The sequence below is a fragment of the Nocardioides sp. S5 genome (assembly GCF_017310035.1).
GTDB lineage: Bacteria > Actinomycetota > Actinomycetes > Propionibacteriales > Nocardioidaceae > Nocardioides.
The window spans coordinates 2546039-2661381 of sequence record NZ_CP022296.1 but is presented as its reverse complement, the minus strand read 5'-3'; the positions used below and the strand labels follow the sequence as shown (position 1 = coordinate 2661381).

At 69.2% G+C, this 115343-nt stretch carries 108 protein-coding genes, 1 tRNA gene, 3 rRNA genes and 1 pseudogene (2 of these 113 running past the window's edge); 72 read left to right on the top strand and 41 right to left on the bottom strand.

Annotated features, from left to right (window positions below):
• The 4 genes in view from CFI00_RS13125 to ribH are tightly spaced (each overlapping or abutting the next) and all read left to right on the top strand, a layout consistent with a single transcriptional unit that may run on beyond the window.
• A protein-coding gene (locus CFI00_RS13125) for a riboflavin synthase (RefSeq protein ID WP_207081581.1) crosses the window boundary here: on the top strand, positions 1 to 423 show its 3' portion. It extends 207 nt beyond the left edge of the window; the window shows 423 of its 630 coding nt (coding positions 208-630); the start codon falls outside the window, past its left edge; its stop codon occupies positions 421 to 423.
• The gene (gene pnuC, locus CFI00_RS13120) at positions 423 to 1118 is read left to right on the top strand and encodes a nicotinamide riboside transporter PnuC (RefSeq protein ID WP_207081580.1); all 696 of its coding nucleotides are present in this window, start codon (positions 423 to 425) and stop codon (positions 1116 to 1118) included. The genes CFI00_RS13125 and pnuC overlap by 1 nt, the downstream gene beginning before the upstream one ends.
• Complete coding sequence (locus CFI00_RS13115; protein WP_207081579.1) at positions 1115 to 2392, top strand: bifunctional 3,4-dihydroxy-2-butanone-4-phosphate synthase/GTP cyclohydrolase II; 1278 nt, start codon at positions 1115 to 1117, stop codon at positions 2390 to 2392. The genes pnuC and CFI00_RS13115 overlap by 4 nt, the downstream gene beginning before the upstream one ends.
• Positions 2389 to 2868: a 6,7-dimethyl-8-ribityllumazine synthase gene (gene ribH, locus CFI00_RS13110; RefSeq protein ID WP_207081578.1), complete on the top strand. Its 480-nt coding sequence runs from the start codon at positions 2389 to 2391 to the stop codon at positions 2866 to 2868. Before CFI00_RS13115 ends, ribH begins: the two co-directional genes overlap by 4 nt.
• 10 nt (positions 2869 to 2878) lie before the next feature.
• On the opposite strand, the gene CFI00_RS13105 is transcribed toward ribH, so the two are convergent.
• Positions 2879 to 3154 (bottom strand): DUF3072 domain-containing protein, encoded by a 276-nt coding sequence (locus tag CFI00_RS13105; protein ID WP_242532383.1) that lies wholly within the window; start codon positions 3152 to 3154, stop codon positions 2879 to 2881.
• A 106-nt stretch (positions 3155 to 3260) separates the two neighbouring features.
• Here CFI00_RS13105 and CFI00_RS13100 point away from each other — a divergent pair, with 106 nt between their 5' ends.
• The 3 genes from CFI00_RS13100 to CFI00_RS13090 are packed head-to-tail and all read left to right on the top strand — an operon-like array spanning position 3261 to position 4816.
• Positions 3261 to 3524 (top strand): phosphoribosyl-ATP diphosphatase, encoded by a 264-nt coding sequence (locus tag CFI00_RS13100; protein ID WP_207081577.1) that lies wholly within the window; start codon positions 3261 to 3263, stop codon positions 3522 to 3524.
• A 7-nt stretch (positions 3525 to 3531) separates the two neighbouring features.
• Positions 3532 to 4377, top strand: a complete 846-nt coding sequence (gene hisG, locus CFI00_RS13095; RefSeq protein ID WP_207081576.1) for an ATP phosphoribosyltransferase — start codon at positions 3532 to 3534, stop codon at positions 4375 to 4377.
• Positions 4361 to 4816 (top strand): PH domain-containing protein, encoded by a 456-nt coding sequence (locus CFI00_RS13090; RefSeq protein ID WP_207081575.1) that lies wholly within the window; start codon positions 4361 to 4363, stop codon positions 4814 to 4816. The genes hisG and CFI00_RS13090 overlap by 17 nt, the downstream gene beginning before the upstream one ends.
• Here the strand turns inward: CFI00_RS13090 and CFI00_RS13085 are convergent.
• From CFI00_RS13085 to CFI00_RS23630, 4 genes are read right to left on the bottom strand one after another with little or no spacing between them, the layout of a single operon-like run.
• Positions 4813 to 5727, bottom strand: coding sequence for an aldose 1-epimerase family protein (locus CFI00_RS13085; RefSeq protein ID WP_207081574.1), 915 nt, complete (start codon positions 5725 to 5727; stop codon positions 4813 to 4815). The genes CFI00_RS13090 and CFI00_RS13085 overlap by 4 nt on opposite strands.
• Positions 5728 to 5750: 23 nt before the next feature.
• Positions 5751 to 6317 (bottom strand): AAA family ATPase, encoded by a 567-nt coding sequence (locus tag CFI00_RS13080; protein ID WP_207081573.1) that lies wholly within the window; start codon positions 6315 to 6317, stop codon positions 5751 to 5753.
• Between the two features lie 7 nt (positions 6318 to 6324).
• A complete protein-coding gene (locus tag CFI00_RS13075; protein ID WP_207081572.1) occupies positions 6325 to 7542 on the bottom strand; it encodes an amino acid deaminase/aldolase in 1218 nt (405 codons plus the stop codon).
• The gene (locus tag CFI00_RS23630) at positions 7539 to 7997 is read right to left on the bottom strand and encodes a hypothetical protein (RefSeq protein ID WP_242532382.1); all 459 of its coding nucleotides are present in this window, start codon (positions 7995 to 7997) and stop codon (positions 7539 to 7541) included. The genes CFI00_RS13075 and CFI00_RS23630 overlap by 4 nt, the downstream gene beginning before the upstream one ends.
• A gap of 46 nt (positions 7998 to 8043) precedes the next feature.
• Between CFI00_RS23630 and CFI00_RS23625 the strand changes: the two genes are divergently transcribed.
• From CFI00_RS23625 to pheT, 11 genes are all read left to right on the top strand, one after another.
• The gene (locus CFI00_RS23625) at positions 8044 to 8589 is read left to right on the top strand and encodes an SseB family protein (RefSeq protein ID WP_242532381.1); all 546 of its coding nucleotides are present in this window, start codon (positions 8044 to 8046) and stop codon (positions 8587 to 8589) included.
• A gap of 237 nt (positions 8590 to 8826) precedes the next feature.
• Positions 8827 to 9576 carry a translation initiation factor IF-3 gene (gene infC / locus CFI00_RS13065; protein WP_347401902.1) on the top strand — a complete coding sequence of 250 codons (750 nt, stop codon included), beginning with the start codon at positions 8827 to 8829 and terminating at the stop codon, positions 9574 to 9576.
• Positions 9577 to 9618: 42 nt separating this feature from the next.
• Positions 9619 to 9831 (top strand): 50S ribosomal protein L35, encoded by a 213-nt coding sequence (locus CFI00_RS13060; protein WP_056606600.1) that lies wholly within the window; start codon positions 9619 to 9621, stop codon positions 9829 to 9831.
• Positions 9832 to 9897: 66 nt separating this feature from the next.
• The gene (gene rplT / locus CFI00_RS13055; RefSeq protein WP_090971165.1) at positions 9898 to 10284 is read left to right on the top strand and encodes a 50S ribosomal protein L20; all 387 of its coding nucleotides are present in this window, start codon (positions 9898 to 9900) and stop codon (positions 10282 to 10284) included.
• A gap of 56 nt (positions 10285 to 10340) precedes the next feature.
• Positions 10341 to 11075 carry an RNA methyltransferase gene (locus CFI00_RS13050; RefSeq protein ID WP_347401861.1) on the top strand — a complete coding sequence of 245 codons (735 nt, stop codon included), beginning with the start codon at positions 10341 to 10343 and terminating at the stop codon, positions 11073 to 11075.
• Positions 11072 to 11338, top strand: coding sequence for a DUF4031 domain-containing protein (locus CFI00_RS13045; protein ID WP_207081570.1), 267 nt, complete (start codon positions 11072 to 11074; stop codon positions 11336 to 11338). The genes CFI00_RS13050 and CFI00_RS13045 overlap by 4 nt, the downstream gene beginning before the upstream one ends.
• A gap of 10 nt (positions 11339 to 11348) precedes the next feature.
• Positions 11349 to 12425, top strand: a complete 1077-nt coding sequence (locus tag CFI00_RS13040; protein WP_242532380.1) for an ATP-binding protein — start codon at positions 11349 to 11351, stop codon at positions 12423 to 12425.
• Positions 12426 to 12489: 64 nt separating this feature from the next.
• A complete protein-coding gene (locus CFI00_RS13035; protein WP_207081569.1) occupies positions 12490 to 13188 on the top strand; it encodes a response regulator transcription factor in 699 nt (232 codons plus the stop codon).
• Positions 13185 to 15779: a DUF4153 domain-containing protein gene (locus CFI00_RS13030; RefSeq protein ID WP_207081568.1), complete on the top strand. Its 2595-nt coding sequence runs from the start codon at positions 13185 to 13187 to the stop codon at positions 15777 to 15779. The genes CFI00_RS13035 and CFI00_RS13030 overlap by 4 nt, the downstream gene beginning before the upstream one ends.
• Positions 15780 to 15933: 154 nt before the next feature.
• Complete coding sequence (gene pheS, locus CFI00_RS13025; protein ID WP_207081567.1) at positions 15934 to 17031, top strand: phenylalanine--tRNA ligase subunit alpha; 1098 nt, start codon at positions 15934 to 15936, stop codon at positions 17029 to 17031.
• 15 nt (positions 17032 to 17046) lie between these two features.
• Positions 17047 to 19533, top strand: coding sequence for a phenylalanine--tRNA ligase subunit beta (pheT, locus tag CFI00_RS13020; RefSeq protein ID WP_207081566.1), 2487 nt, complete (start codon positions 17047 to 17049; stop codon positions 19531 to 19533).
• 52 nt (positions 19534 to 19585) lie between these two features.
• Here the strand turns inward: pheT and CFI00_RS13015 are convergent, their stop codons facing one another.
• Both CFI00_RS13015 and CFI00_RS13010 read right to left on the bottom strand, forming a co-directional pair.
• Complete coding sequence (locus tag CFI00_RS13015; RefSeq protein WP_207081565.1) at positions 19586 to 20983, bottom strand: calcium-binding protein; 1398 nt, start codon at positions 20981 to 20983, stop codon at positions 19586 to 19588.
• A gap of 77 nt (positions 20984 to 21060) precedes the next feature.
• The gene (locus CFI00_RS13010; protein ID WP_242532379.1) at positions 21061 to 21873 is read right to left on the bottom strand and encodes a maleylpyruvate isomerase family mycothiol-dependent enzyme; all 813 of its coding nucleotides are present in this window, start codon (positions 21871 to 21873) and stop codon (positions 21061 to 21063) included.
• A 93-nt stretch (positions 21874 to 21966) separates the two neighbouring features.
• On the opposite strand from CFI00_RS13010, the gene argC reads away from it, so the two are divergent.
• The 14 genes from argC to CFI00_RS12940 all read left to right on the top strand — a co-directional run bounded on the left by argC (position 21967) and on the right by CFI00_RS12940 (position 38035).
• Complete coding sequence (gene argC / locus CFI00_RS13005; RefSeq protein WP_207081563.1) at positions 21967 to 22995, top strand: N-acetyl-gamma-glutamyl-phosphate reductase; 1029 nt, start codon at positions 21967 to 21969, stop codon at positions 22993 to 22995.
• Positions 22992 to 23408, top strand: coding sequence for an ACT domain-containing protein (locus CFI00_RS13000; protein WP_207081562.1), 417 nt, complete (start codon positions 22992 to 22994; stop codon positions 23406 to 23408). The genes argC and CFI00_RS13000 overlap by 4 nt, the downstream gene beginning before the upstream one ends.
• Positions 23405 to 24556 (top strand): bifunctional glutamate N-acetyltransferase/amino-acid acetyltransferase ArgJ, encoded by a 1152-nt coding sequence (gene argJ / locus CFI00_RS12995; RefSeq protein ID WP_207081561.1) that lies wholly within the window; start codon positions 23405 to 23407, stop codon positions 24554 to 24556. The genes CFI00_RS13000 and argJ overlap by 4 nt, the downstream gene beginning before the upstream one ends.
• An 8-nt stretch (positions 24557 to 24564) precedes the next feature.
• Complete coding sequence (argB, locus tag CFI00_RS12990; RefSeq protein WP_242532378.1) at positions 24565 to 25497, top strand: acetylglutamate kinase; 933 nt, start codon at positions 24565 to 24567, stop codon at positions 25495 to 25497.
• Positions 25494 to 26681 carry an acetylornithine transaminase gene (locus tag CFI00_RS12985; protein ID WP_207081559.1) on the top strand — a complete coding sequence of 396 codons (1188 nt, stop codon included), beginning with the start codon at positions 25494 to 25496 and terminating at the stop codon, positions 26679 to 26681. Before argB ends, CFI00_RS12985 begins: the two co-directional genes overlap by 4 nt.
• Positions 26678 to 27601 carry an ornithine carbamoyltransferase gene (argF, locus tag CFI00_RS12980; protein ID WP_207081558.1) on the top strand — a complete coding sequence of 308 codons (924 nt, stop codon included), beginning with the start codon at positions 26678 to 26680 and terminating at the stop codon, positions 27599 to 27601. The genes CFI00_RS12985 and argF overlap by 4 nt, the downstream gene beginning before the upstream one ends.
• 5 nt (positions 27602 to 27606) lie before the next feature.
• On the top strand, positions 27607 to 28170 hold the full coding sequence (locus CFI00_RS12975; RefSeq protein WP_207085512.1) for an arginine repressor: 564 nt from the start codon (positions 27607 to 27609) through the stop codon (positions 28168 to 28170).
• Entirely contained in the window at positions 28167 to 29597 is a 1431-nt protein-coding gene (argG, locus tag CFI00_RS12970) for an argininosuccinate synthase (protein WP_207081557.1), read from the top strand. The genes CFI00_RS12975 and argG overlap by 4 nt, the downstream gene beginning before the upstream one ends.
• On the top strand, positions 29597 to 31021 hold the full coding sequence (gene argH, locus CFI00_RS12965; RefSeq protein WP_207081556.1) for an argininosuccinate lyase: 1425 nt from the start codon (positions 29597 to 29599) through the stop codon (positions 31019 to 31021). Before argG ends, argH begins: the two co-directional genes overlap by 1 nt.
• Positions 30993 to 31568, top strand: a complete 576-nt coding sequence (locus CFI00_RS12960; RefSeq protein ID WP_242532377.1) for a DNA-3-methyladenine glycosylase — start codon at positions 30993 to 30995, stop codon at positions 31566 to 31568. The genes argH and CFI00_RS12960 overlap by 29 nt, the downstream gene beginning before the upstream one ends.
• 449 nt (positions 31569 to 32017) lie before the next feature.
• Positions 32018 to 33532: ribosomal RNA gene (locus CFI00_RS12955) — 16S ribosomal RNA — on the top strand.
• Between the two features lie 528 nt (positions 33533 to 34060).
• Positions 34061 to 37194 (top strand): 23S ribosomal RNA (locus tag CFI00_RS12950).
• 162 nt (positions 37195 to 37356) lie between these two features.
• A 5S ribosomal RNA gene (gene rrf / locus CFI00_RS12945) occupies positions 37357 to 37474 on the top strand.
• The 16S, 23S and 5S rRNA genes sit together here, the layout of an rRNA operon.
• A gap of 198 nt (positions 37475 to 37672) precedes the next feature.
• Positions 37673 to 38035: a single-stranded DNA-binding protein gene (locus CFI00_RS12940; RefSeq protein ID WP_242532376.1), complete on the top strand. Its 363-nt coding sequence runs from the start codon at positions 37673 to 37675 to the stop codon at positions 38033 to 38035.
• Here CFI00_RS12940 and CFI00_RS12935 read toward each other — a convergent pair.
• Complete coding sequence (locus tag CFI00_RS12935) at positions 38010 to 39128, bottom strand: DUF1015 family protein (RefSeq protein ID WP_207081555.1); 1119 nt, start codon at positions 39126 to 39128, stop codon at positions 38010 to 38012. The two genes, CFI00_RS12940 and CFI00_RS12935, sit on opposite strands and share 26 nt — an antisense overlap.
• A 75-nt stretch (positions 39129 to 39203) precedes the next feature.
• On the opposite strand from CFI00_RS12935, the gene CFI00_RS12930 reads away from it, so the two are divergent.
• Genes CFI00_RS12930 through CFI00_RS12890 form a run of 9 tightly spaced genes read left to right on the top strand, consistent with a single transcriptional unit; the run spans position 39204 to position 48303 of the window.
• Positions 39204 to 40196, top strand: coding sequence for an HAD-IIA family hydrolase (locus CFI00_RS12930; protein WP_242532375.1), 993 nt, complete (start codon positions 39204 to 39206; stop codon positions 40194 to 40196).
• A 10-nt stretch (positions 40197 to 40206) separates the two neighbouring features.
• Positions 40207 to 40479: a hypothetical protein gene (locus CFI00_RS12925; protein ID WP_207081553.1), complete on the top strand. Its 273-nt coding sequence runs from the start codon at positions 40207 to 40209 to the stop codon at positions 40477 to 40479.
• Positions 40480 to 40484: 5 nt separating this feature from the next.
• Positions 40485 to 41324, top strand: a complete 840-nt coding sequence (locus tag CFI00_RS12920) for a TlyA family RNA methyltransferase (protein WP_207081552.1) — start codon at positions 40485 to 40487, stop codon at positions 41322 to 41324.
• A complete protein-coding gene (locus CFI00_RS12915; RefSeq protein WP_207081551.1) occupies positions 41321 to 42271 on the top strand; it encodes an NAD kinase in 951 nt (316 codons plus the stop codon). The genes CFI00_RS12920 and CFI00_RS12915 overlap by 4 nt, the downstream gene beginning before the upstream one ends.
• Positions 42222 to 44036, top strand: coding sequence for a DNA repair protein RecN (gene recN, locus CFI00_RS12910; protein ID WP_347401860.1), 1815 nt, complete (start codon positions 42222 to 42224; stop codon positions 44034 to 44036). The genes CFI00_RS12915 and recN overlap by 50 nt, the downstream gene beginning before the upstream one ends.
• A 15-nt stretch (positions 44037 to 44051) precedes the next feature.
• Positions 44052 to 45248, top strand: coding sequence for a putative cytokinetic ring protein SteA (gene steA, locus CFI00_RS12905; protein WP_207081550.1), 1197 nt, complete (start codon positions 44052 to 44054; stop codon positions 45246 to 45248).
• Positions 45245 to 46135 (top strand): copper transporter, encoded by an 891-nt coding sequence (locus tag CFI00_RS12900; RefSeq protein WP_207081549.1) that lies wholly within the window; start codon positions 45245 to 45247, stop codon positions 46133 to 46135. Before steA ends, CFI00_RS12900 begins: the two co-directional genes overlap by 4 nt.
• An 11-nt stretch (positions 46136 to 46146) precedes the next feature.
• Entirely contained in the window at positions 46147 to 47838 is a 1692-nt protein-coding gene (locus CFI00_RS12895; protein WP_207081548.1) for a CTP synthase, read from the top strand.
• A gap of 3 nt (positions 47839 to 47841) precedes the next feature.
• On the top strand, positions 47842 to 48303 hold the full coding sequence (locus tag CFI00_RS12890; protein ID WP_207081547.1) for a hypothetical protein: 462 nt from the start codon (positions 47842 to 47844) through the stop codon (positions 48301 to 48303).
• Between the two features lie 54 nt (positions 48304 to 48357).
• Here CFI00_RS12890 and pepN read toward each other — a convergent pair whose 3' ends face one another.
• Positions 48358 to 50832, bottom strand: coding sequence for an aminopeptidase N (gene pepN, locus CFI00_RS12885; protein ID WP_207081546.1), 2475 nt, complete (start codon positions 50830 to 50832; stop codon positions 48358 to 48360).
• A 19-nt stretch (positions 50833 to 50851) separates the two neighbouring features.
• On the opposite strand from pepN, the gene CFI00_RS12880 reads away from it, so the two are divergent.
• The 14 genes from CFI00_RS12880 to der all read left to right on the top strand — a co-directional run bounded on the left by CFI00_RS12880 (position 50852) and on the right by der (position 64621).
• Positions 50852 to 51484 (top strand): NUDIX hydrolase, encoded by a 633-nt coding sequence (locus CFI00_RS12880; RefSeq protein WP_207081545.1) that lies wholly within the window; start codon positions 50852 to 50854, stop codon positions 51482 to 51484.
• A gap of 78 nt (positions 51485 to 51562) precedes the next feature.
• Positions 51563 to 52678, top strand: coding sequence for an alanine dehydrogenase (ald, locus tag CFI00_RS12875; RefSeq protein WP_207081544.1), 1116 nt, complete (start codon positions 51563 to 51565; stop codon positions 52676 to 52678).
• Complete coding sequence (xerD, locus tag CFI00_RS12870; protein ID WP_242532374.1) at positions 52675 to 53607, top strand: site-specific tyrosine recombinase XerD; 933 nt, start codon at positions 52675 to 52677, stop codon at positions 53605 to 53607. Before ald ends, xerD begins: the two co-directional genes overlap by 4 nt.
• 47 nt (positions 53608 to 53654) lie before the next feature.
• Positions 53655 to 56279 (top strand): DEAD/DEAH box helicase, encoded by a 2625-nt coding sequence (locus tag CFI00_RS12865; RefSeq protein WP_207081543.1) that lies wholly within the window; start codon positions 53655 to 53657, stop codon positions 56277 to 56279.
• Positions 56280 to 56646: 367 nt separating this feature from the next.
• A complete protein-coding gene (locus CFI00_RS12860; protein WP_347401859.1) occupies positions 56647 to 57552 on the top strand; it encodes a ParA family protein in 906 nt (301 codons plus the stop codon).
• Positions 57537 to 57890, top strand: a complete 354-nt coding sequence (locus CFI00_RS12855; RefSeq protein ID WP_242532373.1) for a hypothetical protein — start codon at positions 57537 to 57539, stop codon at positions 57888 to 57890. Before CFI00_RS12860 ends, CFI00_RS12855 begins: the two co-directional genes overlap by 16 nt.
• Positions 57887 to 58783, top strand: a complete 897-nt coding sequence (locus CFI00_RS12850; protein WP_207081542.1) for a segregation/condensation protein A — start codon at positions 57887 to 57889, stop codon at positions 58781 to 58783. The genes CFI00_RS12855 and CFI00_RS12850 overlap by 4 nt, the downstream gene beginning before the upstream one ends.
• Positions 58780 to 59544, top strand: coding sequence for an SMC-Scp complex subunit ScpB (gene scpB, locus CFI00_RS12845; RefSeq protein WP_242532372.1), 765 nt, complete (start codon positions 58780 to 58782; stop codon positions 59542 to 59544). The genes CFI00_RS12850 and scpB overlap by 4 nt, the downstream gene beginning before the upstream one ends.
• A complete protein-coding gene (locus CFI00_RS12840; RefSeq protein WP_207081541.1) occupies positions 59541 to 60344 on the top strand; it encodes a pseudouridine synthase in 804 nt (267 codons plus the stop codon). Before scpB ends, CFI00_RS12840 begins: the two co-directional genes overlap by 4 nt.
• A gap of 25 nt (positions 60345 to 60369) precedes the next feature.
• Positions 60370 to 60747 (top strand): chorismate mutase, encoded by a 378-nt coding sequence (gene aroH / locus CFI00_RS12835; RefSeq protein WP_207081540.1) that lies wholly within the window; start codon positions 60370 to 60372, stop codon positions 60745 to 60747.
• Positions 60740 to 61825: a prephenate dehydrogenase gene (locus CFI00_RS12830; protein WP_207081539.1), complete on the top strand. Its 1086-nt coding sequence runs from the start codon at positions 60740 to 60742 to the stop codon at positions 61823 to 61825. Before aroH ends, CFI00_RS12830 begins: the two co-directional genes overlap by 8 nt.
• A gap of 11 nt (positions 61826 to 61836) precedes the next feature.
• Positions 61837 to 62520: a (d)CMP kinase gene (gene cmk, locus CFI00_RS12825; RefSeq protein WP_242532371.1), complete on the top strand. Its 684-nt coding sequence runs from the start codon at positions 61837 to 61839 to the stop codon at positions 62518 to 62520.
• Positions 62517 to 63248 carry a lysophospholipid acyltransferase family protein gene (locus tag CFI00_RS12820; RefSeq protein WP_242532370.1) on the top strand — a complete coding sequence of 244 codons (732 nt, stop codon included), beginning with the start codon at positions 62517 to 62519 and terminating at the stop codon, positions 63246 to 63248. Before cmk ends, CFI00_RS12820 begins: the two co-directional genes overlap by 4 nt.
• Positions 63249 to 63265: 17 nt before the next feature.
• Positions 63266 to 64621: a ribosome biogenesis GTPase Der gene (gene der, locus CFI00_RS12815; protein WP_207081538.1), complete on the top strand. Its 1356-nt coding sequence runs from the start codon at positions 63266 to 63268 to the stop codon at positions 64619 to 64621.
• Between the two features lie 12 nt (positions 64622 to 64633).
• Here der and CFI00_RS12810 read toward each other — a convergent pair whose 3' ends face one another.
• Entirely contained in the window at positions 64634 to 65308 is a 675-nt protein-coding gene (locus CFI00_RS12810; RefSeq protein WP_207081537.1) for a peptidoglycan DD-metalloendopeptidase family protein, read from the bottom strand.
• Between the two features lie 187 nt (positions 65309 to 65495).
• Here CFI00_RS12810 and CFI00_RS12805 point away from each other — a divergent pair.
• The 3 genes from CFI00_RS12805 to CFI00_RS12795 all read left to right on the top strand — a co-directional run bounded on the left by CFI00_RS12805 (position 65496) and on the right by CFI00_RS12795 (position 67229).
• Positions 65496 to 65569, top strand: a tRNA-Pro gene (locus tag CFI00_RS12805).
• Between the two features lie 226 nt (positions 65570 to 65795).
• Positions 65796 to 66026 carry a helix-turn-helix domain-containing protein gene (locus tag CFI00_RS12800; protein ID WP_242532369.1) on the top strand — a complete coding sequence of 77 codons (231 nt, stop codon included), beginning with the start codon at positions 65796 to 65798 and terminating at the stop codon, positions 66024 to 66026.
• A gap of 6 nt (positions 66027 to 66032) precedes the next feature.
• Positions 66033 to 67229 (top strand): site-specific integrase, encoded by a 1197-nt coding sequence (locus CFI00_RS12795; protein WP_207081536.1) that lies wholly within the window; start codon positions 66033 to 66035, stop codon positions 67227 to 67229.
• Positions 67230 to 67323: 94 nt separating this feature from the next.
• Here CFI00_RS12795 and istB read toward each other — a convergent pair whose 3' ends face one another.
• The 3 genes from istB to CFI00_RS12780 form a co-directional block, all read right to left on the bottom strand.
• Positions 67324 to 68130, bottom strand: coding sequence for an IS21-like element helper ATPase IstB (gene istB / locus CFI00_RS12790; RefSeq protein ID WP_207081535.1), 807 nt, complete (start codon positions 68128 to 68130; stop codon positions 67324 to 67326).
• On the bottom strand, positions 68130 to 69407 hold the full coding sequence (istA, locus tag CFI00_RS12785) for an IS21 family transposase (protein ID WP_207081534.1): 1278 nt from the start codon (positions 69405 to 69407) through the stop codon (positions 68130 to 68132). The genes istB and istA overlap by 1 nt, the downstream gene beginning before the upstream one ends.
• Positions 69408 to 69608: 201 nt before the next feature.
• Positions 69609 to 69839 (bottom strand): helix-turn-helix domain-containing protein, encoded by a 231-nt coding sequence (locus CFI00_RS12780; protein WP_207081533.1) that lies wholly within the window; start codon positions 69837 to 69839, stop codon positions 69609 to 69611.
• 133 nt (positions 69840 to 69972) lie between these two features.
• Between CFI00_RS12780 and CFI00_RS12775 the strand changes: the two genes are divergently transcribed.
• Complete coding sequence (locus CFI00_RS12775; RefSeq protein WP_207081532.1) at positions 69973 to 74745, top strand: type ISP restriction/modification enzyme; 4773 nt, start codon at positions 69973 to 69975, stop codon at positions 74743 to 74745.
• A gap of 373 nt (positions 74746 to 75118) precedes the next feature.
• On the opposite strand, the gene CFI00_RS12770 is transcribed toward CFI00_RS12775, so the two are convergent.
• Positions 75119 to 76552, bottom strand: coding sequence for an IS1380 family transposase (locus CFI00_RS12770; protein ID WP_207081531.1), 1434 nt, complete (start codon positions 76550 to 76552; stop codon positions 75119 to 75121).
• A gap of 198 nt (positions 76553 to 76750) precedes the next feature.
• Here CFI00_RS12770 and CFI00_RS12765 point away from each other — a divergent pair, with 198 nt between their 5' ends.
• Both CFI00_RS12765 and CFI00_RS12760 read left to right on the top strand, forming a co-directional pair.
• Positions 76751 to 77248, top strand: coding sequence for a hypothetical protein (locus tag CFI00_RS12765; protein ID WP_207081530.1), 498 nt, complete (start codon positions 76751 to 76753; stop codon positions 77246 to 77248).
• Between the two features lie 248 nt (positions 77249 to 77496).
• Complete coding sequence (locus tag CFI00_RS12760) at positions 77497 to 78594, top strand: hypothetical protein (RefSeq protein ID WP_207081529.1); 1098 nt, start codon at positions 77497 to 77499, stop codon at positions 78592 to 78594.
• Between the two features lie 232 nt (positions 78595 to 78826).
• Here CFI00_RS12760 and CFI00_RS12755 read toward each other — a convergent pair whose 3' ends face one another.
• The 9 genes from CFI00_RS12755 to CFI00_RS12715 all read right to left on the bottom strand — a co-directional run bounded on the left by CFI00_RS12755 (position 78827) and on the right by CFI00_RS12715 (position 86727).
• Positions 78827 to 80164 (bottom strand): hypothetical protein, encoded by a 1338-nt coding sequence (locus tag CFI00_RS12755; protein WP_207081528.1) that lies wholly within the window; start codon positions 80162 to 80164, stop codon positions 78827 to 78829.
• Positions 80164 to 80463 (bottom strand): hypothetical protein, encoded by a 300-nt coding sequence (locus CFI00_RS12750; RefSeq protein ID WP_207081527.1) that lies wholly within the window; start codon positions 80461 to 80463, stop codon positions 80164 to 80166. Before CFI00_RS12750 ends, CFI00_RS12755 begins: the two co-directional genes overlap by 1 nt.
• Positions 80464 to 80508: 45 nt before the next feature.
• Positions 80509 to 81168 (bottom strand): hypothetical protein, encoded by a 660-nt coding sequence (locus tag CFI00_RS12745; protein ID WP_207081526.1) that lies wholly within the window; start codon positions 81166 to 81168, stop codon positions 80509 to 80511.
• Between the two features lie 14 nt (positions 81169 to 81182).
• Complete coding sequence (locus CFI00_RS12740) at positions 81183 to 81614, bottom strand: single-stranded DNA-binding protein (RefSeq protein WP_207081525.1); 432 nt, start codon at positions 81612 to 81614, stop codon at positions 81183 to 81185.
• A 43-nt stretch (positions 81615 to 81657) separates the two neighbouring features.
• On the bottom strand, positions 81658 to 83226 hold the full coding sequence (locus CFI00_RS12735; protein ID WP_242532368.1) for a TraM recognition domain-containing protein: 1569 nt from the start codon (positions 83224 to 83226) through the stop codon (positions 81658 to 81660).
• A gap of 563 nt (positions 83227 to 83789) precedes the next feature.
• Entirely contained in the window at positions 83790 to 84872 is a 1083-nt protein-coding gene (locus CFI00_RS12730; RefSeq protein WP_207081523.1) for an IS110 family transposase, read from the bottom strand.
• 195 nt (positions 84873 to 85067) lie between these two features.
• A complete protein-coding gene (locus CFI00_RS12725) occupies positions 85068 to 85319 on the bottom strand; it encodes a hypothetical protein (RefSeq protein WP_207081522.1) in 252 nt (83 codons plus the stop codon).
• Positions 85316 to 85597, bottom strand: coding sequence for a hypothetical protein (locus CFI00_RS12720; RefSeq protein WP_207081521.1), 282 nt, complete (start codon positions 85595 to 85597; stop codon positions 85316 to 85318). The genes CFI00_RS12725 and CFI00_RS12720 overlap by 4 nt, the downstream gene beginning before the upstream one ends.
• A gap of 50 nt (positions 85598 to 85647) precedes the next feature.
• On the bottom strand, positions 85648 to 86727 hold the full coding sequence (locus CFI00_RS12715; protein WP_207081520.1) for an ArdC-like ssDNA-binding domain-containing protein: 1080 nt from the start codon (positions 86725 to 86727) through the stop codon (positions 85648 to 85650).
• A 388-nt stretch (positions 86728 to 87115) separates the two neighbouring features.
• Between CFI00_RS12715 and CFI00_RS12710 the strand changes: the two genes are divergently transcribed.
• From CFI00_RS12710 to CFI00_RS12695, 4 genes are all read left to right on the top strand, one after another.
• Complete coding sequence (locus tag CFI00_RS12710; protein ID WP_207081519.1) at positions 87116 to 87787, top strand: hypothetical protein; 672 nt, start codon at positions 87116 to 87118, stop codon at positions 87785 to 87787.
• A gap of 70 nt (positions 87788 to 87857) precedes the next feature.
• Positions 87858 to 88430: an RNA polymerase sigma factor gene (locus CFI00_RS12705; RefSeq protein WP_207081518.1), complete on the top strand. Its 573-nt coding sequence runs from the start codon at positions 87858 to 87860 to the stop codon at positions 88428 to 88430.
• A gap of 5 nt (positions 88431 to 88435) precedes the next feature.
• Entirely contained in the window at positions 88436 to 89179 is a 744-nt protein-coding gene (locus CFI00_RS12700; protein WP_207081517.1) for a hypothetical protein, read from the top strand.
• Between the two features lie 9 nt (positions 89180 to 89188).
• The gene (locus tag CFI00_RS12695; RefSeq protein ID WP_207081516.1) at positions 89189 to 89380 is read left to right on the top strand and encodes a DUF6458 family protein; all 192 of its coding nucleotides are present in this window, start codon (positions 89189 to 89191) and stop codon (positions 89378 to 89380) included.
• A 131-nt stretch (positions 89381 to 89511) separates the two neighbouring features.
• Here CFI00_RS12695 and CFI00_RS12690 read toward each other — a convergent pair whose 3' ends face one another.
• The 6 genes and pseudogenes from CFI00_RS12690 to CFI00_RS12670 form a co-directional block, all read right to left on the bottom strand.
• Positions 89512 to 91518 (bottom strand): tyrosine-type recombinase/integrase, encoded by a 2007-nt coding sequence (locus tag CFI00_RS12690; RefSeq protein WP_207081515.1) that lies wholly within the window; start codon positions 91516 to 91518, stop codon positions 89512 to 89514.
• Positions 91519 to 91601: 83 nt separating this feature from the next.
• Positions 91602 to 92684, bottom strand: a complete 1083-nt coding sequence (locus CFI00_RS12685; protein ID WP_207081514.1) for a tyrosine-type recombinase/integrase — start codon at positions 92682 to 92684, stop codon at positions 91602 to 91604.
• Positions 92685 to 93285: 601 nt separating this feature from the next.
• Positions 93286 to 93498 (bottom strand): annotated as a pseudogene (locus CFI00_RS23975) (ArdC family protein); the annotation flags it as partial.
• Positions 93499 to 93943: 445 nt separating this feature from the next.
• On the bottom strand, positions 93944 to 95296 hold the full coding sequence (locus CFI00_RS12680; protein ID WP_207081513.1) for an NAD(P)/FAD-dependent oxidoreductase: 1353 nt from the start codon (positions 95294 to 95296) through the stop codon (positions 93944 to 93946).
• Entirely contained in the window at positions 95293 to 95520 is a 228-nt protein-coding gene (locus CFI00_RS12675) for a hypothetical protein (protein WP_207081512.1), read from the bottom strand. Before CFI00_RS12675 ends, CFI00_RS12680 begins: the two co-directional genes overlap by 4 nt.
• Positions 95521 to 95542: 22 nt before the next feature.
• The gene (locus CFI00_RS12670; RefSeq protein WP_207081511.1) at positions 95543 to 95842 is read right to left on the bottom strand and encodes a thioredoxin family protein; all 300 of its coding nucleotides are present in this window, start codon (positions 95840 to 95842) and stop codon (positions 95543 to 95545) included.
• A 54-nt stretch (positions 95843 to 95896) separates the two neighbouring features.
• Between CFI00_RS12670 and CFI00_RS12665 the strand changes: the two genes are divergently transcribed.
• On the top strand, positions 95897 to 96349 hold the full coding sequence (locus CFI00_RS12665; RefSeq protein ID WP_207081510.1) for a heavy metal-responsive transcriptional regulator: 453 nt from the start codon (positions 95897 to 95899) through the stop codon (positions 96347 to 96349).
• A 299-nt stretch (positions 96350 to 96648) separates the two neighbouring features.
• Here the strand turns inward: CFI00_RS12665 and CFI00_RS12660 are convergent, their stop codons facing one another.
• From CFI00_RS12660 to CFI00_RS12615, 10 genes are all read right to left on the bottom strand, one after another.
• On the bottom strand, positions 96649 to 98097 hold the full coding sequence (locus tag CFI00_RS12660; protein ID WP_207085501.1) for an ATP-binding protein: 1449 nt from the start codon (positions 98095 to 98097) through the stop codon (positions 96649 to 96651).
• 223 nt (positions 98098 to 98320) lie between these two features.
• Positions 98321 to 99784 carry an SCO6880 family protein gene (locus CFI00_RS12655; protein ID WP_207081509.1) on the bottom strand — a complete coding sequence of 488 codons (1464 nt, stop codon included), beginning with the start codon at positions 99782 to 99784 and terminating at the stop codon, positions 98321 to 98323.
• A complete protein-coding gene (locus CFI00_RS12650; RefSeq protein ID WP_207081508.1) occupies positions 99781 to 101139 on the bottom strand; it encodes a conjugal transfer protein TrbL in 1359 nt (452 codons plus the stop codon). Before CFI00_RS12650 ends, CFI00_RS12655 begins: the two co-directional genes overlap by 4 nt.
• Before the next feature lie 27 nt (positions 101140 to 101166).
• Complete coding sequence (locus CFI00_RS12645; protein WP_242532367.1) at positions 101167 to 101466, bottom strand: DUF6112 family protein; 300 nt, start codon at positions 101464 to 101466, stop codon at positions 101167 to 101169.
• A 95-nt stretch (positions 101467 to 101561) separates the two neighbouring features.
• Complete coding sequence (locus tag CFI00_RS12640; RefSeq protein WP_242532366.1) at positions 101562 to 101852, bottom strand: DUF6112 family protein; 291 nt, start codon at positions 101850 to 101852, stop codon at positions 101562 to 101564.
• Positions 101853 to 101907: 55 nt separating this feature from the next.
• Complete coding sequence (locus tag CFI00_RS12635) at positions 101908 to 102984, bottom strand: M23 family metallopeptidase (protein ID WP_207081507.1); 1077 nt, start codon at positions 102982 to 102984, stop codon at positions 101908 to 101910.
• 2 nt (positions 102985 to 102986) lie between these two features.
• A complete protein-coding gene (locus CFI00_RS12630; RefSeq protein WP_207081506.1) occupies positions 102987 to 103667 on the bottom strand; it encodes a cell wall protein in 681 nt (226 codons plus the stop codon).
• On the bottom strand, positions 103622 to 104656 hold the full coding sequence (locus CFI00_RS12625) for a ParB/RepB/Spo0J family partition protein (protein WP_207081505.1): 1035 nt from the start codon (positions 104654 to 104656) through the stop codon (positions 103622 to 103624). Before CFI00_RS12625 ends, CFI00_RS12630 begins: the two co-directional genes overlap by 46 nt.
• Complete coding sequence (locus CFI00_RS12620) at positions 104649 to 105494, bottom strand: serine/arginine repetitive matrix protein 2 (RefSeq protein ID WP_207081504.1); 846 nt, start codon at positions 105492 to 105494, stop codon at positions 104649 to 104651. Before CFI00_RS12620 ends, CFI00_RS12625 begins: the two co-directional genes overlap by 8 nt.
• 364 nt (positions 105495 to 105858) lie before the next feature.
• A complete protein-coding gene (locus tag CFI00_RS12615; RefSeq protein ID WP_242532365.1) occupies positions 105859 to 106695 on the bottom strand; it encodes a bifunctional DNA primase/polymerase in 837 nt (278 codons plus the stop codon).
• A gap of 758 nt (positions 106696 to 107453) precedes the next feature.
• Between CFI00_RS12615 and CFI00_RS12610 the strand changes: the two genes are divergently transcribed.
• Positions 107454 to 107660, top strand: coding sequence for a hypothetical protein (locus tag CFI00_RS12610; RefSeq protein ID WP_207081502.1), 207 nt, complete (start codon positions 107454 to 107456; stop codon positions 107658 to 107660).
• A gap of 5 nt (positions 107661 to 107665) precedes the next feature.
• The gene (locus CFI00_RS12605) at positions 107666 to 107929 is read left to right on the top strand and encodes a hypothetical protein (RefSeq protein WP_207081501.1); all 264 of its coding nucleotides are present in this window, start codon (positions 107666 to 107668) and stop codon (positions 107927 to 107929) included.
• Between the two features lie 163 nt (positions 107930 to 108092).
• Here the strand turns inward: CFI00_RS12605 and CFI00_RS12600 are convergent.
• Positions 108093 to 109372, bottom strand: a protein-coding gene (locus tag CFI00_RS12600; RefSeq protein ID WP_207081500.1) for an IS3 family transposase whose coding sequence is annotated in 2 segments (ribosomal slippage) — positions 108093 to 109084 and positions 109084 to 109372 — 1281 coding nt in all. Because the reading frame shifts where the segments join, the coding sequence is not laid out codon by codon here.
• Between the two features lie 115 nt (positions 109373 to 109487).
• On the opposite strand from CFI00_RS12600, the gene CFI00_RS12595 reads away from it, so the two are divergent.
• The 4 genes from CFI00_RS12595 to CFI00_RS12580 all read left to right on the top strand — a co-directional run bounded on the left by CFI00_RS12595 (position 109488) and on the right by CFI00_RS12580 (position 112522).
• Positions 109488 to 109865 carry a hypothetical protein gene (locus CFI00_RS12595; protein WP_207081499.1) on the top strand — a complete coding sequence of 126 codons (378 nt, stop codon included), beginning with the start codon at positions 109488 to 109490 and terminating at the stop codon, positions 109863 to 109865.
• Between the two features lie 235 nt (positions 109866 to 110100).
• Positions 110101 to 111543, top strand: coding sequence for an ATP-binding protein (locus CFI00_RS12590; RefSeq protein ID WP_207081498.1), 1443 nt, complete (start codon positions 110101 to 110103; stop codon positions 111541 to 111543).
• A 147-nt stretch (positions 111544 to 111690) separates the two neighbouring features.
• The gene (locus tag CFI00_RS12585; protein WP_207081497.1) at positions 111691 to 112128 is read left to right on the top strand and encodes a hypothetical protein; all 438 of its coding nucleotides are present in this window, start codon (positions 111691 to 111693) and stop codon (positions 112126 to 112128) included.
• 112 nt (positions 112129 to 112240) lie between these two features.
• Positions 112241 to 112522, top strand: a complete 282-nt coding sequence (locus CFI00_RS12580) for a hypothetical protein (protein WP_207081496.1) — start codon at positions 112241 to 112243, stop codon at positions 112520 to 112522.
• A gap of 103 nt (positions 112523 to 112625) precedes the next feature.
• On the opposite strand, the gene CFI00_RS12575 is transcribed toward CFI00_RS12580, so the two are convergent.
• On the bottom strand, positions 112626 to 115343 hold the 3' portion of the coding sequence (locus tag CFI00_RS12575) for a LysM peptidoglycan-binding domain-containing protein (protein ID WP_207081495.1). The gene runs 384 nt beyond the window's last position; the window shows 2718 of its 3102 coding nt (coding positions 385-3102); the start codon falls outside the window, past its right edge; its stop codon occupies positions 112626 to 112628.

Genomic DNA, 115343 nt, shown 5'->3' with positions numbered 1-115343 from the left:
ACCTCGCTGCGCGGGGTGGCCCCCGGTGACCGGGTCAACCTCGAGCGCGCCGTCACCGTCGACAAGCGCCTCGGCGGTCACATCGTGCAGGGCCACGTCGACGGCGTCGGCGAGATCGTCTCCCGCTCGCCCAGCGAGCACTGGGACGTCGTCGAGGTCTCGCTGCCCGCCCACCTCGCGCGCTACCTCGTGGACAAGGGCTCGATCACCGTCGACGGGGTGAGCCTCACCGTCGTCGAGGCGGGGAAGTCCTCCTTCACCGTCAGCCTGATCCCCGAGACGCTCGCCCGCACCACGCTCGGCACCCGCCGCCCCGGCGACCTGGTCAACCTCGAGGCCGACGTCATCGCCAAGCACGTCGAGAAGCTGCTGGGCGCCTACGCCTCCACCCACCTCCCGGCCGACATCCAGAAGGACTCCTGATGCCCCTGATCGAATGGCTCCTCGACGGCACCATCCCGGTGCCGGGCGGGGAGCTCAGCGCACGGGAGGTCGTCGGCAACCTCTTCGGCCTCGCCAGTGCGATCCTCGGGATGCGGCGCGTGGTGTGGGCGTGGCCGGTCGGCCTGGTCGGCAACGTCCTGCTCTTCACCGTCTTCGCGACCGGTGAGCTCTCCGGCGCGGTCGCCGAGCCGCTGTGGGGACAGGCCGGCCGCCAGGTGTTCTTCGCGGCCGTCTCGCTCTACGGCTGGTGGCGCTGGTCCCGGCTGCGTGACGCCGGCGGCGCCTCCGACGGTGGTGCGATCGCCCCGCGGTGGGCGACCGGTGCCGAGCGGGCCCAGCTGCTCGTGCTCGGCGTCGTCGGCTACGCCGTGGCGTACGTCGTGCTCATGCAGGTCGGGTCGTGGGGCCCGAGCACCGAGGCGTGGATCCTGGCCGGCTCCATGCTCGCGACCTACGGCATGGCCCGCGGCTGGGTGGAGTTCTGGCTCGTCTGGGTCCTCGTCGACGTCGTCGGCGTGACCACCCTCGTCCAGGCCGGCTACTACCCCACGGCGGGGATGTACCTCGTCTACGCCGTCTTCGTCGTCATCGGCTTCGTGGTCTGGCTGCGCGCCAGCCGCACCGTCGTCGAGACCAGCGGCACCGAGAAGACCGAGGAGGTCGTCGCAGCATGAGCACCACTCCCGCCAGCACTCCCGACAGCAGCGTCCGGCTCGACCCCGTCGAGCGCGCCGTCGCCGACATCGCGGCCGGCAGGGCCGTGGTCGTCGTCGACGACGAGGACCGCGAGAACGAGGGCGACATCATCTTCGCCGCCGCGAAGGCGACGCCGGAGCTGATGGCCTTCACGATCCGCCACTCCAGCGGCGTGATCTGCGTGCCGATGCCCGGCGACATGCTGGAGCGGCTCGAGATCCCGTTGATGACCCCGCACAACAAGGACAAGCTGCGCACGGCCTACACGATCTCCGTGGACGCCCGCGACGGCGTCAGCACCGGTATCAGCGCCGCAGACCGCGCGCACACCGCCCGCACGCTCGCCGACTCGGCCACCGAGCCTTGGGAGCTGACCCGGCCCGGGCACGTCTTCCCCCTGCGCTACCGCGAGGGCGGCGTGCTCGTGCGCCGCGGGCACACCGAGGCGGCCGTCGACCTCGCCGTGCTGGCCGGCCTGACCCCGGCCGGCGTGCTCGTCGAGGTGGTCAACGACGACGGCACCATGAAGCGCGGACCCGAGCTGCGCGATTTCGCCGACGAGCACGGGCTCGCGATGATCTCGATCGAGGACCTCGTGCGCTACCGCCGCCGGCACGAGCGCCACGTCGAGCGGGTCGCCGAGACCCGTCTGCCCACGCGACACGGCGACTTCACCGCCTACGGCTACCGCATCACCATCGACGGCAGCGAGCACGTCGCGCTCGTGCACGGCGACATCAGTGGCGACGAGCCGGTGCTGACCCGGGTGCACAGCGAGTGCCTCACCGGTGACGTCTTCGGCAGCGAGCGGTGCGACTGCGGTCCCCAGCTCGACGAGGCCCTCGCCAGGGTCGTCGCCGAGGGCAGGGGAGTGGTGGTCTACCTCCGGGGCCACGAGGGCCGCGGCATCGGCCTGGTTGCCAAGCTGCAGGCCTACCAGCTCCAGGACGGCGGGCGCGACACGGTCGACGCGAACCTCGACCTGGGCCTGCCCGCCGACGCCCGCCACTACGGCACGGCGACGCAGGTCCTGCGCGACCTCGGGGTCTCCTCGGTGCGCCTGATGACCAACAACCCCGCCAAGACCGCCAGCCTGGAGGACTTCGGGATCGCGGTCGCCGAGCGGGTGCCGCTCACGCCGCACCCCAACGACCACAACCTCACCTACCTGCTGACCAAGCGCGACCGGATGGGGCACGACCTGCCCGACCTGGCCGGCGACCAGCCCCTGCACGAAGGAGGACGTCCATGAGCGGCGCCGGAGCACCCACGTCCCAGCCCTTCGACGCGAGCGGCCTGAAGGTCGCCGTCGTCGCGGCGAGCTGGCACACCCAGGTCATGGACGGACTGGTGGCCGGCGCCGAGCGTGCACTGGCGGCGTACGGCGTCACCGAGCCGGAGGTGGTCCGGGTCCCCGGCACCTTCGAGCTGCCGGTCGTCGCCGCTGCGCTCGCGCAGGACGGGTACGACGCCGTGGTGGCGCTGGGTGTGGTGATCCGCGGCGGCACCCCGCACTTCGACTACGTCTGCTCGGCCGCGACCGACGGCCTGACGCAGGTGAGCGTGGCGCACGCGGTCCCGGTGGGCTTCGGCCTGCTGACCTGCGACACCGAGGAGCAGGCGCTCGACCGGGCCGGGCTCGACGGCTCGTCGGAGGACAAGGGCTGGGAGGCCACCGCGGCCGCCCTCGACACCGCACGCGTCCTGCAAGGACTGCGCGGGCGCTGAGGGCCGTCGGTCAGGACGTGCGGTCGGTCGCGCCCTGGAGCCGGTCGATGTGCTCGGAGGCCTGCGCCTTGGTGAGGTCCCCGGGGAGCTCCTCGCCGGCCTCGCGGGCGAGGGTGTCGAGGTAGCTGCGCTGCGCGCCGGTCATCGGCTCGTCGCCGGTGACCCACTCCTCGGGGTCCTTGCGGGTGGTGTCGCCCTGGGGGCCGCCCAGGGTGTCGGGGGCCGGCTCCTCAGTGACCTGGGTGTCGGCCGCCTCGGGGTCCGAATGCATGTTCGATTCAGTCATGCTGCGACTGTAGCCCGCGCATCGACGAGGGCAACCCTCCCGTGGGGTGGTCCGCCGTCGGGACCGGCCACGACCTGCGGGGGGCCGCGCCGTAGGCTTGTCCCTCGTGAAGACGTTCGAGGAGCTGTGGGCAGAGCTGTCCACCAAGGCCGAGGAGCGCCCCGAGGGCTCCGGCACCGTCGCCCAGCTCGACGCCGGCGTCCATGCCATCGGCAAGAAGCTGCTGGAGGAGGCCGCCGAGTCCTGGATGGCCGCCGAGCACGAGGGCAGGGACGCGACGGCGCTGGAGATCAGCCAGCTGCTCTACCACGCGCAGGTGCTCATGCTCGCCTCCGGACTGACCCTCGACGACGTCTACGCACACCTGTGAGCCACTGATGACCCTTCGCATCGCCGTCCCCAACAAGGGATCGCTGTCCCAGGCAGCCACCGACATCCTGCGCGAGTCCGGCTACCGCCAGCGCAGCGACTCCAAGGAGCTCGCGCTCGTCGACTCCGAGAACGACGTCGAGTTCTTCTACCTCCGCCCGCGCGACATCGCGCTCTACGTCGGCGAGGGCACCCTCGACGTCGGCATCACCGGCCGTGACCTGCTGCTCGACTCGGGTGCCAAGGCCGACGAGGTGATGGACCTCGGCTTCGGGCGCTCGCGCTTCCACTTCGCCGGCCCCGCCGGCCGCTACTCCTCCCTGGAGGACCTGCGCGGGCTGCGCATCGCGACGTCGTACGTCGGCGTGGTCGAGGACTACCTCTTCCGCCACGGCATCGACGCCTCCGTCACGCGCCTCGACGGGGCCGTGGAGACCAGCATCCAGCTCGGTGTCGCCGACGTGATCGCCGACGTGGTGGAGACCGGCACCACCCTGCGCGCTGCCGGCCTGGCGACCTTCGGCGAGGTCATCCTCGACTCCGCGGCCGTGCTGATCACCCGCGGTGGCGTGGTGCACGACGACTTCGAGATCTTCCGGCGTCGCATCGAGGGCGTCCTGGTGGCCCGCAGCTACGTGATGATGGACTACGACATCGAGGAGGCCCACCTCTCGCGTGCGACGGAGCTGGCACCCGGGCGCGAGGGACCGACCATCTCGCCGCTGGGCAAGGCCGCCTGGGTCGCGGTGCGGGTGATGGTGCCCCGCGCCGGGTCGCAGCGGCTGATGGACGACCTCTACTCGATCGGCGCGCGCGCCATCCTCCTCACGGACATCCATGCCTGCCGGCTCTGACCCGCCGCGCGGTCCCGTCGACCTGCCACGCACCTGGCGGCCGATGGGCGTGCGCTACGCGGTGGTCGGCTTCGGGCTGATGCTGTTCGTCGTGTGCGCCGCAGCGTGGTTCGGGTTCGACGAGTCCGTGAGGGATCGCTTCACCTGGCTCCAGCGGTTCACGCTGCTGGTGCTGGGCGGGTGCCTGGCCGCGTGCGGGTGGGCGCTGGGGCGTGCCCGTGTCACCGCGGAGCCGGACGCGCTCGTGGTCGTCAACGGGTTCCGCACGCGTCACCTCGCCTGGGAGCAGGTCGTGGCGATCCACCTCCCCGCCGGTGCGCCGTGGGCCGTGCTCGACCTGGCCGACGGCACGACGATCCCCGCGATGGCCTTCCAGGGCTCCGACGGGAAGGTCGCTCGCGACGGCGTGCGCCAGGTGCGGGCGCTGCTCGACCGCTAGGCCGGCTGGAGGGCGTGGATGCCCCACGACACCGACAGCTCGTCGCCGGCGCTTCCTGCGGGGGCGAGCGTCGTCAGGTCGGTGCCGGAGTTGAAGGCGTCCGCGGGAGCCGTCATCGGCTCGACCGCGATCGCCGGCCGTCCGCCCTCGGCGGGCGGGGTGAAGACCTGCAGCCACCGGTGGCCCTCGTCGACCCACAGCGCCACGCCGCGCCCGGTGCGCGGATCGACGAGCGTGACGGTGGCCCGGCCGTCCTCGTGCTCGAGGTCCCCGAAGCCGTCGTCCAGCACGGTGTCGCCGATGCGGCGCGGGGTCCTGAAGTCGTACGCCCCGGCGACCGTCTCGGTGCCGGTCGGCAGCCGCCGCTCGTCGGCCACCACCCGGGTGCGCGCCGGGACGCGCAGCTCGAGGTCCTCGATGGTGGCGCCGACCGCGAGGTAGGGGTGCGCCCCGCTGGCGTACGGCGCCGGCTCGGGCGCGAGGTTCGTGGCGGTCTGGGTGACGACGAGCCCGTCGGCGGAGAGGTCGTAGAGGACGTGCAGGTCCAGGGCCCAGGGGTAGCCGCTCTGCGCCATCACCCGGTGCACGAGCGACACCGACGTGCCGGTGTGCTCCTCGAGGGTCCACGGCGCCCACCGGGCCAGCCCGTGCGAGGCGTTGCCACGGGTGGGGTCGCTGAGGCCCAGCTGGTGCTCGCGGCCGCCGAAGGAGTAGCGGCCGTCGCGGATCCGGTTCGGCCACGGCATCAGCAGCTGCCCGCGGCCACCGCCGGACATCTCGGTCTCCGCGAAGCCGTCCACCAGGTCGCGACCGTGGTGGGACAGGGTCCGCAGCGCGGCGCCGCTCTCGGTGACGACGGCGACGTAGCCGGCCGCACGGATCTCGTACTGCTCGCCGCTGGGGAGGACCATGGCGGCCACCCTAGTGACGGACGTCAGCCGGTGGTGACGACGAGGTCCGCGTGTTCCCGGGTCCGCAAGCGGGCGAAGAGCTGCTCCTCGTCGCTGCGCCACTGCTCCCACCGCGGGCGCATGTGCTCGCCGTCGCGGGCCAGCCCCCGCTCGAGCCGGAGGTCGGAGGCGGCCTCGACCCAGACCAGTACGCCGACCCGGTGGGCGACGGACGGTGACCAGCACCCAACCCCCTCGAGCACGAGGAGCCCGCCCGGGGCGACGGCGTGCCACTCGGCCCAGCCGTCGGCGATCCAGTCCCAGCGGCGCCACCGGCCCACCTCGCCGACCGCGAGCGGCTCCAGCAGTCGCTCGACCGCACCGGCCAGGCCGTCGAGACCGCCCCAGCCCTCGAGCAGCTCGTCGCAGTGCACGACGTGCGCGTGCGGGGCCAGGTCGGCGATCGCAGTCGCCAGGGTGGTCTTGCCGGACCCCGCCGGCCCGTCGATGCAGACCAGCCGTCCGCTGCCGAGCGTGGGTGGCGCGTCGAGGACCCGCCCGGCGACGAGGGCGGCGGTCGCGCGGGGATCGGAGCCGGGCTCAGAAGGCACGGTCGGCTCAGAAGGCACGGTCGCAGCCGCGGTAGGACGGCACCACCTCGGTGACCGCCCCACCCCGGACCAGGTGCACGTCGCGCACGTGCTCGAAGAGCTCGCCGGACTTGGCGTGGCGGAACCACACCAGGTCGCCGATGCGGAGCAGCGCGGCGGGGTGTCCGGTGAGCGGCGTCTGCACCTCGCCGGCGCCCTCGAGGCCGGTCAGGTGCAGCCCCGGTGGTGCCCACGGGACCGGTGAGCGGTCCGCGCCCGTCGCGCCGCTGGCGATGAGGCCGCCGCCGTGCACGGTCGCGGTGGTCGGCGTCGGCTTGCGGGTGACCCGCAGCCCGAAGTACGCCGCCGGGCGAGGCACGAACGAGGCGTAGTGGTCGAAGATCCCCGGCACCAGCAGCCCCGAGCCGGCGGCGATCTCGGTGACGGCTGGGTCGGCGCCGGTGGCCTCGACGGACCCGGACCCGCCGCCGTTCCAGAACTCCAGGTCGGCGACGTGGGACAGCGCCTCGGAGATCTCGCGGCGACGCACCTCGAGCTGCGCCATCGACGCCTGCTTGAGGCGGCGTACGAGCAGCGACCTGGTCCGCTGGTCCGGGACGTCGTCCTGGACACCGGCGACCTGCCCCTCGTAGGTCATCACGCCCACGAGCCGGAACCCGTCGCGCTCGACGACCCGGCGTGCCAGGGTCACGACGTCAGCGGTGTCGAACAGCGGGGAGCGCTTGGGACCGATGTGCTGCCCGCCGAGGCGCAGTCCTGCGTCGAGGTCGAGGGCGACGCGGACCTGCACGTCGTGGGAGTCCCGTGCCGCGTCGACCACGTCGAGGTGCGCAGGGTCGTCGACCATCAGGGTGATGGCGCCCGCGGCAGCGGGGGAGACGAGGAGGCGGCGCAGCGCGGCGAGGTCGACCGACGGGTAGGCCACGACGATGTCGTCGCTGACACCCGTCTCGTGCAGCCACAGCGCCTCTGCGACGGTGAAGGCCAGGACGCCGGAGAAGCCGTCGTGGGCCAATGCCCGCCGGATGAGCGCCGGCACCCTCAGTGACTTCGACGCGACCCGCAGCGGCTTGCCCCCGGCACGTCGCACGAGGTCGGCGGCGTTGGTGTCGAACGCGTCGAGGTCCACCACCGCGATCGGGGTGGACGGCGGCTCGGGCAGGGCAGCGACCGCCTGGTCGAGCCGCGACCACAACCGGTTGCGGTCGACGAAGTGGTCGCTCACTCGATGCCTCGTTTGCGCAGCAGCGCCTCGATGTCGGCCAGGTCGTCGTCGACCGGGGAGCGACCCGCGGCGCCGGACGACGACGTGCGGGGGAGGGCGTCCGGGGCCTTGCGGTCGGCGCGGCCCGGGGCACTGCCGCCGGCCTGGGCGCGGCCGAGCTGGCGGTCGCGCAGGAAGCCGCTGACCACGAACAGGACCACGGCGAGGCCGGCCAGGCCCACGCCCGCCCACGTGAAGACGTCGAAGACCAGCCCGGTGGCCCAGTCGGTGACCGACCCGGCGATCTCGACCACGACCTCCAGGGTCCCGGTGAGCCACGCGGCAGCCGGCAGGAGCGTGAAGCCGAGCGCACGCAGCCCGTTGACCGCGCCCCTGCGTCGGAACGCGATCCACGTCCAGATCCCTCCCGCGACGGTGAGTGCGGCGGTCAGAGCGGCCCAGGTAGTCCCATCCACGGGCCCAGAGTCCCACAGCGCGCCACACCTCCGGGACAATGACGGCGTGCCCCACGACGACCCGCGACCCGAGACCGCCGCCCCGGACGAGCCGGCCCGGACCATCCCGGACCCGGGCTTCGCCGACGACCGCGGCGACGCCGACCCGCGGGTTCGGCGGGCCCTGGCCGAGCACGTCGCCGGCCGGGCGAGCTCGGGGGCCGTGCTCGCCACGCTCCAGGACGCCCGGCTCCTGGTGCCGGTGGTTGCGGTCCTCGGGGAGGTCGAGCACGACGCCCAGGGGCTCGCCCACGACAAGTCGTCCGACATGGCGGCCGTGCTGGTGCAGGCTGCGGACGGGAGCACGGGACTGCTGGCCTTCACCTCCACCGAGACCATGGCGCGGTGGGACCCGGGCGCGCGTCCGGTGCCCGTCACTGCCGCCACCGCTGCCACCGCCGCCGTCCAGGACGGTGCCGAGGCGCTGCTCGTCGACCTCGCCGGTCCCGCGGCGTACGTCGTCGACGGGGAAGACCTCACGCGGCTGGCCGCGGGCTGGCGCCTGGTGGGCGTGGGGCAGGGCTACGGCTGGATTGGCCCCTTGGCGGAATGATCCGCTAGCCTTCCGTGTTGACCGATCAGTGCCACCACAGATCCACGGTGGCGCCGATCCCGCCAAGCGGAGGCAGCACCACCGTCTCCCACCCGCACCGATCGCCCTGCACCACAGATCGTCGGGTCAAGGTCCCAGTGAGCACAGGAGTCGCGCGACCTCTGTGACCACGAGCTCCTCCGAGAGGGGGACGCGACGTGACTGGCTCCCGCTTGGCACCAGCGGGAGCCGTTGTGCATTTCCGGGCGAAGTGATTCGACAGGGCACAGTGGAGCTCCCACCCACCGAACCACTGGAGGACCCATCAGCACCGAGCTGCGCATCAACGAGCGGATCCGCGTACCCGAGGTCCGGCTCGTCGGACCCAACGGCGAGACCGTTGGCATCGTGCCGACCGACCAGGCACTCAAGCTGGCCGTGGAGGCCGACCTCGACCTCGTCGAGATCGCTCCCCAGGGACGCCCCCCGGTCTGCAAGCTCATGGACTACGGCAAGTTCAAGTACGAGAACGCCCAGAAGGCCCGCGAGTCGCGCCGCAACCAGACGAACGTGATCATCAAGGAGATGAAGCTTCGTCCCAAGATCGACAAGCACGACTACGAGACCAAGAAGGGTCACGTCGTGCGCTTCCTGGGAGCCGGCGACAAGGTCAAGATCACGATCATGTTCCGCGGCCGTGAGCAGCACCGTCCCGAGCTGGGCTTCCGCCTGCTGCAGAAGCTGGCCGAGGACGTGCAGGAGCTCGGCTTCGTCGAGTCCTCGCCGAAGCAGGACGGTCGCAACATGACGATGGTCATCGGCCCGCACAAGAAGAAGGCCGACGCCAAGATCGACGCCGACGTTGCCCGCGCCACCAAGGAGCAGGAGCGCGCGGAGCGCAAGGCCGAGGAGGACGCCGAGCGCGAGGCAGCCCACGCCGCCGGCCCCGTGGCGCAGAAGAAGGAGCGCGGCCGCTCCGAGAACCTGGATCCGGAGATCGAGGCGTAAGCCTCACTCCCACAGACACACGCAATCGAAGGAAGAGACAACATGCCGAAGAACAAGACCCACTCGGGCGCGAAGAAGCGCTTCAAGGTGACGGGCTCGGGCAAGATCATGCGCCTGCAGGCCGGCCGCAAGTCCGGCGCTGCGTTCGCGTCCGCGCCGACCACGGGAAGCCGCAAGAAGCACCGCCGCAACGCCGGCATGGTCGAGCTCGAGAAGGGCGACGTGTCGCGCGCCAAGAAGATGCTCGGCATCTGAGCCTCATCCCCTGGTGGCCCAGCCGCCGTCCCATCCTGTTTTTCCTCTGCACCAAGGAGTAGCACCATGGCACGCGTCAAGCGCGCAGTGAACGCCCAGAAGAAGCGTCGTACCACCCTCGAGCGCGCCAGCGGTTACCGCGGCCAGCGCTCGCGCCTCTACCGCAAGGCGAAGGAGCAGGTCACCCACTCCCTCGTCTACAGCTACAACGACCGCCGCAAGAACAAGGGCAACTTCCGCAAGCTGTGGATCCAGCGCATCAACGCCGCTGCCCGCGCGAACGGCATGACCTACAACCGCTTCATCCAGGGCCTCGGCCTCGCCGGCATCGAGGTCGACCGCAAGATCCTCGCCGAGCTCGCCGTCAACGACGCGCCGGCCTTCGCCGCGCTCGTCGAGGCCGCCAAGGCCGCCCTGCCCGAGGACGTCAACGCGCCCAAGGTCTCCGCCTGAGCCACATGAGCACTCCACTGACCGCTGGGAACAGTCGCGTCAAGGAGGCTCGCAAGTTGAGCCGCCGCTCGGTACGCACCGAGCGGCGGCTCTTCCTCGCTGACGGCCCGAAGGCCGTCGAGGGTGCCCTCTCCGTCGAGGGTTGCGTCGTCGAGGTCTTCGCGACGCCTGCCGCGCTCGAGCACCACGCGGCCCTGCTCGCCGGCGCCGACGTCACCCTGGTCGACGACCGCGCGCTCGCCTCGCTGTCGGACTCGGTGAGCCCGGCCGGCGTGGTGGCGGTCTGCCGCCACTTCGACGCCCCGCTGCAGCACGTCGTCACCGCGTCCCCGCGGTTGCTCGCCATCTGCGCCGACGTCCGCGATCCCGGCAACGCCGGCACCGTGATCCGCACCGCCGACGCGGCGGGAGCCGACGCGGTGGTGCTGGCCGGCCAGTCCGTGGACCCGTACAACCCGAAGACCGTGCGCGCCACGGTCGGCAGCCTGTTCCACCTGCCGTTCGCGATCGAGCCCGACCCGGCCGCGGCCATCCGTGCCGCACAGGCCCGTGGGCTCACGGTCCTCGCCGCCGACGGCGGGGGCGAGGTCGACCTCTTCGACGCCGACCTGGCCGGACCGACGGCGTGGCTGTTCGGCAACGAGGCCTGGGGGCTCCCTGACGAGCTCGCGTCCCTGGCCGACCACCGGGTGGCCATCCCCATCCACGGCCGCGCCGAGAGCCTCAACCTCTCCACCGCGGCCGCGGTGTGCCTCTACGCGAGCGCCCGCGCCCAGCGGTCCCCGCGATGATCCTCATCGACCCGCCGGCGGTGCCCCGCTGGGACCGGTTGTGGTCGCACCTGGCCAGCGACACGTCGTACGACGAGGTGCACGCCTTCGCCGCGGCCCAGGGGATCCCGTCGCGGGGCTGGGACCGTGACCACTACGACGTGCCTGCCGACCACTACGACGCGATGGTGGCCGCCGGAGCCGTGCCGGTCACCTCGCGCGAGCTGGTCCTCGCCCTGCGCGCCGCGGGCCTGCGGCGGCCGAAGGCGCAGTCGCGCGACTAGGGTTGCCGTCGTGACGGACGAGGGTGGCAGACGGGTCGAGAGCACCCCCAGCAGGTTGCGCTCACTGGCGGACTTCTACCCCGACGGCATCCTCGGCGCCACCCGCGACGGCGTCGTGACGATCCTCAACGCACAGGGGGCCGCGCTGCTCGGGGTCGACGCCCACGACGCGCTCGGGATGCCGCTGGCCGACGTGCTCAGGCTGCTCGACCAGGACGGTCGCACCTGGCTCGACGTGAACCGGCCCTTCGACAGCATCTCGATCGTGCGCGCGATGCCGGAGCAGTCGTGGCTGAGCGCCGCCGGCGAGGAGGTCCTCACCACCGCGACGCTCATCCGCAACGAGCCGCTCGCCCCAGTGGCGGGCATCGCGGTCGGTCTTCGCAGCGGTCGGGGACGAGCACGCCTGGACCGGGAGCGCTCCGACCTCGTCGCCACGGTGGCGCACGAGCTGAGGTCACCGCTGACCGGCGTCAAGGGCTTCGTGCAGGCGCTGCTGAACCGCTGGGACAAGCTCAGCGACGACCAGCGCAAGCTCATGCTGATGACGGTCAACGCCGACGCCGACCGGCTGGCCCGGCTGATCGCAGAGCTCCTCGACGTCGCGCGCATCGACACCGGCCGGCTCCAGCTCTACCCCCGCGAGTCGTCCGCCGAGGTGCTGGTGCGCCGGGTCGTCGACTCCATCGAGGCCGGCACCGCCCGCGACGTCGGGCTCGACGTCGAGGACGACCTCCCGGAGGTCTTCGCCGACCCCGACAAGTTCACCCAGGTCGTGACCAACCTCGTGGAGAACGCCGTACGCCACGGGCAGGGCCGGGTCCGCGTGCGGCTCGCCGCCCTCCCCGAGCTGCCGGGCGTGCGCATCACGGTCGACGACGAGGGCGACGGCATCCCGGTGGAGCTGCGCCGGCGGGTCTTCACCAAGTTCTGGACGACGGGGGAGTCCGGCGGCACGGGGCTCGGGATGTACATCGTCGGCGGCCTGTCCCGTGCGCACGGCGGGTGGGTCACGATCGACGACGCGCCCGGCGGCGGCGCCCGGGTGATGGTCGACTGGCCCAGCGTGGACCTGCGCGAGGACTGAGCCTCCACACAACCTTCACGAGTCGTCCCCGCCTCCACCCCGCCCCCGCTCCTAGGGTCGGTGCATGACGTCACGCAGGGCCCTGGTGGTCGAGGACGAGCGCACCATCAACGACGCGCTCGCCGACCGGTTGCGGGCCGAGGGATACACGGTCGACCAGGCCTTCGACGGTCCGTCGGCGGTCGACATCGCCACGGCGACGCACCCCGACGTGGTCCTCCTCGACGTGATGCTTCCGGGCTTCGACGGCCTGGAGGTGTGCCGCCGCATCCAGGCGGACCGACCGGTGCCGGTGCTGATGCTGACCGCGCGCGACGACGAGGCCGACCTGCTGGTCGGGCTGGGCGTCGGCGCGGACGACTACCTCACCAAGCCGTTCTCGATGCGCGAGGTCGTCGCCCGCGTCTCCGCCCTGCTGAGGCGGGTGGAGCGGGCGGCCGCCCTGGCCAACGAGCGTCCCGCGGCGCTCGAGGTCGGCGGGGTGCGCATCGACCCCGGCACCCGGCGTACGACCGTGGCTGGCGAGTCGGTCCACCTCACGCCCACCGAGTTCGACCTGCTGCTCTGCCTGGCCCGCGAGCCCGGGCAGGTGCTCAGCCGCGAGCGGCTCCTGCGTGAGGTGTGGGACTGGGGTGACTCGTGGGGGAGCCCGAGCGCGTCGCGCACCGTCGACAGCCACGTCAAGGCCCTGCGCAGCAAGGTCGGACCTTCGCGGATCCGCACCGTGCACGGCGTCGGCTACGCCCTCGAGGAGCAGCCGTGAGCACCCCCTCCACGAGCGCCCCGCTCCACGCGATCTCCAGCCTCAAGGTCAAGCTCGGCCTCCTGGTCGCGACCTCGGTCGTCGTGGCCGTGCTGCTGACCCTCCTGGGCTCCGCCGCGGACGTCCCACCTCTGCTGGTGCTCCCGGTCAGCGTCGCACTGGCGCTCGGCGTCACCCAGCTGCTCGCCGCCGGGATGGTCGCCCCGCTGCGCCGGATGACCGAGGTGTCGCGTGCGATGGCGCGCGGTGACTACACGGGCCGGGTGCGCACGACCGCCACGGACGAGGTCGGCATGCTCGCCGACGCCTTCAACCGGATGGCCGAGGACCTGGCGACGGTCGACCGCGAGCGCCGTGACCTCATCGCCACCGTGTCCCACGAGCTGCGCACACCGCTCACCGCCATGACCGCACTCCTGGAGAACCTCGCCGACGGCGTGGTGGAGCCCGACGCCGACCGGCTCGGCGCTGCGCTCGAGCAGGCGCAGCGCCTTGCCGACCTCGTCGACGACCTGCTCCAGCTGTCACGGCTCGAGGCAGGGGTGGTCGAGCTCGACCGCCAGGAGGTCCACCTCCGCGGTCTCGTGGTCGACTCGGTGGCCGAGGTGGCGTCTGCCGGCCGGCCCGGCGCGTTCGACGTCGAGGTGGCCGACGACCTGGTCGTCCGCGCCGACCCGGCCCGGCTGCGCCAGCTGCTGGTCAACGCCCTGGACAACGCCGGTCGCCACGCACCGTCCGACACGCAGGTGCGGGTCAGTGCCGGCGGCATGGTGGGCGACGGGTGGTGGCTCGAGGTCACCGACCGCGGCAGGGGAGTGGCGCCCGAGGACCGCGACCGGGTCTTCGCGCGCTTCGGGACCGACGGCGCGGGTGGCACCGGGCTCGGCCTGGCCGTGGCGCGGTGGGTCGCGGAGCTGCACGGCGGCACCCTGCGCTTCGTCGACCCCGAGGGCGACCGCGGTGCCCGCCTGCGGCTCGAGGTCCCGGCGCGTGCGGCCAGGACCCACCACCCGGTCACCGCGGCGACCACCGCGCCGGCCGCTCCTCCAGTGGCGCGCCAGCCGGACGGCGTACGCCCCCAGCCGGGGCTCGACCTCCTGTTCGGCCGGTTCTGGCCGGAGCACGGAGTGCCCGGCGGGCTGCGCACCGTCCTGGCCGCTGCCGCAGCAGGCCTGGTCGCGGGCATCGCGCTGTCGTTCACCGCGGTCGGGATCACGTGGACGTTGGTCGCCGTGGTCAGCGGCGCGGCCGCGCTGCTCACCGCCCGTCGCCGACGCGAGCCGTGGACCCTGGGTTGCACCGTCCTGGCGCTCCTGCTCGTCCTGCCGATGACCCTCCTGGACGCGTGGTGGGTCCAGATGCTCGGCCTCGTGGCCGCGGCCGCGGTGTTCCTGTGCGGCGTGACGGGTGCCCGGACGATGCCCGGCATCCTCCTCTCCGGGCTCGCCTGGCCCCTCGCGTCGCTGCGCGGGCTGCCGTGGTTCGGGCGGTCGCTGCGCCTGGCTGGCACCGGGACGCGGACCCCGGCGGTGGTGCGTACGGCTGCGTGGTCGGTGCTGGCACTCGGGGTCTTCGGCACGATCTTCGCCAGCGCCGACCCGGTGTTCGGCTCGTGGGTCGACCAGCTGGTGCCCACCCTGACCTTCAACGACCTCGTCGGCCGGGCGTTCCTGGCGTGCTTCGTCTTCGCCGCGACGCTCGGTGCGGGTTACCTCGCCCTCAACCCCGCAGACGTCGAGGTCCTGGGGGGCCGGCGCGGCACCCCGCTGGGCAACCGCTTCGAGTGGCTGGTGCCGGTGCTCGTGGTCGACGCCGTCTTCGTGGCCTTCATCGCTGCGCAGGCCCGCGCACTCATCGGCGGCCGCGACTACATCGAGGCGACCACCGGCCTGACCTACGCCGAGTTCGTCCACCAGGGGTTCGGCCAGCTGACCCTCGCCACCGCCCTCACCGTGCTCGTCGTGTGGGTCGCCGCGCGCCGGGCCGGTCGGTCCCGCGAGGACCGGCGCTGGCTGCTCGCCTCGCTCGGCCTGCTCTGCGGCCTGACCCTCCTCGTCGTCGCCTCGGCGCTGCGGGGCATGGCGGTCTACCAGGACGCCTACGGCTTCACCACGCTGCGGCTCTTCGTCGACGTCTTCGAGGGCTGGCTCGGCTTCGTGGTGCTCGCGATCATGGTGGCCGGTGCCCTCGGGCTCGGTCGCTGGCTGCCGCGGGTGGCGCTCGTGTCGGGAGCGGTCGCGCTGGTCGGGCTGGCCGCGATCAACCCCGACGCCTGGGTCGCCGAGCGCAACCTCGACCGCTGGGAGGCGACCGGCAAGCTCGACCTGTCCTACCTCCAGACACTGTCGGCCGACGCGGCACCCGTGATCGTCGACCGCCTCCCCGAGGACGTCGCCCGGTGTGTGCTCGAGCCGTCGTCCTCCGACGTGCTGCGTGAGGAGTCGGTCGAGGACCCCCGCGCCTGGAACCTGGCGCGCGCCCGCGCGGTGGACGCGCTGGACGCGATCGGGCTGGAGCCGGTGTCGAGCACCGCCGCGTCGTACGGCTCCCCGGAGGAATGCAGTGGCGTGTGGATCGCCTTCGGCGAGTAGAGTCAGCGCCGTGGACACGTGCTTGCGATTTCTGCGCCCCGGACCTGGTCCGTCGGGCAGCTGACGTCGTGGGTCCGGGGAGTGCCCCGTCCGACCCGAAGCCCCTCCACTTCTAGACTCTGCGGCGACAGATGCCGCCGCGCGAAAGGGAGCCATGTCCGGCCCCAACACCGACTACGACCCCGTCGAAGTGACCCCGCTGAAGTCCGAGGAGGTCGAGGCGATGCGCGAGGCGGCCCTGGCCGCGGTCGCAGCCGCCGCCGATCTCGACGCGCTCAAGCAGGTGCGCCTCGACCACGCAGGCGACCGCTCGCCGCTGGCTCTGGCCAACCGCGAGATCGGCGCCCTGCCCCCGCAAGCCCGCAAGGAGGCCGGCCAGCGCGTCGGCCAGGCGCGCGGCGCGATCAACCAGGCCATCGCCGCCCGCCAGGTCGTGCTCGAGGCCGAGCACGAGGAGCGCATGCTCGCGGATGAGACGGTCGACGTCTCGCTGCCCACGACGCGGCGCCGCCGCGGCGGACGCCACCCGCTCACCCTGCAGTCCGAGCTCATCGCCGACCTCTTCGTGGCCATGGGCTACGAGGTCGCGGAGGGGCCCGTCGTCGAGGCCGAGTGGCTGAACTTCGACGCCCTCAACCTCGGACCCGACCACCCGGCCCGCACGATGCAGGACACCTTCTGGACCGAGCCGGCCGACCACCACGTCGTGCTCCGGACGCAGACCTCGCCCGTGCAGGCGCGCACCATGCTGACCCGCAAGCCGCCGATCTACGTCGTGTGCCCGGGCCGGGTCTTCCGCACCGATGAGTACGACGCCACGCACTCGCCGATGTTCCACCAGGTCGAGGGCCTGGTCGTCGACGAGGGCATCACGATGGCCCACCTCAAAGGCACGCTCGACCACTTCGCCTCCCAGCTCTTCGGCCGCGGCATCACGACCCGCTTCCGCCCGTCCTACTTCCCCTTCACCGAGCCGTCGGCCGAGGTCGACGTGAAGTGCTTCGTGTGCCGCGGTGTCGATTCCGACGCTTGCCGCACCTGCCGCGGCGAGGGGTGGATCGAGTGGGGTGGCTGCGGCGTGGTCAACCCACGGGTGCTCGTGGCCTGCGGCGTCGACCCCGAGGTCTACAGCGGCTTCGCGTTCGGGATGGGCATCGACCGCTCGTTCATGTTCCGCCACAACCTGGAGGACCTGCGTCCGCTCTTCGAGGGCGACGTCCGGTTCAGCAGCGCATTCGGCACCGAGATCTGAGAGGGGAGAACTGAGATGAAGGCACCCCTGTCCTGGATCCTGGACCACGTCGTCGTACCCGCGGGGACGACGACCGACGACATCACCGACCGGCTCACGCTGACCGGCCTCAAGCTCGAGGCCGTCGAGAGCCCCGGCCGCGACATCACGGGCCCGCTGGTCATCGGCCGCGTGCTCACGATGGAGCCCGAGCCGCAGAAGAACGGCAAGACCATCAACTGGTGCACCGTCGACGTCGGTGACGCCAACGGAACGGGCGAGCCCCAGGGCATCGTCTGCGGAGCGCACAACTTCGCGCCGGGAGACCTCGTCGTGACGGTGCTGCCCGGTGGGGTGCTGCCCGGTGGCTTTGAGATCGGCGCCCGCAAGACCTACGGCCACCTGTCCGCCGGCATGATCTGCTCGGCCCGCGAGCTGGGCCTCGGCGACGACCACGACGGCATCATCGTGCTGCCCGCCGACGCCGGCACCCCCGGCGAGGACGTACGCCCCCTGCTCGGTCTCGACGAGGAGACCATCGAGTTCGAGATCAACCCCGACCGCGCCTACGCGCTGTCGATCCGCGGCATCGCCCGTGAGGTGCTCGTGTCCGTGGAGGGTGCGGACAACTTCCGCGACCCGGCGCTCCGTGACACCCCGCCCGCCAACGACGACGGCCACCCGGTGGTGGTCGAGGACGCCGAGGGGTGCCCGGTCTTCGTGGCCCGCACGGTCACCGGCTTCGACCCTGCCGCGCCCACCCCGGACTTCATGGTCCGACGCATCACCGCGGCCGGCATGCGCCCGATCTCGCTGGCCGTCGACGTCACCAACTACGTCATGCTCGAGACCGGCCGTCCCATCCACGGCTACGACGCCGACAGGGTGCAGGGCGCCCTCGTCGTACGCCGGGCGCGCGACGGCGAGCGGCTCACCACCCTCGACGGCACCGATCGAGCGCTGGACCCGGGCGACCTGGTCGTCACCGATGACTCGGGGATCATCGGGCTCGGTGGCGTGATGGGCGGTGAGACGACCGAGATCTCGGGGACGACGACGTCGATCCTGGTCGAGGCCGCCCACTGGGACGCGGTGTCGATGTTCCGCACCGGCCGCCGCCACAAGATCACCTCCGAGGCGGGCAAGCGCAACGAGCGCGGCGTCGACCCGACCATCTGCGAGGCTGCCGCCGACCGCGTCGTCGAGCTGCTGGTCGAGCACGGCGGCGCCGAGGCTCACGCCGGTGTCACCGTCGTCGGGTCTGCACCCGCCATCGCGCCCGTCGAGGTGCCTGGTGACCTCGCCGCGCGCGTCTCCGGCATGGGCATCACCGAGGAGCGCAGCGTCGAGTGCCTGCGCGCCATCGGGTGCGACGTGACGGGCTCGGGCACGCTGTCGGTCACCCCGCCGCCGTGGCGCCCCGACCTCACCGACGCCCAGGACTTCTCCGAGGAGGTCATCCGCCTCGTCGGCTACGACCTGGTCCCGTCCGTGCTCCCGACGCCGCCCTCGGGCCGTGGCCTCACCCGGTCGCAGCAGCTGCGCCGCCGGATCGGGCGCACGCTGGCGGGGGACGGCTTCGTCGAGGTCGTCACGTTCCCGTTCATCGGCACCGAGGACCTCGACGCCCTCGGCCTCGCCGCCGACGACCCGCGCCGCGACCTGCTGCGACTGTCCAACCCGCTCAGCGCCGAGGCCGGCTACATGACCACGACCCTGCTGCCGGGCGTGCTGCGCGCGGCCGGCAAGAACGTCGGGCACGGCAACACCGACCTCGCGATCTTCGAGACCGGCACCGTCACCCTGCCGCGCCACAGCGGACCTGCCGCGATCCTGCCGGTCGACCGACGCCCGAGCGAGGAGGAGTTCGCCGCCCTCGACGCAGCGCTCCCCGCCCAGCCGCTGCACCTCGCCGTGGTCGCCGCCGGCGACGCGGTCGCGGGCGGCTGGTGGGGCCAGGCGCGTCCGGTCTCGTGGTCCGACGCGGTCGACGCGGTCCGCGCGGTCGCCGACGCGCTCGGGCTCGAGGTCACCGCCTCGGCAGTGGAGCTGGCGCCCTGGCACCCCGGGCGCTGCGCCGAGCTGTCGGTCGACGGCGAGGTCTTCGGGCACGCCGGTGAGGTGCACCCGAAGGTGTGCGACGCCTTCGGCCTGCCCAAGCGCTCGGTCGCCGCGGAGGTCGACCTCGACGTGCTCATCGCCAAGGCGGTCCACCTCCGTACCGCGCCGACCTTCTCGTCGTTCCCGGTCGCCAAGGAGGACGTCGCCCTCGTCGTCGACGCCTCCGTCCCGGCCGCCGACGTGGAGGCGGCGCTCCGCGAGGGCGCCGGCGAGCTGCTCGAGTCGATCCGGCTCTTCGACGTCTACACCGGCGACCAGGTCGGCGAGGGCAAGAAGTCGCTGGCCTACGCGCTGCGGTTCCGGGCGCCCGACCGCACCCTCAAGGAGGGTGAGGCGGCCGCCGCGCGCGACGCTGCCGTCGCGCTCGCAACGGAGCGTACGGGCGCCGTCCAGCGCGCCTGACCGACCGGCACTGGGCCCTGAGTCTCCTCGAGACCCAGGGCCCAGTGCGTGTTCAGCGGCTCTCGCAGTTGCGCCGTACCTCAGCCGAGCAGCGGTCCCGACCCCCCTGGCCGTCGGCACGGTCGCGGCCCGCGCCCCCGACGAGCTGGTCGTCGCCCGGACCGCCCCTCATCACGTCGGCACCACCGCCGCCGATGAGTCGTTCGTCGCTGAAGCCGCCACGGATGCGGTCCGCGCCGGCGCCGCCCCGGATCACGACCAGGATGGAGGCCTTCTTCCCGGTGCGACTGCCCGACGAGGTGAGCACGTCGCGGCCGCCGCGTCCGTCCACGAGGGCCCTGCGGCCGTGGACGCGGATCGTGTCCCGGCCGTTCGTGCCGATGACCTGGATGCGACCGCCCCGTGCGGACACGTTCTCCCACGCGTCGATCGTCCCCGCGTAGGGCGTACGGGCCGGGGTCTCGTCGTTGCACGTGTAGGCGACACCGAGTCGTACGTCGGCGGCCTGGCAGCGCGGCATGCCGAGCCGGTCCTTCCCGGGGCCGCCGACCCACGAACCGCCGGCCGCGTCGAGCATCTCGAGCCGGTCGTCCCCGCCGCCCAGGTCGGCGTCGAGCCTCAGCCGGGGATCGGAGACCGTCGACGCCGGCCCCTGCCGATCAGCCTGCGCCGGCCAGAACGTCACGTACTCGTCGAGGTCGGTCCCGGTGAAGGCGGTCCGCAGGTGCGTGTACTGCAACGAGTAGGAGGTGACCTCGCCGCTCCAGCGCAGGACCGGTCGGGAGTCGGCCGTCACGCGCCCGGCCGGGGCGTCGATGTCGACGTCGGACCCGGCCCAGCCCGACAGCAGCCGGAGCTGGTTCTCCCCCGTGCCCAGGTCGAGGGGAGCACCGACCTGCTCGCCCGCCCATATGACGGCGTCGTCGCCCGTGCCGGTCCTGATCACGTCGGGGTTGGGTGTCCCGGGCGCGACCGACCCCGTGGCGACCGAGTCGTTGCCGCCGCGGGTGTCGACGACGTCCTTCTCCACGTCGCGGATGCCACCCCACGTGTCGGCACCCGTGCTGACGGATTCGCGGCTGGCATCGCTCCCGACGAAGGTGTCCTCGCCCGTGTCGAGCGACACCGACACGGACCGCTCGCTGGCGGTCGTCTCGTTGTGCACCACGTCGTTGCCGGGCCCGGCCCCGAGGAAGAAGGACGAGCGGAGGTCGTCCCCGAGGCGGATGCACACCAGGTCGTCGCCCGCCCCGGTGCTGACCGAGCGCTGGCCGGGCCCGACGACCATGACGTCGTCGCCGTCCGTGCCCTGGTCGCCGCCGGTGGTCACCACCCGCCCCTGGCAGGTGGCCGGCTCGGCATGGGCCGGAGCGGCCGCCAGGGCCAGTCCGCCGGTCAGGAGCGTGGCAGCCAGCGTCGTGGCCAGAGGAGATGGGCGGGTGGGGAGCATGGTGCACCTTCCGAGATCACGGGCGTCCTGGTCAGGGCGTCGAGGGGGAGACGACGCGGGGCGCCATTCGGTTGTCGTCAGTCGATGGGAGAGTCCACGACCGCCCGGAAACGCTCGTAGTCCGCCCGGTCGCCGGCCACCGAGATCTCCTCGTCGCCACCTCGGCTCCACAGCCACAGGTCGAGCGCCGCCGCCGGCCCGTCGACCACGACGTCCGGCTCGACGTCCTCCTCGGGAGCCGGCACCACGTGGAAGTCCTCCTCGCCGCCGTACGTCGTCCCGCTCTCGGGGCTCGTGCCGGAGAACGTGCCGAACCTCAGCCAGAACTGGGAGCCCGTGTCGGTGGCGTCGACCCGCACCAGGCCCTCGCCCGGCTCCCACGACCCCCACAGAGGCATCCCGCCGTACATCACGTCGAGCACCTCGTGGGCGCCGTCGGCGGCCAGCACGGCGTCGACCTCGGAGGTGATGCCCGCGGTGAGCTCGGCGTCGACGCGGTGGATGAGCGCCTCGTGCGCCTGCCGGCGCAGGATGAAGCCGACCGTGTGGTCGTCGGACCAGCACCACGCCTTCTCGCTCGGGTCGGCGCCGTCGAGCACCTCCACGAGGCGGGCGGACCACTCGTCGTACGCCGCCAGCAGGTCGTCGTACGCCTCGGGGCGGGGCGGTTCGACCTCCTCGGGCCGCTCGGGCCGGGCAGCCAGCACCTCGGCCCACCAGCGCTGCACCGTCGCCAGGTGCCAGAGCAGGTCGGCGGCGCTCCAGTCGGGGCAGCTCGGCACGCGCGCGCCCGGGTCGCAGCCGGTGAGCACCGTGCGGAAGCGTGCGGACTCCTCGCGCAGGTGGTGGAGGTAGACGTCGGGGGCCAGGCGGGTGTGGGGTGGGGTCACCCGTGCACGGTAGGCGAACCGGTGCGGTCGTGGCTCGCGTTTTCCTACCAGCCCGGTTCGGCCCGGCATACGAAGGTATGTATAGTCATGCACATGTCCGCGAGAGTCGCCGTTGCCGGAGCCAGTGGGTACGCCGGGGGTGAGGTGCTGCGCCTCCTCCTCGGACACCCCAACGTCGAGATCGGCGCACTGACCGCCGGCTCCAACGCAGGTGAGCGCCTCGGGGCGCTCCAGCCGCACCTCCTGCCGCTGGCAGACCGCGTGCTGGCCGACACCACGCTCGAGTCCTTGGCCGGGCACGACGTGGTCTTCCTCGGCCTCCCGCACGGTCAGTCCGCAGCCATCGCCCAGGCGCTCGGGGACGACACCGTGGTCATCGACTGCGGTGCCGACTTCCGGCTGACCGACCCGGGGGAGTGGGAGGCGTTCTACGGCGGCGAGCACGCCGGCTCCTGGCCCTACGGCCTGCCCGAGCTCCCGGGGCAGCGCGAGCTGCTGCGTGGAGCGCGGCGCATCGCGGTGCCCGGCTGCTACCCCACCGTCTCCACGCTCGCCATCGTCCCGGCCCTGTCCGCCGGGCTGGTCGAGGCCGACGTCACGGTCGTGGCCGCGTCCGGCACGAGCGGCGCCGGCAAGGCCGCCAAGCCGCACCTGCTCGGCAGCGAGGTCATGGGCAACGCCAGCGCCTACGGTGTCGGCGGCTCGCACCGGCACACCCCCGAGATCGTGCAGAACCTCAGCGGCGTCGCCGGCTCGGCGGTGAAGGTCGGCTTCACGCCGCTCCTCGTCCCGATGTCGCGTGGCATCCTGGCCACTGTCCAGGCACCGCTGCTCGACGGGGTGGGGGAGGCCGACGTCCGCGGCGCCTACGAGACGGCGTACGCCGACGAGCCGTTCGTCCACCTGCTTCCCGAGGGCCAGTGGCCCCAGACGCAGTCGGTGCTCGGCTCCAACGCGGTGCAGGTCCAGGTCACCGTCGACGAGCGCGTACGCCGCCTCGTCGCGGTGGCCGTGGTCGACAACCTGGCCAAGGGCACCGCCGGTGCCGCCGTCCAGTGCATGAACCTCGCCCTCGGCCTCGACGAGACCACCGGGCTCTCCACGATCGGACTCGCACCATGACTGCAGGCACCCACGAGATCGAGCAGTTCCCCGAGACCCTCGCGGTGGTGCGGCTCGCGCCCGGCGCGGAGATCCCCGAGTGGGCCGAGTCGTCCTCGATCTTCTCCATCACCGCGACCGGCGACGAGACCTCGCTCGTGTGCGCTGCGCGCAGCGTGCCGAAGAAGTCGGTCCACCGCGGCCCGCTGACCGCGTTCGCGGTCAAGGGCCCCCTCGACCTCGACCTCGTCGGCGTGCTCCACGGCCTGCTCGGGCCGCTCGTGGAGGAGGAGGTCAGCGTCCTGACGCTCTCCACCTACGACACCGACTGGATCCTCGTGGCCAAGGACGACGCGGAGCGCGTGGCGGAGGCGTGGCGACGACAGGGCCACACCGTCGCCCCCGCCAACCCGTCCCGGAAGAAGAAATCATGACCGTCACCCACCCCGCCGGCTTCACCGCCGCCGGCGTCGCCGCAGGACTCAAGTCCAGCGGCGGCCGCGACCTCGCCCTCGTCGTCAACCAGGGTCCCACCCACGACTCCGCCACCGTCTTCACCGCCAACCGCTGCAAGGCCAACCCGATCCTCTGGAGCCAGGAGGTCGTCAAGGACGGCGTCGTGCGCGCGGTCGTGCTCAACTCCGGCGGCGCGAACTGCTACACCGGCCCGGAGGGCTTCCAGACCACGCACGCGGTGGCCGAGAAGGTCGCCGACGGACTGGGCATCGGCGCGATCGACGTCGTCGTCTGCTCGACGGGGCTGATCGGCCTCGCCAACGACCGCGACGACCTGCTGGCGGGAGTCGAGGCCGCCACCGACGCGCTGTCGCCGGACGGCGGTGCCCTGGCGGCGGAGGCGATCATGACCACCGACTCGGTCAGCAAGAACACCGTGGTCGAGGGCGCCGGGTGGTCGATCGGCGGCATGGCCAAGGGCGCCGGGATGCTCGCGCCCCAGCTCGCGACGATGCTGGTGGTCCTCACCACGGACGCCGTCGTGCCGGCCGCCGACCTCGACGCCGCGTTGCGTGCCGCCACCCGGGTCAGCTTCGACCGCCTCGACTCCGACGGCTGCATGTCGACCAACGACACCGTCACGGTGATGGCCAGCGGCGCCAGCGGCATCACGCCCACGCCGGAGGACTTCACGGCCGCCCTCACCCAGGCGTGCACCGACCTCGCGATGCAGCTGCTCAAGGACGCCGAGGGCGCCGACCACGAGATCGCCATCACCACGCTCCACGCCGCGACCGAGGACGAGGCCGTCGAGGTGAGCCGCAGCGTCGCGCGGAGCAACCTCTTCAAGGCCGCGATCTTCGGCAACGACCCCAACTGGGGCCGGGTGCTCGCCTCCATCGGCACCACCAGCGCGGCCTTCGACCCCGCCGACCTCGACGTCGCCATGAACGGAGTCTGGGTCTGTCGCCGGTCCACCCCCGCCGAGGACCCGGCCACGGTCGACCTCACGCCCCGAGAGGTGAGCGTGACCATCGACCTCAAGTCCGGCGACGCCCGCGCGACCGTCTGGACCAACGACCTCACCCACGCCTACGTCCACGAGAACAGCGCCTACAGCTCATGAGTGACGAGATGACGAACCAGAGCCCCCGCCGCCCCGACCCCGCCAAGGCCCGCACGCTCGCCGCGGCGCTGCCGTGGCTCAAGCGCTACCACGGCCAGACGATCGTGGTGAAGTACGGCGGCAACGCCATGACCGACGAGTCCCTGAAGGTCGCCTTCGCCGAGGACATCGCCTTCCTGCGCTTCGCCGGCTTCAAGCCCGTCGTGGTCCACGGCGGCGGTCCGCAGATCTCCCGGATGCTCGACAAGCTCGGGATCGAGTCGGAGTTCCGTGGCGGCCTGCGGGTCACCACCCCCGAGGCGATGGACGTGGTCCGGATGGTCCTGGTCGGGCAGGTCCAGCGTGAGCTGGTCGGCCTGATCAACCAGCACGGCGCGCTGGCCGTCGGGCTCTCCGGCGAGGACGCGGGACTCTTCACCGCCGAGGCGACCAACACCATCGTCGACGGCGAGGAGGTCGACCTCGGGCTGGTCGGCGAGGTCGCCCGCGTGCGCCCCGAAGCGGTCCTCGACCTCATCGAGGCGGGCCGGGTGCCCGTGGTCAGCTCGGTGGCACCCGACGTCGACGGCGTGGTCCACAACGTCAACGCCGACACCGCAGCCGCCGCGCTCGCCATCGCACTCGGCGCCGAGAAGCTGCTCGTCCTCACCGACGTCGAGGGCCTCTACCGTGACTACGGCAACTCCGACGACCTCATCCAGGAGATCAGCCCGGAGGCGCTGGGGGAGATGCTGCCCAGCCTCGACTCGGGCATGGTCCCGAAGATGCGGGCCTGCTACGAGGCGGTCACCGGCGGCGTGCCCCGCGCGACGGTGGTCGACGGCCGTGAGCCGCACTCGGTGCTGCTGGAGATCTTCACCGACGAGGGTGTCGGCACCCAGGTGCTGCCCGGTGTCGCGACCCGGATGCGCAAGCCCTACGCACCCCAGGACGAGTCATGAGCATCCAGGAGCGCTACACCGGCGCCGTCATGAACACCTTCGGACCGCCCGCGTTGGCGCTGGTCCGTGGTCGCGGTGCGCACGTGTGGGACGCCGACGGCAAGGAGTACGTCGACCTGCTGGGCGGCATCGCCGTCAACGCGCTCGGCCACGCGCACCCCGCGCTGGTCGAGGCCGTGACCACCCAGCTCTCGACCCTGGGCCACGTCTCCAACTTCTTCGCCACCGAGCCCCAGGTCGCCCTCGCCGAGCGACTCCAGGCGCTGCTCGGCTGGGACGAGTCACGCGTCTTCTTCAGCAACTCCGGCGCCGAGGCCAACGAGGCCGCGGTCAAGCTGACCCGGCGCACCGGCCGCACCCGGATCGTCGCCGCCGAGGGCTCCTTCCACGGTCGCACGATGGGCGCGCTGGCGCTCACGTCCAAGGCTGCCTACCGCGAGCCCTTCGAGCCGCTCCCCGGCCACGTCACGTTCGTCCCGTACGACGACGTCGCGGCGCTCGAGGCCGCGGTGGACGACACCGTCGCCGCCGTCGTCCTCGAGCCAATCCAGGGTGAGGCGGGCGTCGTCGTCCCGGCACCCGACTACCTCCTCGCCGCGCAGCGGACCGCGCACGAGCACGGCGCCCTGCTGTGGCTCGACGAGGTGCAGACCGGCATCGCCCGCACGGGCGCCTGGTTCGCCCACCAGCTGCTGGACGGGGTCGAGCCCGACGTCGTGACGCTCGCGAAGGGCCTCGGAGGAGGCATCCCCATCGGGGCCACCGTCGCCCGGGGACGGGCCGCGACCCTGCTCCAGCCCGGCAACCACGGCACCACGTTCGGCGGCAACCCCGTCGCGTGCGCCGCCGCGCTCGCGGTGCTGGACACCGTCGAGGCCGAGGGCCTGCTCGCCGCGGCGACCGAGCGGGGCGACCAGCTCGCCCAGCTGCTCGCGAGCCAGACCGGGGTCGTCGAGGTCACCGGGGCCGGCCTGATGCGCGGCGCCGAGCTCGACGGACCGTACGCCGCCCACGCGGTCGCTGCCGCCCGCGACGCCGGCTTCATCCTCAACGCCACCGGGCCCTCGCGGCTGCGCTTCGTGCCGCCGCTGGTCCTCACCTCCCACGACCTCGACGCGCTCGCGCGCGCCCTGCCCCAGATCCTCGACTCCGCCCGGACCGCAGCACAGGAGACCACTCCATGACCCGCCACCTCCTCCGCGACGACGACCTGTCGCCCGCAGAGCTCCTCGAGGTGCTCGACCTTGCCGACGCGATGAAGGCGGACCAGTTCGGCCACAAGCCGCTCGCCGGCCCGCACACCGTCGCGCTGGTCTTCGACCGTCCGACCCTGCGCACGCAGGTGTCGTTCGCGGCCGGCATCGCCGAGCTCGGTGGCAACCCGATGACCGTCGACGGCGGGCTGGCGGCCATGGGCTCGCGCGAGGGCGTCGAGGACGTGGCCCGCGTCCTGGGGCGCCAGGCCTCGGCGATCGTGTGGCGCACCGCGCACCAGAGCGACGTGGTGACCATGGCCGAGCACGCAGGCGTACCTGTCCTCAACGCGCTCACCGACGAGTTCCACCCCTGCCAGCTGCTCGCCGACCTCCAGACCGTGCGCGAGCACAAGGGCCAGCTCGCCGGCGTCCGGGCGGCCTTCGTCGGAGACGGTGCCTGCAACATGGGCAACTCGTGGGTGCTGGCCGGTGCCTCGGCCGGGATGCACGTCGTCGTCGGTGCTCCCGACGGCTTCGCCCCCGACGCCACGGTGGTGGCCCAGGCACGCGAGCTCGCACAACACACCGGCGGCTCCATCGAGATCACGACCGACCCCGTGGAGGCCGTCGGTGGCGCCGACGTCGTGATCACCGACTCGTGGGTCAGCATGGGCCGCGAGGAGGAGTCGCAGGACCGCCTCCGCGTCTTCCCGCCCTACGGCGTGACCGAGGAGCTCCTCGCCCATGCTGCCGCGGACGCCATCGTGATGCACTGCCTGCCCGCCTACCGCGGCAAGGAGATCGCCGAGTCCGTCATCGAGGGCCCGCAGTCGGTCGTGTGGGACGAGGCCGAGAACCGGCGCCACGCCCAGAAGGCCGTCCTCACCTGGCTCCTGGAGCACCCGTGAGCGCGATGACCCCGCTGACCAAGGGAGCGCGGCACCAGCGGATCATCGACCTCGTGACCTCCCGGCCTGTGCGCTCCCAGACCGAGCTCGCCGACCTGCTGGCCGGCCTCGGCGTACGCGTCACCCAGGCCACGCTGAGCCGCGACCTCGTCGAGCTCGACGCGGTCAAGGTCCGCGGTGTCGACGGCGCGCTGGTCTACGCCGTCCCCGGTGAGGGAGGTGACCGCACCCCCACGGCCCCGCGCGACTCCGCTGCCGGACGCGACCGGCTCGCGCGGCTGTGCGCCGAGCTGCTCGTCAGCGCGGAGGCCAGCGCCAACCTCGTCGTGCTGCGCACCCCGCCGGGCGCCGCCCAGTTCCTGGCCAGCGCCTTCGACAAGGCCGACCTCGGCGACATCCTCGGCACCATCGCCGGCGACGACACGCTGCTCGTCATCGGGCGCGACCCGTCCGGCGGGGACTCCCTCGCCCAGCGCTTCCTCGACCTCGCCAACGACCCCCACCACGCCTCGTCCGCCAGCAGCGCGGCCGCCCCCGCCACCACCACCCCAGCAAAGGACGTCCTGTGAGCAAGGTCCTCACCTCCCTCCCCGTCGGCGAGCGCGTCGGCATCGCCTTCTCCGGAGGCCTCGACACCTCCGTGGCGGTCGCCTGGATGCGCGCCAAGGGAGCGGTGCCGTGCACCTACACCGCCGACATCGGGCAGTACGACGAGCCCGACATCTCCGGGGTGCCCTCCCGAGCGATGCAGTACGGCGCCGAGATCGCGCGCGCCGTCGACTGCCGCGCCTCGCTCGTCGAGGAGGGTCTGGCTGCGATCGCGTGCGGTGCCTTCCACATCCGCTCCGGTGGTCGCACCTACTTCAACACCACGCCGCTCGGTCGTGCCGTGACGGGGACGATGCTGGTCCGCGCGATGCACGAGGACGGCGTCGACATCTGGGGCGACGGCTCGACGTTCAAGGGCAACGACATCGAGCGGTTCTACCGCTACGGGCTGCTCGCCAACCCCGAGCTGCGGATCTACAAGCCGTGGCTCGACGCCGACTTCGTCCACGAGCTCGGCGGCCGCGACGAGATGAGCCAGTGGCTCACCGAGCGAGACCTGCCCTACCGCGACAGCAAGGAGAAGGCCTACTCCACCGACGCCAACATCTGGGGCGCCACCCACGAGGCCAAGACCCTGGAGCACCTGGACGTCTCGCTGGAGACCGTCGAGCCGATCATGGGCGTGAAGTTCTGGGACCCCTCCGTCGAGATCGACACCGAGGACGTCACGATCCGCTTCGACCAGGGCCGGCCCGTGGCGATCGACGGGCAGTCCTTCCCCGACGCCGTCCAGCTGGTGCTGAAGGCCAACGAGATCGGTGGGCGCCACGGGCTCGGCATGTCCGACCAGATCGAGAACCGCATCATCGAGGCCAAGTCCCGCGGCATCTACGAGGCGCCCGGCATGGCGTTGCTGTGGATCGCCTACGAGCGACTGCTCAACGCGGTGCACAACGAGGACACCATCGAGAGCTACCACAGCCAGGGCCGTCGACTGGGCCGGTTGCTCTACGAGGGCCGCTGGCTCGACCCGCAGGCACTGATGATGCGTGAGGCGATCCAGCGCTGGGTGGCCTCCCTCGTCACCGGTGAGGTGACGATCCGTCTGCGGCGCGGTGAGGACTACACGGTCCTGGCCACCGACGGTCCGGCCTTCTCCTACCACCCCGACAAGCTCTCCATGGAGCGCACCGACAACGCCGTCTTCGGTCCGACCGACCGGATCGGCCAGCTCACGATGCGCAACCTCGACATCGCCGACTCGCGCAGCAAGCTCGAGCTCTACGCCTCCCAGCCGCAGGACCAGGGCCACGTCCTGGTCGAGAACGGCAACCTGTTCGGTGAGATCGAGCCCGGGGGTGCGGACCGGATCGCTCGGCGCAACGGCGCCGACCAGCTGGACGACGAGGCCCTCGACCACGCGGCGATGGACGTCGGGACCGACTGATGGCCGAGCACGGCACCACCAACGAGGGCGCGCTCTGGGGCGGTCGCTTCGCCAGCGGGCCCTCGCCCGAGCTCCAGGCGCTGTCGAGGTCGACGCACTTCGACTGGCAGCTCACGCCCTACGACCTCGCGGGCTCGCGCGCGCACGCCAACGCGCTGCACCGCGCTGGGCTGCTCACTGACGCCGACCACGCGGAGCTGCTGCGCGGTCTCGACGTGCTGGGGGAGCGGTACGCCGCCGGAGACCTGCGCCCCTCCGACACCGACGAGGACGTGCACGGTGCGCTCGAGCGCCTGCTGCTCGACGAGGTCGGCACCGAGGTCGGGGGCCGGCTGCGGGCCGGCCGCTCACGCAACGACCAGGTCGCGACCCTGTTCCGGGCCTACCTGCGCGACCACGCACGCACGATCTCGGCGCTGCTCCTCGACCTCGTCGACGTCCTCGCCGGCCAGGCCGAGGCGCACCTCGAGGTCGTCATGCCGGGCCGCACCCACCTCCAGCACGCGCAGCCGGTGCTGCTCGCGCACCACCTCATGGCCCACGCGTGGCCGCTGCTCCGCGACGTCGGCCGGCTGCGCGACTGGGATGCTCGCGTGGCCGACGACTCGCCGTACGGCGCCGGTGCCCTCGCGGGGCAGACGCTCGGCCTCGACCCGATGGCAGTCGCCGCCGAGCTCGGCTTCTCGGGTTCCTCGGCGAACTCGATCGACGGCACCTCGGCGCGGGACTTCGCCGCCGAGTTCGCGTTCGTGACCGCCCAGGTCGGTGTCGACCTCTCCCGGCTCGCGGAGGAGGTCATCCTGTGGACCACCCGCGAGTTCGACTTCGCCCGCCTGCACGACTCGTGGTCGACCGGGTCGAGCATCATGCCGCAGAAGAAGAACCCCGACATCGCCGAGCTCGCGCGCGGCAAGGCCGGTCGCCTCATCGGCAACCTGTCCGGCCTGATGGCCACCCTCAAGGGACTGCCGCTCGCCTACAACCGCGACCTGCAGGAGGACAAGGAGCCGGTCTTCGACTCCGTCGAGACCCTCGAGGTGCTGCTGCCCGCGGTGACCGGGATGGTCGCCACGCTGATTTTCAACGGCGAGCGCATGGCCGAGCTCGCGCCGCAGGGCTTCTCGCTCGCCACCGATGTTGCCGAGTGGCTGGTCCGCCAGGGCGTGCCGTTCCGCGACGCCCACGAGGTCGCGGGTGCCTGCGTACGCCGCTGCGAGGAGCTCGGCTGCGATCTTCCTGACCTGACCGACGACCAGCTGGCCTCCATCTCGCCGGCGCTCACCTCTGACGTTCGCGCGGTCCTCACCGTCGACGGCTCCGTCGCCTCGCGCTCGGGACGGGGCGGCACCGCCCCGGTGCGCGTGGGGGAGCAGCTCGACGAGCTGCGCTCGACCAGTGCCGACCACCGTGCCCGACTGGGCTGAGGGCGATCCGCTCGAGGTCGCTCCGCGACTCCTCGGTGCGGTGCTCACGCACGGGGGAGTCGCGCTGCGGATCACCGAGGTCGAGGCGTATGCCGGCCCTGCCGATCCGGGGTCGCACGCCTTCCGCGGACGTACGCCGCGCAACGACGTCATGTTCGGTCCGCCCGGATGCCTGTACGTCTACTTCGTCTACGGCATGCACCACTGCGCCAACCTGGTCACCGGCCCGGAGGGCGATCCCGGCGCGGTGCTGCTCCGCGCGGGTGAGGTCGTGGGCGGCATCGAGCAGGCCCGAGCCCGCCGACCGGGCACTCGCGACCACGAGCTGGCCCGGGGGCCGGCGCGGTTGTGCCGCGCCCTGGGCATCGACCTGACGCACAACGGCGCCGGCGTGGACCTGCAGGAGGGAGAGCAGGTGGTCCAGATCAGCACCGGACCACGCGTGGGACTGCGCCAGGCCGCCGAACGTCCGTGGCGGTTCTGGGTCACCGGGGACCGCACGGTCAGCACGTACCGCCCGGCCGCACCCCGTCGCACAGGCCGCTGACCTGCGGTTATGCGTGAAGGCCACCCCCGGTTTGTCATGTCGCCCGTTGGTCGTCTAATGTTTCACCTGTCGCCGCAAGCGGCGCCGGCTCCTGGCCAGAAGGCCAGATGAGACGGAAACCAGCTGCGACCACCGAAGCACGAAGTTCCGCCGAGTTTGACGCGGGATGGAGCGCCCGGTAAGTTTCTGCAGGTTGCCCCGCGACCAACCCGGCCAAGCCGGCGAGGAACGGGTGCGTCTGATTCTTGAGAACTCAACAGTGTGTTTGATTAGTCGACGAATTAGTTTGTTATGCCCCGTTGACTCTTCTTCCTTGGCCTTTTGGTTGGGGTGGTTGGGTCGCGGTTTCTTTGACAATGATTCTGACAGATGTCAGTTTTGTTCAGTCAGGGGATGTGGCTCTTATTGATTGTGGCTGGCCTGGCTTTGGTTGGGTTGGTTCATGTTTTTCGATGGAGAGTTTGATCCTGGCTCAGGACGAACGCTGGCGGCGTGCTTAACACATGCAAGTCGAGCGGAAAGGCCACTTCGGTGGTACTCGAGCGGCGAACGGGTGAGTAACACGTGAGTAATCTGCCCCTGGCTTCGGGATAGCCACCGGAAACGGTGATTAATACCGGATATGACAGACCCTCGCATGGGGGTGTGTGGAAAGTTTTTCGGCCAGGGATGTGCTCGCGGCCTATCAGCTTGATGGTGAGGTAATGGCTCACCATGGCTTCGACGGGTAGCCGGCCTGAGAGGGTGACCGGTCACACTGGGACTGAGACACGGCCCAGACTCCTACGGGAGGCAGCAGTGGGGAATATTGGACAATGGGCGGAAGCCTGATCCAGCAACGCCGCGTGAGGGATGACGGCCTTCGGGTTGTAAACCTCTTTCAGTACCGACGAAGCGCAAGTGACGGTAGGTACAGAAGAAGCACCGGCCAACTACGTGCCAGCAGCCGCGGTAATACGTAGGGTGCGAGCGTTGTCCGGAATTATTGGGCGTAAAGGGCTCGTAGGCGGTTTGTCGCGTCGGGAGTGAAAACGCCGTGCTTAACACGGCGCTTGCTTCCGATACGGGCAGACTAGAGGTATTCAGGGGAGAACGGAATTCCTGGTGTAGCGGTGAAATGCGCAGATATCAGGAGGAACACCGGTGGCGAAGGCGGTTCTCTGGGAATGACCTGACGCTGAGGAGCGAAAGTGTGGGGAGCGAACAGGATTAGATACCCTGGTAGTCCACACCGTAAACGTTGGGCGCTAGGTGTGGGGTCCATTCCACGGATTCCGTGCCGCAGCTAACGCATTAAGCGCCCCGCCTGGGGAGTACGGCCGCAAGGCTAAAACTCAAAGGAATTGACGGGGGCCCGCACAAGCGGCGGAGCATGCGGATTAATTCGATGCAACGCGAAGAACCTTACCTGGGTTTGACATACACCCTGCCGCCTCAGAGATGGGGCTTCTTTTGGGGGTGTACAGGTGGTGCATGGCTGTCGTCAGCTCGTGTCGTGAGATGTTGGGTTAAGTCCCGCAACGAGCGCAACCCTCGTTCTATGTTGCCAGCACGTTATGGTGGGGACTCATAGGAGACTGCCGGGGTCAACTCGGAGGAAGGTGGGGATGACGTCAAGTCATCATGCCCCTTATGTCCAGGGCTTCACGCATGCTACAATGGCCGGTACAAAGGGCTGCGATCCCGTAAGGGGGAGCGAATCCCAAAAAGCCGGTCTCAGTTCGGATTGGGGTCTGCAACTCGACCCCATGAAGTCGGAGTCGCTAGTAATCGCAGATCAGCAACGCTGCGGTGAATACGTTCCCGGGCCTTGTACACACCGCCCGTCACGTCACGAAAGTCGGCAACACCCGAAGCCGGTGGCCCAACCCTTGTGGAGGGAGCCGTCGAAGGTGGGGCTGGCGATTGGGACGAAGTCGTAACAAGGTAGCCGTACCGGAAGGTGCGGCTGGATCACCTCCTTTCTAAGGAGCACACGCCCCGATGCCAGGCGAATGTTCTGGCACGCATGGTGGTGTTCACTAGTGGAATCGTCGATGGTCAGGTCTCCTGCGTCCAGCTTGTCTGGTGTGGGTGGTCTGGTTACTCATGGCCCTGCGTTGGTGGGGGATGGGGTCAAGCACACTGTTGGGTCCTGAAGAATCAGCCGTCCCCCGCTGTTTGTGGGTGGGGGTGGTGTTGGTTGCTTCTGGTCCTCCCTTTGTTCCTCATGTCCGTGTGTCCTGGTCGTCCCTGTTGGGGGTGTCTGGGGTGGGTGTGGGGGGTGTTGGTGGGGTTGTTGTTTGAGATCTGCATAGTGGACGCGAGCATCTTGTAGCTGATCTGTCAGCACGCGCTTCGTGAGTTTTGCGTTGTGGTGTGTTGGTGGATGTAGTTGCGTAGGCATGTCCGGCTATTCCTTGGCTGGTCGTGTCGTTTTTGTGTGCTGGCCTGCTCCTTTGATTGGGGGGTGGGTTGGTGTTTGTCTTTTGTGTGTTGTCTTGACGTTGTTGAGACAAGCTATGAAGGGCACATGGTGGATGCCTTGGCATCAAGAGCCGATGAAGGACGTTGGAGCCTGCGATAAGCCCTGGGGAGTTGGCAACCAAGCTGTGATCCGGGGGTGTCCGAATGGGGAAACCCAGCACGAGTCATGTCGTGTTACCCGCATCTGAACACATAGGGTGTGTGGAGGGAACGTCGGGAAGTGAAACATCTCAGTACCGACAGGAAGAGAAAACAACAGTGATTCCGAGAGTAGTGGCGAGCGAAATCGGATGAGGCTAAACCTCAGGTGTGTGATACCCGGCAGGGGTTGCATCTGGGGGGTCGTGGGACCGCTCTATTGAGTCTGCCGGCTCAGTACAGAGTAAGAAACCAGTGTGGAAGTCGAAGTCGGTTGGAAAGCCGTACCGTAGAGGGTGATAGGCCCGTAGACGTAAAGCGCTGGCTCTGGAGCGTGTTCCCAAGTAACACGGAACCCCTGAAATTCCGTGTGAATCTGGCGGGACCACCCGTTAAGCCTAAATACTCCTTGATGACCGATAGCGGACAAGTACCGTGAGGGAAAGGTGAAAAGTACCCCTGGCGGGGAGTGAAATAGTACCTGAAACCGTGTGCCTACAATCCGTCGGAGCCTTGTGCCACTTGTGGTGGGGGTGACGGCGTGCCTTTTGAAGAATGAGCCTGCGAGTTTGCGGTGTGTTGCGAGGTTAACCCGTGTGGGGAAGCCGTAGCGAAAGCGAGTCCGAATAGGGCGATTCAGTAGCGCGCTCAAGACCCGAAGCGAAGTGATCTATCCATGGGCAGGTTGAAGCGTCGGTAAGACGACGTGGAGGACCGAACCCACTTAGGTTGAAAACTGAGGGGATGACCTGTGGATAGGGGTGAAAGGCCAATCAAACTTCGTGATAGCTGGTTCTCCCCGAAATGCATTTAGGTGCAGCGTTGCGTGTTTCTTGCCGGAGGTAGAGCACTGGATAGCCGATGGGCCCTACAAGGTTACTGACGTTAGCCAAACTCCGAATGCCGGTAAGTGAGAGCGCAGCAGTGAGACTGCGGGGGATAAGCTCCGTAGTCGAGAGGGAAACAGCCCAGACCATCAGCTAAGGCCCCTAAGCGGTGACTAAGTGGAAAAGGATGTGGAGTCGCATTGACAACCAGGAGGTTGGCTTGGAAGCAGCCACCCTTGAAAGAGTGCGTAATAGCTCACTGGTCAAGTGATTCCGCGCCGACAATGTAGCGGGGCTCAAGTCATCCGCCGAAGCTATGGCATTCAGCGAATACATCAGCATCGACTTGATCGGTGTTCAGTGCGCTGGATGGGTAGGGGAGCGTCGTGTGGGCAGTGAAGCGCCGGAGTGATCCAGGTGTGGAGCCCACACGAGTGAGAATGCAGGCATGAGTAGCGAATCACGGGTGAGAAACCCGTGCGCCGAATGATCAAGGGTTCCAGGGTCAAGCTAATCTGCCCTGGGTAAGTCGGGACCTAAGGCGAGGCCGACAGGCGTAGTCGATGGACAACGGGTTGATATTCCCGTACCGGCGAAGTTGCGCCCATGACGAACCTGGTGATGCTAACCACCCGAAGCTCATCGGACCGGACCCTTCGGGGCGAGGCTGGTGGGTGGAGCGTGGGACCCGAGCTGGTAGTAGTCAAGCGATGGGGTGACACAGGAAGGTAGCCCAACCACAGCGATGGTTGTCTGTGGGCAAGCGTGTAGGACGTGGTGTAGGCAAATCCGCACCATCCACTTCAGTGTGGAGTCTGAGACGTGACGCGGAGCCGTTTATGGCGAAGTGGGTGATCCTATGCTGTCGAGAAAAACCTCTAGCGAGCAACGAGCCGCCCGTACCCCAAACCGACTCAGGTGATCAAGTAGAGAATACTAAGGCGATCGAGACAACCATGGTTAAGGAACTCGGCAAAATGCCCCCGTAACTTCGGGAGAAGGGGGGCCCGGATCGTGAACCCACTTGCTGGGGGAAGCGTGAAGGGCCGCAGAGACCAGGGGAAAGCGACTGTTTACTAAAAACACAGGTCCGTGCGAAGTTGTAAGACGATGTATACGGACTGACTCCTGCCCGGTGCTGGAAGGTTAAGAGGACCGGTTAGGCAGCAATGCCGAAGCTGAGAATTTAAGCCCCAGTAAACGGCGGTGGTAACTATAACCATCCTAAGGTAGCGAAATTCCTTGTCGGGTAAGTTCCGACCTGCACGAATGGAGTAACGACTTTCCCACTGTCTCAACCATGGACTCGGCGAAATTGCACTACGAGTAAAGATGCTCGTTACGCGCGGCAGGACGGAAAGACCCCGGGACCTTTACTATAGTTTGGTATTGGTGTTTGGTACGGCTTGTGTAGGATAGGTGGGAGACTGTGAAGCCCTCACGCCAGTGTGGGTGGAGTCAACGTTGAAATACCACTCTGGTCGTACTAGATGTCTAACCTAGGTCCGTCATCCGGATCAGGGACAGTGCCTGATGGGTAGTTTAACTGGGGCGGTTGCCTCCTAAAATGTAACGGAGGCGCTCAAAGGTTCCCTCAGCCTGGTTGGCAATCAGGTGGCGAGTGTAAGTGCACAAGGGAGCTTGACTGTGAGACAGACATGTCGAGCAGGGACGAAAGTCGGAACTAGTGATCTGGCCACGGCATGTGGAAGCGTGGTCACTCAACGGATAAAAGGTACCCCGGGGATAACAGGCTGATCTTCCCCAAGAGTCCATATCGACGGGATGGTTTGGCACCTCGATGTCGGCTCGTCGCATCCTGGGGCTGGAGTAGGTCCCAAGGGTTGGGCTGTTCGCCCATTAAAGCGGCACGCGAGCTGGGTTTAGAACGTCGTGAGACAGTTCGGTCCCTATCCGCCGCGCGCGCAGGAAACTTGAGAAAGGCTGTCCCTAGTACGAGAGGACCGGGATGGACGAACCTCTGGTGTGCCAGTTGTTCTGCCAAGAGCACGGCTGGTTGGCTACGTTCGGAAGTGATAACCGCTGAATGCATCTAAGCGGGAAGCACGTTTCAAGATGAGGTTTCCCACCACGTAAGTGGGTAAGGCCCCCCACAGAACATGGGGTTGATAGGCCGGAGGTGTACAGCAGTAATGCCCAGCCGACCGGTACTAATAGGCCGAGGGCTTGTCCCAACCACGTACAAGAACACACACAATGATCTGTACGACACACCCGCGCACACGTAACGAACAGCCACGAGCTTGTTCGCGTCCACTAGGCAGTTCCCAACCAACACACCCAACCCAGGTCCAGCATCAGTTGCTGGCAGGTGGTGTGGACAAGGTTGAAAGAGTTACGGCGGCCATAGCGAAACGGGAAACACCCGGTCCCATACCGAACCCGGAAGTTAAGCCTTTCAGCGCCGATGGTACTGCAACCGAGAGGTTGTGGGAGAGTAGGACGCCGCCGGACATACATTGTGGAAGTGGGGTCACCTTCGGGTGGCCCCACTTTTGCGTTCCCGGGCAGCGCTGGAACCTCGAACGGAGGCATTGCCGGGCCACCTCGTGTCCACAGGTGGGCCGATCAGCAGGCTCTCCACAGGGGAGTGCCGGCTGGGCGAGTGCGTGTCGGTCGTGCGCGGAATCGTCTGGTCACAGGAGGTGCACTGTGACCAAGACACAGACGAAGGACCCGAGCGACATCGATGTCGCCATCAATGACGTACGACTGGTGGGCCGACTCACCGGCGCGCCCACCGCGGTGGAGCTGCCGAGTGGTGACGCGGTGATCACGTTCCGAGTATCGGTGCCCAGGGCCGGTGCGACCACCGGTCAACGAGTGGACTCGGTGCCCTGCGCCGCGTGGAGTGCCCGCGTGCGTCGCAGCGTGCTCACGTGGCGGGTCGGTGACCTGGTCGAGGTCGAGGGTGCCGTGAGGTGCCGGTTCTACCAGGCGGGGGGCGCAACGCGATCACGCGTGGAGGTCGAGACCTCGGCAGCGAGGATCATCCGCCGATCACCGGCCGCATGAGCACCCCGAGACTGGGCTTGGGCTGGAAAGACGTTGCCTTCTCCGGGAGAAGGCCGCCGGACTCGACCAGGGCTCGCACCTGGTCGAAGTCAGGGCTGGGCAGGAGGACCGCCGGAGCGGCGGGGCCCGCTGCAGCCAACGCCTCGTCGACGTTGTGGTGGTGCACCACGCGGACGTCCGATCTGGTCAGACGAGGGAGCACGGAGTCGTGCACCCATGAGACGGGTGCGTCCTGGGGGAGGGCCGGCGGTGTGACCACGTGCCACGACTCACCGTCGGTCAGCACGAAGTGCGTGCTGTCGAGCGCGAGCAGAGCCTGATGGCGCTCGCGACGGGTGACCTGCGCCCCCGCGGCGCGAGAGGCGCCGAGCAGATCGATGAGCGTGGTGCCCGGGAATGTGCGGTGGATGGCTCCGAGGAACAGGGGAGTGTCGTCCTGGTCGACGAGCATGGCCAAGCCGGTGTCCCACGGCGTGCCGGGGTGCTCCTCCTGCAGGCGGAGATAGGCGGCGTAGCGGTGATGACCGTCGGCGAGGAGGCAGCGCGTCGACGCGAGAAGCCCGGCGATCCCGGCGAGGGTCTCGGGGTCGCGGATGGCCCAGATGCGCTGGCGCTGGCCGGTGCGGTCGAGGTAGCGCCAGTCCGGTGCGTTCTGGCTGACGGACGTGACGATCTCCCGCAGCTGGGGTCGCCCGTGGTGCACCAGAAGGATCGGGGCAGGGTTCAGGTCCATCTGCAGCATCCGGTCGGCCAGCTCGCCGGCCTGCTCGGGGTGGATGGCCTCGTGGGGCCACACGGCGCGCTCGTCGAAGGACTGGGCCCGACGCGACATCGACAGCGCGCCGACGAGGCCGCGCACAGTGAGGCCACCGACGGTGTACTCGTGGAGATAGATCGCGGGCGCGCTGTCGGCGGTGGCGCGCCCCTGCGCGATCCACTGCTCCAGCCGGGCCGCGACGTCGCGATAGGGTCGCGCCAGCGCTCTGGCCGACGCGGGATCCCCGACCCGCTCGGGCGCCAGCATCACCGCACGGAACGGCGAGAGCTCGAGAGGCGTCGCGACGTACGGCGGCACGACGCTGGCGAGTTCCATCGGAGCATCGTAGGGGGACGCCCGTCACAGCCCGGAGAGGGGTGCAGCATGCTCGAGGAGTGCAGGACTCCGATCGTGGACGCGCACGACCTGGTCATGTTCGACCTCGACGGCGTGGTCTACGTCGGGACCGATGCCATCGAGGGCGTCGCCGAGAAGGTGGACCGGATCCGTGCCAGCGGTCGGCACGTCGCGTTCGTGACCAACAACGCCGCCCGCACGCCCGAGCAGGTCTCGGACAAGCTCGTCGGGATGGGGGTGCATGCCGAGCCGGGCGACGTGGTGACGTCTGCCCAGGCCGCAGCCCGCGTGCTCGCGGATGCCCACGGCGAGGGCGCCAGGATCCTGATGCTCGGAGGGGACGGTCTCCGTGCGGCGCTCGTCGAGGCCGGGCTGGAGCCGGTCGAGGACCCCGACGGTGCCGTCGCGGTGGCCAGCGGCTACGGACCGGACGTCCGGTGGCGCCACATCATGCGCGTCGCGAGCCTGGTCCGCGATGGACTGCCCTACGTGGCGAGCAACGCCGACATGACCATCCCCACGGCCTACGGCCTGGCCCCCGGCCACGGCGTACTGGTGCAGACGATCACGGGCTTCGCCGGCGTCGCGGCCACCGTGGCCGGCAAGCCCGAGAAGCCACTGATGGAGGAGACCGTCCTGCGGGTCGGCGGCGACCGACCGATCATGGTGGGGGACCGGCTCGACACCGACATCGAGGGCGCCCACGCGATCGGCGTACCGTCGCTGCTGGTGCTCACCGGGGTGACCTGGCTCCACGAGCTCGCCACGGCGGGCCCGCAGCTGCGCCCGACCTACATCTCACCGGACCTGGCAGGGCTCTTCGAGCCCCATCCTGCTCCCACGGTCGACGGCGGTCGCGTCGAGCTGGGCGGCTGGTCCGGCGCGGTGGTGGACGGTCGTCTCGAGGTCGACGGCGCAGGCAGCGACGCGGACTGGTGGCGCGTCGCCGCGACGGCGTGCTGGCTCCACCTGGACGAGGCCGGCCAGCCCGCGGACGTCACCGACACGGTGCCGCCCGGACCAGTTCGTCGCCTCGGCGCCGAGTAGGGTCGCACCCATGGACGAGCAGCGTGGCGCCCCGGCGTACGAGGCGGGCGCGAACGCCCGGGACGAGCGCGGGGATGCCGTCGCCAACCGTGAGGCGCCGAGCTATGAGCCGACCGGGGTCGACGTCGTGGACCGGGTCCTGGCCGATGTCGCCGCTGTCGTCGGATCGCCGCTGAGCGAGCACGTGCGGGTCTTCGAGCAGGCACACGAACGGCTGCGTCGCGCCCTCGACGCACAACAGCCCGCGCCTTCGGGGCAGCACGACGACGTGCAGGGTTCCTGACACCCGTGCCTCCACGACGACTTCGACTCGACCAGGAGCTCGTCCGCCGCGGTCTGGCCCGTTCGCGCGAGCACGCCAGCGAGCTCGTGGCGGCTGGCCGCGTGACGGTCTCGGGCGCCGTCGCGACCAAGCCTGCGACCGGCGTGACCACGGATGTGGCCATCGTGGTGCGCGAGGACCCGACGTCGATCGACTACGTCTCGCGCGGTGGGCACAAGCTCGCGGGAGCGCTCGAGGCCTTCGCGTCCCACGGCGTCAGCGTCGAGGGCAGGCGCTGCCTCGACGCCGGTGCGTCGACCGGCGGCTTCACCGACGTGCTGCTGCGGGCCGGTGCGCGCGAGGTGGTCGCGGTCGACGTCGGCTACGGGCAGCTGGCCTGGTCGTTGCAGAGCGACGAGCGGGTGCAGGTGCACGACCGCACCAACATCCGCGAGCTGACGCTGGACCTCATCGGCGACCCGGTCGACCTCGTCGTGGGGGACCTGTCCTTCATCTCCCTGGCCTTGGTCCTGGACCCCCTGCTGTCGGTGACCCGCAGCGACGGTGAGCTCGCGCTGATGGTCAAGCCGCAGTTCGAGGTCGGCAAGGAGCGCGTCGGCAAGGGCGGTGTCGTGCGCGACCTCGGTCTGCGGGCCGAGGCGGTGACCACGATCGCCGACCTCGCGGCCGAGCGCGGGTGGGGCGCCGTCGCCGTGACGGTCAGCCCGCTGCCCGGCCCGTCCGGCAACGTCGAGTTCTTCCTGCTGCTGCGCCGCGGCCCGGCGGCGATCGGCGCCGACGACATCGTGGCGGAGGTGCAGCGCGCCGCATCACTGGGGGTGGCGGGTGAGAGGGTGGTCCCGTGATCGCCGAGAGTCCCGTACGCCGCGTGCTGGTGCTGGCCCACACGGGACGGTCGGACGTGCGTGACGTCGCTCGTGCATGCGTGCAGCAGCTCACCGAGCACGGGATCGCCGTACGCCTCCTGGCGGACGAGGCGACCGACCTCGGGCTCGCCGACGCTGACGGGCTCGTGGAGACGACCCTGCCGGACCACCTGCCCGGGGAGGGCTGCGAGCTGGTGCTGGTCATCGGCGGGGACGGCTCGATCCTGCGCGCGGCCGAGCTGACCCACGAGACCAGCACGCCGCTGCTCGGCGTCAACCTCGGCCACGTCGGCTTCCTCGCCGAGGCCGAGCAGGAGGACGTCGAGTCGACGATCGCGGCGATCGTCGAGCGCAACTACACCGCCGAGGATCGGCTGACCCTGGACGTACGGGTCAGGGTCGGGCAGGACACCCTCTTCTCCACCTTCGCGCTCAACGAGGCCAGCGTGGAGAAGGCGGCCCGGGAGCGCATGCTCGAGGTGGTCGTCGAGGTCGACGACCGCCCCCTGTCGCGCTGGGGTTGCGACGGGGTGGTGTGCGCGACTCCCACGGGTTCGACCGCCTACAACTTCAGCGCCGGCGGTCCGGTGGTCTGGCCCGAGGTCGAGGCACTGCTGATGGTGCCCCTGAGCGCGCACGCCCTCTTCGCCCGGCCCATGGTGGTGGCGCCCACGTCGGTGCTCGCGGTGGAGGTGCTGGCCAACACCGAGGGCTCGGGCGTGCTGTGGTGCGACGGCCGTCGCACCGTCGACCTGCCGCCCGGCGCCCGCATCGAGGTGCGTCGCGGCGCCCGCCCGGTCCGTCTGGTCCGACTGCACCAGGCGCCGTTCACCGACCGGCTGGTGGCGAAGTTCGACCTGCCGGTGGAGGGCTGGCGTGGCGCGGCGGAGCGTCGACGCCGCGACGGTGGTGACCACGATGCTTGAGGAGCTGCGGATCAGCTCGCTGGGCGTCATCGACTCCTCGACCCTCGAGCTCGGGCCCGGCCTGACGGTGATCACCGGTGAGACGGGCGCAGGCAAGACCATGGTCGTGACCGCGCTCGGCCTGCTGCTCGGCGGGCGCGCGGACGCCGGCGCCGTACGCTCCGGAACCGGACACGCGCGCGTCGAGGGAGTGGTGTCGGCCGCCGACCTGACCGGTTTCCGAGAAGCCGTCGAGGAGTCCGGGGGAGTCGTCGAGGACGACCGGGTCGTGCTCGCCCGCAACGTCGCGGCGCAGGGACGTTCGCGTGCCTGGGTCGGCGGGGCATCGGTGCCTGTCACCACGCTCGCCGAGATCGCCGAACCGCTGGTCGCGGTGCACGGCCAGTCCGACCAGCACCGTCTGCTGAAGTCCGGCGCGCAGCGCGCCTCGCTCGACCGGTTCGCCGGCGCCGGGCTGGCGAGGACCGCGGCTGACTACGCCGGGCTCTATGCCGAGCTCGCTGCGACCGAACGCACCCTCGCCGATGTGGTCGGGTCCGCCCGGGAGCGCGCGCGCGAGGCAGACCAGCTCCGTTTCGGACTCGGTGAGGTGGAAGCGGTCGACCCGAGGCCGGGCGAGGACCTCGAGCTCGCCGCCGAGGAGACGCGGCTCGGTTTCGCCGACACGCTCCGCACCGCGGCAGAGACCGCCCGCGAGGCGCTCTCGAGCGAGGACGGCGCACCCGACGCGATGGGCACCACGAGCGCTGCCCGCCAGGCCCTCGACGGGGTCCGCGAGCACGACGCGACCGCGGGGGAGCTCGCCGACCGCATCGCCGAGCTCGGTCACCTGCTGGTCGACGTCGCGGGCGACGTGGCGTCGTACGCCTCGAGCCTGGAGACCGACCCGTCGCGGCTCGCGCACGTGTCCGAGCGCCGGTCCGCGCTGACCGCCCTGACCCGCAAGTACGGCGAGACCATCGACGAGGTGCTGGAGTGGGCCGAGGACGGCGCCAAACGGCTCCTGGACCTCGAGGACGCCGACGGCAGCATCGCCGAGCTGGAGGCGCGCCGCGACCGCCTGCGCGCAGAGCTGGGTGCGCTGGCCTCGAAGCTGAGCAAGCAGCGTACGAAGGCAGCGGTGCGCCTCGGCAGGGCAGTCAGCGACGAGCTCACGTCGCTCGCGATGCCGCACGCGGTGGTGAGCATCGCGGTGACGCAGTCGGAGGTGGCGGCGCCCGCCGTCCCGTCCGGTCCCGTGCTGCACGTGGACGGACGCTGGCTGCGCGCGACGTCCTCCGGCGTTGACGAGGTGGAGTTCCTGCTGGCCGCGAACACGGGCGCCGACCCGCGGCCGTTGCACAAGGGGGCGTCCGGCGGCGAGCTGTCCCGGGTCATGCTCGCCCTCGAGGTGTCGCTGGCCGAGACCGGCTCGGTGCCGACCTTCGTCTTCGACGAGGTCGACGCGGGAGTCGGCGGCAAGGCCGCCATCGAGGTGGGGCGCCGGCTCGCTGCGCTGGCCCACTCCTCGCAGGTCCTCGTGGTCACCCACCTGCCGCAGGTGGCGGCCTACGCCGACCGCCACGTGGTCGTGCACAAGTCCAGCGACGGCTCGATCACCACCTCGGGCCTGGTCACCCTCGACGAGGACGATCGCGAGCGTGAGCTGTCGCGGATGCTGGCCGGGGTGGAGGACTCCGACAGCGCCCGGGCGCATGCCCGCGAGCTGCTCGCCGCCGCCGCGCCCGACCGGGCGTGCCTCCCCGAAGGGCAGGGTCGCGGCTGAGAGCATGGCGCGGTCATGAAGTTCGCAGTGCGCTCCCGCCCAGCCCCCGCTCTCCCCGGTGTCCACGGCCCGGCCAGGATCCACCGTCGCACGACCAGCCTGCTCGGCCGGCTGCACGTCGGTGACGTCGCGGTGCTCGACCACCTCGACATGGATCGCGACACCGCGCAGGCGTTGATCGACGCCGGGGTCGTCGCCGTGGTGAACAGCGGCCCGATGGTGTCGGGACGCTTCCCGAACCTCGGCCCCGAGCGACTGGTCGACGCCGGTGTCCTGGTGGTCGACAACGCGGGTCCGGAGGTCTTCGACCGGCTCAGGGACGGCACGGACGTCCGCATCGACGCGGGTGTGCTGCATGCCGGCGACACGGTCGTCGCGACCGGGCGCGAAGTGACCGCGGAGCTGGTCCGCTCCGAGATGGGGCGCGCCCGCAGCGGGCTGAGCGCCCAGCTCGAGAGCTTCACCCACAACAGCACCGAGTTCCTGCGGCGCGAGCAGGACCTGCTCCTCCACGGCCACGGCGTGCCGCGGACCGCGACCGACATGGCCGGACGACCGGTCGTGGTCACGGTGCGCTCGCACGGCTGGCAGGACGAGCTGCGCGGCATCAAGCCCTTCGTGCGTGAGCAACGTCCCGTCCTCGTCGGCGTGGACCACGGAGCGGACGCGCTCGTCGCGGCCGGCCACCGACCCGACGTCGTGGTCGTCAGCGGCGCCGACGACCTGCCGAGCGCAGCCGTGCTCCGCAAGGCCCGCGACGTGGTCGTCCTGGTCGAGCGCGGTGCACCGCGCAGCGCCACCGAGCAGCTCGAACGGCTCGGCATCCGGCCGTTGCGCTTCGAGACCACCGCCACCGCGGAGGACGCGGCCCTGCTGCTCGCCTCGGCGCGCGAGGCCTCGCTCATCGTCGGGGTCGGCATGCACGCCACGCTCGACGAGTTCCTCGACCGCCGGCGCGCCGGTCTCGCAAGCACGTTCCTGACCCGGCTCAAGGTGGGACCCGACCTCGTCGACGCGAGCGCCGTGCCGCAGCTCTACGACGGCGCAGTACGTCCCCGGCACCTCGTCGGTGCGCTCGTCGCCGGAGTGCTCGCCGTGGCCGCCGCGGTGAGCGTCACCCCCGTCGGCCAGCAGTGGGTCGACGACCTCGCGCCTGCCGTCACGAGCAGCACCACCGACCTGATCGACAACGTCCGAGGAATCCTCCCGTGATCACCCTGCGTCACCACGTCCTGACCATCGTCGCCGTCTTCCTGGCCCTCGCCGCCGGCATCGTCCTCGGGGGAGGTCCGCTGTCCGACGTGGGCACCACGGTGACGGCCGCGAGCCGCGACGAGGCCGCGCCGGCAGACGACGGCGGTCGTGCCGACTACTCCGAGCGCTTCGTCTCCGCGCTCGCGCCCCCGGTCCTCGCCGGACGCCTCGACGACCGGTCGGTGGCGGTCGTCACCGTCCCCGGCGCGGACGAGCAGCTCGTCACGGTCCTGACCGAGCAGGTGGGCGCCTCGGGTGGCACCGTGAGCGCGCGCTACGACCTCGGAGAGGACCTCCTGGACCCCGACCAGAAGTCGCTGGTCGACACGCTCGGCAGCCAGCTGCTCACCCAGCAGGCCACCGACGACGTCGCCGCCGACGCGTCGACGTACGACCGGATCGGCCAGCTGCTCGGCCTCGCCATCGCCACCAAGGAGGCCGAGGGCCAGGACGTCAGCGGCAAGGCCCGAGCCGTGCTCGACGCCGTCAGCGGCGCCGGCCTGATGGACGAGCAGGCGGACGTCGAGCGTCGCGCACCCCTCGTGCTGCTGGTGCTCGGCACCGACGCCGGGGACGAGGGCTCCGACGCCGTGCTCGCCGGGCTGGTCGAGGGCCTGTCCGCCCAGGCGGCCGGTGTCGTCGTCGCAGGGGTGACCGCGGACGGCGGAGATGGCCAGCTCGGACGGCTGCGCGCCGACCCCGCCGCAGCCTCGGTCGCGAGCGTGGACGGCATCGACACCGCCGCCGGCCGGGTCGCCGCGATCATGACCCTCCAGCGTTCGCTGACCACGCCCGGCGGGGCCTTCGGTGCGTCGGGTGCCGACGGACCCGTCCCACTCGGGTAGGATCGAAGCCCGTGAAGAGCCGCACGCCGACCAAGCACGTTTTCGTCACTGGAGGCGTCGCCTCCTCCCTCGGCAAGGGGCTCACCGCCTCGAGCCTGGGCCAGCTGCTGAAGTCGCGCGGCCTGCGCGTGACGATGCAGAAGCTGGACCCCTACCTCAACGTGGATCCGGGCACGATGAACCCGTTCCAGCACGGGGAGGTGTTCGTCACCAACGACGGCGCCGAGACCGACCTGGACATCGGGCACTACGAGCGCTTCCTCGACACCGACCTCAACCAGATCGCCAACGTGACGACCGGTCAGGTCTACTCCACGGTGATCGCCAAGGAGCGCCGCGGGGACTACCTCGGCGACACCGTCCAGGTGATCCCGCACATCACCAACGAGATCAAGGACCGCATCCTCGCGATGGGCGGACCGGACATCGACGTGGTGATCACCGAGATCGGCGGCACCGTCGGCGACATCGAGTCGCTGCCGTTCCTCGAGGCCGCCCGGCAGACGCGGCACGAGATCGGTCGCGACAACTGCTTCTTCATCCACGTCTCCCTCGTGCCCTACATCGGGCCGTCGGGCGAGCTGAAGACCAAGCCCACCCAGCACTCGGTGGCTGCGCTGCGCTCCATCGGCATCCAGCCCGACGCGATCGTGTGCCGCGCCGACCGCGAGCTTCCCGACACCATCAAGCGCAAGATCGCCCTGATGTGCGACGTCGACGACGACGCCGTGGTGACGGCGGCCGACGCCCCCTCGATCTACGACATCCCGAAGGTGCTGCACCGCGAGGGCCTCGACGCCTACGTCGTACGCCGTCTCGACCTGCCGTTCCGCGACGTCGACTGGACGACGTGGGACGACCTGCTGCGCCGCGTGCACCACCCGTCGGAGGAGGTCACGGTCGCGCTGGTCGGCAAGTACATCGACCTGCCGGACGCCTACCTCTCGGTGAGCGAGGCGCTGCGCGCAGGCGGCTTCGCCCACGAGGCCAAGGTCAACATCCGCTGGGTCGCCTCCGACCTCTGCGAGACCGACGCGGGTGCTGCCAAGCAGCTCGGCGACGTCGACGCGGTGCTGGTGCCCGGCGGCTTCGGCGTGCGCGGCATCGAGGGCAAGCTCGGGGCACTGCGCTACACCCGCACCCACGGCATCCCCACCCTCGGTCTGTGCCTCGGACTGCAGTGCATGGTGATCGAGTACGCCCGCGACGTCGCCGGCCTGACGAAGGCCGGATCGACCGAGTTCGACCCCGAGACGGTCGAGCCGGTGATCTCGACGATCGAGGAGCAGAAGAAGTTCGTCGATGGCGCCGGTGACCTCGGCGGCACGATGCGCCTGGGCCTGCAGAAGGCCGAGCTCCTCGAGGGCAGTGTCGTGCGGGCGGCGTACGGCGCGGACGTGATCGAAGAGCGCCACCGCCACCGCTACGAGTTCAACGACGCCTACCGCGAGACCCTCGCGGAGGCCGGCCTCGTCTTCTCCGGGATCAACCCCGAGCTGGGCCTGGTCGAGTTCGTCGAGCTTCCCGCCGACGTGCACCCCTACTACGTCGCGACCCAGGCGCACCCCGAGCTGCGCTCGCGCCCGACCCGTCCGCACCCGCTCTTCGCGGGGTTGATCGGTGCCGCGATCGAGCGCCAGCGTTCCGAGCGGTTCCCGCTCGACGAGTCGGGCCTGCGCCGCAAGGACGACGTGGAGGACTGAGCAGTGCTGGAGGCGGCGGGGACCTACCGGCGCACCGACCTGGAGCGACGCGACCAGCAGGTCTCGTGGGAACGCCCGGACAAGGCGTTCTTCGCGTCGGGCGCGTGCCACGTGCTGGCCTGGGCGTGCGTGGAGGTGCACGCCGACAGGTCCCTGCGTCTCGGGGCGATCCGGACGCCGGGCGCCCACGAGGTCTGGCACACGTACGCAGTCTGGGGAGACCACGCGTTCGACGCCTCGGGCTGGCACCTCGAGCGGGAGCTGGTGAGGGCGAACGAGGCGTTCGAGGGCCGTGCCCTCGAGCGGGTGCCGATCGTGGGGAGCCTCGAGGACTTCTGCGTCGAGCAGCACCACCGGCTGCCCCGCGACTTCTGGGCCGACCCGTGGCCGCGGGCACAGGACTACGTCCGGCGCTTCGTGCCGCCCTGGGTTCCGGACGAGGAAGTGCCCGGTCGGCGCGCCTGAGCGCGAGGAAGTGCCCGGTCGGCGCGCCTGAGCGCGAGGAAGTGCCCGGTCGGTCTAGAGCTGGCGGGCCTGCAGGATCCGGCCGAGCACGAACGAGTTCGAGCGCAGCTGGTTGCGGGCGTACGCCATCAGGCTGGTGTCGTCCGCCGCGGCCTCGGCGGCGGCGAGGAAGTCCGCGTCGCCCGCACCGAGGGGGTACATCGCCCGGATCGTCAGGCCCTGGTTGAGCAGGCCGCCCTTGAGCGTGTGCAGCTCCTCGAGGTAGCGGTGCGTGAAGGGCGCGAGCAGCTCGGCCTGGCCCGGGCGCCAGAACGTCGAGCCGAGCACCAGCGTCTCGCGGCTCGCCGGGACGGCGTAGTCGACGAAGAAGGCCCGCCAGACCTCCTCCTTGGCCTCGACGTCGGGCCGGGCGGCGAGCACCGCGAGGCGGCGCATCCCGGCGTCGGGGTCGGGGTCGGCCTCGAGCAGACGCGCGACGCGGTCCTCGTCGTAGTCGCCGAGCTCGGAGCGGCGTACGGCCATGCGCCAGGCGAGGTCGAGGTCGCTGGCCTGCTCGGCGGCGGCCTCCAGGACCGACCAGTGGGCGTCGGTCGAGGCGGAGGCGGCCAACGTGCGCAGCGCGGCCTGACGGGCGTCCGGGACGTCGACGAGGCCGACGACGGCGTCGGCGAGGCCGCGGAGCAGGTCGGGGGACTCGGCCGCGGGGGCCCAGCGGTCGGCGACCACCAGTGCCTGGCTCAGGAAGGGCTCGATCAGCGCGGGGCTGGACTCCGAGCGCAGCGCGGCGGTGAGGGCGGCGGCGACGTCACGCGGCGCGACGTCGCCGAGCAGCAGGAGCTGGCCCGCGGTCGCGGCCACGAGGGCGCGATCGAGCGGGTCCTCGAGCTGGTCGACGTGGCGCAGCATCCGCTCCAGCGACGTGGCGTCGGGTTTGACCGCCGCGAACGTGTAGTCGCCGGCGTTGACCAGGCGCAGGTCACCCGCGGGCAGCTTCACCGGGGTGCGGAACCCGTCGACCTCGTGCGAGGACCGACCCACCGGGACGAGGGTGTCGCCGGACGTGTCGAAGACCGCGATGTCGAGACGGTGCGGGCGCGGCTCCTGCCCGTCGGTCGTCTCGACGACCAGCTCGTCACCGACCAGGGAGATGACGTCGGTGCCGGCCTCGTCGAGCCACGCCTTGGTCCAGGCGGACAGGTCGCGGCCCGAGGCGCGGGAGCAGCAGTCCATCAGGTCGTCGAGGCGGGTGTTGGAGAAGGCGTAGCGGCTGAAGTAGTCACGCAGGCCCTCGACGAAGGCGTCCTCGCCGATGAAGGCGACGAGCTGGTGCAGCACGCTCTGGCCCTTGACGTAGGTGATCGCGTCGAAGTTCGACATCGCCGCGGAGACGTCGGGGACGTCGCTGCGGATCGGGTGGCGCGCCGGGCTCATGTCCATCTCGTAGGCGGTGCGCTTGGACACCGCCAGGAAGGTCGCCCACTGGTCGGTGAACTCGCTCGCACCGGCCATGCCCCAGTTGGCCGCCCACGACGCGAACGCCTCGTTGAGCCAGAGGTCGTCCCACCACTGCATGGTCACCAGGTCGCCGAACCACATGTGCGCCATCTCGTGGAAGATGAACTCGGCGCGGACCGCGCGCTGCGCGTGCGTCGGGGGAGTGCGGAAGAGCTGGCCGTCACCGTAGGTGACGCAGCCCCAGTTCTCCATCGCCCCGCCCAGGTTGGGCACGAACACCTGGTCGTAGCGCTCCTGCGGGAACCGGTAGCCGAAGCGCTCGCCGAAGAACGCCAGGCCCTGACGAGTCAGCGTGACCATCTCGTCCAGGTCGCGCTCGAGGATCGCGACGAGCGACTGGCGGCAGTAGAAGCCGAGGTCGTAGCCGTCGTGCTGGCGGCGCACCTCGTGGAAGGGACCCGCGTTGACCACGACGACGTACGTCGACAGGCGCGGCGTGTCGGGGAAGGTCCAGGTCCGCGCGTCGGAGGAGTCGGCGTCCTCGATCGACTCCGGGGCGCCGTTGGAGGTGACCGACCACGAGGAGGGCGCGGTGACGACGAAGCGGTGGGGCGCCTTGAGGTCGGGCTGGTCGAAGCAGGCCCAGACGCGGCGCGCCTCGTCGGGCTCGAGGCTGGTCCAGACGTAGACGAGCTCGTCGGTCGGGTCGACCGTGCGGAGGATGCCCTCCCCGGTCGCGGTGTTGGTGGTGCTGGCCTCGACCACCAGGACGTTGTCGGCGGCCAGGGCGGGGAGGGGAAGCCGCCCGTCGGCGACCGTCGTGACGTCGAGCTCCTCACCGTTCAGGGTCGCGCGCGCGACGTCCATCGCGACGTCGACGAAGGTCGAGGCGCCGGGCTCGGAGCAGGTGAAGGTGATGGTGCTGACCGAGGCGAAGACCTCGCCCGCCAGCAGGCCCGTCATGTCCACCGCGATGTCGTAGCGCTGGACCTCGAGGAGGCCCGAACGGGTGGCGGCTTCGTGCTTGGTGAGCGTCGACAGCGTCATGAGGGTGACCGTACTCACTGTGTCCATCCGCGCTAGCGTGCGGGGCATGGACACCCCGACCGGCGCCGTGCCCGCAACTCCTCCTGCCGAGCTGCCCGCGGACCGGCCGATGTCCTGGCCGGTGGTCTCCAGCCGCTACCTCCACCGCGACGACTGGGTGGTGGCCCTGCGCGAGGACGTCATCACCCGTCCCGAGGACCCCGAGCAGTTCAGTCGGATCAGCCTCGAGCACCCGGGCGCGGTCATCGTGATGGCCGTCGACGAGCACGACCGGGTCATGTGCCTGCGGCAGTACCGGCACACCAGCGGCCACGAGTTCGTCGAGCTGCCTGCCGGCCTGCGCGACGCTGCGGACGAGCCTCCTGTCGAGACCGCGAAGCGCGAGCTGCGCGAGGAGGTCGAGCTCGAGGCGACGCAATGGCGGCTGTTGCTCAGCACCTATTCCAGCGCCGGGATCAGCGACGAGGTGCACGACATCTTCCTCGCGCGGGGTCTCTCGCACGCGCCACGCGGCGACTTCGAGATGCGGCACGAGGAGGCCGAGATGGAGGTCTTCTGGACCCCCGTGACCGACCTGCTGGAGGCGGTGCTCCGGGGGCGGGTCCGGCAGGGTCCGCTCGCTCAGGCCGTGCTCGCCCACGAGGTGCTCCGGCAGCGGGGGACCCTGGAGGCGCCATGAGCTCCCGCGGGAGTAGTCTCGCTCCCGCTGTGAGGGGCGACACACAGTCGTGCGCCCCCGGACCATGAGGAGCTAGGCATGAAGGTCGGCGTACCCAAGGAAGTCAAGAACCGCGAGTACCGCGTGGCCCTGACCCCGATCGGCGTGCACGAGCTGGTCCAGCACGGTCACGACGTCGTGGTCGAGAAGTCCGCCGGTGAGGGCTCGCAGATCCCCGACGAGGAGTACGTCGCCGCCGGCGCCACGATGCTGGACACGGCCGACGACGTGTGGGGCAGCGCCGACATGATCCTCAAGGTCAAGGAGCCCGTCGCCGAGGAGTACCCCCGGATGCGGGAGGGCCAGACCCTCTTCACCTACCTCCACCTCGCCGCCGACAAGCCCCTGACCGAGGAGCTGATGGCGCGCAAGGTCACCGCCATCGCCTACGAGACCGTGCAGCTGCCCTCCGGCGGCCTGCCGCTGCTCTACCCGATGTCGGAGGTCGCGGGCTGCCTCGCGCCCCAGGTCGGGGCGTACTCGCTGATGAAGGCCAACGGCGGGCGCGGCGTGCTCATGGGTGGCGTCGGTGGCGTGGCGAACGCCAAGGTCGTCATCATCGGCGCCGGCGTCTCGGGCCAGAACGCCGCCAACATCGCGCTCGGCATGGGCGCCGACGTCACGCTCCTCGACACCGACCTCGACAAGCTGCGCATGTCGTTCTGGCGCTACAACAACCGGGTGCACGGCCTCGCCTCCTCCAAGCTGGCGATCGAGCAGCAGGTGATGGAGGCCGACATGGTGATCGGCGCGGTGCTGATCCCCGGTGCCGCGGCGCCCAAGCTGGTCACCAACGAGCTGGTCTCGCGGATGAAGCCGGGCTCGGTGCTCGTCGACATCGCGATCGACCAGGGCGGCTGCTTCGAGGACTCCCAGGCCACCACGCACGACGACCCGACCTACGAGGTCCACGACTCGGTCTTCTACTGCGTGGCCAACATGCCCGGCGCGGTGCCCAACACCTCGACGTACGCCCTGACCAACGCGACGCTGCCCTATGCCGTCGCGCTGGCCGACAAGGGCTGGGCGCAGGCGCTGCGCGACGACCCGAGCCTGGCGCTGGGCCTCAACACCCACGACGGGCAGCTCACCAACGCTCCGGTCGGCACCGCCGTCGGCATCGACTCGGTGGGCGTCGACAGCGTCCTGGCGTGAGCCCCGGGGTCACGCTGCGGCGGGCGGTGCGCACCTACCTCGACCACCTCGCCGTCGAGCGTGGGCTGGCCGCCAACACGCTCAGCTCCTACCGGCGTGACCTGGGGCGCTACGACGAGTTCCTGACCCGCGAGGGCATCGACGACCTGGACGCGATCACCGAGGCCACGGTGGCCGCGTTCCTGGTCAGCCTGCGCGAGGGCAGCGACGCCCACCCGCCGCTGAGCGCGACCTCGGCCGCGCGCACGGTCGTGGCCGTGCGCGGCTTCCACAAGTTCGCGGTCTCCGACGGGCTCGCGCTCGCCGACCCGGCAGCAGCGGTGAAGCCACCCACCCCTGCGAAGCGGCTGCCCAAGGCGCTGCCGCTGTCGGACGTGGAGGCCATCCTGGAGGCGGCGGGCGCGCCCGACACGGTCCTCGCCCTGCGCGACCGCGCGCTGCTGGAGGTGCTCTACGGCACGGGCGCGCGGATCTCCGAGGCGGTGGGCCTCGACGTCGACGACCTCGACCAGGTCGACGGCACGGTCCTGCTGCGCGGCAAGGGCGGCAAGGAGCGGCTGGTGCCGGTCGGCGGCTACGCCCGCGACGCGGTGGAGGCGTACGTCACCCGGGCGCGCCCCGAGCTCGTCGGCACCGGCCGCGGCGGTCCCGCCCTCTTCCTCAACTCGCGGGGCGGGCGGCTCTCGCGCCAGAGTGCCTGGGCGGTGCTGGTGAAGGCCGCCGAGCGGGCCGGCGTGACCGCCTCGGTCTCCCCGCACACGATGCGTCACTCCTTCGCCACGCACCTGCTCGACGGCGGCGCGGACGTCCGCGTGGTGCAGGAGCTGCTCGGCCACGCCTCGGTGACGACGACGCAGGTCTACACGCTCGTCACGGTCGACAACCTGCGCGAGGTCTTCGCGACCGCGCACCCCCGCGCGCGCGGCTGACCGCCTCCGGCCCCCGCACGCCGGGGCGCAGGTGGTTGGATCGACGCATGCCGGACGCCGTACGACTCGACACCCGTGTGCCGACGGGCGCCGACCCGGACGCCGTCTACGACGCCTTCACCGGCTGGGTCCTCGACCAGGGGCTGGACCTCTACCCGCACCAGGACGAGGCGGTCATCGAGCTGCTCGGCGGCAACCACGTGATCCTCGCGACCCCCACCGGGTCGGGGAAGTCGCTGGTCGCCATCGGCGCCCACGTGGCAGCGCTCGCGCAGGACAAGGTCAGCTTCTACACCGCGCCCATCAAGGCGCTGGTGAGCGAGAAGTTCTTCGCCCTCATCGAGGTCTTCGGCGCCGACAACGTCGGCATGCTCACCGGCGACGCGGCGGTGAACCCCGACGCCCCGATCATCTGCTGCACCGCCGAGGTGCTGGCCAACATCGCACTGCGCGAGGGCCGGGGCGCCGACGTCGGCCTGGTGGTGATGGACGAGTTCCACTTCTACTCCGAGCACGACCGTGGCTGGGCCTGGCAGGTGCCGCTCCTGGAGCTGGTCGACGCCCAGTTCCTGCTGATGTCGGCCACCCTGGGCGACGTCTCCTTCTTCGTCGAGGACCTCCAGCGGCGCACCGGCCGCGACACCGCCGTCGTGGACGACGCCGAACGTCCCGTGCCGCTGAGCTTCCGCTGGTCGATGGAGCCGCTCGACGACACGCTCGAGGAGCTCGTGACGACGGGGCAGGACCCCGTCTACGTCGTCCACTTCACCCAGGCGGCCGCCGTCGAGCACGCGACCAACCTGCTCAAGTCGAAGCTCGCGGCCAGCGGCGGGGGACTGAAGGTCGACAAGGACGCGATCGCCGAGCGCATCGGCGGCTTCCGGTTCGGCACGGGCTTCGGCAAGACGCTGTCGCGGATGGTGCGCAGCGGCATCGGCGTCCACCACGCCGGCATGCTGCCGAAGTACCGCCGACTCGTCGAGACGCTCGCCCAGGCCGGGCTGCTCCGGGTCATCTGCGGCACCGACACGCTCGGCGTCGGCATCAACGTGCCGATCCGCACCGTGCTCTTCACCGGGCTGGCCAAGTTCGACGGCACCCGGCAGCGGGTGCTGCGGACGAGGGAGTTCCTGCAGATCGCCGGCCGCGCGGGCCGCGCGGGCTACGACACGGCCGGCTACGTCGTCGTGCAGGCGCCGGACTTCGTCATCGAGAACGAGCAGGCCAAGGCCAAGTCGGCCGCGCGGGTCGCGGCCGGGAAGAAGAAGTCCAAGGCCCAGCTCAAGAAGGCCCCCGAGGGCACGGTGGTGTGGACCGAGCAGACCTTCGACAAGCTCGTCGCGGGCGTGCCGGAGCGGCTGAGCAGCCGGATGAAGGTCGACAACTCGATGCTGGTCAACGTCGTGTCACGCGAGGAGGACGCCTTCGCGGTGATGCGGCGCCTGGTCACCGACAACCACGAGGAGCGCCGCGCCCAGCTCCGGCTGGCCCGGCGCGCCCTGCGCCTGTCGCGCTCGCTCGTGCGCACGGGCATCGTCACCCGGCTGCCCGAGGTCGACCGCTTCGGTCGCCGCTACGTCCTGGCCGTCGACCTGCCCGAGGACTTCGCGATCAACCAGCCGCTCGCGCACTTCGCGCTGGCTGCCTTCGACGTGCTCGACCCCGAGTCGGAGACCTACGGCCTCGACGTCGTCTCGATCGTCGAGTCCGTCCTCGAGGCGCCGCGCCAGATCCTGATGGCCCAGCAGCACGCCGCCCGCGGCGAGGCGATCGGCGAGATGAAGGCCGACGGGCTGGAGTACGACGAGCGGATGGCGCTGCTCGAGGAGATCACCTGGCCGCAACCGCTGCGCGAGCTGCTCGAGGCGCTCTACGCGACCTACCAGCAGACGCACCCCTGGCTCCCCGACGACGCCCTGGGGCCGAAGTCGGTGGTGCGGGAGATGTGGGAGAACGGGATGGGGTTCACCGACTTCGTCGGCCGCTACCAGCTCGCCCGCTCCGAGGGCCTGGTGCTGCGCTACCTCACCGACGCCTACCGGACGCTGCGCCACTCGGTGCCCGAGGCGCACCGCGCTCCCGAGGTGGAGGACGTCATCGAGTGGCTGGGGGAGACGGTGCGCCAGACGGACTCCTCGCTGCTCGACGAGTGGGAGGCGCTGTCCGACCCGGCGCACGTGCCGGGCGCGGTGTCGCACCACGAGCCGCCGCCCCCTCCGCGCCCCCTCACGCGCCAGGAGCGTCCGTTCCGGGTCATGCTCCGCAACGCGATGTGGGCGCGGGTCGACGCCGTGTCCCGCGACGACCTCGACGTCCTGGTCCGCCTCGAGCGGGCCGCGGCCGACCGCACCGACCCGCCGCGACAGGTGGTCGTCGGCCGGTCCGTGTGGGACGAGGCGCTCGAGGCCTACTACGCCGAGCACGACCGGGTGCTGACCGACGCCGACGCCCGCGGTCCGGACCTGCTGGTCGTGGGGGAGGAGCGCACCGGCGAGCCGGTGGGGGCCGAGGAGGGCACCGAGGCGCGGCTGCGCGACGTACGCCAGACGATCCACGACCCCGAGGGCGACCACGACTGGGTGATCGAGGCCGTCGTCGACTGCGACGCCACCGACAGCGCCGGTGAGCTCGTGCTGGCGACGGTCGCGATGCGGCGCCTCGGCGACCTCTGAGCCGGGCGCTGAGCGCTCCCGGGGAGATCGCACAGGTTTGTGCACAGGCAGCCTCCGCCTGTGCACGGGACCGTGGCTCCGTGCACAGATCTGGTCCGACGCCTGTGGGACCGGGTCCCGGTGTTGTGGGGTGTCCACGGCGGACCTAGAGTCGCGCCGAGCCGTTCTCGGAACTGTCGACGTGTCGACAAAGTCCGGGGCCTTCGGCGTGATCCAATCGAAGCCCAGGTCGACGTGTGGAGGAGCGGACATGAGCGGTGCGGGACGTCCCGGTCAGGACTTCGGCAGCAGTGCCTCCGAGATGCCTCCTCTCGTCCGACCACCCCAGCCGCAGCAACCCGCCCCCCCATCTCGAGACGAGTACCACGTGACCCAGCCGATCCCCTTCGAACGACCGATCGCCGAAGCGGACACCCAGCCGCCCGCCGTGGTCCCGCTCGGTCCCACGGGGCGCCCGATGCCGGTCTTCCCGGACCCGGCCCCGCTGACCGGTCGCGGCGGTGCGCGCGTGGTGTCGATGTGCAACCAGAAGGGCGGTGTCGGCAAGACCACCACGACGATCAACCTCGGGGCCTCGCTGGCCGAGTTCGGTCGCAAGGTGCTGCTGGTGGACTTCGACCCCCAGGGCTCGCTGTCGGTGGGCCTGGGGCTCAACCCCCACGAGATGGACGCCACCATCTACAACCTGCTGATGGACCGGGAGACCACCCTCGACGAGGTCGTGGTGCCGTCGGGCATCGAGGGCATGGACCTCCTGCCGTCCAACATCGACCTGTCGGCCGCCGAGGTGCAGCTGGTGCACGAGGTGGCGCGCGAGCAGACCCTCCAGCGCGTGCTGGCACCGGCGCTCGAGCACTACGACGTCATCCTCATCGACTGCCAGCCCTCGCTCGGCCTGCTGACGGTCAATGCCCTGACCGCCTCCGACGGCGTCATCGTCCCGCTGGAGTGCGAGTACTTCGCGCTCCGCGGCGTGGCGCTGCTCAAGACCACGATCGACAAGGTCCGTGAGCGGCTCAACCCCAAGCTCGAGATCGACGGCGTCCTCGGCACCATGTTCGACGGGCGCACGCTCCACAGCCGCGAGGTGATGGAGCGCCTGGTCTCGGCGTGGGGCGACACCGTCTTCCACACCGTCATCCGCCGCACGGTGAAGTTCTCCGACGCCACCGTCGCCGGGGAGCCGATCACGTCGTACGCCTCGTCGTCGACCGGCGCCGACGCCTACCGCCAGCTGGCGAGGGAGGTGCTCACCCGGTGGCCCGCCGAGTGAGCATGCCGGCCGCGGACGACCTGTTCCGGCCGACCTCCGACGCCGAGACGACCGCTGCCGAGCGCCCGCGCCGGGTGCGCGCGGTCGCCGACGAGGCCGAGACCGAGGCCGGTCCCAAGCGCCCGAGCGGGCGGATCCGCCACGACGAGAAGATGACCGTCTACGTCACCGCCGACGAGCTCCTCGACATCGAGCATGCCCGGCTCACCCTGCGCCGCGAGCACGGGCTCGCGGTCGACCGCGGTCGCCTGGTGCGCGAGGCGCTGGCCCTGGTGCTGGCCGACCTCGAGGCGCAGGGCGTCGACAGCCCGCTTGTCCAGCGACTGCTGGACGAGTGAGCGGCGCCGCCGACCTCGCCGAGCCGGGGAGCGAGACCCCGGCGTTCGCCGTACGCCTGGACAACTTCGAGGGTCCCTTCGACCTGCTGCTCGGCCTGATCGCCAAGCACAAGCTCGACATCACCGAGGTGGCGCTCTCGCAGGTCACCGACGAGTTCATCGCGCACGTCAAGAACCTCGGTGGCGCGTGGGACCTCGAGCAGACGACGTCCTTCCTCGTGGTCGCTGCGACCCTGCTCGACCTCAAGGCGGCGCGGCTGCTCCCGCAGGGCGACGTGGAGGACGAGGAGGACCTCGCCCTCCTCGAGGCGCGCGACCTGCTCTTCGCGCGGCTGATGCAGTACCGCGCCTTCAAGCTCGTGGCCTCGGTGCTCGAGGAGCGCATCGCCTCGGAGTCGCGCAGCCACCCGCGCGCGGTCGGGCTCGAAGAGCGCTTCGCCACGCTGCTGCCCGAGGTGCTCATCGGGATCGGTCTCGAGCAGTTCGCCCAGCTCGCGGCCAGGGCGATGGAGCCCAAGCCGGTGCTCGAGGTGTCGCTGCACCACATCCACGCCGCCAGGGTCAGCGTGCGCGAGCAGGCGCAGCTGGTCGTCGACCGGCTGCGGCGCACCGGCACGATGACCTTCCGGGCGCTGTGCGGTGACTCCCCGGACCGGCTCACGACCGTCGCGCGCTTCCTCTCGCTCCTCGAGCTCTTCCGCGAGGGCGCGGTGTCCTTCGACCAGGTCACGCCGCTGGGCGAGCTGACGGTGCGCTGGACCGGCGCCGAGGACGGCGACGTGGAGATCCACGACGAATTCGACGGCGCCCCGCCGCCCGACGAAGATGGCGGCACCGGGACCGACGGCCTCACGTCGGACGTCCCGGCCCCGGACCCCCAGGAGGACGAGTGAGCGAGCACCCCGCGACCGTGCCGGGCGACGTGGAGACCCTCGAGGTCGCGGTCGCCGAGCTGCGGCCCGCGCTCGAGGCGATCCTCATGGTCTCCGACGAGCCGCTGGACGAGGTGCGCCTCGCCTCGGTGGTGGGGCACCCCGTCGCGGACGTGCAGGCTGCCCTGGGCGCCCTCGCCGCCGAGTACGCCGAGCAGGGACGGGGCTTCGACCTGCGGTCCGTCGCCGGCGGCTGGCGCTTCTACTCCCGCCCGGAGTACGCCGCGGTCGTCGAGTCCTTCGTGCTCGAGGGTCAGCAGGCCCGGCTCACGCAGGCGGCGCTCGAGACGCTGTCGGTGGTGGCCTACAAGCAGCCCGTGTCGCGCGCCCGGGTCTCGGCGATCCGCGGCGTCAACGTCGACGGCGTCATGCGCACGCTGCTCACCCGCGGGCTGGTCGAGGAGGCCGGACAGGACGAGCAGAGCGGCGCCAACCTGTATCGCACGACCTCCTACTTCCTCGAACGCATCGGCATCACCTCGCTCGAGGAGCTGCCCGAGCTGGCGCCGTACCTCCCCGACATGGACGACCTCGAGGACGAGCTCGCGAGCGTCGCCGGCCTCGACGCCCCGGCGCCCGACCCGGCGCCGGAGACCCCGCCGGAGTCACGGCCCGAGTCACCGCCCGAGTCACGGCCGGACCCGTCCGGCGTACCCCCCACCCACGCCTCGCCGCACAGCGGCGCCGGCACCGAGCCCGACGGCGGGACCGAGATCACATGAAGCCCCACGACGCCCCTGACAACGACCAGCCCAGCTCGCAGCGCCCCGAGACCGACGAGGACGGGCTGATCCGCCTGCAGAAGCTGCTCGCCCAGTCGGGTGTCGCGAGCCGGCGCAAGTGCGAGGAGCTCATGCTCGACGGGCTCGTCGAGGTCGACGGCGAGGTCGTCACGCGTCTCGGCACCAAGGTCGACCCACGCACCGCGGTCGTGCGCGTGGAGGGCAAGCGGCTGCCGCCGATCAGCGACAAGGTCTACCTCGTCCTCAACAAGCCCCGCGGCGTGGTGTCGACGATGTCCGACCCGGAGGGCCGTCGCACCCTCGGCGACCTCGTGGCCGACCGTCCCGAGCGGCTCTTCCACGTCGGCCGCCTCGACACCGACACCGAGGGCCTGATCATCCTCACCAACGACGGCGACTTCGCCCAGCACCTCGCCCACCCCTCCCACGAGGTCGACAAGACCTACGTCGCCGAGGTCGAGGGCGAGGTCCACGTCCGCACGGTGCGTCAGCTCCTCGCCGGCGTCGAGCTCGACGACGGGCCGGTCACGGTGAGCGCGGCGCGCGTCCTCGGCGGCGACCCCCGCCGCGAGGGCAGCAACCGCTCGATCGTCGAGCTCACCATCCACGAGGGCCGCAACCGCATCGTGCGCCGGTTGCTCGACCACGTCGGCCACCCGGTCCGCCGACTCACCCGCACCCAGATCGGCCCGGTGACGCTGTCCCGGCTGCGGTCGGGGGAGATGCGCGAGCTCACCGTGGCCGAGCTGGGCGAGCTGATGGACAGCGCGCAGCTCTGAGCCGCAGCGCCGTTAGGGTGCTCCCGTGGCAGTGAGGGCAGTGAGGGGCGCGACGCAGCTCGAGGAGGACACCCGCGAGCACATGCTCGCGCGGGTGGCCGAGCTCGTGACGGACGTGATGGAGGCCAACCGCCTCGAGGTGGACGACTTCATCTCGATCATCTTCACCGCGACCAGCGACCTCACCAGCGAGTTCCCGGCGTACGCCGCCCGGCAGCTCGGCTTCTCCGACGTCCCGCTGGTGTGCGCGCGTGAGCTCGAGATCGAGGGCTCGATGCCGCGCGTGGTCCGGCTGATGGCCCACGTCGACACCGACCTCCCGCGCTCGGACGTCACGCACGTCTACCTCCACGGGGCCGCCAACCTGCGACGCGACCTCACCCGGACCACGAGCCATGACTGAGCGGCCTCTCCCGGCCCTCACGGGCCCGGTGGAGGTCGTCGGGGCCGGCCTCATCGGTGCCTCGATCGCGCTGGTGTGCCGGCGCCTCGGCCTCGATGTCGTGCTGCGCGACACGTCTGCGGAGAACCTCCGCACCGCCTCCGGTCTCGGTGCGGGACGGGCCGTGTCGTCGCACGAGCGTCCCCAGCTCGTCGTGGTCGCGGTGCCCCCGGCGGCGATCCCCGACGCCATCGTGGCCGCGCTCGGACGCTCCGACGCGGTGGTGACCGACGTCGGCAGCGTGAAGGCCGCACCGCTCGCCGCGGTCGCGGGCCGTGTCCGACCCACGGACCTCGCGCGCTACGTCGGGTCGCACCCGATGGCCGGCAGCGAGCGCTCCGGCCCCCTCGCCGCGAGCGCCGCGCTCTTCGACGGGCGCCCCTGGGCCATCACCCCCCATGACGTGGCCGACCCCGACGCGGTGGGTCTGGTGGAGTCGCTGGTGCTGGAGTGCGGGGCCTCACCCCGGCTGATGGCACCCGACGAGCACGACCGTGCGGTCGCGCGGATCTCCCACCTGCCGCACCTCGCAGCGGTCCTCGTCGCGGGGCGGCTCGCCGCCGCCCCCGAGGAGCACCTGGCCCTGTCCGGGCAGGGGGTGCGCGACGTGACCCGCGTGGCTGCGAGCGACCCGGCGTTGTGGCAGCAGATCCTGGAGGCCAACGCGGGGGCGGTGCTCGACCTGCTCGGTGAGGTGCGTGCCGACCTGGACGCCCTCATGACGGCCGTTGCTGACGACGCCGGGGCGGACCTCGTCGAGATCCTCGCGCGCGGCAACGCCGGCACGGCGGCGATCCCGGGCAAGCACGGCGGTCCGGCGCGCCCGACCCGGTCGGTCTTCGTCTCCGTGCCCGACCACCCCGGCGAGCTGGCCCGGCTCTTCGGCGATGCCGGCGAGATCGGGGTCAACATCGAGGACGTGCACATCGACCACGACCCGGGCCGTCCGGTGGGCCTCACCGAGCTGGTGGTCGACCGGGGCCGGGCCGAGCACCTGCTCGCCGCTCTCGAATCCCGCGGGTGGACGACTCACCGGTAATCTTCTCGCCCGTGAGCAGCGCCGAGACACCGTCCATCGTCATCGCCGTCGACGGCACGTCCGGATCGGGCAAGTCGAGCACCTCGCGCGGCGTGGCCGAGCGCCTCGGCCTGCGCTACCTCGACACCGGCGCGATGTTCCGCGCCATGACGTGGTGGTTGCTGCGCGAGGGCGTCGACGTACGCGACGTGGAGGCCGTGGCTGCTGCCGCCGGCCGTCCGCGCATCGACTCCGGCACCGACCCGCTGGCCCCGACCATCACGGTCGACGGCACCGACGTCTCGGTCGAGATCCGTGGCGAGGACGTGACCGCGGCCGTCAGCCCGGTGAGCGCCGTCCCCGAGGTGCGGGCCCTGCTGCTTCAGCTCCAGCGCCGGGTCATCGGCGACGGCGGCATCGTCGTGGAGGGCCGCGACATCGGCTCGGTCGTGTGGCCGGAGGCGGAGGTGAAGGTCTATCTCAGCGCCGACCCCGACGCCCGCGCCGTACGCCGTGCCGCCGAGCAGGGCGGCACCGACGTCGCCACCACGCAGCAGTCGCTCCTCGAGCGCGACCGCATCGACTCCGGTCGCGCGACCGCACCGCTGACCATGGCCGAGGGAGCCGTCCACGTCGACAGCACCCACCTCACGCTCCCCGAGGTCATCGACCGCATCGTCGCGCTCGCGGAGCAGGCCGCGGCGGAACGTAGGTGAGCAGGGTCGACCTCCCCGCGAGCAGTGCGGAGCACCCGGCCACCCGGATGCTCGGGGCGCTGCGCCCGGTCTCGGGCTGGCTGGTCCGGCGGCGCTACCGGGTCGCGGTGCACCACGCGGAGCGCGTGCCCGCCGTCGGTGGCGTGATCCTCGCCGCCAACCACGTCGGCATCGTCGACGGCCCGCTGCTCGCTGTGCTGTCCCCGCGTCCGGTCCATGCGCTGACCAAGCGCGAGATGTTCGACGGTCGTCTCGGCGGCTTCCTGCGGCGCACCGGACAGATCCCGCTGGACCGACTCCACGCCGATCCCGGCGCGGTCCGGTCGTCCCTGCGCGTGCTGCGCGACGGGGGAGTGGTCGGCATCTTCCCCGAGGGCACCCGCAGCAGCGGGAGGTTCGAGCGGTGCCATCCCGGTGCCGCCTACCTCGCGATGGTCACCGGGGCCCCGGTCGTCCCGGTCACCTTCACCGGCACCCGAGGCGCGCCCGGCAGCTCGCTGCCTGCCCGCGGTGAGGCCGTCGACGTGGTGTTCGGGCGTCCGTGGCGCACGCCACAGCAGCCCTGGCCCCGCACCCGGGAACAGGTGGGCGCCACGGCGGCGTTGTTGCGGGAGCACCTGCTGTCCGAGCTGGACAGTGCCCTCTCGCAGACGCGCCGATCGTTGTCCGAGCCCTCACCTGCGGGACAATCCGATGACGACCCCGAATCCGGGCTCGTCGAAGCATGAGAGAGCTGTGATCACGCATGAGTGACTACGACGTCGACAGCGTCGAGGCCGACAACGGTCCGACCCCGGTCCTGGCCGTGGTGGGCCGCCCCAACGTGGGCAAGTCCACCCTCGTCAACCGCATCATCGGCCGTCGTGAGGCCGTCGTCGAGGACCGCCCCGGCGTGACCCGCGACCGCGTCTACTACGACGCCCACTGGGCCGGGCGTGCCTTCACCGTGGTCGACACCGGTGGCTGGGACCCCGACGCCCGCGGCATGGCCGAGAGCATCCGCGCCCAGGCCGAGGTGGCTGTGACCCTGGCCGACGCCGTGCTCTTCGTGGTCGACGCGACCGTGGGCATCACCGACGCCGACGAGGCCGTCGTACGGATCCTTCGGGCCTCGGGCAAGCCGGTCGTGCTGGCTGCCAACAAGGTCGACGACGCCCGCACCGAGGCCGAGGCCTACGGGCTGTGGAACCTCGGACTGGGCGAGCCGTGGGCCGTCTCCGCGCTGCACGGACGCGGCTCCGGCGACATGCTCGACGCGATCCTGGCCGCGCTCCCGGAGACCCCGGCGCAGTCCTTCGACGAGGTCGGCGGACCGCGGCGCGTCGCGATCGTCGGCAAGCCCAACGTCGGCAAGTCCTCCCTGCTCAACATGCTGGCCAAGGAGGACCGCGTCGTCGTCGACAACGCCGCCGGCACCACCGTCGACCCGGTGGACGAGCTGATCACCCTCGGCGACCGCACCTGGCGCTTCATCGACACCGCAGGCATCCGCAAGCGCGTGAACCAGGCCTCGGGCCACGAGTACTACGCCTCGCTGCGCACCACGACCGCGATCGACCGCGCCGAGGTCGCCGTGCTGGTGCTCGACGCCAGCCAGACCGTGTCCGAGCAAGACATGCGCATCATCCAGACGATCCGCGACGCGGGCCGCGCGATGGTCATCGCCTTCAACAAGTGGGACCTCGTCGACGAGGAGCGCCGTCACTACCTCGAGCGCGAGATCGAGCGCGACCTCGTGCAGCTCACGTGGGCACCGCGCATCAACTTCACCGCCCGCACCGGCTGGCACGTCGACCGGCTCGTGCCGGCGATCGAGAAGGCGCTGGAGGGCTGGGAGACGCGCATCGGCACCGGGGCCCTCAACACGTTCCTCGGCCGCCTCGTCGCCGAGCACCCGCACCCTGTGCGCAGCGGCAAGCAGCCGAAGATCCTCTTCGCCACGCAGCCCTCGACCGCGCCGCCGACCTTTGTGCTCTTCACGAGCGGCAAGCTCGACGCGGCCTACGAGCGCTTCATCGAGCGACGCCTGCGCGAGGAGTTCGGCTTCGTCGGCACGCCCATCATCATCAACCAGAAACCGCGCGAGAAGCGCAAGCGCTGACGGCCGCAGCGCTCAGGGGGTGACCCCTTCGGCGCTCAGCCAGGCGAGCGGGTCCGTCGGTCCGGCGGCGCCGGGTCGCACCTCGAGGTGAAGGTGCGGGCCGGTGGAGTTGCCCGTCGAGCCCACGGTGCCGATCTGCTCGGCGACGTCGACCACCTGGCCGGCGTACACCGAGGCTTCGGCCTGGTGGCAGTACCAGACCTCCGTGCCGTCGGGGAGCGTCACGATGGTGCGCAGCCCGTAGGGACCGGCGTACGCCACCTCGGTGACGGTCCCCGCGGCGATGGCCACGATCGGTTCGCCCAGCGACGCGCTGAAGTCCTGGCCGCCGTGCTCAGCCTCCCACATCGGCCCGGTGAGACCGTAGCCCGCGGAGAGCCGGTACGTCGCCAACGGCAGCACGGCGCGGACCCGCTCGGGGTCGCCGCGGTAGCCGTACGTCGCGAGAACTGCCTTGCGGCCCAGCAGCGCGCGGTCCCGCGCGTCGGCGCGGCGGTTGAGTGACAGCAGCGTCTGCTGGCGCTCGCGGAGCTGATCCTGGACCTCGATGGCCTGTGCCAGCGCCTCCGCCTGGGCGCCCTCACGCACGGAGGTCTCGGGTGCGGCCTCCGCCGGCACGGCAGCCAAGCACACCGTCGTGGCGACGACGGCCAGGACGATGCCGGCTCGGCGCGGCAGTGATGACATGTGAACCCCCACGGTTGACAGTTCATCTTGTGGCGCGAGTCGGGGGTCGGGGCGGGAAAGCCCGGCAAATGGCTCCAACGGACTACGCGTCCACCCCCGTCCGGGCGGATGGGCGGGGCGATTCCGTTGCTGCGTGGGGGCTGCGGTAGTGTTCGGACCGCTCCGCAGGCCTCGTGCCGGGAGCGTTCGGGCTGTAGCGCAGCTTGGTAGCGCACCTGACTGGGGGTCAGGGGGTCGCAGGTTCAAATCCTGTCAGCCCGACCGATTGAATCCGGCTCTGGCCAGCAAACATGCTGGTCAGAGCGGGGTTTCGGTCTCGGAGAGTCGCGGGTTTCCGTTCAGGAAAGACTCGAAGATTTGAACCGCTCTCCAGAAACTCTCCACAAACTCCGTTCGCGTGGCCCTCGATGGCCCGATCGCGGTGACGACCACGGACCCCTCACGGACCGCCCCGGTCGTCTCGGAACGCTCTGCCCACCTCATCGGTATGAGCACCGACATCACTACCGAACGCGGCCTGGAGCCGCTGATGAACATCGAAGAGCTCGCCGAATACCTCGGGGTGCCCGTCACAACGATCTACGACTGGCGGGTGGCGGGCAAAGGCCCGTGCGCCATCCGGGTGGGACGTTCGCTGAAGTTCGCAGTCAGCGACGTACGCGACTGGCTCGCGCATCATCGCGAGACCTCACCGGGTCATGGCCCGGGGGATCGGTAGCGCAACGTGGCTAGGCCGCGCACCCCGATCGGCACGTTCGGTCAGATCGATTTCCGGACCAATCCGAACGGAAGCGTGCGGGCACGGACCCGGTTTCGCGACGACGATGGACAGCTGCGCCCCGTCGAAGCCACCGGGCCCACCCACAGGGCCGCCGAGAGAAACCTGAAAGAGAAGATCGCCCACCGCGGCCACTACGCCACGGGGATGGGCGAGCTCTCACCGGACACGACCTTCGCCAAGCTCGTCGAGGTCTGGCTCGAAGACCTCGAACTCGAAGGCCGCATCGCCGCCAGCACCCGCGAGTTGTACGAGCGCGACATGCGCACCCTGGTGATGCCGGCCTTCGAGCACCACACGCTGCGAGAGATGTCGATCAGCAAGATCGATCGCTTCCTGAAAGCACAGGCCAAGATCAGCTACAGCCGAGCGAAGCACTCCAAGGTCGTGCTCAATCTCGCGCTGGGCCTGGCCCTGCGCTACGAGGCCATCCCGCGCAACCCGGTCGTCGGCACAGCCCGGCTGCGGCCACCGCCCTCGACGGTCATGGCGCTGACCGTCACCCAGGTCGAAGCCATCCGGCAAGCCGTCAGGATCTGGCGCCGGGGACAGGGGCTCTCCGGCCCCAAGCCTGACGGGCAACTCGAAGCGATCATCGAAGTCATGCTGGGAACGTCGGCACGCATCGGCGAAGTGTTGGCAATCCGGAAACGCGACGTCGACGTCACATGCTCGCCCCCCACCGTGCGGATCTGCGGCACCGTGATCTCTCCGAAAGGCAAGCCCACCTACCGCCAGGATCATCCGAAGACCTCCAAGTCACGGCGCACCATCTCGATCCCCACCTTCACCGCCGAGGTGTTGCGGCAACGTCTAGTCGTGATCGCCAATGAGGATCCAGAGCACCTGGTCTTCTTCAGCCGCAACCACACCCCGCTGACCACGAACAACGTACGACGGCGTCTGCGTGCAATCCTCGAGGAAGCTGGCATCGATGGCGTCACCCCGCATTCGTTCCGGCGGACCGTCGCAACGGTCGTCGACCGGGCCGGGGGAGCTGACCTCGCCGCCGAAATGCTCGGCCACACCTCGTCCGAGATAACGCGAGCTCACTACATCGAACCTGACGAACGCGTGAATCCAATTACAGCTGAGATCTTGGAGACGCTTGCCCCCCGACGAATAGATGACGGGCCTGACTGACCAGCGAACCCAAATCACTCTTCGAACCCAGTATTGTCAACGACGGTCGAAAACTGACCCCTTTCCGACGGTTGAAAGTTGACCCCCTCGGTCTCTAGTTCTCTTCGTTGGCGGCCGCGGGGACGCGGCCGAGTTCTCGGTTCTTCAGCCGGTAGGAGTCGCCCTTCAAGGCGATGACTTCGGCGTGGTGGACGAGCCGGTCGATCATCGCGGCGGCGACGGTGTCGTCGCCGAAGACCTCGCCCCAGCGGGCGAAGTTCTTGTTGCTGGTGACGATGAGGCTGGCGCGTTCGTAGCGCGATGAGACGAGCTGGAAGAACAGGTTGGCGGCCTCGGGCTCGAACGGGATGTAGCCGACCTCGTCGATGACCAGCACCGGATAGCGGACCAGCCGTCGCAGCTCGTCTTGCAGTCGGCCGGCGTGGTGGGCGTCAGCGAGCCGATCGACCCATTGGGACGCGGTGGCGAACTGGACCCGGTGCCCGGCCTGGCAGGCCCGGATCGCCAGCCCGGTGGCCAGGTGGGTCTTCCCGGTGCCGGGTGGGCCGAGGAGCACGACGTTCTCCTTACCGGCGACGAAGTCCAGGGTGCCCAGGTGCGCGATGGTCTCTCGCTTCAGGCCACGGGCGTGGTCGTAGTCGAAGTCCTCGAGGCTCTTGCGGGCCGGGAACCGGGCTGCGCGGATCCGGCCCTCGCCACCGTGGGACTCCCGCGCTGACACCTCGCGTTGCAGGCAGGCGGCCAGGAACTCCTCGTGGGTCCAGGACTCCTCGCGGGCACGTTCGGCCAGCCGGGCGACCGACTCGCGCAGGGTGGGTGCCTTCAACGCCCGGGTCAGGAACTCCAGCTCGCTGGTGACATCGCGGCCGGTCTTCGGTGCCGTCTTCGTCCGGGTGGCCATCAGGACACCTCCTCCACGACCAGTTCGTCGACCGGCTCGTCGACGAGGCCGAGTGCTAGGTCGTAGCACCCGAGTGAGCGGATCTCGACCTCCTCACCGGTCACGGCGTCGGCGACCGGCCGCAGCAGGTCTGCGCGACCGTGGCGCAGGTGTTTGGCGGCAACGGTGTGCTCGAACTCGGTGATGGTCTGGTGCCGTGCCCACACCCGGGCGTGGTCGGCCACGACCGCGCCCTCACAGGTCACCCACACCCGGTCGAGGTCGGCGTGGACCTCGATCCGGCGCCCGACCACAGCGGGGTGGACGGAGTAGTCGTTCGAGTCGACGCGGACGTAGTGGTCGCGGGGAAGCCGCAGCGTCTTGCGCCAGCCGACTTCTGGCGGGACCGGTGGCAGGGGCAGCATCGCGGCCCGGTCGGCGTCGACCCGGTCACCGGGCGTGCAGCCCAGGACCCGCATCTTCCGGGCGTTGGCCTTGGTGAAGAACCCGGCCAGCTGGACGTTGAAGTCCGCCGGCGATGTGAAACGCCGTCCGGGCAGGAAGGACCTCTCGAGGTAGTCGTGCAGCCGCTCGAGCATCCCCTTGGCTTCGGGGTCGGCGGGCTTGCAGATGTACACACTCGCACCCAGGACACCGCGGAACGCCTGGCAGTGGCCGGTGAGCTCGGGTCGTCGTGCGCGCCACCGGCCGACTGCTCCTTCGCCGTCCCACACCAGCGTCTTGGGGACACCCTGCAGTTGGGTCGACAGCAGGTGCCACCAGCCTGCGTACAGGTCCTCGGCTTCGCGTGTGGGGATCAAGATGCCGCCGGACCAGCGGGAGTAGCCGGTCACGCATGTCATCACCGGCAGCCGCTTCGCAGTCCGGGTCTGGCCGTAGCCGACCGGGAGCTCGATGTCGGGGAACCAGAAGTCGAACTGCGCCAGCTCACCTGCCTCATAAGTGGTGCGGGACGCGGGATCGGGCGGCAGATAGGCCGGGCGCAGCTCGGCCACCCGCTGCTTGAACACCGTCATCCCACGGTCCCAACCGATCCGCTCAGCGATCACCGTGGCCGGCATCGTCGGCACGGCCTGGAGTTGCTCACGGATCCGCGGCTCGAACGCATCGACCGCGGACCCCACCGGCTTCCGCACGTACTTCGGTGGCCCGTCGGCCGCCAGCGCTGCACGGACGGTGTTGCGCGAGACGCCCAACGTCCTGGCGATCATCTTGATCGGCAACCCCTCGGCCCGGTGCAACCTGCGGATCTCTGCCCAGTCCTCCACTGACAACACTCCCGTCCTCCTGCCTCACCGCTGGTGAGGTCAGGGTCTCGGAGGGGGTCAGTTTTCGACCGTCGATAGGGGGTCAGTTTTCAGGCGTCGCCGACAAGTATCGCCCACCGAGTCACAAACAGCCCCTGACCTGCGGTAACGCAGGATCGGGGGCTGTTTCGATTTGGTCCGCGTGTCCATCACGTGTCCATCACGGGTCCATCACTGGCCGGTAGAGGGAAGCTTTCGGAAGGCTGCCTCGAGCTCGTCCAAGCGGATTCGGATGTTGCGGCGTCCGCATCGGTAGGCCGGGATCGAGCCGTCGCTGATGCGACGACGAATCGTCTTCGTGCTCAACGACATCACCTCAGCTGCCTCTTCGATGCTGAGGTACACGGGCAGCACGCGCTGTCGCGGGATGCGGGGACTGGCGTGCGTCTGCTTGGTCGGCATGGGGCCTCCTGGGCGGTCGTGGGTACCCAGGAGGTGCGCCGGTCGCTCCGGGCTGGGGCAGGACATCAGCGACCGGTCATGGGATTCGACGTCTCGTGCTCGGCTCGCGAGGGCGTGAGGCACAATCGCGCCCATGTCGGTGACGATCCACGAAGTCCTGGAGGACCTTCGGGCCTCGGCCCTCGATGAGCGGGACAAGGGAGACAAGTTCGAGCGTCTGGTGCAGTCGTTCTTGCGCACCGACCCGGAGTGGACCGCGAAGTTCGACGACGTCTGGACCTGGACCGAGTGGCCTGAGCGCGGCACCCGCACTGACACCGGCATTGATCTCGTCGCCAGGGTCCGCGAGACGGATACGTTTGCTGCCATCCAGTGCAAGTTCTACGACGAGCACAGCACCGTCGCGAAGGGCGACATCGACTCCTTCCTCTCCGCGTCCTCCAAGGCCGAGTTCAGCGCGCGCTACATCTTCGACACCGCCAAGGGCTGGTCGAAGAACGCCGACGAGACGCTCGAAGGCCAGATGGTCCCGGTGCAGCGGGTGGACGTGGGCTACTTCGAGGATGCCGGGATCGACTGGTCCGACTACTCGTGGACCACCCCTGAGGTGCTCCCCACCACCGGTCCCAAGACGCTTCGGCCGCACCAGTTGCGCGCGCTCGACGACGTACGCCGGGGGCTCGCCATCGCCGACCGTGGGCGGTTGATCATGGCGTGCGGCACGGGCAAGACCTTCACCTCGCTGAGGATTGCCGAGGACCTGGTGGGTGAGGGTGGCTCGGTGCTGTTCCTGGTGCCGAGCATCCAGCTGATGAGTCAGAGTCTGCGCGAGTGGATGGTCAACCGCGAGGTCGACATCCGGCCCTTCGCGGTGTGCTCCGACGTCCGTGTGGGGCGCAAGGTCTCCGACGACGCCGACCTCTCGACCGTCGATCTGACTGAGCCCGCGACGACCGATGCAGCCACGCTCGCAGCTCGCATGGCCAGCGGGAGGTACGCCTTTCCGCGGATGACCGTCGTCTTCGCGACCTACCAGTCGATCGAGGTTGTCGCCGAGGCTCAACGGCTCGGGGTCGGTGCCTTCGACCTGGTGATCTGCGACGAGGCCCACCGCACCACTGGCGTGACGCTGGCCGGGCAGGACGAGTCGCACTTCGTGAAGGTCCACGACGGGGACTACCTCAAGGCCGACCGACGTCTCTACATGACGGCCACGCCCCGGGTGTTCGGCGACGCCGTTCGCAAGAAGGCGACGGACGCCGAGGCCGTGCTCGCCGACATGGGTGACGAGACGATCTTCGGACCCGAGCTGCACCGCCTCGGATTCGGGGACGCGGTCGAGGCCGACCTCCTCACCGACTACAAGGTGCTGGTCCTGTCGGTCGACGAGTCCTACGTCGCTGAGCACTTCCAGTCTGCGATGGCCCAGTCGGGTGAGATCGCGCTGGGCGACGCCGCCAAGTTGATCGGCTGCTGGAACGGCATGCGCAAGCATTTCGGTCCCGCGGACCTGAAGGGTGACGTCGACGAGCCGATGCGCCGTGCGGTCGCCTTCGCCAAGGACATCAAGGCCTCTAAGCTGGCGGCCGCGTCGTTCCCGGTGATGGTCGACCGAGCACGCCAGGACGAGACGGACGAACGGTCCGACCTCCGCGTGGAGGCTGCCCACGTCGACGGCACCATGGGCATCCACGAGCGCAACACCCACCTGGCGTGGCTCAAGGAGGAGACGCCCGAGGGCACGTGCCGGGTGCTCACCAACGCCCGCTGCCTGTCCGAGGGCGTGGACGTCCCTGCGCTGGACGCCGTGCTGTTCCTGACCCCGCGCGGCTCGCAGGTCGACGTGGTCCAGTCTGTGGGCCGTGTGATGCGCAAGGCCCCCGGCAAGCAGCTCGGCTACATCGTGCTGCCGATCGTGGTGCCCTCCGGCGTCGCGCCCGAGGACGCGCTGCGCGACAACGAGCGCTACAAGGTGGTCTGGCAGGTGCTCCAGGCACTGCGCTCCCACGACGAGCGCTTCCACGCCATGATCAACCAGATCGAGCTCAACAAGCGCCGGCCCGACCGCCTGCGCATCATCGACGTCACTCCCGGGACCGACCGCCCCGGCCAGCCACCCGAGCCCGACAGCGAGCAGCTCGCCCTCGACTACGGCTTCGACGGGTTTCGTGACGCGATGTATGCGCGGATCGTCCAGAAGGTCGGCGAACGAAAGTACTGGGAGACCTGGGCCAAGGACGTCGCCGACATCGCCCAGGCCCACATCACCCGGATCAACGGACTCCTCAAGGACCCCGACTCCAACTCGGCCAAGGAGTTCAAGGAGTTCCTCGCCGGCCTCCGCGGCAACCTCAACGAGGGCATCACGCGCGACGAGGCCATCGAGATGCTCGCCCAGCACCTCATCACCGCACCGGTCTTCGAGGCGCTCTTCGCCGGCTACGACTTCCGGCAGCACAACCCCGTCGCCCGGACCATGGAGCTGATGCTCGCCTCCCTGGAGGAGCACAACCTCGCCGCCGAGCAGGCCTCCCTTGACTCCTTCTACGACTCCGTACGGCGCCGTGTCGAGGGCGTGGAGGACGCGGAGGGCAAGCAGCGGGTGATCGTCGAGCTCTACGACACCTTCTTCGCCACCGCCTTCAAGCGCACGGTCGACCGGCTCGGCATCGTCTACACGCCGATCGAGATCGTCGACTTCATCCTGCGGTCCGCCGACGAGGTGCTCCGCGCCGAGTTCGGGCAAGGCCTCACCGACGAGGGCGTGCACATCCTCGACGGCTTCACCGGCACCGGCACCTTCATCACGCGCCTCCTGGCCTCCGGCCTCATCGAGCCGCACGACCTTGCGCGTAAGTACGCTCATGAACTGCACGCCAACGAGATGCTGCTGCTCGCCTACTACATCGCTGCGGTCAATATCGAAACGACGTACGCCGCCCTCCGCCCGCGCTTCCTTGACGCGGAAGAGGTCACCAACCCCTACGAGCCGTTCCCCGGTCTTGTCCTCACCGACACGTTCCAGTCCTATGAGGACGGCGACCGCGACGACCTCGACATCTTCCCCGAGAACAACGAGCGCATCGCGCGCCAGCGGGCCTTGCCCATCACTGTGATCGTCGGAAATCCGCCCTACTCGGTGGGCCAGGACTCGGCCAACGACGACAACGCCAACCAGGCCTATCCGACGATCGACCAGGCGATCCGGGAGACGTACGCGGCGCGCTCGAACGCGAAACTGATGGCAAAGATCTACGACTCCTACATCCGAGCGATCAAGTGGGCGTCGCTACGGATCCAAGATCGCGGTGTCATCGCGTTCGTCACTAACGGAGGATGGCTGGAATCCAACTCCGCGGACGGGATGCGCTTGAGTCTTTCGGAAGAGTTCTCCACGATCCACATCTTTAACCTGCGAGGTAACCAGCGCACCGCTGGTCAACTATCGCAGCGCGAAGGAGGCAAGGTCTTCGGTGGCGGCTCGCGCGCCACTGTTGCCATCACCGTCCTGGTGAAGAAGCCAGGATCTGATGCACCCGCAACCATCCGGTACACCGACATTGGCGACTATCTCACCCGTGAAGAGAAGCTGGCGAAAATTGCTCAGGTTGGCGCTGTCACCAATCTCGAGCCTGCTCTGATCACTCCAAACATCGACGGCGACTGGGCTAGTCAGCGAGCTCAGGACTTCCCTCACTTCCTGGGCCTTACGGCGGGTGGGGTGTTTGCATCGACGGGCCTAGGGGTCGGCACCGCCCGCGACTCCTGGGTCTACGCGTCGTCGCAAACGGACCTCGAACGGCACGTGAGGCGCCACATCGACTTCTATATGGACAACCTTGGCGCAGCCGAACCCGAAGCCGACCTAAGCCGAGGCAGCTGGGGCGGCGACATCCGCAAGCATCTTGCCCGCGGACGACAGGTTTCCTTCACAGCGACCTCGGTCCGCAAAGCACTCTATCGACCCTTCACCCGTCAATGGCTCTACGTAGACCCGGTGCTAAACAACCGGCTCGGCGCTACCCCTCGGACGTCGCCGTCCGACTCCCACCCTGCCTTGGGCTTCTATTGCGTGGGCGCATCATCCGCCAACCCGTTCTCCGTTCTCATGCTCGATACCTTGTTCGATCTCCACACGACAGGAGCGGGCTCGGGCGGACAGTTCTTTCCGCGCTGGACTTGGGAACCCGCAGCCGAAGAGGGCACCCTTGACCTCCGTGGTGCCAACGACTCGGAGGTACTAGACGGGTATCGCCGCATCGACAACGTCACTGACGAGGCGCTCCGTCGCTGGCAGGCGGCGTACGACTCCAAGTGGACCAAGGACGACGTCTTTTTCTACGTCTACGGCCTGCTGCACTCTCCCAACTACCGCGACCGTTATGCCGCGGACCTGAAGAAGATGCTTCCCCGGATCCCTCTGGTCAGCACACCCGCGGATGCGCGGGCGTTCGCCACTGCAGGTCGGGCACTGAGCGACCTGCACATCGGCTACGAGACCGTGACGCCCTACCGGCTCGAGGGTCTCGAGGCGGCAGTCCAGGGCGACCCCTACGACTTCTTCGCTGTGAGTGGGAAGAAGATGCGCTTCGGCGACAAGGGCAAGGACCGGGCGGTGATCCACTACAACGACCGGATCACCCTCTCGGGGGTCCCCGAGGACGCCTACCGCTACCAACTGGGTTCGCGTTCCGCGGTCGAGTGGATCATCGACCGCTACTGGATCAAGACAGACAAGGCGTCCGGCATCGTTAACGACCCCAACGACTGGTCACGCGAGGTCGGCGATCCGCGGTACATCCTCGACCTCCTCGCCCGCGTGGTGACGGTCAGCGTCGAGACGATGCGGATCGTCGACCGTCTCCCGGCGCTTTCCCTCGCTGAGGATCAAGGCGGCGGCGCATGACGGCGGTCGCATGGATCAAGCACCAAGTCTGAGTTTGACTTGCGAGGCTTAACGCCCGTCGAGGCCCTGGCGCGATCGCGGCGAAAGGACGCACTCCATGGCAGTGGGTCTGGACGGCCGATACGCGATCGCCGCTCTCACCGTTTCGCCGCTCGGGGCGTGCCCCTCAGATGCCGTTACCTGTCGGTCACGCCGACATGATCAAGCGGATCGGCCCCCCATACATTAGCCCGGATCCACCGATCGGCATGGCCGGGATGAGGTGATGGTGGTCGGTTCCGGGTGAGGGCGCCGGGGCGCGATGATCTGCCGGACCTCACTGTCCGGGGTGTTCCACGTTGTTCCTCGTCGCGCAGCTGTGGCTGCTGGTTGGTCAGGCCGCGAGGGCGGGTGGCGGGTCGCTGACTCGGTCAAACAAGGCAGTCCAGGCGGTCTCCCAGGGCCAGGCTTGTGGCAGATGCAGAGTGACCCGTCGTGCTGAGGTCGCGACCCGTGCTGGCACGGTGATCAGCTTGCGACGGATCGTGGCGGTGGTGGCCTTCGCGATCTGCGGGTGGGTGAGGCTGGCGGCGGCTCGGGTGAGGTTGAACGCCATCACGGCGAGCACCAACCAGGCCGCGTTGGCAGTGAACACCCCGGACGGCAGGTGCGCCAACGCTGCGTGTTTGAGGTCAGCGTGGACCTGCTCGATGACCGCGTGATGGCGGTGGATCGCATCGGCGGCGACGGTGTCGAGCACGTCGGCGTCGGTGGTGGTGAAGAACGCATGGAACCGCCAGGTGTCAAACAGGGTGTCTTGGCCGGCTGCCTTGTTCTTCTCGGCGTTGAAGTCCGGGATCCGCCGGACCACCAGCCGGCCCGGCACGTGGTCGGTCTTCTTCTGGGCGGCAAACGCGGTGAAACCGATCTCGGCGACCTCGGCCCGTGAGACCCACCGGCCACTGGCTTCGTCGAAGACGGCATCGGTGTACTCGATGGTGGTCCACGCATCGTCGTCGATGGTGGCGATGGCGGCCTTGACCCGCTTGTCCATCCGCACGGTCACCGACACCGCGGCCCCACCCTTGAGGGCGGCGTGAACTGGTCCGCGGCCGTAGAACGCCGAATCCATCCGCACTAGGACCGGGTGGGACTTGTCGAGCAGTCGTCGGGCGGTCCGCACCGCATCGCCGACCAGTCGCTTCGCACCGCGTGGTGACCCAGTCGAGCCCTTGCGGAGCCGTTGGGCCACGATCACCGGGACGGCGCCGGCGATGGTGAGGGTGGCGAGCAGGGCGTTGAGGCCACGGACACCTGAGTAGCCGAACCCGGCGCCCTGCTTGGCGTGGCCATGGACCTCGATGATCGTGTCGTCGACATCGAGCAACGCGTAGTCAGCACTCGCGTCTGCATCCGGGCTCACCTCGGCTGACGGACGCAACAGCTCGGTGAGTCCTGCCAGCGCGATGAGGAACCTCGACGCGATCGCGTCGAGCTGACGCACGTGCCCGAAGGTGAACGCCCGCAGGAAGGAACCCAACGTCGAAGGCGCGTAGGCGCGGGCGAATACCCTCCCCATGCCGCCGTGACGCAACAGCGCCATGTCATCGATCGAATCGGCACCAGCGACCATCCCACCGACCAGCGAGGCGACCTTCAACCCGGCGTTCGCGCCCTTGTCGCCCGGCACCGTCAAGTGCTGATCCGCCAGATCACGCAGCCCAGCGGACTCGGCCAACGCGAGCACCGGAACCAGACCACCGGCCGACACGAGATTCGGATCATCGAAGACCGCCGACGTCGCCCGCGACGTGTGAGAGAGTTTCACCTCAGAGATGTCCCTTGTGTTCGGTCGAATCGTTGCCTCAAGAACTCCGATTCTCCCGCTACACAAGGGCATTCTCGTTTACGGCGCGCTCACCAGACCAAGTTCATCGGTGGATCCGGGATTAGGGATAGATGGTTACCCAGACCGCGAACGACCATGCAGTCATTAGCGTCGTTCCGCAGGCATGAGGAGGCTGCGGTGTCGGACTGGGTGGTCGTTCTCGGAACATTGAGTGGAACCGTGCTTGGTGCCGGAACCACCTACCTGAGCCAGCGAACCCAGGATCGACGTCGCGCAACCGAGGTCCTCCGAACCGACCGACGGCGAATCTACACAGAGTTCTTGTCATCGATGCACGGCCTCTTTCTAGAGGTTCGGATGGCTAGGCAAGCAGCACAGGCGCCGCTAGACAGCGGCCTCCCTGGAGATTCCGTTACGTTCAGATTGTCGCTCCGTAAGATCCAGCCACTTGAAGCGCAGAAGGGGTTGGACTCCCTTCGACTTATCGCCGGCGATGCGACGATCGAGCGCGGCGAGGCGATGTTCCGATTCCTGCGCGAGGTAAAGCCTGAGGTACTTCGGGCGAACCGATGGTCGGGATGGCACCACCAGTATCGAGAACTGAGGTACCAATTCCTGCAGGCCGCGCGCATCGACCTCGGTGACGTTCCGAAGAGTTCACGATCAGCACAGTGACGACCGCCGTTAGGCTTCGGCTCCGGCGGCGCCACGGCCCTCGCGGTGGCGTTCGGGTACCGCGAATTTGTGCCAGCCGGTTGATCGACGACTAACACTCATCGGCAGACCCGGACACCCCCGACAGGCGGCGCAATGACGCGGGGCGATCTGACACCACTCCTGCGGCGGGTCCAGGTGAAGGAGACGCACCCAGAGCGCTGCGAACGTGCGACGTTGCAGATCCGAAGTAGTGGAGGGGGAACGTCTTGAGCGATCCGCAAGGCGAACCGCTGGCAGAGAACCCGTTCGATGCGGCAGATTTCTTGGCGAGGCTGGAACAGTCCGGCCGAGAGCGTGAACGGGTCGCAGCGCGACGTCCGGGATGCGACGAGCTGGCTAGCTCTCTTGGCCCATTCGCCGGATTCTTGTACGAGACCGTGGACACCTCACGCAAGCTGGAGGAGGCAAAGCGTGGGCTGGTCCCGGGGAGGTCGTACGCGTGGCTGCCTGCGGCTGGATCTCCGGCCGCTGGTGACGTCGACTTTTTTGCCCCGCTGGTTGAGCAGTTTTGCCAGGGGTTCGAGCCAGTCGGCACCCATTGGCTCGAGACCAACCCGAGTCGAAATCCGGCGGCGTGGAGTGTCGTGTTCCTGCGCCGCGTGTTCTTCACCGTAATCGACCATCTGCGGGCGCTAGCGGAGCTAGTCGGAACCGGGGCACATCTTCGAGCACCCCTGGTTCTTTCGAGGACGCTGTTGGAAGCATCCTCAGTGGGGTCCTTCATTATCGACATTGAAGTGGAACCTAAAGAACGACTCCGGCGGATCCTCAACCTTCACCTGGAAGAACTGAAGGAGGCATCGAACGCCACGACTGGAGACCCACGAGAGCAATACGAAAGCAGCATCGCCGAACTGCTCGCTTTCGCTCGCCATTGCGCGCTCCCAGTCGCTTCTTACAGGCCGGAGCGGTTTCAGGCTCCAATGCTTCCCGGTCCGACAAGCTCTAGGTCGGAGTCGGCAAGCCGGATGGTTGATATTGCGCTGCCAGACCTGGGTCGAGAAATGTACAGGTCGCTGTCAGCCGTAGCACACTCACGCGACTCGCGGACTCTGCTGCCGGATGAGTACTCGCTCCCGCACGAGATAGTCGATTGGCGCAGGACGGAGAGTGCGGCGTGGCACTCGATCGCTCCGCTTTTCGTGGTCAAGCTCCTTGCGGAGCGAACAGCCGCATACCTGGGTTGGGATTCCCTCGATGCCTGGGCGACATCGTTCGACGTCGTCATCACGCAGTGGTCCATCGCCGGGGGGCTCGCTGACGAGCAGATCCGCTCTGCGCTAGGACTCGGTCCACAATCCTGATCCATAGGATGCATGGGCGTGGTTGACACTTGGATCTAGCTGACTGGTTGCCCGGCACGAGTACTGCACGGCGGAGGGCCGCACCGGCGTCATAGTGGGCGCTGTGCAGCGCTCTCTGACAGGCCTAGTCCGGGGCTGAGGGGCAACGCTGGTGTCCGAGCCACAGGCGCGCATGGGCGCCCGAGATGCCCAGGTGGGTGACTTACCACGCAAAAGTCGGCCGTGTCTTCATTCAGATGCCCAGAGCATCATTCCGGCACTGCGGTCGATGCACAATGGCGGAGTGGAGTTCGGCCCGGCTCCTTGCCGCACCTGGGGTGGCAGCGGACGGGTTGAACGAGGGCCGGAGGCGGTCATGGACCAGGGCCGTCATGGTGCTGAGTGCCGCATCGCTGAAAGGTGTGAAGCGCTCTCGAACGGGGGCGACGAGTTGGCCGCTGTCTTCGACGAGGCGGGGGAGAGTGACCCGACGCAGGTAGGCGTTGCGCTCGATGCCGGACTCGATGTGCTCCGCGATCTGGGTATCGATCTTGTTGAACAGCGTGGTGAATGCGCGAAGCACCCGGAGGTCACGGTCGACGTCCGGTCGCAGTGCACTGAGCCTGCCGATGACGTCAGCGCTGTCAGCGACCGCGAGTTCACCGGTACCGATGAGGGAGCCGACGTCGCGTAGCTCTCGCTGGAGGTCGGCATAGGTTTGTTGACGTGTGAGACACCGGTCGCGGAGACCGGTGTCGATGTTCGCGGCGAGCTCGGCGACACCACCAGACAGCACTTGCTGTGAATGGACGATGCGGCGCAGGTTGATGGCGCTGGGCAGCGGTCGCAGCCTAACGGCGAGGTTCCGTTCGGCTTGGAGGACGCCGAGCAGTCCAGGACGAGCTGGGCCTGGCATGACGTTCGTCGGGGCCCTCCAGCCGAGTGCGTCTATCGCGTAGCCGGGCGGCTCAAGGCTCGAGTCCAGTGCACACGCGAGGGCGCTCCAGCCGAGCCGCTCTGCCCTACTGAGTCTCTCCCAGCCCGGGATGGACCTGTAGCGCTGGTCCAGGATCACGAGCGCGCGGACAACGGCCGCGATGTCGCCGACGAGGGTGTGGACCTGAGGGACGTCGAGGCTCTCGTGATGAAGTCCAGCGGCGAAGTCGTGCTCGCCAAGAGCCGCGCCCCGGGCAGCCTGCCGCCAGTGCTCGACCAGCGGCAGCTCCTGCGGCGCCACCAGCTCGTGCAGCGCGGGTAGCCGCGCGCTTGAAGTTTCTACCGTGTGGTCGAGGGCGAGCCTCAAGGACGCCAGTCCTCCGTGCTGCGTCGGCGGGAGTCGAAATGGAGTTGGCGCCGCGGGGGAGAGGTTGCTGGACGCGTACGGGGCGACCGCCCGTGAGGCTTGCTGGCACCACACCAGAACGGATTGCCGGTATCTACGGATCTGCTTGCCGATCTCCTCCCGGTCCGCCCTGCTGGTGGTCACAGGGACTGAGGGACTGCCCCCGCCGCCCAGCCTGAGCTGGATCCGGTGCTGTGCGAGGAGTGCGGACAGCTCGGCTCGCAGCAGCGCTCCGTTCTCGCCGTACATCAGGGCACGTCCAGCGCGCGGGCACCCTCGAGCGAGGCCAGCAGGAGTTCGGCGTGCAGCGCATCCACGCCGTGCGTGGTGAGCCGCTCGACGGCGGAGGTGGCGAGGGTCGTCAGGACGTCGCGGTCCACCGGGGGGCTCGTGGCGTCTAGCGCGAAGGCATGGTCACCGTGGAGCCAGTCCAGCTCGATGAGCGCGAGGTCGTACGCCGAGGATGCTTCGAGAGTCTTCGCGTTGTCTGCGAGCGCGGCGATGTAGGAGCGAGCTTCTGTGAGCAGAGCAGCGTGGGCGAGCAGCATGGTGCTTCTCCCTTTCGACGAGCCGGCGATCCGACCACCGTGCGCTCATAGTTCGTGTGGCTCGGTTCGAGATCCGTGGCCTGTGGACGGATGCTGAATTGGCGGACTGTGATGGGGCGACGCCAGCGCTCGAGCCCGCTCCTCGACCAGGCGTCGAGTGGCCAGGTCGTCGTCGACGAAGCGAACGAAGTCCGCGCGCCGGTCGGTGATCTCCACCTCGGCGCTGGTCTCGGCTGGTGCCTCGCCCGGCCAGGTGGTCTGTCTCGTGGGGCGGTCGCGGTCGAGTCTGCATCCGGCGGTCGAGACCCACTCTCGCAACCGGTGCCGGGCCTCGGCGAAGTCGCGATGCCATCCGATCGGACTCGACGGCGAGCTGTCGGGGTCGTACGCACTGAGCCAGTGCGTGTGCAGGGCGGAGAGCTCCCACACCAGCTCGTCGTGGCGGTGCCACAGCGGCGGTACGACGGCGGGGGACAGGCCGAAGGTCTTGCGGAGCCAGTCGACCCAAGCGTCGAGATCCATCCACTCCGCGAGTGCCTCATCTGCCGAGAGCAGGTTCCAGTTGATAGAGCGCAGAGGGGCGTCCGGGTCGAAGTCGGAGGACCGTAGTTCGTGTCCGGTGTCTCCGTACGTGGCGTCGTCTTCCTGATCGAAGTCCGGTCCCCAGAGCCCCTGCCAATCCGATCGATCCAGGTCAGCGCTCATGAGTGGCAACCCCGTCAGAGAGTGATGGCTGGCGTGGGCTCGTTGACCACCGTCATCTCGTTGTGCGGCGCCTCAGGCTGCTTCGCCGGCGTGCGGTCGACGGCATAGCGGGTCCAGGCACTGTCGTGTCCGATGCGGCGTGCGACGAACTGCTCGCGGATCTCGCTGGGCTGGCTGGGTCGCTCTTGCTCGTATTCGTGGATGTAGCCCGAGGCGATGATCCGGTCGCCCGGCTTGAACCGCGAGTACGCGCGCTCGGCGGTGCGCTCGAACATCACTAGGTCGGCGTAGACGAGGTCGAGTCTGGTGAACGACCCGTCGACCTCCTTGCGGTGCTGCTCGATGCCCACCCGGCAGTAGAACCGTGCGTGGCCCTTGTCGGTGAAGCTGAGCTCTGGCGCGGTGGCGATGTAGCCGTGCAGGCTCATCTGCGTGGGAATCGTCATGGCTGACTCCTGAGGCCATGCGGCGCCTTGGGTGGCATCCGCTCTACCAGTGAGGTGTGCCGCGAGACCCACGGCGGAGGGCGGCCTCGACGAGGGCGCGCTCTTCTCGCAGTTTCTCTGCGTCTTCCCGCGACGTCCACGCGTGCAGGTCGGTGACCAGCGGTGGGGCGCTGCGTAGAAGGACGAGGGCATTGCCGAACGGGAGGGTCCGGATGGTCTCGGGCGGCATGACCGGCACCCGGCGCGTTGAGCGCTGGAGCGACCGCGAGCCGTGGTCGCCGATCGAGATGGTGTCGGTGCGTTCGTCGCGCTCGCCGATCAGTGCGGAGAGGTCTTGGAGGTCTCGCGCTGACGATGCACCACCCAGGATGACCTTGACGATCGAGGCGTCCCAGATCGCGCCGGCAGCGTGATCGCCCCACTTGTCTCGGGCCTGTGACAGCGACTGGAGGACGGGCATGGTCGTGATGCCGGTCCCGCCCCCTTCTGCCATAAGCATGGGCAGGGACGGCAGGGGTGAGAGGTTGCCGATCTCGTCGAGCGCGAGGAGCAGCGGCGGATCGAGTCGTGCGGCGGGGGAGGACGCAGCAAGGTGGCGGGCGGTCTCGACGAGGTCCTCGATGAAGGCTGCGACGAGCGACCAGGAGGCGCCAGCTCCGGCACCGGTGGCCAGCAGGTACAGCGTGCCGTTGTTGGTGAGGAACTCAGCCGGGTCGAAGCTCTCGCCGGGATCGGGGGAGACCGCGTCGAGGACGCGAGGGTCCGCCAGGCAGGACAGCGCGAGAGAGACGCCCATCCAGATCGAGTCGCGGGTGCGGGGATCAGCATGGATCATCGACTCGAGCGATTCAGCCCAGCCGGGTGCCGCCTTCGGGTCGCTGGACAAGATGGCCACCGCGTCGGCGGCCGCGGACGGTGAGAGCGTCCACCCGAACAGCTCGCGCGGGGTTCGGTTGTCGATGGCCGCCGCGTGAAGCAGTGACTGGAGCGCGGTGCGGGTCTTGCCCTCCCAGAAGCCGCCGGACTCGACACCGCCGGTCGAAAGGCCGGTGGCCGACGCGAGCCCGGTCGCTCGGATCATCGCGGTCAGGGGATCGCTGCATCCTCGGACGGGTGACCAGCGCAGGCCGGCGGGTAGCCCATCGGCGAGACGCTGCGGGTCGAAGACGGCGACGGGCCCGCGTCGCTGGCGCTCGAGGATGGTCGCTGCCACGTTGTCCGGTCGGGTCGCTGTGGTGATGACGGCCCCCGGGGCGTCGAGGATCGCATTGACGACCACGTGCAGGCCTTTTCCGGATCGTGGAGGGCCGAGCACCAGGATGGAGTCTTCGACCGAGGCCCATACGTCGTGGCCACGCGAGCGGCCGAGGCGGTAGCCGACCTCCGACGGTTTCGGTCGGTCCAGCGACGGTCGAAGTGCTTTGCCGCGGGCCAGCAAGGCTTTGCGCGAGGCGAAGGCCCGTACGTCGCGACCTGTCGCCACCCCCGCCAGGCGCCGCGGGTCGACCGACATCCGATGCTGGATCATCCCCATGCGTCGCCACAGCACGAGTGAGCTGGCGACGACGATGGCCACCATCAGAGCGAGGACGACCCAGTAGACCCACGCCACGAGACCAGTCGATCCCAGAGCCTCGGCAGGACGTGTTGGGTCGCCGAGGACCTGCAATCCTGCCTGCCAGCCACGCTCCGGCTGACCAGCGCCGGAAAGCCAGGCCGCCGCGGAACCTGCCAGCCGAAGGGTCGCTGCGATGACACCGATCGCTGCGACGAGGACGAGACCGAGGTTGACCAGCTCATCGTCGGCTCCGCAACCGCGGGGGTTCATCCCGAGAAGCCGCTGACCACGACGGCCCCGGACTGCTGTCCCACCAGAACGAGACGACCAGCGTGGGCTTCGAGGAGAGCAGCCGGGAGGCGAAGGTTGGCCACGCCGTCCTCGCTCGCGGTCTGGCGCGCGACAACGACAGCTACGGCGACGTCCTCGAGGGGAAGGAACCGTCCACCGGCCGTCTGCCCAGGCATCTGAGCTGCCGTCGGGTCAGGTGCGTTGGTGGCTGACCGGGGAGGATCGGACAGTCGTACCTCTGGAGACTCCGCTGTGACGATGTCGGTGAACGTCGAGCCGTCTGCTTCGCGCACCTCGACACGGATCGGCGACGGTCCTATGCCGCGTCAAGTGGTCATGAGGTCTGTTCGGAGGGCTCTGTAGACGCTGCGGGCGAGGTGGCGTTTGAGGCAGCGGATGATCTCGGGGGTGGATAGTCCTTCGGCGCGCCGTCGCTCGACGTAGGCGCGGGTTTCCTCGTGGCGGCCCATCCGTCCGACGGTGATCATGTAGAGCGCGGAGTTGGCTTGGCGGTCGCCCCCGGGATTGAGTCGGTGGCGGCGGGTCTTGCCGGAAGAGGCGGGAAGCGGAGCAACCCCGACGAGCTTGGCGAAGCTGGCTTCGGACCGCATCCGGTCGATGTTCTCGCCAGTGCTGATCGCCAACTGGGCGGCGGTCTGGACTCCGACCTGGGCCATGGCAAGCAAGGACGGGCAGGCCTGTTGCACGAGGGTCGCCAGGTGCTTGTCGGCCTCAGCGATCTCGCCGTCGAGGTAGGCGATGCGTCGCGCCAGCGCTCGTAGTGCATGGCGCACCGCGTGGTCGGGATCAGCGACCCGGCTCGGGTCGGGGCGCATGGCCAGGACTTTGGCTACCCGCTTCTTCCCGCTCAGCCCGATCAGGTCGTCGTGAAGGCGCCCGGATGCAGCGGTGATCAGGTCACGCAGCTGGCTGTACGCGGCGGTGCGGTTCTTGACCGCCGCATCGCGGGGGACCTTGATCACGCGGATCGCCTCCACGATCCCGGTCTTGACCTTCGGCCGACCGCTCGCGCGCCCGGCCAGGACCTGCTCGGCTGCCGAGTAGGCGTCGAGCGGGTCGGACTTGCCGTGTCTGACCCGGGTGGCCCTTTCCGGCCGGTTGACCTCGAACACCTCGAACGCACCCGCCCCGTGAGTGAGCAGGTGGCGGGTCAGCCCCGCACCGTAGGAACCGGTCGACTCCACTCCGACCGCGAGGACCGGACCGTAGGTCGCGGCCCACGACACCAGTTCGCCAAAGCCAGCCCTGGTCGCGGGGAACTCACGATCTGCCAGCCGGCCGAAACGAGCGTCGATCACGGCCGCGACATGGACCAGTTGGTGGGTGTCAACACCCACCACCACGCCGGCCCCATCAAGAACTTGTTCTTCAACAGACACATCACTCATGCTGGAAATGTCTCCTTCACCATCGTGTGAAAGATGACCTTCCAGGTCGGGCGGACAGTACAGCGACGGGAACTTCTTCAGGGTCCTATGAGGTCACGCCCGCCCGGCCTGGCCACCAGAACAGACAAGCCCTGCCGGGGCCGACACGTCGCACTTCAAGGCAGCCACACCAAGCAGCGCCAGTATCGAGATAGGTCAGACCCCGACCGGGTAACCCATCCTCCCTGTATCGAGATCGGTCGCGAGCTTGGCGAGCAGGCGCTGGAGGTCCTCACGGTGCAGCGGGGTGTCGGTGGCGTACGGCTCTCGATCGAGTCGGACGGCCACGGTTCCGTCGAGGTCGACGCGGACGTCGACCAATGGCAGGACGACGGGGACACGCTGTCCCACACGCTGGGCTGCGCGGTCCTCGCGTCGGTAGGGGGCGGCAGCGTTCAGCATGCTCACCGGCCCAGCACCTCCGACGGCTGTCGCTTCACCGGCGCGCGCGCAGGTGTGACGCTGTGCCGGCTCGTCAGCGCTTCGCGGTTGAGCCCTGGCGGATCGCCATTGCCGATCCTGTGAGTATCCAGCTGGTCGAGGATCGTCACGGCTGCCCCGCGGACTCGCTCGGCCGTGGACTGCACGACCTCGACGGGTGACTTGCCTGGGACGCTGCCGGCCCACGTGGCGACGTACGGCACGGTGTAGTCGTTGGTCGCCAGGCCGTGCCCGGCGCCCACCATGACTATCTGGACAGGTCGGTTGTCAAGGGGCGGGACAGGTCCGTGTGGGTTCATAGTGATGGTCCTCCGACGGTCGAGCGAGATGCGTGGGCGGCGTTGGGGATGGGCTGGGCGGCAGATTCGAGGCTCCGTGCGATCGCGCGGTCCAGCCCGGGCGGGTTCCCGTTGGGCAGGGTTTGGGTGTCGAGCTTGTCGAGGATGCCTAGGGCAGTGGTCCGGACGCGGGCGGCGAGCTGATGGACGGCGGTGACGGGGTCGATGCCCTCGATGCGGGAGGCCCAGGTCGATACGTAGGGGACGGTGTATTGAGAGCTGTCCATGTTGTGCGCGGCGAGGAGCATCAGCGCGACCGATTCCGCCTCGATCTCCGCGACTCCGCGGTGCATCGCTGCGTCGGTGTTGTCGGGGCCGTGGAGGATGACGTGGCCCAGTTCGTGGGCGAGCGTTTTGACCTGTGCCGCGTCGTCCATGTCCATCCGCACTGCGACCTCGTGGGTGAGGTAGTCGGTGAGCCCGTTGGCTCCGCCGATGGCGTCGGAGGTGGACACGAGCCGCAGCTCGAACCCGTGCGTGGTGATCTGGTCGGCTAGTGCGTCCCAGAGGCCGGCGGGGGCTTGGCCTTCGAGGAGTTTGGGTGCGGGTGTCTCGGGCAGCGGTTCGCCGTCGGTCTGCGATAGCGCCCATACGTAGGTGGGCCGGACGCTGATCATCCGCGCGCGCACGACCTCACCGGGCGCCGGCCTCTGACCGCGACCGAGGCGATGCCAGCTGTCGGGGTTGTTGGGCTCGTGAGATGCCATGCGTGCGGTGACGGGCGCGAAGATCTGGTAGCCGGCTTGACCCTTCATCACGTGGCGACCGAGGGACTGCCATTGCTTGAAGCCCGCGACATAGGTCGGGTTGGGGTCGGGGACGCGGCCCTCGGCGTAGGCGACGGCGTGCTGGACCCAGATGAGGAGCGAGTTGTTGAACGAGCGGGCGCGGAAGCGGGCGGCGAACTCCATCGCGTGTCGCCAGTCCTCGCCGGTAACGAGTTGCTCGACGGCTTCGGTGAGTTTGGCGTGCAGAGCGTCGAGCTTCGCGTCGCGGTCGGCGATCTTCTCGTCCAGGGTGCGGCTGTTGGTACGCATCGGTCCTCCCACGGGTTGTGGGAGGAAGGTGCACCGCCGGTGCCGGGGGGAGCGGCGAGATCCTGGACCCGTCGGAGGCTGAGGCCGCCTCGGCTACTGGTAGCGTCGGGCAGCTTCGTCAGACATCGGAGTTCGCGGTGTCCGCCCTCGCCCAGGGTTTCGATCGCCTGCTGTTCGAGGCCTTCGATCGTCTGGCGACTGGCAGCCACGGCCAGTGCGCTGGGTTCGACGAGTTCGGGTCCGCCCGGTGTGGGTTTGAGGTGCTCAGGCCGTCCAGGGCTCGCTTTGCCCGGGGTCTCGCAATCTGGACAACGGGGTGCTGCGGTTCGTCCCGCTTTCGGTTCCCCGTTTGACACGACTCACCGTCCAACAAGCCCTGGGAGATCACATGAAGACCACCAGCATCCGTACCGTCGCCGCTGCCGGCCTCGCCGTCGTCGCGATCGGCGGCATCGGCCTCGTGGCCGCGGCAGCTGACGAGTCCAACCCGCCGGCTCCCGCTCAGGTCGAGACCGTCGACCCGCCCAGCGAGCCGGCTGACCCGGCCAACACCGACGACGCAGCCGTCGACGACAACAACGGGGACAACACGAACACCGACGACGCCGCGGTCGGCGACGGTCAGGACGGCAACACCGACGAAGGTGACGTCGTTGAGGGTGACAACAACGGCGACAACACGAACACCGATGACGGTGAGGTCGGCGACGGTCAGGACGGCGACACCGACGAAGGTGACGTCGTTGAGGGTGACAACAACGGCGACAACACGAACACCGATGACGGTGAGGTCGGCGACGGTCAGGACGGCGACACCGACGAAGGTGACGTCGTCGAGGGTGACAACAACGGCGAGAACGAGAACGTCGACGACGGTGAGGTCGCGGACGGCGACGACAACGGCGACAACACGAACACCGATGACGGCGCCCAGGGCGACGACCAGGACAACGCTGGCGACAGCAACGAGGGCGACGCCGGCAACGGCGACTCCGGTCCCGCTGACGACGCCCAGGGCAACGCCGGCGACGGCGCCAACGGGGATGGCTCCAACGGCTGAGATCGCCATCCTCGGTGGGGCGGGCAGACGACCTGTTCGCCCTACCATGCTGCCCGGGAGGACCCAGTCGATGACCGATGAGCTCGAGGTGGCGGTGTCAGCCGCCGCCGCAGGCGACACCAGCGCGTTGCGCACGATCTACGAAGCGCTGTCGCCGCGGGTCATCGGCTACCTCACGCTGCGGGGGGCGCAGGATCCCGAGGGACTCACGAACGACGTGTTCGTGCGAGTCCTCCCGCGGATCGGCGAGATCACCGGTGGCTGGCAGGGTCTGCGGGCGTTCACGTTCTCAGTTGCCCACGGGCGGCTGGTCGATGAGTTCCGCAGCCGCGGCCGGCGCCCGGTGCATCAGGAGTACGACGCCGAGGACGACCCGCGAAGCCACGCCTCGGCAGAAGACCAGGCGCTGGAGCGGATCAGATCCGGCGGGGTGCTCGATGTCCTCGAGCTCCTGCCGGACGACCAGCGCTCCGTGGTCGTGCTGCGGGTGCTGGGCGAGCTGACGATCCGCGAGACCGCGGCGGTGATCGGGCGCAGCGAGGTCGCGGTGAAGAAGTTGCAGGGCAAGGCGCTGGCATCGCTGCGGATGCTGCTGAGTACCGAGACGGGCCACCTCGCCGGTGGCCACGAGACGACGGAGTGAACACGATGGACGAGATCAAGAGCCCGGCGGGCCCCCACGACGAGGCGCTGAACGACCCGGTCCTGAGCGTCCTCTTCACCGAACTGCGGGCGGTTGCCGACCGACCTGCGCCGCCCGTCGACACCGAACTCGCAGCCGTCCTCGCGGGAGCAATCCCATTGGCGGTCGCCCGCGACCAGCGGAGCAGGACCGCCCGGACCGCGATCATCGGCCTGGTGACAACGGGAATCCTGGCCGGGGGACTGGGGGCCGCCGCTGCCAACGAGTTGCCACCTCCAGCGCAGCGCATCGTGTCGAAAGTGGTCAACGGGCTGACCCCCTTCAACATCCCCAACCCCGACGAGCAGGGGCCAGTCGAGCACCAGCCCGACACCACGATCGACGACGACGATGACCAGCCCGGCCAGGACGGAACCGAGCGGGACGGAACCGAGCGGGACGGAACCGAGCGGGACGGAACCGAGCGGGGCGGAACTGAACAGGGTGACCAGGGCGACGGCCAGGGCGATGGCCAGGACGGCCAGGACGGCCGGGGTGACCAGTCGGGCGGAGACCAGCCGGGCGACCAGCAGACCGACGGCTCTGGCGACCAGGGCGTATCAGATGACGCGGATCAGCAGGGCAGCGGCGAGGAAACCACGGGCGGCACCACCGGTGGGTCCGGCGACACGGGCGAGGCGGGCAACGGCTCCGGCGGCTCCGGCACGAACGGTGATCAGCCAGGCACCAACGGCTCCGGCCAGAACTGAAGGGACATCATGGGACTCCTCGGCCTCGGCATCTTCCTGGCCATCGTCGGTGCGGTGCTGAAATTCGCAGTCACCGCCGAGACGCCGCACGTCGACATCAAGAAGGCCGGCCACATTCTGTTGTACTCCGGGATCGCAATCGCAGCCCTGGGGTTGCTGCTTGGCTTTGCCGACGGCAGCTACACCGGCGGCAACAACTGAAGTGGAGTGACGTCCTGTAGGTAGGCCGGACCGGGGCTTTTCTGGATCGGCTTTGCGCTGCCGTTGGGCCGTTGCCGGGATTGGAGTGCACCGCGCTCGTGGTCGCGATCCTCGTGTCCGGGCACTGATGCTCAGCCCTGAATTGACGGAACGTTCTCTTCGTGATCGCCGGTGCAGGTCGGTGGGTCGTTGACCGTCAACGGCTCGCCGAGATCGTCCAGGAGTTGGCAGATGCGTCGGGCGACGACCTCATGTCGCTCGACCTCGCGTGTCCATCCCTGGCTGCGGGCGTGGTCGCTGAGTACGAGCTCCGTGGAGTAGCGGTCGCGCAGGCGCGGGGCGTACTTCGGCGTGGTGATGAACTTCGCGCACGTCAAGTACAGGTCGCACTCGCAGGGGCCTTCGGCTGGCAGGCGCAGACAGTGGCCGAGCTCGAGTTCGGTGCGGAAGAAGTTGCCCTTGATCCAGTCGACCGTCTCGGGTGTAAGTTCTCGGTTCCGGACGGCGGAGGCTGACGGTCCGGCGATGGTGGCGTCGGCGCCGAGGACAGAGCTGTAGTCGTCGAGAACGGCGGGGTCGCTGACGTGGGCGTAGACCAGCGCCATCTGCACGCTCTTGTGGCCCAGGACGCTCATGATCGTCTGGAGTCGCGCGCCGCGTTCCGCGAGTTGAGTTCCGACGGTGTGGCGGAACCTGTGGGCAGTGATCGTCGGTTTGCCCTGCGGGTTGACCAGGCCCGCTGCCTGGCAGGCCCTCGTCAAGGCGTCGTCGAAGAGGTAGGCGTTCGAGAGGACCCGTCCCTGGCGGACGAACAGGCGCCGAGCGGGACGTTCCTTGTGGTTGCCGGGTAGCGGCCTGTCGATCTGCTCGCGGCGCAGGCCGTGGAGGGTCCGGATGGCGTCGGCTGCTTCCTCGTTTATCGGCACGGTGCGTTCGGAGTAGTTCTTGCTGGCGGGCAGCCGCAGCCGGGGTGTGCCGTCGGGGTAGGCGTCGAGGCAGTCCAGGTCGAGCATGCGGATCTCGCTGCGACGGGCACCACTCCATCTGGCGATCAGCAACGCCGCGCGCTGGAAGGGGCACTCAAGCGCGCGGACGGCGTCCATGAGGACCGTCAGCTCGTTGTCGGGGATGAACCTGGGGACGGCACGGGTGATCTTGGGCAGGTCGCCGTTCATCAGCAGCGGACGACCGGGCATGTGAGGCCATTGCCAGGCGTAGCCGTCACGGAAGAACCCGAGCACGGCATGGATGTCTTGCCGCCGGGTCGCGGGAGCCAGCGGGGCGCCGGTGCGGTGATGGGTGAGCGTGGTCAGCCAGACGCAGAACTCCAGAGCGTCGGCACGGGAGACCTCGGCGAAGGACGCCACCGGCGCACGGTTGGCCATCAGCCAAGTGGTGAACCTGCGCAGCCCTGCGGAGATGTTCTGGACCGTGGAGGGCCGGTCGAGCTGGCTGCGGGCATCCAGGTAGCGCTCGATCGTGACGGTCATGACCTGCGGCATGGGTGGCCAGACCACCCGTTTCGGCAGCGGCTCCTTCGGCACCTCGGGGATGTGACCGGCGTGGTAGAGCAGCAGCTGCAGGAGGAAGACCTGCGATCCCCAGTTGCGTCGCTTGCTGGCCCACTGGGAGTCGTCGCCGTGGAAGTGGCGCCGATCGGGTCGGCGGCCGAAGTCGTCGATCGCGTGCAGGAGATCCTGGAAGTCCGCGACGGTGAACGCGTCGAGCGCGGGGACTCCGCTGTGCAGCAGCATCCGCGACAATGCCCACTGCGCGGCGCGGCTGGCGGTCTTGGTCCGAAAACCCACCCGGGAGCCGAGCTCACTCAGCTCGTCACGGGCCTGCACCAACGGCAGGTTCAACGCCTCGGCGTGGACCCACACGTTCAAGGCCGGGACGGCGAGTAGCCAGTCCCAGTCGAACCTCACCCTGCCGGCGACTCCCAGGAAGGTCAGGTAGTGGCGTGCGTTGTAGGAGATGGGATCGGTGAGCGGGCCGCAGCGAGGGTCTTCATCCAACAGGCGGCCGACGCGGTGGGTCAACGGCTCGGCGAACCACTCGCTCAGATCGGGGTAGCGCGCCACGAACTCCTTGCGGTGCTTGAGTTTGAGGCTCAGATACGAGGGGTCGTTCGTCACCGCGCGGATCAGTTGCGCGAACTCCTCAGCCGATGCGTGCTCGGGGGTTTGCGCCAACACCACCGGTATCGCGGCCGGCGTTGTCATCGTGCGTCACCGGCCCGCGGGGTCGTTCGAACGTGCTCCTGCTGGCCGAGCGCGCGCTGGTAGTCCGCGGCGACTTCGTGGTCAGCGACGCGGGTGTAGATGCGGGTGGACTCCACCGAGGCGTGGCCGAGCCTGCGCTGCAACGTCAACTCCCGCATCCCGCCCTCCCACATTCGGGTCGCGTGCGTATGCCGGAGTGCGTGCGGGGTGACCCACGGCTCGCGGATGCCTGCTCGGGTCGCAGCACGGGCAAACAAGCGGACAAGCGCCGCGTAGCTCAATGGCTCGCACCGTCTGGAGCCCTTGCCGCCGACCAGGAACACGAACGGCGAAGATGCCTGTGCCGGGCGTTCGGACATCACGTAGTCGCTCAGCGCGGCGAGTGTGTCGGTGTCGAACAGGTCGACAACCCGTTCGGTCCGTGACTTCTGCCGGACCCCTGCCGGGTGGTCGTCGCGCACGCGCACGAAGACACGACGTCGGCCGTAGGCGACGTCGTCCAGGTGCAGGCTGAGTACCTCGCCCGGACGCAGGCCGCCATTGAGCATCAGTAGCAGCATCGCCCGATCGCGACGACATGCGACCTTGGCGAACAACGCGGCAACCTGCTCGTCAGACAGTGGCCGCGGGAGACGCTTCGGCTGACGGACCTTCAACGCTCGTCGTTGTGGCCGCTGCCGACTGGCCTCACCAGCAAAAGGCTGGTGCCGGTCCGTGACGCGCTGCCACGCCGGGTCGGGACGACGCTCGATCGGGTTTGCGCCGTCGTACTGCTCAGTCGCGATCGCCCACTCGTAGAAGCCACCGACTCCAGTCAAGATCCTGTTGATCGTCGCCGCTGACAGGATCGGTGTTCCCGTAGGTCCGACCGCAGTCAGCGACAGCCGCCGTGCCCGTGATCTCGTCGGCTCCGTGCGGAGGAATGTCAGCAGGTCGATCGAGGACCGTGGACGCAGTTCGTCCCAGCCCATTCCTGAGTGGTCGAGGAACCGCCACAGGTGCAGCAGGTCGTAGGCGTAGCTGCGCACGGTGTTCGGCGAGCAACCACGTGCCGTCAGGTAGCGAAGGTAGCCGGTCACCACATCGACAGTGGTCCCGTCCCCGCCGACGAGCCGGACCTCCAGACCGTCGACACCGCGGATAGCTTGAACTCTCATGGACACCTCGTCTTCGCGCTGTGGGTGAACTGCCAGAGAAAGCCCACCCGCCCGATGCTGTCCAGATAAGAGTTAGCGCAACGGACTCCGCTTCGACCTCCGCGATACCGCGGTGCATCGCGGCATCGGCGTTGTCAGGTCCGTGGAGCATGACGTGACCCAGCTCGTGGGCCAGCGTCTTGACCTGGGCGGCGTCATCCATGTCCATCCGCACCGACACGTTGCGGGTCGTGTAGTCCGTGAGGCCGTTGGCGCCACCGATCGCCTCAGCGTGTGACACCAGCCTGAGGTCAAAACCGTGCGAGGTGATCTGATCCGCGAGGCCGTCCCACAATCCTGCCGGGGCTTGTCCTTGGAGCAACACGGGGCGCGGTGGTTCTGGAACCGGGTCACCATCGGTCTGACTCAGGTCCCAGACATGGGCAGGCCTGAGACCAACCAAGCGCGTACCCACGGCTTCTCCGGGCTTGGCCGTCTCACCTTGGCCGAGACGTCGCCACGACTCCGCGCTGGTCGGAGTCGACGACGCGAACCGTGCTGTCACAGGTGCGAGGATCGCGTAGCCCGACTGGCCCTTCATGACGTGCCGGCCCAGACTGAGCCACTGCTTGAAGCCAGCGACGTACGACGGTGCAGGCTCGGGCACTCGACCTTCCTGGTAGGCGACCACGTGCTGGACATAGATCAGCAGCGTGTTGTTGAACGAACGGGTGCGAAACCTAGCCGCGAATTCCATCGCCCGCTTCCAGTCATCTCCGGTCACCAGATTGCCGACGGACTGGGCCAGCTTCTGCTGCAACGCGTCGAGCCTCTCTTCGCGGGAAGCGACGCCTCGGGGCTGAGCTCTCATCGGGCGACTCCTGTCTTTCAGACGACAGGTGTGTCCCCGGCACCAACTGGCTGGCGACGCAACTTGGGGGCTCAGGCTCGTTCGTACGGCTACGGGCCCCGATTGGTGTCCATGCGGTGGCGCCGGTTCGACGCCACACGCCACACGCCAAAAGGTCAGGGAGATTGTGAGGGGCTCGCGGCTCGGGTGATGGAAATCCGCATGCGATTCGCGTAAGGACAGGGGTTACAACGCTTGCCAGTCGTCACCCGAAACGCGACTACTAGAGCCGGATCGCCGTCCGGAGCGTGGCACTAGCAGGCCGACGTTGGTGCCTGGTGCAGCGATGCTCTCAGAGCATCGATCCCAGATCGGACCCCACGGTCGGGTACGCGGCCGTGGTCGATTTGAGTTGACGGGTGGTGAGCCCGAGCGTGATGGCTAGGCCGAAGGTGTTGATGAGCTCCCCGTACTCGGGGCCCAGCAGATGGGCGCCCACGACCCGGTCTGTGGACCGGTCGATGAGGACCTTCGCGGCCGCGGTGGTCTCGCCGATGCGGTAGTTGGAGTACCAGCCGCTGGTGTCGCTGTGACGGACGGTGAGGTCGATGCCTTGCTCGCGAGCCTCTGCTTCGAGCATGCCGACGCGGGCGAGCTCGGGGATGGTGAATACCGCCGTAGGGATGCCGGTGTAGTTGGGGGCGGTGGTGGTGCCTTTGAGCATGTTGGAGGCGGCGACCTTGGCCTCGATGACCGCCACCGGCGTCAGCGGCATCCCCGCGGTGTCCGCGGAGTCCCCGGCAGCCCACACGGCCGGGTTCGTGGTGCTCTGGAGGTGATCCGAGACGCTCAGGCCACGTTCGCCCCATTCCACTCCGGCGGCGTCGAGGGCAAGACCGCTGAGGTCCGCGACACGACCCGCGCCGTGGACGACGAGCTCGGTCTCGATGCTCTCGTGGACTCCGGCCCGGTCCAGGGTGACGATGTAGCCACGGCCGTTCGGCTCGACAGCCGCGATGCTGGTGGAGCGTCGCAGCTCGACGCCGATGTCGGCGCCACGGGTGACCAGCAGCTCGACGAGGTCGGGGTCGAATCCCTTCAAGGGTCGTTCGCCGCGGTCCACGATGACCGGTGACGCGCCGGCGCGGGCGGCGATGTGGGCGAACTCGAAGGAGATGAAGCCGCCTCCGACGAACAGGATCCGTGACGGAAGTTCGTCGAGGTCGAGGAAGCCGGTGCTGTCGATCAGGTGCTCGTGACCCGGGAAGTCCAAGGGGCGGGGTCTGGCGCCGGTGGCGATCAGGAAGCGGTCGGCGTCGTAGCGGGTGCCGTCGACGTCGATCTGTCGCTCAAAGGTGAAGCGCGCCGGGCCGTGGAGCGTTTCGACGCCGTTGCCGTTCAGGCCGGCCTCCATGTTCTCCGGCACCGGGTCGGTGAAGCCGTGCTTGTGCTTCATCAGGTCGCCCCAGTTGATCGACAGGCCGGCAGCGTCGATGCCCTTGCCGTCCATCAGGCGGGCGCTGTCGATGATCTCCGCGCCGCGGCGGAGGATCTTCTTCGGGTCGCACCCCCGCAGGGCGCACGTGCCGCCGTAGGGCAGCGGGTCGACGATCGCGACGCGCCACCCCTGGCTGGCGCACTTGTTCGCAGACGCCACACCGGCCATCCCGGCGCCAAGCACGATCAAGTCATAGCTTTCGCTCATCGGCGGTTCTCCTTCAACGGCTTGTTGGCGGTCTCGTTGACGTTTGACGCGGGACATCTCCGGCGTGGCACCCGCGTCACCCAGCCGAGGGCGAGGAGCATGAGGCCGACCCCGATCAGGGCCCAGCTCTGGAGGGACATGCCGGCCACCGCACCGAGCACCCCCAGCGACAGCAGCACCGGCAGTCCGCAACAGATGCCGACTGCGCCGACAACGGCGGCCACTGGTCCGACAGCGCCCATTCGGTCACGCATCGGCGAGCGCCCTGCGGAGCTGGACGAGTGTCGGTGCGCCTTCGTGGCCACCGGGGACCGGGTATCTCCGACAAGCCAGCCCGACGTGTGCGCCGGGCTCGGCGAACAGGTCGACGCCGTCGATCTGGATGCTGGGTGAGCCCAGAAACCCGACGCGCTCGGCGTCCTCCGGAGTCTCAACCAGTCGGCGGGTCACCGTCACGTCGCCGCGCTCGGCTGCGATCAGAGCCAAGCGCTCGTCCGCGACTTTCCAGCTCGGGCAGTCCTCGAAATAGAGCAGCGTGATGTCCACACCCCGACGCTAAACCTTGAACCACGGTACAAGGTCAAGCGGTACGGTGAGACCATGCGCATCGGAGAAGTCGCCGAGGCCGTCGGGGTCCCGACCGCCACCATCCGCTTTTACGAGCGCAAGGGACTGCTGCCGCAACCGCGTCGAGGCCCCAACGGCTACCGCGAGTACGACGACACGACACTCACCACGCTCGCTTTCATCCGCAACGCTCAAGCCGCCGGCCTCACTCTGGTCGAGATCGCCACGATCCTCGACCTGCGCCGCGAAGGCGCCACTCCGTGCGGACACGTGCAGGACCTCCTGGCCGCCAAGTTGCTCGACGTGCAGCAGCGGCAACGCGAACTGGCCACCCTCGAAGCGGAGCTCGGCCACTTGATCGGCCTCAGCCGTCGGCTCGACCCGGCCGACTGCTCCGACGAGGCGATCTGCCACATCATCGCCCAGCCGCTGGCCTCACGACCACGCACGGATGCCGTGCGCCCAGAGGTAGATTCACCGGCATGAGGCGCCGCATCATCCTCCCGGTCACGCTCTACCTCACTGCGGCACTGGGGAGTCGGGCCGCCGAAGCGGCGGGCTTTCAACGGTGCCATTGCTCGGCGGCGTGCTGGTGCCGCAAGCCCCTGCTGAGCGCCTTCCGCTGGGTTCTGCCGATCGGCCACCGATAGTCCTCCGGGTCACGGGACCAGAAAGCATGCAACACCCATCGCCCCGGTGCTCACTGAACTTCAGGGTCCGCGGCCGCTCGGGGATGGCTCAGACGCTCAGGTTCGTCGCTGGACCGTCAATATTCGCGCGAACTCCTAAAGGGTCCCGGACGCCCGCGCGGACGTGTCGAACAGCTCGAGCTCGGCGGGATGCAGCTGGTGCTGCACCACGAAGGACCTGTCCTTGATCCGCCACAGCCCCTGACCGGTCCCCAACGTCGGCAACAGCGACTGCTCGGTCCCGGTCAAGCCCAGGGCCGTCGCGGTCGAACCGAGCTGGTCCGACTCCTGCCGGTAGACCACGCGTGTCTCGGCATTGGCGAGCAGTGACGACGCGAGGGCGCGCATCGCTGAGCCTTGGTCGCCGACGTTGTCGAGGTCGGAGAGCTTGTGGAAGATCAGCATGTTCGCGATGCCATAGTGGCGCGCGAGTCGCCAGTGCGCGTCCATCCGGCGCAGGAGTGCCGGGTGAGACATGAGACGCCAGGCCTCGTCGTACACCACCCACCTCTGCCCGCCGGACGAATCGAGTAGCGCGGATTCCATCCAGGCCGATGCGCACGTCATCAGCACTGAGATCAAGGTGGCGTTCTCGGTGACGCGAGAGAGATCGAGCGACACCATCGGCAGTGTCGGATCGAACCGCACCGTGCTCGGGCCGTCGAACAGCCCGGCCAGGTCGCCAGCGACCAGACGTCGGAGCGCGTGTGCGACCAGGCGTCCGTCCTCTGCCAGGCGACCGTCCGTGTCGGTGGCCGGGTCGGGGGAGAGGAGCCGGTCCACCACCATCGGCAGCACAGGCGTGGGCGACGTGCGGACGACGTCACCAAGGGCGACGTCGATTGCCGTGTGCTCCAGCGGCGTCAGTCGTCGGTCCAGCACGGTCTCGGCCAGGGCGCCGACCAGGTCCCGTCGCCTGGCCGTGACCTGCGCCGTCCATTGCGCGTCATCGAGACCGCTGGGCCGGAGACCCTCGTCGAGGGGGTTGAGCCGGTTGGCCATGCCGTGCCCGAGCGCGATGGCCTTGCCGCCGACGGCCTCGGCGACTGCAGTGTGCTCACCCTTCGGGTCGCCCGGCACGTACACGCGGCGCCCGAACGGGATCGAACGGGTGTAGAGGCTCTTTGCCAGCGCGGACTTGCCAGCGCCCACGATCCCGGCGAGAACGAGGTTCGGTGCGGTGATGAGACCGCGGGAGTAGAGCACCCACGGGTCGTAGACAAAGGAGCTGCCTGAGTAGAGATCCTGACCGACGAAGACGCCGTCACTTCCGAGGCCACCCTCGGCGAGGAACGGGTAGGCACCCGCCAGCGTCGCTGAGGTGTCTTGATGGCGTCGTAAGCGCAATCGGCCTGGGGTGCGGAGGGCGGCGGGGCCGGGCTCGCCAGCCCGGGGCAGTACGACGGTGGCGCGGCGCTCGGCTGTCAGCTCGTCGGCCCGTGCCTTGGCTGCTGCGTTCCGTGCCTCGCGGTCCACTGAGAGCAAGGACTTCGCAGCACTCTGCCGGACGCGACGGTCACGGCGTCGCTCGCGACGGGGCGACATTAACACCGAGCTGTGCAAGCGGCCTTCATCCCAGCCCGTCACAGCGAAAGCCCACGAACGACAGCGAGGGGATAGACGGACAGGGTCACATGCGCCAGCGCGCTCTGCGCGTTGTCGGCGTCAACAGCCGGGTCCTCGAACGTGGGCATCGGCGCCTCCTACTTGATGTGGTTGAGAAGGAGGTGTGCCTGGAAGCCCGTCGCCAGTCGGTCGCGCGCCACCCTCACACGTCTCGGCACAACGGGAGCGCTGCTGCCGCGAACGCCTGCGCCTGCTGGCCCCAGAGTCGACGGGTCTCGCAGGAGGCCTGGATGGCTGCCTGCTCGAGGTGAGCCACGGCGCGCTCGAGCTCGTCGAGGTCCGCGGCGCTGACGGCGATCAGTCCGGTGGTGCGCAGGATGCCGTGACCCGCGGTCAGGTCCGCCTCCTGCTGGAGCACGTCGTTGTACTCCGCGGACTGCTGGGCGTCCTCAATCTGGCCGATCCGCTGACGTTGGGAGGCGTCGGAGACGTACTCGGTCTTCTTCTTGCGGATGTCGCGCGCGGCCTGGTCGGTACGCATCGGGGTGTAGAGGAGCGTGAAGGTGCGTCGTACGCCCGAGGACAGGAGTACGGGCGAGAGGAACCCGGGGTAGACCAAGGATCGCGGCCACTCGCTGACCCACAGCACGCAGTGGTGGGCTGAGTCGCTGCGCACGCTTGACCACTGCTCAGTGACACCGACTGGCCCGGCCGAGGCGAGGTCACGACCGAGCTGACCGTGGCGTTCGAGCGCTCCGGCGACGACCGGGTCGTACGCCGAACGCAGGATCACCGCCAGGTCGCCAGGCTCCAGCCACGCCGACGGTGCGAGGTCGGCAGCCCTCAGGGCAGCGGTGGTCGTCGACATCTCCTGGCGGAGCACTGCGGCAGCGCCGCGGGTGCCCCCGCCCGCGGCGCGAATCGCACGACCAGCAGCTTTCATGTCGAGTGAGATCGAGACGGTGCTCGCGTGCCGTTCGCCGGCGGGACCGGCACGGTCGATGAGTTCGGCGTACGTCGTGGACGTCCACGAGTCGTCCTGCAAACCGTGCTGGGACCACCACTGCGCCAGCCCTCTGCCCGAGTCGGGAAGCGTCCGCTCCATCACCTGCAGCGACGCGATCCGTCCGGATCGACAGGCGGTTGCCAGAACACGGCCCCAGCTGGCCACGCGACGCTGCTGCTCGATCGGGTCGAGCAGGATGAACGCCGGATGGGTGACGCTGACGATTGCCGTCAGTGTCGAGCGGTGCGGGTCGTGGATCATCACAGCTCCGCTCTCGGGGTCGAGCCACTGCCGCAACCGCGCAGCATCGCCTGGCAGCGCCAAAGTCCCCACAGGCCGCGGTCTCACGATCCGGCGTTGGAAGAGCAGTTGGCCGCCGGTCGAGCGCCACACCCAGCGAGCCACCACGGGGAGCCACTCGACCAGCTTGCGGCCACCGACGCCGACCCACGCGAGGGCGGCGCACAGGAGCAACATCGGGAGGACGTACAGCAAAAGGGTGCCGCCGCCCAGGTACAGCGCGACGACCAGCGTGACGGCAGCCGTGCCGACCACGACCAGCTGTGAGCCCGAGAGACCTAGCAGGACTCCACGACGGGCCAGGCGGGAGAACTTCACCGGCGCGAGGTCGTAGTCGCGCCCCGCCGAACCTGTACTCACCGCCCTCGGCCTTTCTTGGTGTTCGACGCGGGCACCGGGTCAGCCACGTGAGGTGGCGGCGATGCCGCGGCGCTAGGTGGTGCCTGGTTGGCGGCATCGATCTGCTGCGAAGCCGCAGCTCCCACCGAGCGGCCGGTGCTGACGCCAGCGGAGAAGGACTGCTTCGCAATCGCCAGTCCCGCAGCCACGCCGCCCCCGGCCGCGCCACCTGTCCGCCCGCTCGACAGCCCGCCAGCTGAGCCTCCGCCCGCGACGCCTCCACCTCCGCGTCCAGCCCCGCCTCCAGCCCCGCCTCGAGCCCCGCCTCGAGCCCCAGGAGCTGCGGCTGGGGCAGGCGAGGGACCTCCGCCACCCGTCGCCGTACTCCCGCCTTGCGGCCCGCCACCGAGGACCTTGCGGGGCGTCGACCCGGACTGGCGGTTCAGGGGGATGGGCATGGGCCGGTTCATCGCCGACTTGGTCTCCTGTTCGGCCGACATCGCCTGGTGCATGTCGAAGCCCATGAAGCTGATCGCCTTGTAGGTGAGGTAAGGGGCGAACGCGGCCATGAGCATGAGCACGACGCCGGCGATCGGCTCGCTTGCCGATGCGAGGTCGGAGTCGATGGGTGCGGACACCTGCGCGGTCGCCAGCAGGAAGATCACCACCAGCACGACCTTGGACAAGATCAGGGCGAGGACGAAGCCCGCCCACCTGCCGATCCAGCCGCGTGTGTGGTCCCAGCTCGCCCCTGCGAGCGCTATCGGGGCGAAGACGATCGCGATGAGAAGTAGAGCCTTTCGGACGAGGAGGCTGACCCAGACGATGACCGCACCTCCGATGGCGAGCCCGGCGATGAAGATGGTCACGATGGCCCCCGCTCCGGGGGCGGCAAGGCTGATGGCCCCGAGGCCGGCGACCAGGAGCACGATCCGGTCGCCCATCTCCTCCATGTTGGTCCCGGCGGCCTTGACGATGCCGACGCACAGCTGGTCGGTGAGCTCCAGTGCGGTTGCGAGCAGGGTGAGCGCCACGAACGAACCGAGGACCGACTTCGCCATGCCGAGGGCGGCTCGGGACAGAGCTGCGGGTTCTCTCCGAATCATGCCGCCGATGACCTGGAGCATGAAGAAGCCGAGCATCACGAAGACCGCGACGCCGAACAGGATGTTGTAGACCTTGGTGTAGTGGCTGCTGGTGACGTCGACCATGGTGGTCGAGTCGAAGACCCTCCAGACCGACTCGAACATCCAGCCGGCTGCATTCCCCATGGACTGCGCGAGGTAGTCGAAGGGAGCCGAGACCAGGGAGCCGGCCGCTTCTCCGGCCACGTCGCAGACACCTGAGATCACGGGGATGTCGCAGACGTCGACCATCGTGTCGTCCTCTCACCGAAGCTCGGGTCAGACCGACTGGCCGACGTTCCAGAAGAAGTTGACGAGGGTGACGGACGCGCCGGTGATGATCGCGGCGCCAAGGCCCACCAGGACGCCAGCCTTGCCTCGCCCGGCGAGGTGCGGGTTGGACGAGTTTGCGCCGAGAGCCCACACGATCGCGGAGATGATGAGGGCCAGCACCGCGAGGATGAGGCCGACGGTCATGGCCGCGCCGACGACGTCTCGGAGCTGCCCGATGCCCGGTAGGCCGTTGGAGTTGGGACTGATGGTGATGTCGTAGGGGAGCACTGGGGAGCGGTAGAGCACGATTCCTCCTGGGCAGGGTCAGGGTCTTGCAGGGCAGGTGCGCGCGCGACGCCGGTTCGGAGGCAACGTGGGAGGTGCGGGCTTACTACGGGTGGCTACAGAGATGCGCCGATGGAGAGCAGCCAGTTGGCCCAGACGAGGGAGCCTCCGGTGAGTACGGCTCCGCCGAGTGCGACGTAGAGCCCGGTCTTCGCCTTGCTGGCCGTCTGCCAGCTTCCCTGTGCTGATCCGATCGCCCATGTCGCTGCGCATGCGATCACCGTGAGGACGGCGATGACGAGGCCGTACGTGAGCAGTGCGCCGACGATCTTCCGCAGGTCGCCTGCTCCGCCGACGGCACCGAAGTCGGGTCCTACCAGTGGAAGCAGGGCTGTCGTGATGCTCACGCCATGCAGGTGCTCAAGTGGGTCCAGCCCGCGAAACGGGTGGGTGCTCCTGACATCAGCTCACGGCCGTGAAGTGCAGGTGGTCGAAGTGTCCGCCGGTCACGCTGGTCGGGTCGTGCATCCCGCCACCGTCGTAGGAGCGCCAGCCCTCGCTGCTGCGTGCCACCGACCAGATGCGGCCCTGCCAGATGAGGTACTCGACGCCGAGCCTGCCGGCGTTGGACTTGAGCCAGTCGGTGACCTTCCATCCGAGGTCGAGGGCGGGCCCGGTGGCGGCTGTGCCAATTGAGTTGCCAAACGTCCCGTCGCAGGCGCGTCCGACCTCGTGCTCGGAGTCGTTGCCGGGGCGCTGTGACCAGCATGCCCAGGCCGTGTCAGGGAAGGTGGCCCGGACCTGGGCGAGGACGTGCGCAGTTTGTTCGGTGATCAGCCCGTCGGTCGTGGGGTCGTCGACGAGCCCGTTCGGGTTGGTTCCTGGGTAGGACGTCGCCGGTCCGCTCGTGGCCGCGTCACAGCCGCTCTCGCTGCCGTTGATCTCGGCTGCGCTGTTCGCACTCAGCCATGGTTCAGGATTGACGGGCGCAGCCTCGGCTCCGCCAGGTCGGACCTCGAAGTGCAGGTGGTCGCCCGTCGAGTAGCCGTCCGACCCGACGTCTGCAATGTGCTGGCCAGCCGTGACCGTGTCATCCACGCTGACGTGGATGCCTTCGGCGTACATGTGGGCGTACGCCGTTGCCACCGGCCGTGCACCGACGGTGTGCTCGATCACGAGGAGGTGTCCGTACCCGATGGCGGGCCCGACGGAGACGACGCGTCCGTCGGCAACAGCGACGATGGGTGTGCCGGCATCGGCTGACAGGTCCACTCCTGTGTGGAGCTTGCGTTCGCCGGTGATCGGATGGACGCGCATCCCGAAGCCACTCGAGCGTGTCCACGACCCGGCGGGGAGCGGGAAGACCACACCCGAGGTCTCTGGCTCGGTGACGGAGGGTGTGCCCGTCGACGGGGGCGAGGAGGTGGCCGGCAGGCATGAGGCCTGGGCGGCCGGGTTGAGCAATACGCCGAGGCTCAGCAGCAGCATCGCGGGCCCGAGGAGGAGGGCAAGGACGGTGATGAGCGCAATCTTGGCCATGCTCAGTCCAGGGGCTCATCGAGCCTCGAGAGGCGCAGCAGGTGGCACTGGGGGTAGGACGGCCCGCACACGATGAAGACCGTGAAGGCGACCTCGTGCGCGGAGGCGACGCGTTGGTTCTCCCAGATTCCGGAGCGGTGTCGGGTGCCTTCGATGGTGAAGGCGGTGGTGCCGGAAAGCAGCTCGTTGCCTGCTTGGGCCTCTGCCTCGTCCCACAGCGTGGGTGTCACCACGGACTCGATGTCGAACCACTGCGCGGTCTCGAACTGGGCCAGCTCGGCCCAGGCCTCTTCGGTGGGCAGGTAGTTGTCGATGTCAGAGATCAGGCCGGGGGAGGACTCACCGCTGGGGTCACTCACGGCGACGAGCCGCTGGACGTGGTCGGACCGTCCGACGAGCGTGGCCGTGTTCCATTCGAAGATGGCGGCGGCGACGAGGCGGGCGAACGCGTCGGGTTCGCTCGTCGGCCGCAATGGCGCGAGGTCGGCGACGGGGGAGACGGGGGCTTTGGTCGTCGTCGCACGGGGTGCTGAGGGTGCGATCCCGGTTGTGCCCGGCGTGGCCGGTGAGGGACGCACCTGCAGCGAGTAGCTGAGGACGGCGATCACCAGGGTGCCCAGAGCGAGGCAGGCGATGATCAGGTGACGTCGGCGGACAATTTCGGAACGTGTCGGGTAGCGCATGTGTCTGAGGTGGCCGCGTGTTCCCGCGCGCGTGTCACCGCCTCGGCAAACGCTGTCGTCTCGTCGACGACGCGGAGGAAGAGGATCCAGTCGTCCGGCTTCACCTCGCGTGCTATCTGCTCGACGTCGTACCGCTTGGACCAGCCGTCGAGTTCCGCCCACGTCAGGACGAACGCGCGGGTGGATCGCATGGCGGTGGCCGCCGCCGACGCCCGCTTGGCGCGGTTCTCGCGGACCCGACGTCTGTGGTCAGCCTTCGCCTCGGCGAGGGCCTCGTCCGTGAGGGCGTCCACGTCCGAATCCTGGCGCGAGGTCATCCGCGCTGCGACGCGCTGTGCTGCCTTGACTCGCTGGTACCCAGGATCGACAGGACCGCCGTTGCGGATCGCGCCGAGCTCGTCGGTCGCAACCTGGCGGATCGTCTCGGGTTGGGACCGGTCCGCGGCGATGCGTTCCATCTCGAGGATCTGCTCGAGCCGTGCGTACGACGCCTTGCCCGTCACCATTTCCGCGGCCCGGCGACGGGCCGAGCCCAAGGCTTTTGGCCCCGGTGATGCTGATTCAGCATGACTGCGCTGACCTGCGGGTTGATCGTTCTTCGCCCCGTACTGGGTGGCGGCTTGTCGGCGCCGCGCGTCCTCCTTCACCAGGTCGAGAAGCTCCTGGTAGAGCTTCGCTGCCTCGTCGGGGGTGAGGGGCTGGTGGGTGATGTTCTCGTCGCGCTCGGCAAGCAACCGGGTCAGCTCGTCGCTGATGCCCGAGCGCACCCAGACGCGGAGGGTCTGCCAGCCGAGCTGCTTGGCGGCCGCCAATCGACGGTAGCCACAGATGAGGTAGCCGTCGGGTGTGATGGTGACCGGTTGAAGAAGGCCGACGCGGGTAAGCGATTCCGTCAGTTTGGTCAGGTCACCGGGATGCTGACGGTGACGCTCACCGACGATGATGGAGTCGATCTGGCGCTCGAGCTCGACGAATCCCTTGTCAGACACGGCGCGTGCTCGCTGACGTGTACTCGGGTGCCGCGTGCTCGATGAGGCGCGCGAGTGCCGCGTCCTCGAACAGTTCGTCGAGTCCCTCGCCGGACATCAGACGCAGAAGGATCCCGCGTCCCTCGCTGGTGTGGGAGTGGTCGGGATGCTGGTTTCCGAGCACACCGCGCAGGACGGCGAGCCAGGACTTGTGATCGACGTCCAGGAGCACTGGTCCGTTCCCGTCGCGTCGCAGCGACTCGAAGGCGCTCGGGCGGGTGCCGGTGCGGATCAGGCGGGCGGCGATGTACTCCAACCCGAGCCGTGCAGTGCGGCGGGACCACCCGAGCTCGACGAAGAACTGGATCGCCTGGTCGAGGGCGAAGTAGGCGTTCGTCGGTTCGTCCTCGATGGACTCCTGCCTCGGATCGTCGATGGCGCTGAGGTCGTCTTCGACCTGGAAGGCTGGGTGGTAGTTCGCAAGGTCGACGTCGCGCTCGCTGAACCGTTCGGCGTCGTGGTAGTTGGCGCCGGAGCTGTGGCGCGCCTGCTGGGTTGAGCAGAGCATCCCTCGGGCCCGGGACTCATAGACGAGGCTCAGGTGGACCGCGTGCGTGATCACTGCCCACGGATCCTCGGCCAGCCGGGTCGCCCGGGCGTTCATGATCTCGAAGGCGCACGTCGCGGCGTCTGTGGGTTCCAGCCCGTACTTGTGAGCGAGTGCGCCGTACTTGTCCATGGCGTACGCCATCAGCTCGGCGGCGTCGGGGTCGGTCTCCCATGCACCGGGGCCGGCATAGGCGAGGTCGAGCAGCAAGAGTCGAAGTCCTTCTGCGGTGGCGTAGATCGGGTCGTTCACAGTTCGTGTCCTTCCGATGGAGTGGTCGTCGGTGCGGAGGGCAGCGATCGGCCTTGGGCGGTGTGTGGCAGGCGTCTGGCTGCCTTGGTTGCGGCAGCCGCGGGGGCGCGTCGAGCACGTCGAGTCAGTTCGTCCTGGAGGTCGATGCCGCGGCCTGCCCATCGGGCCCCGATGAGTGTGGAGACCTCGCTGGGGCGGACCCATGTGATCGTCGGTCGGACCGGGTCCCCAGATGGCTGGACCGGCTGGGGGAGTGAGGGGTCCCCATGAAGGACGAGGTCATTCGGTGCAGGCTCGGGTACGGCCGTCGGCATGGGCTCAGACAGCGCGCGATCGAGACGGCGTCGGTAAGGCGCGTGGGTGTTCACAGCCCCACCGCCTCAACCGCTCTCGTAGGGCGTGACGGCGCCGCCGGCGCTACTCGCGAGGCGATCCGGAAGGCAGATCGAATGGTGGTCAGAGCCTCGAGCTCGGGAAGTCCTGCAGCATGAGCCGCCTGACCGAGCAGCGAGGTCGTGCTGCCCAGGTCGTGTCCGTCCTCAGCCATCCGGCACGCTGCCCAGAACAGTCCACCGTTGCGAGCACCTTCGGGACGCGAGGCAACCCACGCGGCCAGCTTGTCGGGGGTCCTGCCGATCGAGGGCGGGGCCTTGGCCTGGCTCAGTGGTCTGGGCGGGTCGAGGAGCCGCCGCAGCCCCGAGGCGTCGACCAGTGTGGGCCGGTGGTGCTCGGCGATCGCGATCTGCTGGTAGCGGCGGTCGACGCCTTCACCGGTGCGCGCGCAGGAGGGCGGGATGATGATGTAGCCGCCGTCGCCGCGGAAGTCGATGTGCTGGCTCGGCACCTGCCACGACCTCTGGTCTGTGGCAGCGGTGCGAAGGAAGTAGGCGTGGAGGCCGCCGGAGGGAGTGCGGACCAGCCACGCCCACCCCTCGACGAATCCAGCCCGTCGCGCACGCTCGAAGGCACCGAACCCGGACCGGGCGCCGTGGACGTCCACGTCGACCACGTCGACGCCACTGGCCGAACCGGTTGGGACGCCGATGTTGGCGTCAGGCCATCGTCGCCACCATGACCTGACGATGTCGGGGTCGGTGCTGGCGTCATGGAAGCCGTGGACGGTGAGGGGCTGCTTGCCACGGGGGACGCACGGGAAGACTGGGATGCCGCGGTCCGCGCCGCGCGTCGCCGCCGTCGCCAAGTCCGGCGCTTGTACGAGCGAGTCCAGGAGTTGCGGACTCCAGCGTGCAGAGCCCTGCCGCTGTGGTTGGTCGTCCATGGACTCGACTGTCCACATCTATGGCACCAATAACCGCCCTCCCTGGTACCGCCCGTCCTTGATGAGTGTGGGACGGGCGGGACACAAAGCTCGCTCTGGCACGAGGCGGGAGCCAGAATTCGGCGAACCGCCGCTAGTTCTCGGCGTAGCTTCCGTTCGCGTCCGAGCCGCCCTGTGGCTGAGCCCGAGGGCGATCGTGACGCGTGAAGCTACGGCGAACCGCCCACTAAGACGCACACGCGCGCAAGCGAGGTCCGTGATTTCCCGGGGCGCTCGGGTCGCCGGAGGTCTCCCGGGGTCGCACCAGTCGCGAGGCCTCGCAAGGCCGGCCTAGCCACCAGGCGCATTCGAGGGGTCAATGTCGGTTCCACGCCCCCGCGTTGGGCCCGGCCGCGCGCGAGGCCTGTGGGTGATTGCTTCGCCGTGTCGGCCCTGACGAGTACAGTTACCACTACATCTAGTACTTACACCGCTGTAGTTAGCGGCTGTCGCTGCTAGGTGGGCACATAGCAGCAAGCCCCGACCTTCGGGGTGAACCGACGATCGGGGCCTGAAAATACAAGCGGGAACTTGTTCGGGAACCGTAGCACTGGGCTGGGTGGGCTCCGCCAACGGGGGCTCACCCGGCGCGTCACCAAACAGTGGTCGGTTCTACGACTGGTGTGCCAGAGAGAACCACCGTGAGTAAGCCGCCGAGGAATCATGGCAAGACCTGGACCAGCAGCGACAACAAGGCGCTCAAGCAGTTGGCGTCTCAGAACACGCCCACCCGGGTGATCGGGCTCAAGATTGGGCGTACCGCCGACGCGGTGCAGTCGCATGCGTCCGAGATCGGGGTCAGCCTGAAGCCGACCAACCAGTCGCCGTACGGCACCAAGAAGAAGTGACCCCGGTGGCTTCCGACAACCGGAGTGGCCAGCATCGGGTGAGAGCAAAGGTCCGCTGCTTGAACGGGCATCAGCACGACCTCTGCATTCTCGTCCGTCGCGAGGTCCACCCGGATCTCCGCTGTCAGCCGGATCAGGGTTTGGGATACGCGATCGGTGGCGGCGGCTGCACCTTGCCCCGCGACCTCGACGAACTCGCTGAGCGTGAGTTGCGGGACAACTACCAGGAGTCGAGGCGACGCGGCTGGATCGAGATCACCGCTGCCTGACCCGTCAAGGCGCTCCGGTCGACAGCCGTCGGCCGGAGCGCTGGGCTCGTAGGGCAACGAACGTCATGTATCTAGAAAGTCCCACTCCGCGCCAAGCACCCAACGCAGCGCGGACAGCTTGCCGTTCAACATGCTGAACCGCCCCGGCGTGTCCGGAGACTTTCTAGTTTGAGACTCCAGCGATTGCTGGGGTCTGGTGGTGAGCGTAGTGAGCTTGCTCGGCCTCGACTGGCGTGAGGTCGTCGCAGTACTCGAAGGGTCGGCGGTGGTTGAACCAGTCGACCCACTCGGCTGTCGCGATCTCGAGGTCGTCGAAGCCCTTCCACGGCCGCCTCGGCTTGATCAGTTCGGTCTTGTAGAGCCCGATCACCGACTCGGCCAGGGCGTTGTCGTAGGACGAGCCCACCGCTCCGGTCGACGGCTTGATCCCGGCAGCGTCCAGGTGTTCGGAGTAGGCGACGGACAGGTACTGGACCCCGTGGTCGTGATGCGCGATCAGACCGGCCAAGTCTTTGCCTTCACGCTGTCGGGTCCAGATCGCCTGCTCGACCGCATCGACGACCAGCTGGCTGGTCATCGTGGTCGCCACCGACCAGCCCAGGATCCTGCGGGCGTAGGCGTCGATGACGAACGCGGTGTAGCACCAGCCCGACCACGTCGAGACATACGTGAAGTCCGCGACCCACAGGCGATCTGGTGCCAGCGGTGCGAAGTTGCGGTCAACCAGATCCAGCGGCTTGGGCGCCTTCGGGTCGCTGATCGTGGTCCGCTTGACCTTCCCGCGCACCGCACCAGCCAGGCCCATCTCGCCCATCAGCCGCTCCACGGTGCAGCGCGCGATCGGCGGCTCCCCGGCTGGCCGCTCGCGGTTCAACGTCAGCCACACCTTCCGGGCGCCGTAGACGCCGTAGTTCGCGGCATGGACCGCGGCGATCCTGGCCTTCAGCTCCCCGTCCCGCGCCTCGCGGGAGGTGGGCTTGCGGGAGCGGTGCTCGTAGTAGGTCGCGGGGGCGATCTTGCAGCCCAGCTCGGTGAGCTGGTCGCAGATCGACTCGACACCCCATCGCAGACCGTCGCCGTCGCGGACACCGACGTGCTCGTCGATGTAGGCCACGATCAGCGCTGTGGCCGGTCGAGTTCGGCCGCGAAGAAAACCGATGCGCTCTTGAGGATCGCGTTGGCCCGCTTCAGCTCGGCGTTCTCCCGCTTCAACCGCTTCAGCTCCGCCGACTCCTCCGAGGTCATCCCGGGCCGCTGGCCGGCGTCGACCTCGGCCTGGCGACACCACTTCCGGATCGTCTCCGGTGTCCCGACGCCCAGCAGCTCGGCGACCTTCGTCATCGCCGCCCACTCCGACTCGTGGTCGGCCCTGATCTCGGTGACCATCCGGACCGCCCGCTCACGCAGCTCGGCCGGGTACCTCTTCGGCGTACTCCCTGACATGACTCCAACCTTCCCAACGAATGGAGTCTCCGGACTTGCCGGGGCGGTTCACCCTGTCGATACGTCCGTGGATTTGGTCCGGGAGAAGCGGGACGGAGACCACTACGTGGTAGCAGTGGCATTCGAGGACGACACCGGCGTGCAGCGGCGCGGTCTCTACGGTATGCAGCGGTACGCAGACGGGGTGTGGCGACCCAGCGGCCGCTCGATGGGCAGCGTGCGCGCCACTAGTGAGCAGGATGTCTGGATGACCTGGGGAGGTTGGGGCGGCGACACGCGCGAGATGTCGGTCGTGGGTGGATGGGTCGCTGACCCCTCCGCAGGGGTGGCGCGAGCAATCGACGACATGACGGGGCGCACCCTCGACGACGCTGTCGAGAACGGTGTCGCTTTGTTTGTCTTCGACGGCAACTTCGGTCGCTACGCGCGAATGGAGTTGCTGGACGTGAGCGGGACGCCGGTGCGAACCGGTCCGCTGAACCGTCGACCCTGACAACCACCTGTTCTCCAACGTCCGGATCTGCCGCGTTGAGGGCGGCTACGCTCGCCCGGATCTGCCGCGATGCGCTCGCAAGAGCCCGCTTGCTCGGGGCGAGACGCGGTCTTTCGGGGGGTCACCACCGAAATGGTGGCAGCACGGCGACCGGCGTCCGGCGACAACACCGCGTGGGTCGCACGACAGACGTAAGTACGCCCCCGGGAAGCGCTCCAGCCGCTAGGTTCGGGTCATGGCCTTGGGGGAAGAACGAGACGGTCAGTACGACGACGACCTGCGCGAGGCGTTGAAGCGGCTTGTGATGCAGCTCGTTCAGGACGGGCCGACAAGCAAGCGGCGTGGCGAGGACCTCATGCCGGTGTTGGACGCGCATCTCGGCGTTAGGGCTGACGAGGTCCCGGTCGTGGTGGAGCCCATCTCCGTCCACCGGTGGGCCGACACCGACATCGCCCTCGAAATCATCGCTGCTCGTGACCCAGCGTCCCAGCTGCTCGGGGTGGGCGGTGGCGACCAGCGTCATCACAGCTCGCTGGGCGACCTGATGTCACAGGCGGAATGGGGACGCTTCACCAGAGGCCAAGTTGATCGTCTCAACGTGCCTACGGGTCCCGACACCGAGCGAGCCACCGTTGCGTTCGGTCTCCATCTCTTCCACCACAACGGGTCGCCGCTCGCCGTCCTTCAACGGGTCGGCAACCCCCAGTACGGCTCACAATCGCGGCTTGAGGTGCTTGCGACGACGACGGAGGATGCCGCGGCGCTGCTCGCCGAAGTCCGTGACGAGGCCATGCGACACAGCGTCCTGTGGCGTCAAGTGATCAGTTTCAGCGGCAACCCCTACGAGCGCTCGATGTCCGGCCTTGTCTTCCATCGCCGCCAGGACCTCCCGGCTGACCACGTTGTCTTGCCGGAAGGCACGCTGGAGCAGGTGCGTGGCCACGTTGTCGGGCTCGCCGAGCACCGCGATAAGTTGCGCGACAAGGGTCAGCACCTCAAACGCGGCGTCCTGCTCTACGGACCACCGGGCACAGGCAAGACGCACACCGTGCGCCATCTCATCGGTGCAACTCCTCAGGCCACGGTGGTGCTCCTCAGCGGCGCGGAGATGGTGCACGTAAGTGCAGCTGCTCAGGTCGCCCGTGCGCACCAACCTGCAATCGTGGTGATCGAGGACTGCGACCTGATCGCTGAGGATCGCGATCACCACTTCGGCGGAGGCGCCTCCCCTTTGCTCTTCACACTCTTGGACGCGATGGACGGACTCGACCCGGACGCGGACGTGGTCTTCCTTCTCACCACCAACCGCGCCGAGGCGCTGGAGAAGGCGCTCGCCCAGCGACCGGGACGCGTCGACTTGGCCGTGGAGATACCGCTTCCGCACGAGGCGGCACGACGAGCGCTGATCGACTTATACGGTGCACACGCTGAGTTCACCCGCCCTGCGGTGGCCCAAGCGGCGCGCGACTCCATCGGCACCACGGCGTCATACGCCAAGGAACTCGTCCGACGAGCGGTGCTGATCGCCGCCATGGCGGGCCGCGAGCCCTGCGATGATGACCTCGCAGCCGCCACCGCCGAGCTGCAGTCCGACTCTGCTGCCCTGACACGTGCCCTGCTCGGTTCGGCCGGCGATCCACGCAGGCCGCAACCTGGTGCAGAGCCGCAAACGGAATGACACAACAAGAAACCAGATCCGTAATGCGGCACCGTGCGCACTGCCGCGATGGGTGCACGCATCTGGCGATGAGCGGATGACCGAGACCCAGCAGTGAATCGTGGAATCATGTCGGCTGAACCCCCGTCCGACCGTTGGAGGTGACGGATGCGACCCGTACTCGCTCGTGCCGCCGTCACGCTGGTCGCCGTCGTCGTGTTGGTGCCGCTGCCGGTCGATTCTGCGTCGGCGGACTGTGCCACAGGCGTTCTCCAGTTCGACGACGGCCGCACTCAACTCAGCGTCGTCCCCGGCGAGGTTGTGACCTTGACGTCTGCCGGTTACGTGAAGGGATGCGATGACGGTGGTGATCGTGACGTCGGATGCAGTGCCCCGCTCCACGAGCGGCCGAGGGAGGACATCGAGTTGCGGTTGCGGCAGGGTGGCGAGGAACGACCACTGGCCACAGTTGATGCGCAGAACGAGGGCGACGACGTAGGTCTCGTCTCCTGGACGGTCACCATCCCCGTCGATGCGATCGCGGGCCGAGCAACGTTTGTCCCTGATGGTGGGCAGCCCCTGACGGTCCGAGTCGTTCCTGAGTGACCACCAACGGTTGATCAAGACCTCCACGTTTGCGCCCGTTCGCACGCCGAACGCACTCATCTGCCGCGATGAGTGCAAGGCTCTCGAAGGAGAGTCGCACTAGCCTGAGTAGGTGTCCGAGAAGGCAGCGCGTCAACAAGCACGCCAACAAGTGGCCGCCTACCACGAGGCAGAGCTCGCCGAACTCGTCGCCCACGTGGCCGGCGCGATCGATCAATTCCGCGACGGTGATCTCGACCCATTCGATATGGACCGCGTGCTGTTCCAGTACTCCCGAGCGGCGAAAGAGCTCTGGAAGTACTGCAACCTAGGCAACGTCGAGGTGGCCGCACGGTACATACGTGAGGACCCGGCGATCGACTGGTGGGAGCGCGGAGCTTTTAGGGAGCGGTGACGCGCATGCGTCATTCCGCCGCGATTGCCCGTCCCTGATCCCCAGGCTGGCGGCCGTCCTCTCCCGATAGGTGCGAGGGCCGTGCCACTGGACACTCCGGCGTTCAGTTGTTTCCAGACGCCCGCGAGGCGTTCCAGCCTTGCTTGGCAGCCACATCTCGAGTTCTCTCGGGCAGGTCGACTGGCGGCAGGTGGTCGTCTGCTCGGTTGAAGACGTCGTCCACGAGAATGCGGTCAGCGGCCCTGACGTGCCCCTCGACGGCGGTCACCTTCACCAGGTCTAGGCGGCAGATGTCGTCGTACGGTGCCGCCTTGCACGCAGTCTCGGCGGCCCTCCGGGCCGTTGCCAGGTCGCCCTTCGCGAGGGCGTCGATGACGATGACGTGTGCGGTGTCGACGATCGCGCAGCCGATTGTTTCGTGAAGCCGTTCACCGTCGAGCAGCCAGCTCCATCCTCGTTCACGCAAGTGACTGAAGGGCACGCCCTCGACCAGGCTCAACGCGGTTACGAGGTCGTTAATGCCCTCAGCGCCGCGGGCTTCGCCTCGGACACGCAGCCGACGGAAAAGGTCGAGGTCGACCAACACGTCTTGGACCTGGTAGGCCTTGACCCCGGTCTTTCGGAAGGTCGGGGAGTCGTTTGCCGGCGGCAGGTGTTCGTGGCCGGTTCGGTGGCTTTGTCCCAGCCAGGCACGCAGCGAGCCGAGGTCAGTTCTTGCACGCGAGCCCGCGATCGAGAAGGCATCGGCCACCGCGCTACCGGTGACGCCTTCCGGATGCAGGGCAAGGAAGGCCAACAGTTCGACGAAGTAGGGCCGGCGCTTGGTGATCGCCGGGGCGACCACGCCGTACGCGCGAGCGCTGACCGGGCCCAGAAGGGCTAGCCGGGGGCGGACGCTTTCGGTGTCGAACCAGTCGGCAACGTCCTGATCCAGGGTGGGGTCGGACTGCTCGACCTGCCTGCGCACCTGTGCCGGAACAACCGGAGCGAGGGCGACGACGTCCTCCGCCGTCGTGGTGGCAGCGTCGAGGTACTCCTCGACCGGTCGTGGCAGTAGCGAGCTTTCGCTGGCTCCCCGAACCTCGCGGCCCCCTGCCAGGTCGAAGCGAACAGCTCCTGCGTGATCTGTCAGTGCCCGCCACCCGTCCGCGGCCGAGGTGGTCGTGGGGATGCGTATCGCTTCGCTATCGCGGGTGAGATCGACGATCGCTGCGCACGCAGATGCTTCGGCGACGGTAAGACCGGCGGCTTGTAGGTCCAGGCCGAGGGCGGGCGCGAGCAGGCGTCCGCGGCTGTCCACCTCCATGACGAGCGATCCAGGGACGGGCGCGTTGACGGTTACGAGGGCAGTGCCCAGCCGAGCGGTCGCAGAGGCAGTCAGCAGCATCGCGAGCTCGCTCGCACCGTCGCCGGTGGTGATCACTGCCCAGAACGGATCGGGCTCGCCGGAGCCCGACTGCTGGGCGGTGGCGAGGTTCTCCGCGATCGAGGCGATGACCTTGTCCCCGTTGTCGTGGTGATGAAGGCGCAGGGTGTCGAGCTCGGCCAGCTCCTGCCCGAAGCCGATGACGTTGACGTTCACGAGCACCGACCACGGGTTCAGTGCCAGTTCCGCAGCGACGTGGCGTGCGAGGGAAGTTGCAGCGTCGGTGCCGCCGCTCAGGCTTGCCACACCGAACGACTCCAGATTCAGGAGGTGAAGTCCGCCGGCTTCGTCCTGGCCGATTGAGACGAGCAGGGGGTACGGGGCGAACACGTCAGTCGTCGGCCCTTCCGCGCCCAACCGTGTCGACCAGACCTCACCGGCGCCGGCCCACGGAGCAGGGAGATCGGAGTCCTCTGCCAGGTGGAGTGTGACCGTGTCGCTGTCGAGGACCGCCCGCACCAGGCGTGGGATGGCGAGCCCTGCAGCCGCCGTGTCGGCGGCGAGCGCACGCAATGCCTGGTCGAGTTGCTTGATGGTTCCTGTCATGGGGGCTCCCGCGTGCATCGCTGTCTTTTCGACGGCGCGCAGCTCTGGCGGGGGAGGGGCGATGGTCTGGCCGGGGCGGCGATAGCGGAGCTGGGTGTTGCGGTGGGCACGCAAAGCGAGCAGGACCAGACCGGCGAGCAGTGCACCGGCGCCAGTGAGGCCCGGCAGCAGCCAGCCGGGGGTAGCGGTCTCGTCGACCGCTGGGGACGTCGCTTCCGCCGCAGGCGTCGGGTCGGGCTCCGGCACAGTTGCGCGGGTCGGGTCGACCTCAGGGGTGGGCTGCACCTGCGGTGGGACGACGACTTCTGGTACTTGGCCTTGAGGTGTCCCGGTCTTGCCGCCGCGATGCGTAGTGTCGGGGATCGTGATCGTCCAGCCGGGCTTGATCAGGTCGGGGTCCGTCAGGTGTGCCCCGTTGTGCTGGATCGTGTCGCGCGACGCCTCGAACAAGTCCGGGTAGCGCAGCGGGTCACCAAGTTGCGTTTCAGCAATCTCGGAAAGCGTGTCACCGGGTTGCACCTCGTACTCCTTGACCGGCTGTTCGGCGGCAGAGGAGTCCGCTTCGTGAGGGACCTTGAGCACAGTGCCAGCGACGATGAAGTCGGGGCGCCCGTGGAGCACCTCGCGATTCAGCTCGACGATCTCGGTGTAGCGCGCACCCTCGCCGAGCATGCGTTCGGCAATCCGCCACAAGCTGTCGCCCCGTTTGACGGTGTAGTCGATGGTCACCGGCGTTGGAGCTGCCGAGGCACCGGTCGGGGCGGGCGCTGACTCGGCGAGGACGGGCGCAGTCTCGGGGGAACCCAGTTGTGGCGTGTGTGGGACGGGCGCCGCGGAGGCCGCGTGGAC

What these genes read in the sequence shown, in the direction of transcription:
- pheT (WP_207081566.1), top strand. Translation starts at nt 17,047, where the DNA reads ATGAAGGCACCCCTGTCCTGGATCCTGGACCACGTCGTCGTACCCGCG.
- CFI00_RS12680 (WP_207081513.1), bottom strand. Translation starts at nt 95,296, where the DNA reads ATGAGCGAAAGCTATGACTTGATCGTGCTTGGCGCCGGGATGGCCGGT.
- CFI00_RS13060 (WP_056606600.1), top strand. Translation starts at nt 9,619, where the DNA reads ATGCCGAAGAACAAGACCCACTCGGGCGCGAAGAAGCGCTTCAAGGTG.
- CFI00_RS12935 (WP_207081555.1), bottom strand. Translation starts at nt 39,128, where the DNA reads ATGGAACTCGCCAGCGTCGTGCCGCCGTACGTCGCGACGCCTCTCGAG.
- CFI00_RS12695 (WP_207081516.1), top strand. Translation starts at nt 89,189, where the DNA reads ATGGGACTCCTCGGCCTCGGCATCTTCCTGGCCATCGTCGGTGCGGTG.
- CFI00_RS13090 (WP_207081575.1), top strand. Translation starts at nt 4,361, where the DNA reads ATGCCTGCCGGCTCTGACCCGCCGCGCGGTCCCGTCGACCTGCCACGC.
- ribH (WP_207081578.1), top strand. Translation starts at nt 2,389, where the DNA reads ATGAGCGGCGCCGGAGCACCCACGTCCCAGCCCTTCGACGCGAGCGGC.
- rplT (WP_090971165.1), top strand. Translation starts at nt 9,898, where the DNA reads ATGGCACGCGTCAAGCGCGCAGTGAACGCCCAGAAGAAGCGTCGTACC.
- CFI00_RS12720 (WP_207081521.1), bottom strand. Translation starts at nt 85,597, where the DNA reads ATGGTGGGCGCCGGGCACGGCCTGGCGACCAACGACTACACCGTGCCG.
- CFI00_RS12985 (WP_207081559.1), top strand. Translation starts at nt 25,494, where the DNA reads ATGAGCATCCAGGAGCGCTACACCGGCGCCGTCATGAACACCTTCGGA.
- CFI00_RS12715 (WP_207081520.1), bottom strand. Translation starts at nt 86,727, where the DNA reads ATGCGTACCAACAGCCGCACCCTGGACGAGAAGATCGCCGACCGCGAC.
- CFI00_RS12750 (WP_207081527.1), bottom strand. Translation starts at nt 80,463, where the DNA reads ATGCTGCTCGCCCACGCTGCTCTGCTCACAGAAGCTCGCTCCTACATC.
- CFI00_RS12775 (WP_207081532.1), top strand. Translation starts at nt 69,973, where the DNA reads ATGTCGGTGACGATCCACGAAGTCCTGGAGGACCTTCGGGCCTCGGCC.
- CFI00_RS12635 (WP_207081507.1), bottom strand. Translation starts at nt 102,984, where the DNA reads ATGGCCAAGATTGCGCTCATCACCGTCCTTGCCCTCCTCCTCGGGCCC.
- CFI00_RS12700 (WP_207081517.1), top strand. Translation starts at nt 88,436, where the DNA reads ATGGACGAGATCAAGAGCCCGGCGGGCCCCCACGACGAGGCGCTGAAC.
- argJ (WP_207081561.1), top strand. Translation starts at nt 23,405, where the DNA reads ATGACCGTCACCCACCCCGCCGGCTTCACCGCCGCCGGCGTCGCCGCA.
- CFI00_RS12830 (WP_207081539.1), top strand. Translation starts at nt 60,740, where the DNA reads ATGACTGAGCGGCCTCTCCCGGCCCTCACGGGCCCGGTGGAGGTCGTC.
- pheS (WP_207081567.1), top strand. Translation starts at nt 15,934, where the DNA reads ATGTCCGGCCCCAACACCGACTACGACCCCGTCGAAGTGACCCCGCTG.
- argB (WP_242532378.1), top strand. Translation starts at nt 24,565, where the DNA reads ATGACGAACCAGAGCCCCCGCCGCCCCGACCCCGCCAAGGCCCGCACG.
- CFI00_RS13115 (WP_207081579.1), top strand. Translation starts at nt 1,115, where the DNA reads ATGAGCACCACTCCCGCCAGCACTCCCGACAGCAGCGTCCGGCTCGAC.
- CFI00_RS12590 (WP_207081498.1), top strand. Translation starts at nt 110,101, where the DNA reads ATGGCCTTGGGGGAAGAACGAGACGGTCAGTACGACGACGACCTGCGC.
- CFI00_RS13105 (WP_242532383.1), bottom strand. Translation starts at nt 3,154, where the DNA reads ATGACTGAATCGAACATGCATTCGGACCCCGAGGCGGCCGACACCCAG.
- CFI00_RS12755 (WP_207081528.1), bottom strand. Translation starts at nt 80,164, where the DNA reads ATGTACGGCGAGAACGGAGCGCTGCTGCGAGCCGAGCTGTCCGCACTC.
- CFI00_RS12810 (WP_207081537.1), bottom strand. Translation starts at nt 65,308, where the DNA reads ATGTCATCACTGCCGCGCCGAGCCGGCATCGTCCTGGCCGTCGTCGCC.
- CFI00_RS13045 (WP_207081570.1), top strand. Translation starts at nt 11,072, where the DNA reads ATGATCCTCATCGACCCGCCGGCGGTGCCCCGCTGGGACCGGTTGTGG.
- CFI00_RS12630 (WP_207081506.1), bottom strand. Translation starts at nt 103,667, where the DNA reads ATGCGCTACCCGACACGTTCCGAAATTGTCCGCCGACGTCACCTGATC.
- CFI00_RS12660 (WP_207085501.1), bottom strand. Translation starts at nt 98,097, where the DNA reads ATGTCGCCCCGTCGCGAGCGACGCCGTGACCGTCGCGTCCGGCAGAGT.
- hisG (WP_207081576.1), top strand. Translation starts at nt 3,532, where the DNA reads ATGACCCTTCGCATCGCCGTCCCCAACAAGGGATCGCTGTCCCAGGCA.
- CFI00_RS13035 (WP_207081569.1), top strand. Translation starts at nt 12,490, where the DNA reads ATGACGTCACGCAGGGCCCTGGTGGTCGAGGACGAGCGCACCATCAAC.
- argC (WP_207081563.1), top strand. Translation starts at nt 21,967, where the DNA reads ATGTCCGCGAGAGTCGCCGTTGCCGGAGCCAGTGGGTACGCCGGGGGT.
- CFI00_RS12780 (WP_207081533.1), bottom strand. Translation starts at nt 69,839, where the DNA reads ATGCCGACCAAGCAGACGCACGCCAGTCCCCGCATCCCGCGACAGCGC.
- CFI00_RS12585 (WP_207081497.1), top strand. Translation starts at nt 111,691, where the DNA reads ATGCGACCCGTACTCGCTCGTGCCGCCGTCACGCTGGTCGCCGTCGTC.
- CFI00_RS12745 (WP_207081526.1), bottom strand. Translation starts at nt 81,168, where the DNA reads ATGAGCGCTGACCTGGATCGATCGGATTGGCAGGGGCTCTGGGGACCG.
- CFI00_RS12730 (WP_207081523.1), bottom strand. Translation starts at nt 84,872, where the DNA reads ATGAGTGATGTGTCTGTTGAAGAACAAGTTCTTGATGGGGCCGGCGTG.
- CFI00_RS13015 (WP_207081565.1), bottom strand. Translation starts at nt 20,983, where the DNA reads ATGCTCCCCACCCGCCCATCTCCTCTGGCCACGACGCTGGCTGCCACG.
- CFI00_RS13000 (WP_207081562.1), top strand. Translation starts at nt 22,992, where the DNA reads ATGACTGCAGGCACCCACGAGATCGAGCAGTTCCCCGAGACCCTCGCG.
- CFI00_RS12650 (WP_207081508.1), bottom strand. Translation starts at nt 101,139, where the DNA reads ATGGTCGACGTCTGCGACATCCCCGTGATCTCAGGTGTCTGCGACGTG.
- der (WP_207081538.1), top strand. Translation starts at nt 63,266, where the DNA reads ATGAGTGACTACGACGTCGACAGCGTCGAGGCCGACAACGGTCCGACC.
- CFI00_RS12705 (WP_207081518.1), top strand. Translation starts at nt 87,858, where the DNA reads ATGACCGATGAGCTCGAGGTGGCGGTGTCAGCCGCCGCCGCAGGCGAC.
- argH (WP_207081556.1), top strand. Translation starts at nt 29,597, where the DNA reads ATGGCCGAGCACGGCACCACCAACGAGGGCGCGCTCTGGGGCGGTCGC.
- pnuC (WP_207081580.1), top strand. Translation starts at nt 423, where the DNA reads ATGCCCCTGATCGAATGGCTCCTCGACGGCACCATCCCGGTGCCGGGC.
- CFI00_RS12710 (WP_207081519.1), top strand. Translation starts at nt 87,116, where the DNA reads ATGAAGACCACCAGCATCCGTACCGTCGCCGCTGCCGGCCTCGCCGTC.
- pepN (WP_207081546.1), bottom strand. Translation starts at nt 50,832, where the DNA reads ATGGACACAGTGAGTACGGTCACCCTCATGACGCTGTCGACGCTCACC.
- CFI00_RS12925 (WP_207081553.1), top strand. Translation starts at nt 40,207, where the DNA reads ATGGACGAGCAGCGTGGCGCCCCGGCGTACGAGGCGGGCGCGAACGCC.
- CFI00_RS12975 (WP_207085512.1), top strand. Translation starts at nt 27,607, where the DNA reads ATGACCCCGCTGACCAAGGGAGCGCGGCACCAGCGGATCATCGACCTC.
- CFI00_RS12800 (WP_242532369.1), top strand. Translation starts at nt 65,796, where the DNA reads ATGAGCACCGACATCACTACCGAACGCGGCCTGGAGCCGCTGATGAAC.
- ald (WP_207081544.1), top strand. Translation starts at nt 51,563, where the DNA reads ATGAAGGTCGGCGTACCCAAGGAAGTCAAGAACCGCGAGTACCGCGTG.
- CFI00_RS12665 (WP_207081510.1), top strand. Translation starts at nt 95,897, where the DNA reads ATGCGCATCGGAGAAGTCGCCGAGGCCGTCGGGGTCCCGACCGCCACC.
- argF (WP_207081558.1), top strand. Translation starts at nt 26,678, where the DNA reads ATGACCCGCCACCTCCTCCGCGACGACGACCTGTCGCCCGCAGAGCTC.
- CFI00_RS12740 (WP_207081525.1), bottom strand. Translation starts at nt 81,614, where the DNA reads ATGACGATTCCCACGCAGATGAGCCTGCACGGCTACATCGCCACCGCG.
- steA (WP_207081550.1), top strand. Translation starts at nt 44,052, where the DNA reads ATGAAGTTCGCAGTGCGCTCCCGCCCAGCCCCCGCTCTCCCCGGTGTC.
- CFI00_RS12880 (WP_207081545.1), top strand. Translation starts at nt 50,852, where the DNA reads ATGGACACCCCGACCGGCGCCGTGCCCGCAACTCCTCCTGCCGAGCTG.
- CFI00_RS13085 (WP_207081574.1), bottom strand. Translation starts at nt 5,727, where the DNA reads ATGGTCCTCCCCAGCGGCGAGCAGTACGAGATCCGTGCGGCCGGCTAC.
- CFI00_RS12840 (WP_207081541.1), top strand. Translation starts at nt 59,541, where the DNA reads ATGAAGCCCCACGACGCCCCTGACAACGACCAGCCCAGCTCGCAGCGC.
- istB (WP_207081535.1), bottom strand. Translation starts at nt 68,130, where the DNA reads ATGGCCACCCGGACGAAGACGGCACCGAAGACCGGCCGCGATGTCACC.
- CFI00_RS12865 (WP_207081543.1), top strand. Translation starts at nt 53,655, where the DNA reads ATGCCGGACGCCGTACGACTCGACACCCGTGTGCCGACGGGCGCCGAC.